General features: G+C 51.2%; 103 protein-coding genes, 1 tRNA gene, 6 rRNA genes and 3 riboswitches. Of the genes, 17 read left to right on the top strand and 93 right to left on the bottom strand.

The features are described from left to right. Nucleotides 1–75: 75 nt before the first annotated feature. The 5 genes from argS to NSU01_RS00530 all read right to left on the bottom strand — a co-directional run bounded on the left by argS (nucleotide 76) and on the right by NSU01_RS00530 (nucleotide 4,587). Nucleotides 76–1,761, bottom strand: coding sequence for an arginine--tRNA ligase (argS, locus tag NSU01_RS00550; protein WP_076248762.1), 1,686 nt, complete (start codon nucleotides 1,759–1,761; stop codon nucleotides 76–78). After that, the gene (locus NSU01_RS00545; RefSeq protein ID WP_042132726.1) at nucleotides 1,758–2,201 is read right to left on the bottom strand and encodes a DUF1934 domain-containing protein; all 444 of its coding nucleotides are present in this window, start codon (nucleotides 2,199–2,201) and stop codon (nucleotides 1,758–1,760) included. The genes argS and NSU01_RS00545 overlap by 4 nt, the downstream gene beginning before the upstream one ends. A 116-nt stretch (nucleotides 2,202–2,317) precedes the next feature. Next, the gene (locus tag NSU01_RS00540) at nucleotides 2,318–2,986 is read right to left on the bottom strand and encodes a GNAT family acetyltransferase (protein ID WP_076248765.1); all 669 of its coding nucleotides are present in this window, start codon (nucleotides 2,984–2,986) and stop codon (nucleotides 2,318–2,320) included. Nucleotides 2,987–3,045: 59 nt separating this feature from the next. Continuing rightward, on the bottom strand, nucleotides 3,046–3,714 hold the full coding sequence (locus tag NSU01_RS00535) for a GNAT family N-acetyltransferase (RefSeq protein WP_076248767.1): 669 nt from the start codon (nucleotides 3,712–3,714) through the stop codon (nucleotides 3,046–3,048). Nucleotides 3,715–3,729: 15 nt separating this feature from the next. Further along, nucleotides 3,730–4,587 (bottom strand): carbon-nitrogen hydrolase family protein, encoded by an 858-nt coding sequence (locus NSU01_RS00530; RefSeq protein WP_042132723.1) that lies wholly within the window; start codon nucleotides 4,585–4,587, stop codon nucleotides 3,730–3,732. Nucleotides 4,588–4,809: 222 nt separating this feature from the next. On the opposite strand from NSU01_RS00530, the gene NSU01_RS00525 reads away from it, so the two are divergent. The 3 genes from NSU01_RS00525 to NSU01_RS00515 all read left to right on the top strand — a co-directional run bounded on the left by NSU01_RS00525 (nucleotide 4,810) and on the right by NSU01_RS00515 (nucleotide 8,412). Then, entirely contained in the window at nucleotides 4,810–6,882 is a 2,073-nt protein-coding gene (locus tag NSU01_RS00525; protein WP_076248768.1) for a PBP1A family penicillin-binding protein, read from the top strand. A 99-nt stretch (nucleotides 6,883–6,981) separates the two neighbouring features. Continuing rightward, nucleotides 6,982–7,662, top strand: coding sequence for a DNA-3-methyladenine glycosylase (locus tag NSU01_RS00520; protein WP_076248769.1), 681 nt, complete (start codon nucleotides 6,982–6,984; stop codon nucleotides 7,660–7,662). Nucleotides 7,663–7,932: 270 nt separating this feature from the next. Further along, the gene (locus NSU01_RS00515; protein WP_039303876.1) at nucleotides 7,933–8,412 is read left to right on the top strand and encodes an AbrB/MazE/SpoVT family DNA-binding domain-containing protein; all 480 of its coding nucleotides are present in this window, start codon (nucleotides 7,933–7,935) and stop codon (nucleotides 8,410–8,412) included. A 93-nt stretch (nucleotides 8,413–8,505) separates the two neighbouring features. Here NSU01_RS00515 and NSU01_RS00510 read toward each other — a convergent pair whose 3' ends face one another. Beyond that, nucleotides 8,506–9,012 carry a YwhD family protein gene (locus NSU01_RS00510; protein ID WP_042132720.1) on the bottom strand — a complete coding sequence of 169 codons (507 nt, stop codon included), beginning with the start codon at nucleotides 9,010–9,012 and terminating at the stop codon, nucleotides 8,506–8,508. 104 nt (nucleotides 9,013–9,116) lie between these two features. On the opposite strand from NSU01_RS00510, the gene NSU01_RS00505 reads away from it, so the two are divergent. The 6 genes from NSU01_RS00505 to NSU01_RS00480 all read left to right on the top strand — a co-directional run bounded on the left by NSU01_RS00505 (nucleotide 9,117) and on the right by NSU01_RS00480 (nucleotide 15,061). After that, entirely contained in the window at nucleotides 9,117–11,132 is a 2,016-nt protein-coding gene (locus tag NSU01_RS00505) for a M1 family metallopeptidase (RefSeq protein WP_042132719.1), read from the top strand. A 44-nt stretch (nucleotides 11,133–11,176) separates the two neighbouring features. Continuing rightward, nucleotides 11,177–11,974: a hypothetical protein gene (locus NSU01_RS00500; RefSeq protein WP_144026229.1), complete on the top strand. Its 798-nt coding sequence runs from the start codon at nucleotides 11,177–11,179 to the stop codon at nucleotides 11,972–11,974. Between the two features lie 217 nt (nucleotides 11,975–12,191). After that, nucleotides 12,192–12,330, top strand: a riboswitch (cyclic di-AMP (ydaO/yuaA leader). A gap of 57 nt (nucleotides 12,331–12,387) precedes the next feature. Next, nucleotides 12,388–12,816 carry a C40 family peptidase gene (locus NSU01_RS00495; protein ID WP_042140612.1) on the top strand — a complete coding sequence of 143 codons (429 nt, stop codon included), beginning with the start codon at nucleotides 12,388–12,390 and terminating at the stop codon, nucleotides 12,814–12,816. A gap of 387 nt (nucleotides 12,817–13,203) precedes the next feature. Beyond that, nucleotides 13,204–13,347: riboswitch (cyclic di-AMP (ydaO/yuaA leader) on the top strand. 5 nt (nucleotides 13,348–13,352) lie between these two features. Continuing rightward, the gene (locus NSU01_RS00490) at nucleotides 13,353–13,844 is read left to right on the top strand and encodes a C40 family peptidase (RefSeq protein ID WP_042132718.1); all 492 of its coding nucleotides are present in this window, start codon (nucleotides 13,353–13,355) and stop codon (nucleotides 13,842–13,844) included. 248 nt (nucleotides 13,845–14,092) lie between these two features. After that, nucleotides 14,093–14,578 (top strand): GNAT family protein, encoded by a 486-nt coding sequence (locus tag NSU01_RS00485; RefSeq protein ID WP_042132717.1) that lies wholly within the window; start codon nucleotides 14,093–14,095, stop codon nucleotides 14,576–14,578. Nucleotides 14,579–14,704: 126 nt separating this feature from the next. Further along, a complete protein-coding gene (locus NSU01_RS00480) occupies nucleotides 14,705–15,061 on the top strand; it encodes a cytochrome c (RefSeq protein ID WP_042140611.1) in 357 nt (118 codons plus the stop codon). Nucleotides 15,062–15,167: 106 nt separating this feature from the next. On the opposite strand, the gene NSU01_RS00475 is transcribed toward NSU01_RS00480, so the two are convergent. Next, the gene (locus NSU01_RS00475; protein WP_042132716.1) at nucleotides 15,168–15,443 is read right to left on the bottom strand and encodes a 4a-hydroxytetrahydrobiopterin dehydratase; all 276 of its coding nucleotides are present in this window, start codon (nucleotides 15,441–15,443) and stop codon (nucleotides 15,168–15,170) included. Between the two features lie 212 nt (nucleotides 15,444–15,655). Beyond that, nucleotides 15,656–15,949 carry a hypothetical protein gene (locus tag NSU01_RS00470; RefSeq protein WP_039303858.1) on the bottom strand — a complete coding sequence of 98 codons (294 nt, stop codon included), beginning with the start codon at nucleotides 15,947–15,949 and terminating at the stop codon, nucleotides 15,656–15,658. Nucleotides 15,950–16,154: 205 nt separating this feature from the next. On the opposite strand from NSU01_RS00470, the gene motA reads away from it, so the two are divergent. Together motA and motB are read left to right on the top strand one after the other, a co-directional pair. Further along, entirely contained in the window at nucleotides 16,155–16,955 is an 801-nt protein-coding gene (gene motA, locus NSU01_RS00465) for a flagellar motor stator protein MotA (RefSeq protein WP_039303855.1), read from the top strand. Continuing rightward, the gene (gene motB / locus NSU01_RS00460; protein ID WP_042132714.1) at nucleotides 16,939–17,757 is read left to right on the top strand and encodes a flagellar motor protein MotB; all 819 of its coding nucleotides are present in this window, start codon (nucleotides 16,939–16,941) and stop codon (nucleotides 17,755–17,757) included. Before motA ends, motB begins: the two co-directional genes overlap by 17 nt. 99 nt (nucleotides 17,758–17,856) lie before the next feature. Here the strand turns inward: motB and rluF are convergent, their stop codons facing one another. Together rluF and NSU01_RS00450 are read right to left on the bottom strand one after the other, a co-directional pair. Then, nucleotides 17,857–18,558 carry a 23S rRNA pseudouridine(2604) synthase RluF gene (gene rluF / locus NSU01_RS00455; RefSeq protein WP_042132713.1) on the bottom strand — a complete coding sequence of 234 codons (702 nt, stop codon included), beginning with the start codon at nucleotides 18,556–18,558 and terminating at the stop codon, nucleotides 17,857–17,859. Nucleotides 18,559–18,563: 5 nt separating this feature from the next. After that, a complete protein-coding gene (locus tag NSU01_RS00450; RefSeq protein WP_076248771.1) occupies nucleotides 18,564–20,876 on the bottom strand; it encodes an ATP-binding protein in 2,313 nt (770 codons plus the stop codon). Nucleotides 20,877–21,184: 308 nt separating this feature from the next. On the opposite strand from NSU01_RS00450, the gene tadA reads away from it, so the two are divergent. Together tadA and NSU01_RS00440 are read left to right on the top strand one after the other, a co-directional pair. After that, nucleotides 21,185–21,688: a tRNA adenosine(34) deaminase TadA gene (tadA, locus tag NSU01_RS00445; RefSeq protein ID WP_256704065.1), complete on the top strand. Its 504-nt coding sequence runs from the start codon at nucleotides 21,185–21,187 to the stop codon at nucleotides 21,686–21,688. A 47-nt stretch (nucleotides 21,689–21,735) separates the two neighbouring features. Continuing rightward, on the top strand, nucleotides 21,736–22,302 hold the full coding sequence (locus NSU01_RS00440) for a GNAT family protein (protein WP_076248772.1): 567 nt from the start codon (nucleotides 21,736–21,738) through the stop codon (nucleotides 22,300–22,302). Between the two features lie 92 nt (nucleotides 22,303–22,394). Here the strand turns inward: NSU01_RS00440 and NSU01_RS00435 are convergent, their stop codons facing one another. From NSU01_RS00435 to pth, 48 genes are all read right to left on the bottom strand, one after another. Beyond that, nucleotides 22,395–23,483, bottom strand: a complete 1,089-nt coding sequence (locus NSU01_RS00435; protein ID WP_042132709.1) for a DUF6612 family protein — start codon at nucleotides 23,481–23,483, stop codon at nucleotides 22,395–22,397. Nucleotides 23,484–23,586: 103 nt separating this feature from the next. Continuing rightward, complete coding sequence (locus NSU01_RS00430) at nucleotides 23,587–23,739, bottom strand: small acid-soluble spore protein P (RefSeq protein ID WP_042132708.1); 153 nt, start codon at nucleotides 23,737–23,739, stop codon at nucleotides 23,587–23,589. A gap of 12 nt (nucleotides 23,740–23,751) precedes the next feature. Beyond that, the gene (locus NSU01_RS00425; RefSeq protein WP_042132707.1) at nucleotides 23,752–24,093 is read right to left on the bottom strand and encodes a hypothetical protein; all 342 of its coding nucleotides are present in this window, start codon (nucleotides 24,091–24,093) and stop codon (nucleotides 23,752–23,754) included. Between the two features lie 159 nt (nucleotides 24,094–24,252). Next, nucleotides 24,253–24,341, bottom strand: a tRNA-Ser gene (locus NSU01_RS00420). Nucleotides 24,342–24,406: 65 nt separating this feature from the next. Next, complete coding sequence (serS, locus tag NSU01_RS00415) at nucleotides 24,407–25,696, bottom strand: serine--tRNA ligase (protein WP_042132706.1); 1,290 nt, start codon at nucleotides 25,694–25,696, stop codon at nucleotides 24,407–24,409. Between the two features lie 89 nt (nucleotides 25,697–25,785). Continuing rightward, nucleotides 25,786–26,370, bottom strand: a complete 585-nt coding sequence (pdxT, locus tag NSU01_RS00410) for a pyridoxal 5'-phosphate synthase glutaminase subunit PdxT (protein ID WP_076248773.1) — start codon at nucleotides 26,368–26,370, stop codon at nucleotides 25,786–25,788. A gap of 18 nt (nucleotides 26,371–26,388) precedes the next feature. Continuing rightward, nucleotides 26,389–27,270: a pyridoxal 5'-phosphate synthase lyase subunit PdxS gene (gene pdxS / locus NSU01_RS00405; protein WP_042132704.1), complete on the bottom strand. Its 882-nt coding sequence runs from the start codon at nucleotides 27,268–27,270 to the stop codon at nucleotides 26,389–26,391. A 118-nt stretch (nucleotides 27,271–27,388) separates the two neighbouring features. Then, nucleotides 27,389–28,786, bottom strand: a complete 1,398-nt coding sequence (locus tag NSU01_RS00400; protein WP_144026230.1) for a D-alanyl-D-alanine carboxypeptidase family protein — start codon at nucleotides 28,784–28,786, stop codon at nucleotides 27,389–27,391. Between the two features lie 126 nt (nucleotides 28,787–28,912). Beyond that, on the bottom strand, nucleotides 28,913–30,370 hold the full coding sequence (gene guaB, locus NSU01_RS00395; protein WP_039303893.1) for an IMP dehydrogenase: 1,458 nt from the start codon (nucleotides 30,368–30,370) through the stop codon (nucleotides 28,913–28,915). Nucleotides 30,371–30,759: 389 nt separating this feature from the next. Beyond that, nucleotides 30,760–30,876 (bottom strand): 5S ribosomal RNA (gene rrf / locus NSU01_RS00390). 126 nt (nucleotides 30,877–31,002) lie between these two features. Continuing rightward, nucleotides 31,003–33,933: ribosomal RNA gene (locus NSU01_RS00385) — 23S ribosomal RNA — on the bottom strand. Between the two features lie 299 nt (nucleotides 33,934–34,232). Beyond that, nucleotides 34,233–35,790 (bottom strand): 16S ribosomal RNA (locus tag NSU01_RS00380). The 16S, 23S and 5S rRNA genes sit together here, the layout of an rRNA operon. A gap of 363 nt (nucleotides 35,791–36,153) precedes the next feature. Continuing rightward, entirely contained in the window at nucleotides 36,154–37,668 is a 1,515-nt protein-coding gene (gene lysS, locus NSU01_RS00375; RefSeq protein WP_042132703.1) for a lysine--tRNA ligase, read from the bottom strand. Between the two features lie 195 nt (nucleotides 37,669–37,863). After that, nucleotides 37,864–38,343, bottom strand: a complete 480-nt coding sequence (greA, locus tag NSU01_RS00370; protein WP_039309541.1) for a transcription elongation factor GreA — start codon at nucleotides 38,341–38,343, stop codon at nucleotides 37,864–37,866. A 224-nt stretch (nucleotides 38,344–38,567) separates the two neighbouring features. Continuing rightward, the gene (gene dusB, locus NSU01_RS00365; protein WP_042132702.1) at nucleotides 38,568–39,584 is read right to left on the bottom strand and encodes a tRNA dihydrouridine synthase DusB; all 1,017 of its coding nucleotides are present in this window, start codon (nucleotides 39,582–39,584) and stop codon (nucleotides 38,568–38,570) included. Between the two features lie 39 nt (nucleotides 39,585–39,623). Then, nucleotides 39,624–39,818 (bottom strand): helix-turn-helix transcriptional regulator, encoded by a 195-nt coding sequence (locus tag NSU01_RS00360; RefSeq protein WP_216626407.1) that lies wholly within the window; start codon nucleotides 39,816–39,818, stop codon nucleotides 39,624–39,626. Continuing rightward, nucleotides 39,785–40,336, bottom strand: coding sequence for a 2-amino-4-hydroxy-6-hydroxymethyldihydropteridine diphosphokinase (gene folK / locus NSU01_RS00355; protein ID WP_039309538.1), 552 nt, complete (start codon nucleotides 40,334–40,336; stop codon nucleotides 39,785–39,787). Before folK ends, NSU01_RS00360 begins: the two co-directional genes overlap by 34 nt. A 9-nt stretch (nucleotides 40,337–40,345) precedes the next feature. Then, on the bottom strand, nucleotides 40,346–40,708 hold the full coding sequence (folB, locus tag NSU01_RS00350; protein WP_039309536.1) for a dihydroneopterin aldolase: 363 nt from the start codon (nucleotides 40,706–40,708) through the stop codon (nucleotides 40,346–40,348). A gap of 30 nt (nucleotides 40,709–40,738) precedes the next feature. Continuing rightward, nucleotides 40,739–41,596, bottom strand: a complete 858-nt coding sequence (gene folP, locus NSU01_RS00345) for a dihydropteroate synthase (RefSeq protein WP_076248567.1) — start codon at nucleotides 41,594–41,596, stop codon at nucleotides 40,739–40,741. Then, the gene (locus NSU01_RS00340; RefSeq protein ID WP_076248565.1) at nucleotides 41,593–42,474 is read right to left on the bottom strand and encodes an aminotransferase class IV; all 882 of its coding nucleotides are present in this window, start codon (nucleotides 42,472–42,474) and stop codon (nucleotides 41,593–41,595) included. The genes folP and NSU01_RS00340 overlap by 4 nt, the downstream gene beginning before the upstream one ends. Further along, nucleotides 42,471–43,052 carry an aminodeoxychorismate/anthranilate synthase component II gene (gene pabA / locus NSU01_RS00335; protein WP_076248563.1) on the bottom strand — a complete coding sequence of 194 codons (582 nt, stop codon included), beginning with the start codon at nucleotides 43,050–43,052 and terminating at the stop codon, nucleotides 42,471–42,473. The genes NSU01_RS00340 and pabA overlap by 4 nt, the downstream gene beginning before the upstream one ends. Continuing rightward, nucleotides 43,049–44,674, bottom strand: a complete 1,626-nt coding sequence (locus tag NSU01_RS00330; protein WP_076248561.1) for an anthranilate synthase component I family protein — start codon at nucleotides 44,672–44,674, stop codon at nucleotides 43,049–43,051. The genes pabA and NSU01_RS00330 overlap by 4 nt, the downstream gene beginning before the upstream one ends. Nucleotides 44,675–44,878: 204 nt before the next feature. Next, nucleotides 44,879–45,817, bottom strand: coding sequence for a cysteine synthase A (gene cysK / locus NSU01_RS00325; RefSeq protein WP_042132698.1), 939 nt, complete (start codon nucleotides 45,815–45,817; stop codon nucleotides 44,879–44,881). A 126-nt stretch (nucleotides 45,818–45,943) separates the two neighbouring features. After that, nucleotides 45,944–46,888 (bottom strand): peptidylprolyl isomerase, encoded by a 945-nt coding sequence (locus tag NSU01_RS00320; RefSeq protein WP_083705754.1) that lies wholly within the window; start codon nucleotides 46,886–46,888, stop codon nucleotides 45,944–45,946. 9 nt (nucleotides 46,889–46,897) lie between these two features. Beyond that, nucleotides 46,898–47,782, bottom strand: coding sequence for an Hsp33 family molecular chaperone HslO (gene hslO, locus NSU01_RS00315; protein ID WP_042132697.1), 885 nt, complete (start codon nucleotides 47,780–47,782; stop codon nucleotides 46,898–46,900). A gap of 47 nt (nucleotides 47,783–47,829) precedes the next feature. Continuing rightward, complete coding sequence (locus NSU01_RS00310; RefSeq protein ID WP_039309527.1) at nucleotides 47,830–48,597, bottom strand: type III pantothenate kinase; 768 nt, start codon at nucleotides 48,595–48,597, stop codon at nucleotides 47,830–47,832. Beyond that, nucleotides 48,597–49,469: a carboxylating nicotinate-nucleotide diphosphorylase gene (gene nadC, locus NSU01_RS00305; protein ID WP_076248557.1), complete on the bottom strand. Its 873-nt coding sequence runs from the start codon at nucleotides 49,467–49,469 to the stop codon at nucleotides 48,597–48,599. Before nadC ends, NSU01_RS00310 begins: the two co-directional genes overlap by 1 nt. After that, nucleotides 49,459–51,075: an L-aspartate oxidase gene (gene nadB / locus NSU01_RS00300; protein WP_039309525.1), complete on the bottom strand. Its 1,617-nt coding sequence runs from the start codon at nucleotides 51,073–51,075 to the stop codon at nucleotides 49,459–49,461. Before nadB ends, nadC begins: the two co-directional genes overlap by 11 nt. 39 nt (nucleotides 51,076–51,114) lie before the next feature. Further along, the gene (gene nadA, locus NSU01_RS00295) at nucleotides 51,115–52,053 is read right to left on the bottom strand and encodes a quinolinate synthase NadA (protein ID WP_039309543.1); all 939 of its coding nucleotides are present in this window, start codon (nucleotides 52,051–52,053) and stop codon (nucleotides 51,115–51,117) included. 211 nt (nucleotides 52,054–52,264) lie between these two features. Next, entirely contained in the window at nucleotides 52,265–54,316 is a 2,052-nt protein-coding gene (ftsH, locus tag NSU01_RS00290) for an ATP-dependent zinc metalloprotease FtsH (protein WP_076248555.1), read from the bottom strand. Between the two features lie 111 nt (nucleotides 54,317–54,427). Continuing rightward, the gene (hpt, locus tag NSU01_RS00285; protein WP_039309523.1) at nucleotides 54,428–54,967 is read right to left on the bottom strand and encodes a hypoxanthine phosphoribosyltransferase; all 540 of its coding nucleotides are present in this window, start codon (nucleotides 54,965–54,967) and stop codon (nucleotides 54,428–54,430) included. 45 nt (nucleotides 54,968–55,012) lie between these two features. Next, nucleotides 55,013–56,455, bottom strand: a complete 1,443-nt coding sequence (gene tilS / locus NSU01_RS00280) for a tRNA lysidine(34) synthetase TilS (protein ID WP_076248553.1) — start codon at nucleotides 56,453–56,455, stop codon at nucleotides 55,013–55,015. Between the two features lie 74 nt (nucleotides 56,456–56,529). Beyond that, a complete protein-coding gene (locus NSU01_RS00275) occupies nucleotides 56,530–57,468 on the bottom strand; it encodes a serine/threonine protein kinase (RefSeq protein WP_042132693.1) in 939 nt (312 codons plus the stop codon). Next, complete coding sequence (locus NSU01_RS00270; protein WP_076248551.1) at nucleotides 57,458–58,204, bottom strand: hypothetical protein; 747 nt, start codon at nucleotides 58,202–58,204, stop codon at nucleotides 57,458–57,460. Before NSU01_RS00270 ends, NSU01_RS00275 begins: the two co-directional genes overlap by 11 nt. A 966-nt stretch (nucleotides 58,205–59,170) precedes the next feature. Then, the gene (gene spoIIE / locus NSU01_RS00265) at nucleotides 59,171–61,678 is read right to left on the bottom strand and encodes a stage II sporulation protein E (protein ID WP_042132691.1); all 2,508 of its coding nucleotides are present in this window, start codon (nucleotides 61,676–61,678) and stop codon (nucleotides 59,171–59,173) included. A 443-nt stretch (nucleotides 61,679–62,121) separates the two neighbouring features. Then, nucleotides 62,122–62,625: a S1 domain-containing RNA-binding protein gene (locus NSU01_RS00260; protein ID WP_042132690.1), complete on the bottom strand. Its 504-nt coding sequence runs from the start codon at nucleotides 62,623–62,625 to the stop codon at nucleotides 62,122–62,124. A gap of 128 nt (nucleotides 62,626–62,753) precedes the next feature. Continuing rightward, complete coding sequence (locus NSU01_RS00255) at nucleotides 62,754–63,086, bottom strand: septum formation initiator family protein (protein WP_039309513.1); 333 nt, start codon at nucleotides 63,084–63,086, stop codon at nucleotides 62,754–62,756. A gap of 22 nt (nucleotides 63,087–63,108) precedes the next feature. Beyond that, nucleotides 63,109–63,672: a spore cortex biosynthesis protein YabQ gene (yabQ, locus tag NSU01_RS00250; protein WP_042132689.1), complete on the bottom strand. Its 564-nt coding sequence runs from the start codon at nucleotides 63,670–63,672 to the stop codon at nucleotides 63,109–63,111. Beyond that, entirely contained in the window at nucleotides 63,669–63,953 is a 285-nt protein-coding gene (yabP, locus tag NSU01_RS00245) for a sporulation protein YabP (RefSeq protein ID WP_039309510.1), read from the bottom strand. The genes yabQ and yabP overlap by 4 nt, the downstream gene beginning before the upstream one ends. 141 nt (nucleotides 63,954–64,094) lie before the next feature. Beyond that, entirely contained in the window at nucleotides 64,095–64,373 is a 279-nt protein-coding gene (locus NSU01_RS00240) for an RNA-binding S4 domain-containing protein (protein WP_036723951.1), read from the bottom strand. After that, nucleotides 64,373–64,645, bottom strand: a complete 273-nt coding sequence (locus NSU01_RS00235; protein ID WP_039309509.1) for an HU family DNA-binding protein — start codon at nucleotides 64,643–64,645, stop codon at nucleotides 64,373–64,375. Before NSU01_RS00235 ends, NSU01_RS00240 begins: the two co-directional genes overlap by 1 nt. Before the next feature lie 264 nt (nucleotides 64,646–64,909). Beyond that, nucleotides 64,910–66,409: a nucleoside triphosphate pyrophosphohydrolase gene (gene mazG, locus NSU01_RS00230; RefSeq protein WP_076248549.1), complete on the bottom strand. Its 1,500-nt coding sequence runs from the start codon at nucleotides 66,407–66,409 to the stop codon at nucleotides 64,910–64,912. A gap of 74 nt (nucleotides 66,410–66,483) precedes the next feature. Continuing rightward, nucleotides 66,484–68,139 carry a polysaccharide biosynthesis protein gene (locus tag NSU01_RS00225; protein ID WP_076248547.1) on the bottom strand — a complete coding sequence of 552 codons (1,656 nt, stop codon included), beginning with the start codon at nucleotides 68,137–68,139 and terminating at the stop codon, nucleotides 66,484–66,486. A 220-nt stretch (nucleotides 68,140–68,359) separates the two neighbouring features. After that, the gene (spoVT, locus tag NSU01_RS00220; RefSeq protein WP_039305786.1) at nucleotides 68,360–68,902 is read right to left on the bottom strand and encodes a stage V sporulation protein T; all 543 of its coding nucleotides are present in this window, start codon (nucleotides 68,900–68,902) and stop codon (nucleotides 68,360–68,362) included. A gap of 283 nt (nucleotides 68,903–69,185) precedes the next feature. Continuing rightward, entirely contained in the window at nucleotides 69,186–70,220 is a 1,035-nt protein-coding gene (locus NSU01_RS00215; protein ID WP_042132686.1) for a peptidylprolyl isomerase, read from the bottom strand. Then, complete coding sequence (gene mfd, locus NSU01_RS00210; protein ID WP_042140608.1) at nucleotides 70,207–73,731, bottom strand: transcription-repair coupling factor; 3,525 nt, start codon at nucleotides 73,729–73,731, stop codon at nucleotides 70,207–70,209. The genes NSU01_RS00215 and mfd overlap by 14 nt, the downstream gene beginning before the upstream one ends. A 131-nt stretch (nucleotides 73,732–73,862) precedes the next feature. Continuing rightward, nucleotides 73,863–74,093 (bottom strand): anti-sigma-F factor Fin family protein, encoded by a 231-nt coding sequence (locus NSU01_RS00205; protein WP_039305780.1) that lies wholly within the window; start codon nucleotides 74,091–74,093, stop codon nucleotides 73,863–73,865. Between the two features lie 89 nt (nucleotides 74,094–74,182). Continuing rightward, nucleotides 74,183–74,743, bottom strand: coding sequence for an aminoacyl-tRNA hydrolase (gene pth, locus NSU01_RS00200; RefSeq protein ID WP_042132685.1), 561 nt, complete (start codon nucleotides 74,741–74,743; stop codon nucleotides 74,183–74,185). Nucleotides 74,744–74,835: 92 nt separating this feature from the next. Between pth and NSU01_RS00195 the strand changes: the two genes are divergently transcribed. Next, nucleotides 74,836–75,036 carry a hypothetical protein gene (locus NSU01_RS00195; RefSeq protein WP_039305774.1) on the top strand — a complete coding sequence of 67 codons (201 nt, stop codon included), beginning with the start codon at nucleotides 74,836–74,838 and terminating at the stop codon, nucleotides 75,034–75,036. A gap of 92 nt (nucleotides 75,037–75,128) precedes the next feature. Here the strand turns inward: NSU01_RS00195 and NSU01_RS00190 are convergent, their stop codons facing one another. The 13 genes from NSU01_RS00190 to NSU01_RS00130 all read right to left on the bottom strand — a co-directional run bounded on the left by NSU01_RS00190 (nucleotide 75,129) and on the right by NSU01_RS00130 (nucleotide 87,711). Continuing rightward, the gene (locus tag NSU01_RS00190) at nucleotides 75,129–76,082 is read right to left on the bottom strand and encodes a ribose-phosphate diphosphokinase (protein WP_019914487.1); all 954 of its coding nucleotides are present in this window, start codon (nucleotides 76,080–76,082) and stop codon (nucleotides 75,129–75,131) included. Nucleotides 76,083–76,172: 90 nt separating this feature from the next. Beyond that, entirely contained in the window at nucleotides 76,173–77,573 is a 1,401-nt protein-coding gene (glmU, locus tag NSU01_RS00185) for a bifunctional UDP-N-acetylglucosamine diphosphorylase/glucosamine-1-phosphate N-acetyltransferase GlmU (protein ID WP_042132684.1), read from the bottom strand. Nucleotides 77,574–77,830: 257 nt separating this feature from the next. Further along, nucleotides 77,831–78,118, bottom strand: a complete 288-nt coding sequence (gene spoVG, locus NSU01_RS00180; protein WP_036696395.1) for a septation regulator SpoVG — start codon at nucleotides 78,116–78,118, stop codon at nucleotides 77,831–77,833. A gap of 209 nt (nucleotides 78,119–78,327) precedes the next feature. After that, on the bottom strand, nucleotides 78,328–79,155 hold the full coding sequence (purR, locus tag NSU01_RS00175; protein ID WP_042132683.1) for a pur operon repressor: 828 nt from the start codon (nucleotides 79,153–79,155) through the stop codon (nucleotides 78,328–78,330). Nucleotides 79,156–79,325: 170 nt separating this feature from the next. Further along, entirely contained in the window at nucleotides 79,326–80,180 is an 855-nt protein-coding gene (ispE, locus tag NSU01_RS00170; RefSeq protein ID WP_042132682.1) for a 4-(cytidine 5'-diphospho)-2-C-methyl-D-erythritol kinase, read from the bottom strand. Between the two features lie 176 nt (nucleotides 80,181–80,356). Beyond that, nucleotides 80,357–80,533 (bottom strand): small, acid-soluble spore protein, alpha/beta type, encoded by a 177-nt coding sequence (locus NSU01_RS00165; protein ID WP_039305760.1) that lies wholly within the window; start codon nucleotides 80,531–80,533, stop codon nucleotides 80,357–80,359. A gap of 125 nt (nucleotides 80,534–80,658) precedes the next feature. Beyond that, nucleotides 80,659–80,934, bottom strand: a complete 276-nt coding sequence (locus NSU01_RS00160) for a Veg family protein (protein WP_036696386.1) — start codon at nucleotides 80,932–80,934, stop codon at nucleotides 80,659–80,661. 226 nt (nucleotides 80,935–81,160) lie between these two features. Then, nucleotides 81,161–82,060: a sporulation peptidase YabG gene (gene yabG, locus NSU01_RS00155; protein WP_042132681.1), complete on the bottom strand. Its 900-nt coding sequence runs from the start codon at nucleotides 82,058–82,060 to the stop codon at nucleotides 81,161–81,163. Nucleotides 82,061–82,133: 73 nt separating this feature from the next. Then, nucleotides 82,134–83,018 carry a 16S rRNA (adenine(1518)-N(6)/adenine(1519)-N(6))-dimethyltransferase RsmA gene (gene rsmA, locus NSU01_RS00150; protein WP_042132680.1) on the bottom strand — a complete coding sequence of 295 codons (885 nt, stop codon included), beginning with the start codon at nucleotides 83,016–83,018 and terminating at the stop codon, nucleotides 82,134–82,136. Continuing rightward, the gene (rnmV, locus tag NSU01_RS00145; RefSeq protein ID WP_039305750.1) at nucleotides 83,015–83,566 is read right to left on the bottom strand and encodes a ribonuclease M5; all 552 of its coding nucleotides are present in this window, start codon (nucleotides 83,564–83,566) and stop codon (nucleotides 83,015–83,017) included. Before rnmV ends, rsmA begins: the two co-directional genes overlap by 4 nt. Before the next feature lie 160 nt (nucleotides 83,567–83,726). Further along, complete coding sequence (locus NSU01_RS00140) at nucleotides 83,727–84,887, bottom strand: 3D domain-containing protein (RefSeq protein ID WP_076248545.1); 1,161 nt, start codon at nucleotides 84,885–84,887, stop codon at nucleotides 83,727–83,729. Between the two features lie 288 nt (nucleotides 84,888–85,175). Further along, a riboswitch (cyclic di-AMP (ydaO/yuaA leader) is annotated at nucleotides 85,176–85,405 on the bottom strand. A gap of 198 nt (nucleotides 85,406–85,603) precedes the next feature. Next, nucleotides 85,604–86,374, bottom strand: a complete 771-nt coding sequence (locus NSU01_RS00135; RefSeq protein ID WP_039305744.1) for a TatD family hydrolase — start codon at nucleotides 86,372–86,374, stop codon at nucleotides 85,604–85,606. Between the two features lie 53 nt (nucleotides 86,375–86,427). Next, the gene (locus NSU01_RS00130) at nucleotides 86,428–87,711 is read right to left on the bottom strand and encodes an HD domain-containing protein (RefSeq protein WP_076248543.1); all 1,284 of its coding nucleotides are present in this window, start codon (nucleotides 87,709–87,711) and stop codon (nucleotides 86,428–86,430) included. 304 nt (nucleotides 87,712–88,015) lie between these two features. Between NSU01_RS00130 and NSU01_RS00125 the strand changes: the two genes are divergently transcribed. Beyond that, a complete protein-coding gene (locus NSU01_RS00125; protein WP_019914502.1) occupies nucleotides 88,016–88,270 on the top strand; it encodes an AbrB/MazE/SpoVT family DNA-binding domain-containing protein in 255 nt (84 codons plus the stop codon). A 926-nt stretch (nucleotides 88,271–89,196) separates the two neighbouring features. Here NSU01_RS00125 and rsmI read toward each other — a convergent pair. The 10 genes from rsmI to NSU01_RS00075 all read right to left on the bottom strand — a co-directional run bounded on the left by rsmI (nucleotide 89,197) and on the right by NSU01_RS00075 (nucleotide 96,996). After that, complete coding sequence (gene rsmI / locus NSU01_RS00120) at nucleotides 89,197–90,102, bottom strand: 16S rRNA (cytidine(1402)-2'-O)-methyltransferase (RefSeq protein ID WP_042132677.1); 906 nt, start codon at nucleotides 90,100–90,102, stop codon at nucleotides 89,197–89,199. Further along, nucleotides 90,099–90,875 carry a tRNA1(Val) (adenine(37)-N6)-methyltransferase gene (locus tag NSU01_RS00115; RefSeq protein WP_076248541.1) on the bottom strand — a complete coding sequence of 259 codons (777 nt, stop codon included), beginning with the start codon at nucleotides 90,873–90,875 and terminating at the stop codon, nucleotides 90,099–90,101. The genes rsmI and NSU01_RS00115 overlap by 4 nt, the downstream gene beginning before the upstream one ends. Nucleotides 90,876–90,935: 60 nt before the next feature. Further along, nucleotides 90,936–91,298: a DNA replication initiation control protein YabA gene (yabA, locus tag NSU01_RS00110; protein ID WP_039305729.1), complete on the bottom strand. Its 363-nt coding sequence runs from the start codon at nucleotides 91,296–91,298 to the stop codon at nucleotides 90,936–90,938. A 31-nt stretch (nucleotides 91,299–91,329) separates the two neighbouring features. Further along, on the bottom strand, nucleotides 91,330–92,130 hold the full coding sequence (locus tag NSU01_RS00105) for a stage 0 sporulation family protein (RefSeq protein ID WP_039305726.1): 801 nt from the start codon (nucleotides 92,128–92,130) through the stop codon (nucleotides 91,330–91,332). A gap of 149 nt (nucleotides 92,131–92,279) precedes the next feature. Beyond that, nucleotides 92,280–93,254 carry a DNA polymerase III subunit delta' gene (gene holB / locus NSU01_RS00100; RefSeq protein ID WP_042132675.1) on the bottom strand — a complete coding sequence of 325 codons (975 nt, stop codon included), beginning with the start codon at nucleotides 93,252–93,254 and terminating at the stop codon, nucleotides 92,280–92,282. Nucleotides 93,255–93,271: 17 nt separating this feature from the next. Further along, nucleotides 93,272–93,715, bottom strand: coding sequence for a YaaR family protein (locus tag NSU01_RS00095; protein ID WP_039305718.1), 444 nt, complete (start codon nucleotides 93,713–93,715; stop codon nucleotides 93,272–93,274). 40 nt (nucleotides 93,716–93,755) lie between these two features. Next, complete coding sequence (locus NSU01_RS00090; RefSeq protein ID WP_036723983.1) at nucleotides 93,756–94,085, bottom strand: cyclic-di-AMP receptor; 330 nt, start codon at nucleotides 94,083–94,085, stop codon at nucleotides 93,756–93,758. A gap of 114 nt (nucleotides 94,086–94,199) precedes the next feature. Beyond that, nucleotides 94,200–94,841: a dTMP kinase gene (gene tmk / locus NSU01_RS00085; RefSeq protein WP_076248539.1), complete on the bottom strand. Its 642-nt coding sequence runs from the start codon at nucleotides 94,839–94,841 to the stop codon at nucleotides 94,200–94,202. Then, nucleotides 94,842–96,590 carry an aminotransferase class I/II-fold pyridoxal phosphate-dependent enzyme gene (locus NSU01_RS00080; protein ID WP_076248537.1) on the bottom strand — a complete coding sequence of 583 codons (1,749 nt, stop codon included), beginning with the start codon at nucleotides 96,588–96,590 and terminating at the stop codon, nucleotides 94,842–94,844. A gap of 220 nt (nucleotides 96,591–96,810) precedes the next feature. Continuing rightward, the gene (locus tag NSU01_RS00075; protein ID WP_076248535.1) at nucleotides 96,811–96,996 is read right to left on the bottom strand and encodes a sigma factor G inhibitor Gin; all 186 of its coding nucleotides are present in this window, start codon (nucleotides 96,994–96,996) and stop codon (nucleotides 96,811–96,813) included. 219 nt (nucleotides 96,997–97,215) lie between these two features. Here NSU01_RS00075 and NSU01_RS00070 point away from each other — a divergent pair, with 219 nt between their 5' ends. Next, nucleotides 97,216–97,740: a hypothetical protein gene (locus NSU01_RS00070; protein WP_042132673.1), complete on the top strand. Its 525-nt coding sequence runs from the start codon at nucleotides 97,216–97,218 to the stop codon at nucleotides 97,738–97,740. Between the two features lie 84 nt (nucleotides 97,741–97,824). On the opposite strand, the gene NSU01_RS00065 is transcribed toward NSU01_RS00070, so the two are convergent. The 6 genes from NSU01_RS00065 to gyrA form a co-directional block, all read right to left on the bottom strand. Continuing rightward, on the bottom strand, nucleotides 97,825–98,238 hold the full coding sequence (locus NSU01_RS00065; protein ID WP_039305704.1) for a hypothetical protein: 414 nt from the start codon (nucleotides 98,236–98,238) through the stop codon (nucleotides 97,825–97,827). A gap of 259 nt (nucleotides 98,239–98,497) precedes the next feature. Next, nucleotides 98,498–98,614: ribosomal RNA gene (gene rrf / locus NSU01_RS00060) — 5S ribosomal RNA — on the bottom strand. A gap of 127 nt (nucleotides 98,615–98,741) precedes the next feature. Then, nucleotides 98,742–101,670 (bottom strand): 23S ribosomal RNA (locus NSU01_RS00055). A gap of 299 nt (nucleotides 101,671–101,969) precedes the next feature. After that, a 16S ribosomal RNA gene (locus NSU01_RS00050) occupies nucleotides 101,970–103,527 on the bottom strand. 377 nt (nucleotides 103,528–103,904) lie between these two features. Next, nucleotides 103,905–105,005, bottom strand: a complete 1,101-nt coding sequence (locus tag NSU01_RS00045) for an HD-GYP domain-containing protein (protein ID WP_042132672.1) — start codon at nucleotides 105,003–105,005, stop codon at nucleotides 103,905–103,907. Between the two features lie 146 nt (nucleotides 105,006–105,151). After that, on the bottom strand, nucleotides 105,152–107,698 hold the full coding sequence (gyrA, locus tag NSU01_RS00040) for a DNA gyrase subunit A (RefSeq protein WP_042132669.1): 2,547 nt from the start codon (nucleotides 107,696–107,698) through the stop codon (nucleotides 105,152–105,154). Between the two features lie 343 nt (nucleotides 107,699–108,041). Here gyrA and NSU01_RS00035 point away from each other — a divergent pair, with 343 nt between their 5' ends. Beyond that, a complete protein-coding gene (locus tag NSU01_RS00035; RefSeq protein WP_042132668.1) occupies nucleotides 108,042–108,929 on the top strand; it encodes a YheC/YheD family protein in 888 nt (295 codons plus the stop codon). A gap of 90 nt (nucleotides 108,930–109,019) precedes the next feature. On the opposite strand, the gene gyrB is transcribed toward NSU01_RS00035, so the two are convergent. The 6 genes from gyrB to dnaA all read right to left on the bottom strand — a co-directional run bounded on the left by gyrB (nucleotide 109,020) and on the right by dnaA (nucleotide 115,343). Beyond that, complete coding sequence (gene gyrB / locus NSU01_RS00030) at nucleotides 109,020–110,930, bottom strand: DNA topoisomerase (ATP-hydrolyzing) subunit B (protein ID WP_042132667.1); 1,911 nt, start codon at nucleotides 110,928–110,930, stop codon at nucleotides 109,020–109,022. A 46-nt stretch (nucleotides 110,931–110,976) separates the two neighbouring features. Beyond that, the gene (locus NSU01_RS00025) at nucleotides 110,977–111,225 is read right to left on the bottom strand and encodes an extracellular matrix/biofilm biosynthesis regulator RemA family protein (RefSeq protein ID WP_039295738.1); all 249 of its coding nucleotides are present in this window, start codon (nucleotides 111,223–111,225) and stop codon (nucleotides 110,977–110,979) included. Nucleotides 111,226–111,241: 16 nt separating this feature from the next. Beyond that, a complete protein-coding gene (gene recF / locus NSU01_RS00020) occupies nucleotides 111,242–112,360 on the bottom strand; it encodes a DNA replication/repair protein RecF (RefSeq protein WP_039295741.1) in 1,119 nt (372 codons plus the stop codon). Between the two features lie 23 nt (nucleotides 112,361–112,383). After that, complete coding sequence (gene yaaA, locus NSU01_RS00015) at nucleotides 112,384–112,611, bottom strand: S4 domain-containing protein YaaA (protein WP_039295744.1); 228 nt, start codon at nucleotides 112,609–112,611, stop codon at nucleotides 112,384–112,386. A gap of 46 nt (nucleotides 112,612–112,657) precedes the next feature. Next, on the bottom strand, nucleotides 112,658–113,800 hold the full coding sequence (gene dnaN, locus NSU01_RS00010; protein WP_039295747.1) for a DNA polymerase III subunit beta: 1,143 nt from the start codon (nucleotides 113,798–113,800) through the stop codon (nucleotides 112,658–112,660). A 196-nt stretch (nucleotides 113,801–113,996) separates the two neighbouring features. Beyond that, nucleotides 113,997–115,343, bottom strand: a complete 1,347-nt coding sequence (gene dnaA, locus NSU01_RS00005; protein WP_042132666.1) for a chromosomal replication initiator protein DnaA — start codon at nucleotides 115,341–115,343, stop codon at nucleotides 113,997–113,999.

Raw genomic sequence — 115,343 nt, 5'->3', positions numbered from 1 at the left:
CCGCCTCAGCCAGCAAGCCCATGCTAAAAAGCGCCGCCCCTGTTACCGGGGGCGGCGCTTTGCATCATGCTATGGTTACATCCGGTCCGGTGCGGTAACGCCAACCAGACGCAGGACGTTGGCAATCGTCGTCCGCGCCGCGCCCAGCAGGGCAAGACGGGCTACAGTCTGAGCGGCGTCCTCGGTGATTACGCGCTCTGCCTTGTAGTAGCTGTGGAACAGCGAAGCCAGATCATACACGTAACGGACCAGGCGGTGCGGTGCATAACCTTCGGCAGCAATCGTAATTTCCGCCGGCAGCTCACCGATTTTGCGGAGCAGGTCGTATTCATGAACAGCGGTCAGCTTGCTGTAGTCAATGTCGCCAGTATCCGGCAGCACAATGCCCTGCTCTTCTGCCTGGCGGAAAATGCTGCAAATGCGCGCATGTGCATACTGGACATAAAATACGGGGTTCTCATTAGATGTCGAAATCGCCAGATCCATGTCAAAGTCCAGATGAGAATCCATACTGCGCATCGTGAAGAAGTAACGGATGGCGTCAAGGCCAACTTCTTCCATCAGGTCTTCCATCGTTACGGCCTTGCCGGTACGCTTGGACATTTTGACCTTCTCGCCATTCTGGAACAGGCTGACCATTTGGGCAATCAGCACGACCAGCTTCTCGGGATCATTGCCCAGCGCCGACATGGCGGCCTTCATCCGCGGAATGTAGCCGTGGTGATCAGCTCCCCAGATGTTAATCATTTTGTCGTAGCCGCGGCCGTATTTGTCGCTATGGTAGGCAATATCCGGTGTGAGGTACGTGTATGTACCGTCATTCTTGATCAGCACGCGGTCTTTGTCGTCGCCGTATTTGGTGGTCTGCAGCCAGGTGGCGCCTTCTTCTTCATATACTTCACCGCGTTCCCGGAGCTCGTCAAGCGAACGCAGCACTTCACCGTTCTCGTACAGGGAGGTTTCGCTGAACCAGATATCGAAGTTGACCCGGAAACGGCTGAGGTCGCGTTTGATTTTGTCCAGTTCCTTGGCAAGACCATAGGTGCGGAAGAACGCAGCGCGGTCGCCCGGGGTCATTGCAAGCAGGGAGTCACCCTTCTCAGCAACCAGCTCTTTGGCGAAGCCTTTGATATCTTCCCCGTGATAGCCGTCCTCCGGCATCTCAGCCGGCTGGCCCAGCTCCTGCAGGTAACGGGTCTCGATCGATTTGCACAGATTGGCGACCTGGTTACCGGCGTCGTTAATATAGTACTCGCGCGTTACCTTGTAACCGGCGTAATCCAGCACGTTGCAGAGCGCATCCCCGACAGCTGCTCCGCGGGCATGGCCCAAGTGCAGGCTGCCTGTAGGATTCGCGCTGACGAATTCCACTTCCACCTTCTGCCCTTTACCGATCTCTACGCGGCCATAATCGTCACCCTGCTCGGCAACGAGGGCAATAACAGGATACAGATAGCTTTTGGATAACGTGAAGTTGATAAACCCCGGACCGGCAATTTCCGCCTTCTCAATAGAAGCGCTGCCGGTATCCAGGTGCTCGATAATGGCCTCAGCGATTTGCCGCGGATTGCGTTTGGCAATTTTGGTAAGCTGCATAGCGGCATTCGTAGCCATATCTCCATGCGCCTTGTCTTTGGGTACTTCCAGCACGATAGCCGGAAGCTCTTCCCGGGACACCAGGCCGGCAGCTACGATAGCCTCGGCAATAGCCTCTTTCACCCGTTCATTGGCTAGCTGAAGCGGATTTAAACTTTGTGTCATGATTGTGGTTCCTCCTGTATATTCAAACTTATAGCGAACTGTCCTGATAACTCATCATAAACGTACAAGTCGTACTCCCATGTAACCGCAAGCTTCCTTCCGGCGCGTATGATGTTGAGCTTCCGGGTATCGGTGATGAGATTAAACTGTGTATAAGGCGAGCGGTAGAACCCCGGCAGACGCTGGCCCGGCTCAAAGGATTGCTCCGACTGGACACCGCCATGGCGGATTAGCTTGATTCCACTGTCCGAAATCTTCAGGGTGTTGCGCACAGAAACTTCACCGCCCTGAGGGCCTGGCTGCGTTTCTTCATAGCGGATATACAGGAATTGCCCTTTCATAATGGCTTCCCCTGCGCTTTGCACCACACTCCGCTCACCGCCCTGCACGCTTTCCAGCGTTACGCTAACGGCATATTTGCCTTGCTGTCCTTCAGTCATTGCACGTTCCTCACTTATTCATACTAATATTCATTAAGGTCATATTCGCTTTCCCATTGTACACTATATCCTGATCCGGAAGAGTAGTTCAATGGCTATTTCTCCGGCAAAAATAATTACAGCGGCAGCAGCGCCAAGTGCTCTCTGCTTCTAAGCTGCTCCACCATGGAGGTCCACGACTCCGGCTTATCTTCCAGCACTGCGTAATAACGGGTCAGAAAATCAGCAACGAGCGGCGCCCCGATCTCCTCCAGCTCTTCATTTCCGGGCATAAAGCATAGATCCAGACCGGATACCGCCTCCCCGTCACCCTGCCAGGAAGGATGGACATACGGAAAATCGACCCGCTTATACCCCAGATGCGACAGCACTTCGCGGCGCACAAACGGGTCCATCGGCTTAATCCCCCCGAAGTCATGCTCTACCCGGTAAGGATCATAAATCTCGGCGAACATTCCGAACAGCTCCCTGCCATTGTCAGCCGCCAGCTTCTGCAGATCCTTCAGCCGGTGCTGTGCCAGAAAGCGGCCTACGCCCAGCCCCTCCCGGCCAATTATAGTGAAATCGGTCATCGCCACATTCCAGTCCGCATAGTAACGGTATTCCGTGGTGCCGACAACTGTACCTTCATGCACTGCGGTGAACACACGAATGCCGGGATCCTCCAAGGGTTCCTTCCATAAGCTGTATTCCAGCACTTCCTCGGGTGGAAATACTTCGGACAGCAGCTGATGTACTTGTCTGAACAAAGGATCGGCTACATTTGTAATCCTTCTATATTCCATAGTAAGGGCTCTCCTCCAATACCGGTTGTAGTTACTATTATAGAAACTTTTAGAGAAACTTATAGAAAAGGATTCCGCCATTCCATAAGCGCTGCGTAATTTCCCGATTCCTCATCTTCCAGATAATCCGCTACAACGCCGACCGGTACACGCCCGCAGCGCAGCAGAAAAGTAATGACCGGATCAGACCAGCTACCGGCCACTACTCCGGCCAGATACGCTTCCGCCGGCATCCGGGCGGCCATTAGATGATAGCCCGGCATCCGCCCGGCTCCCAGCAGCCGTTCCAGCTTCTGCTCCACTACAGCATGATACAACGCCTGTACCAGCTCCTTGCCCAGTCCAAGCTTGCGGTATTTGGGGCGGACACACAGATCGGCAATATACAGCGTATTCCCATTTTGCTGATGTGTAGTGAGATACCCGTCATCCGTAACTTCCGACCAGGTATGATGAAGGGCCGGTGTCTCCGGATCATAATGGATTTTGAGTCCCGTTACCGAGCCGGCCAGTTCTCCGTTCACCTCTGCACACAGTGCCCCTTCCGGGAAAAGCGTTACATGATTCAGCAGCTGTTCCCGGTTCCACCACAGCTCTGCAGGATAGGGCGGCGGAAAGGCTTCGGACTGAATCGTGACCAGTTCCGCGAAATCGGCCTCCGTATAGCTGCGGATTACCGCAGGCACCGGGGTTTTACCTTCAAAAGCGTAGAAGCTCTTGTAATACATTCCCTTTCTTCCCCCTTAGGTCCAGTCCGTGTACAGATCTGTCCGGCGGTCGCGCCACGTAGTTACAGATCCGTGCTCACGGACGCGGTACAGCAGCTCCAGATCCAGATCGGCAGTGATGATCATATCCCCGCCTATTTCCCCCTCGGCCAGCAGGCCCTGCGGAGGGAAGGGAATATCATTAGGCGTAATGACTGCCGCTTGCCCAAAATTGGCGCGCATCAGATCCACGGTAGGCAGCGAGCCCACAGTGCCTGTCAGTACAACGTATACCTGATTCTCAATGGCACGGGCATGGCTCGTATACCTCACCCGGTGGAAGCCATGACGGTCATCTGTACAGGAAGGGCAGAAGATCACATCCGCACCCTTGGCCCGGGCCATGCGTACAATCTCCGGAAATTCGATATCATAGCAGGTTAGCATGGCAATGGTCCCTTTGTCTGTCTGGAATACCTCCAGTCCTTCACCAGCGCCCATATTCCAGCCCTCAACTTCAGCTGGTGTGATATGAAGCTTGGCCTGCTCGGCAATTCTTCCGTCCGGGTAAAACAGGTGAGCTACATTATAGAGCTTATCGTTCCGGCGCAGCACATGGGTGCCCCCGATAATATGTACAGCATATTTCCTGGCATAGCCGGAGAACATCTCCCGGTAACGTTCTGTGAACTGCGGCAGATCCTCTATACCGAGCGCTTCTCCCTGTTCATTGCCTATGGACATCAGCTGTGTCGTCAGAAATTCAGGGAACAGGATGAATTCAGCTCCGTACTCCCCGGCAGTCCTTATATAGTGCTCGCACCGGGCGGCAAACTCCGCGAAGGAGGAAATGGTATGCAAATGATATTGTACAGCGGATACGCGAATAGCCATGGCGGCAATCCTCCTATACGTGATATGGCGTGCATTCATAAAGTAACTAAAATTTTACCATAACAGATCACAAAATCACACAGAATGGAGATGCTGCGTGCCGCCGCATGAATATCTCCTCTATTCCTTCCCCATAATGGAGAATACCAGCAGAGACGCCTCCGCCCACTTATTAAGTGGTAACCCGGCCGTTTCTGCATGAAATAGAAGGAGCCTGATGTTATGCCGCGCGATTCTACTGCACCCAAAGTCCCGAAACGCCGCCTCCGCCGGCTCTTCCGGCTGATGCTCTTCTCTGTCCTGCTGTTCCTGGCGGGCGCCGGAGTCCTGCTTGGGTTCCTATATCAGAAACCGCTACCTCCTCTAGGGGATGATATCCGCTCCAGACTGCTTGACTCCAGGGGCAATGTACTGACTACCTTCACTACTGACGGACGCAGCCGTGATCCTGTGGAACTTAAACAAATCTCTCCGCTGCTCATCAAGGCCACTCTGGCTGTAGAGGACCGTAAGTTCTATAGTCATGCCGGCTTTGACCTCAAAGGAATGGGCAGAGCGGTGCTCGCCAACCTGCAGGCAGGAGGGCGTACGCAAGGGGCCAGTACACTAACCCAGCAGCTTGCGCGTAATTTGTACCTGACCCATGAGAAAACTTGGACCCGCAAGAGCAAGGAGGCTCTCTACACCCTCCAGCTGGAGATGAAATACAGCAAAGACGAGATTCTGAACATGTATCTAAATGAAATCTATTATGGTCACGGCGCCTATGGTATTGAAGCCGCTGCCCAAATGTACTTCGGCAAACCAGCCGCTGACCTGGATCTGGCGGAGAGCGCACTGCTGGCCGGAGTTCCCAAAGGCCCCACCTATTACTCGCCCTACACGCACCTGGATAGTGCTGTTAAGCGGCAGGGTATCATTCTGGCAGCCATGGTCGATGTAGGGGATATCACGGAATCGCAGGCGGAGGCCGCCGCCAGGGAGAAGCTGACCTTCAAGCCGCAGGGGCAGAAGGATACCACTGTAGCCGCTCCTTATTTCCGCGATTACGTGCGCAGCCTCGTTATAGACAGTCTTCATATCAGCAGTGACGAACTGGATCAGGGCGGGCTGAATGTCTACACGACACTTGATCCGGATATGCAGCGGGCTGCGGAAGAGGCCGTGGATCAGGGAATGGACCATAGTAGCGAGCTGGAAACTGCCCTGGTGTCCATTGACCCCCGTACCGGCTATGTGAAGGCCATGGTTGGAGGGACCAATTACCGTTCGAGCGCGTATAATCATGCCCTGGCTACCACACGCCAGCCCGGTTCTTCTTTTAAACCGATTATGTATTTATCCGCGCTGTCTTCCAAGGAGATGACAGGGTTGTCTGTCTTCAACAGCCAGCCGACACTGTTCCACTATGACAACAACCGCAAAACCTATCAGCCCCGCAACTTCGGCGATAAGTATCTCGGTGAGATCAACATGAAGCAGGCGATTGCCGCTTCCGACAATATTTATGCCGTAAATACAATTATGAAGATTGGCGCGGACAAGGTGGCCGCTATGGCTGCTGCTATGGGAATCAACAGTCCGCTGCAAAGTGTCCCGTCTCTGGCGCTCGGCACTTCCCCTGTCAGTCCGCTGGAGATGGCTTCCGCCTTCGCAGTTATCGGCAATGGCGGAGTTAAGCAGCCTGTTACCGCAATTCTGAAAATTACAGATGCGGGCGGACACCTTCTATATGAAGCTCCGCAGCCTCAAGGGCAGTCTGTGGTAGAACCGGCCGCCGCTTATGTGCTGACCCGGCTGATGGAAGGCGTATTTGAGAGCGGAGGAACGGGTAACCGCGTAGCCTCGATGATCAAACGCCCGGTCGCCGGCAAAACAGGCACTACCGACACAGACGGCTGGATGGTGGGCTTCACTCCTGAGCTCTCTACTGCGGTCTGGGTAGGTTACGACAAGGGCCGGGATATTGCCACCGCTGATGGAAGACGTGCAGCGCCTATCTTTGCGCAGTTTACGGAAAAAGCGCTGGAGAATGTACCGCCGAAGATTTTCCCGATTCCCGATGGCGTGGTCAGCGTATATATCAATCCACAGTCCGGCAAGCTGGCTACAGCAGCCTGTCCGGAGAAGGAGCTTACGACCTTCATCAGCGGCACTGAGCCTACTGAGTACTGCGACCAGCATGCCGCCTCCGGCACCGATGCTCCCCCGGATGGGAGCAACCCTGAGATTGCCGAGCCTGTCAAGGAGGACCATTCGCTATGGAATGACATCAAACGCTGGTGGATGAACTGATCCGGCATTGCTGCCGCCGGAGACTTGCGTTACGATGGGATGAGCCCGGCAAGGCGCTCTCTTAAGCGTTAGTCCGCCGCAGGAAGGTGTCAACCATTCATGAAGCTGAATTCTTCAGGCGAACCGGACCATTGCGCCCCGCAGCGGCTGCTTCCGCCTGAACTCTATGCGCTTGCGGCAGTAGAGGCAGCTCCGCGCCTCCTGGGCCAGCATCTCGTCCGGCGCACCGAAGACGGTGATATCCGCTGCCGTATTGTTGAGACTGAAGGCTACGGCGGCGCTGAAGACAAAGGGAGTCATGCCTACGGAGGGCGGCGGACAACCCGTACAGGAGTAATGTTCAGTGCCGGAGGCGCTACGTATGTATACCTGATCTACGGGATGCACTATTGCTTCAATGTGGTTACCGCTGCTGAAGACGAACCGCATGCGGTCCTGATCCGTGCAGTGGAGCCGCTTACCGCCAGGGACGCGGAGCTTATGGCTGCATACCGGGGAATTGCTGTCCGGAAGCCTTCGGATCTGTCCGGCGGCCCGGGCAAGCTGTGCCGGGCACTGAGGATAGACAAAAGCCTCAACATGGCCAGGCTTGATCTCCGCGGGGGGCCAATATGGCTGGAGCAAGGTGAAGCCCCGGAATCTCTGGATATTGTCCAGGCTCCGCGCATCAATATTCCCTATGCAGAAGAATACGCGCTGAAGCCTTGGCGTTTCTATCTCCGGGGCAATCCCTATGTCTCGGTCAGCAGCACGGATGCGCAGCCGGTTATCCTCACCTGAAGATAGTTTCATTCCGCTGTTTCGGCTGTGCTAATTTGGGTAAAAAATAGAGAACCCTAATAAACCTCTCCCTTGGGATTACCCGAAGGGAGAGGTTTTATATTTTTTCGGCCCCGTACCCTCTCCTGCGCCGTAAAACGGGCTATTTCCCGTATAAGCGACAAGAAACAACATAATTTGTATGCGCTTTCCCCGTTCTCTAAACTTACAATTACTGCTATAATCAGAGATATCCACAAAAAATATAAAGATGTAAATGAGGGACATGGGATGAAAGATACAGGCATGATCCGGAGTTTAGACAGTCTTGGTAGAATTGTGGTTCCCGTAGAAATCCGCATGACACGAAATATTGACATTGGGGATCCCATCGAGTTTTTTATTCTGAATGAGGAAATTATCGTCCTCAGAAAGTACACCTCCACAGAATGCACATTTTGCAGAAGCCTTGATCATGTAACCTACTATAAAGATCAATTCATTTGCAATACCTGCCTCAAAGAGCTGAGCGACCCCGGGCGCGGATCTGAAGAGATCACAATCTCTCCAGGCCCTGCAGAGGAGAACGCCGAACCTGTCCGCAGTGGACGGAGAACGAAGACGGAGGAAATGAGCCAGCGTCTGGAGAAAGCGATGGAGGACCACCCCTATGCCAACCAGAAGGAGCTTGCCGAGGTGCTCGGAATCAGCCAGGCCAGAGTAAGCCAGTTGAAGCGCAAGCTAAATACTGCCGGCAGAGTGACTCCGTAGCAGCGCATATCCCATCATCTTATACATAAGGCTTGGCCCTCTGCTAACAGAGAGCCAAGCCTTGTTTTTTGATATGCATGTTCGTTCAGCTTACTACTCCGACAATGCCGCTTTCAGCTCGTCAGGCGAAGCGGCCCACCACTCTTCATTATGTGCGATCAGCAATGATTTCAGCGCATTCCGCTCCGTAGACCCAAGTCCCTCCACAATAATCTTCCGTTTCAGGGCTGCATCCAGCTTATTGACATGATCGGCAAGAATCTTCCAGCCCCGGCGGGCTTCGGAATCAATCCACATCTCACAGGCGGTAATTCCGCCGTAGAACTGGCCCTCCGGTGTACGGTCCACAGCAACCCAGACCACCCAGACCTGTCTTCCTTCCGGTACATCCTCACGGTTCACGGAGAACTTAATCCCCTTCTCCACTTTGCTCTTGGCATGCATGGCACCGATATCGATAACGGCGATACCTTGATCAATAATAACAGGCGATACATTACCCAGATCAATGGAGCCTGCCCCGAAGCCTTTATGCTTACTCTTGGCATTCACAATATTCAAGGCAATCTGCTTTTTGCCCTCTGGTTGTACGTTATCCACAAGTGCACATCCTTTCCATTCACTAATTATTTAATTTTAGCTAATAATGCGCCGATTGCAAACATATACATCCCGTAGATGCTTGTCACGGGAGGAATCACAGTATGAAGCCACATTCATTAAGGTATACCCTCATCTTCGCAGCTCTGGCTGTTCTCACCTTGCTTGGAGGCGGAATATGGTTTCTTTCAGGGCACAGCCCTGCCGTATGGACTGCCTCTGCCCCAAAAGAGGCCAAGTCCCCCGCCGTCCTGCCGCAGCAGCAAATTGTGCAGTCCACTCTTCCGGAGATTACTCCGCCTCCGGTGTCGGAGGTTTTAAGCCAGCGTGTGGTGGAATACCACATGGATGTTCAGCTGCTGGCCGATACGGGAACCTTAGCAGCTTCCGAAACGGTGACCTGGATCCATCCGGGCAAAAAACCGGTCCAAGAGCTCTATTTTCACCTTTACCCCAATGCATTCGCTTCCGGCAATACAACCTTTATGAAGGAATCCGGAGGAACGCTCCGGGGCGACTCCATGCCTGCGGGCGGATACGGCAGCCTGACGCTGACGGATCTGCGGACCTCCGAGGGGATTTCGCTAATGCAGCGCACCCAGTATGTGCAGCCTGACGACGGCAATGTGAATGACAAGACCCTGCTTAAGGTCCACCTGCCCCAGCCGGTAAACGGTGGTGAGAGCGTAACACTCAAACTCCAGTTTGAGGTCAAGCTGCCGAAAATATTCGCCCGTATGGGAACCGCCGGCAACTTCGTCATGGCCGGCCAGTGGTTTCCCAAGCTCAGCGTCTACGAGCCTGCTGGCACAAGGGGAGTACAGGAGGAAGGCTGGAATCTGCATCAGTACCATGGCACATCTGAGTTCTACAGTGACTTCGGTATTTACAATGTAACCATCTCCGTCCCGTCCGATTACAAGGTTGCCGCCACCGGATTTCCGGTGAAGAACGCGCGGCTGGTACAGGACCGCAAAATCTATCAGTTCTACGCAGATGATGTTCATGACTTCGCCTGGGCGGCATCGCCGGATTTTGTGGTTGCCGAGAAGGCCTTCTCCGCGCCGCAGGTGCCCGGAGTAAAGATCAAGCTCTATCTGGACCCGCTGCATAAGGATCTTCAGGAGCGCTACTTCCAGGCCGCAGAGGCTGCCCTGACCGCCTTCAGCAAATGGTATGGCCCGTATCCTTACTCCACCTTATCCATTGTAGTCCCGCCTGAATCTGGCAATGGGGCCGGGGGGATGGAATATCCGACGCTGATCACTGCCTTCGGTGCTGCCGAGGCATCGCCCGGCACTTCGCTTGAACGGACCGTGATCCATGAGATCGGTCACCAGTATTTCTATGGCATGGTCGCCAGCAATGAATTCGAGGAGGCGTGGCTGGACGAGAGCTTCACCTCATATGCCGAAGACCGGCTGATGGAGCAGGAATATGGCGTTGCCTCAAGCCTCCCGCTGCAGTCCAGTCTGGTCTCCTCCTCACAGCCGCTCAATCTGGAGACCTGGAAATACACCGGAGATGATGCCTACACGCGCAATGTCTATATCCGGGGCAAGCTGGTGCTCCGTGACATCGAACGGTTAGCAGGAGCCAAGAACATGGATGCCATTCTCGCTGCCTATGCCCGTAAATACCGCTTCAAGCATCCCTCGACCGCTGACTTCCAGAAGATTGTGGAGAAAGTGACCAAGCAATCCTGGCAGACTTATTTTGACCAGTACGTCTACAGCGGCGGAGCCCCTGATTTTGCAGTAGACGACATCAGGCTCACAGCTAAACGGGACGGCGGCAACGGAGCAGGCATTCAATATGATGCTGTAGTTGAGGTAAGTAACAAGGGCAGCCATTATGGGGATGTCCCTGTAAAATTTATTTTCTCGGACGGGTACTCGGTTCAGCAATACTGGAACGGCGAAGGGAAGACAACATCGTTTGAATTATCGTATAAAGCACCTCTGGTCTCCGCCGAGATTGATCCGGGACATTCCATACTGCTGGAGAGCAAGCATCTCAATAATTTCAGAATGGCGGAGCTTGAGCACAATACTCTTTCCCGCTGGACGCTCAGTGCGACGACACTGCTTGAAACCCTGCTCGGAACTCTTGTCTGGTGAGGTGAAGGATTGTGAAAATTTCGATAACCCGCGGTTGGCACAGCATGAAAGAGCAATTTTATATCCTGATTCTGCTATTTATCTACCGGCTGTTCTGGGGCTACTTCATGTACAAATTCATTAAAAGCGCCGTCGTTCCGGTACTGCTGCGCTATCCGGATGCGAATGCCGGCGGCAGTAGCATAGGCAGGCTGCTGTATTATATTGAGGGGCAGGCTGCGTTGCACACGGACCCGGACGTCCGGCAATGGCTATGGCTGCTCTTGGCACTGACTGTGTTGCGGCTGCTGCTCTCCCCCTTTATCCGGGCGGGCCTGCTGCACGAGCTTCACCAGGAACGTGCCGGGGAGCGCGGACTGTTCTTTTTTCCCGGGATGAAGCGTTATGGTCTGCCTGTACTGCTGTTCAGTCTCGTTGAATGGGCGCTGGCCCTTCTGCCGCTCTATTGGCTGTTGCCGAAGATGTACCGTCTGCTTCTGAACGGCATTCTCGATTATCCGCTGCTGCTGACGCTCGTGCCTTATGTGCTGGGCTGGCTCGTCTACCTCTTCCTTATCCGCAAGCTGCTGCTGTATATGCAGTTCGGTTATACCGCCGGCACGGGCATGTTCACTTCGCTGCTGATCTGTCTGAAGGTGCTTCTCCACTCCATCGGGATATCCGTCATTATAGGCGCAGGAAGTCTGCTGACGCTGATCCTCTGCAGCGCTGCAGCGCTCTTCTGCCCCGGCCTCCCGGCCCTGCTCCTGCGCCAGGCAGCTCCACTGCCGTCCACCCTATTCAAAATGTGGGGCATAGCCGCGCAGTATCATCTCTGGTCCAGTAAATCATTCCCACAATAATCGGCCGCCAAAACGGCATACTAAAAGAGTCATCGCCCCTCTGGTGAGGTGCATGACTCTTTTTTGTTTACAGCTGCGACAAGTTGATTTGCAAAACTGTAAATCCTCTGGTACAATGATGCCTGTACTACTAGTAACAAATTTGTAATCTTTCAAATGGAATTAAGCAGCTATGTAACCGAAGCCTTTAACCTTATGTCGATATGTCACTATTCTGGTGCACAAAACGCCGAATTCCCTGCACCGGGGAGTGGGGGAACCATATTTTGGGTGAATTGATCTCGCTTTAGAGGGGTCATAGGGGAACCTTCTACCGAATCCTTAAGCTAACCTCGCAGGCCTTGGAAGGAGTACATCTTTTGAGAAGTCAGAACTTTAAGAAGAAATGCACCGCAGCAGCGCTGGGTCTTGTGATGGTATTCACACTTGGGGCAGGCAGCGCTTTCGCAGATTCCAAAATGGATACTGTGATCTCAAAAACCATTGGAACGTCATATAAAACCGGGGGCACCAGCACCAGCGGCTTTGATTGTTCCGGATTCACCAAATACGTATTCAAGAGTATCGGCCTTACCCTGCCGCGCACCTCTAAGGCACAGTACAGCGTTGGAACAGCCGTATCCAAGAGTAATTTGCGTTCCGGTGATTTGGTATTCTTCAATACCCTGGGCAACGGAGTTTCCCATGTCGGTATTTATGTCGGCAATGGCAAATTCGCACAATCCTCCACTTCGCGTGGTGTAACCATCAGTTCGCTGAGTCAGGCATACTGGGCCAACCGCTACGTTGGCGCTAAAAGAGTGATGAGCACAACAGCCTACCAAGCTGTCGCTTACGATTGAACCCTTGAACATTTCCTCGAATATTCGTACCTCTAACAACTAAATGTAACTTATACGAGCCCGGTTTTGATTATTGCCGTAATCATTTCCGGGTTTTTCCTTTTCCTTATTCTACCTTTTACACTCATCTGCAGGCCCTGAAACACCTTTTTATCCCAAATCCAAAGAAAAATTCATCAATAGCTCACCTGCTGCGTAAATATGAGTCTTTCTATGCAGCTATAACTCTAAAAAACGCAAAAAAAATGCATTAATATGTTATAAGTGATTGCCAAGCGCCCTAGTCTTTGCTACAATTATCGCAGTGAGCTTTTAGTAACATTTTTGTAATTATTGAATCGCTTTTAACAAAGGTTTTGTCATGTATTGAATAACAGCTAATCCTAATCAACAGTCGTGCCGAGTTCCCTAAAGATTTAGGGAAACGGGGGAACCAACTTTGGGTGAATTGACCTCCTATTCTAAGAGGGGTCATAGGGGACCTTCAACCGAACCCTTAAGCTAACCTCGTAGGCATTTGGAAGGGGTATTTACTTTTGAAGAAGAAGCTAGCAGCCGCAGTACTAAGCTTTTCCATCATCTTCACCATTGGAGCAGGAAGCGCTTTCGCGGATTCCAAAATGGATAAAGTTATCGACAAAGCCATCGGGACCAAATACGTATCCGGCGGTGTATCCACGAACGGTTTTGATTGCTCCGGATTTACAATGTATGTTTTTGATAAGATCGGAATTAACCTGCCCCACCAATCCGGCTCCCAATATGAGATGGGCACTGCTGTATCCCGCGATGAAATGAGACCGGGCGATCTTGTATTTTTCAATACAAGCGGCAAAGGCATTTCTCATGTCGGTATTTATGTTGGTGACGGTGAGTTCGCACATGCTTCTTCCTCGCGTGGTGTAACCATCAGTTCGCTGAGTGACAGCTACTACGTCAACCGCTACGTTGGCGCCAAACGGATTATGAGTACAGATGCTTACAAGACTGTGGCTGCGGATTCCGAAGAGAATGACGATGTGCAATAATTTGTCCTAAATATAAGCGCTTTTCCAGGATTTTTGCCGAAATCTTGGAGGAGGGCTTATTTTTTTGTCTATAAAATTACTTACCCCGCTCTATATTTGTAAAACACCAATTTCGCTCTTTCATAAAATATTTATTGGCGTTTGTCAAGTTCCGGTCTTTCTGCAAGGTTTTTGCGTCGAATCCGGCTCGTTTTGTATATAATATTTATAGAATGAAGTAATGTTCCATTGAAAGGAGGCCTCCGCTTATGATAAGTTCCCCGGTAACTTTTTATGTTGTTCCTATGGAGTCGCGGCATGCTGCTGAGATCTGTGAGTGGAACTACAGGCCCCCGTATAATATTTACGGCTGGATGCCCTGGGAGCAGATGCAGGCGCTCGGTGTTGAATTCGGTGATCCGCAGCTGCGCAGCGAGCAATACGTTTCCGTTGTGAATGGACAGGGAATCCTGTGCGGCTTCGCCCAGCTGTTCCCTATGGAGGGTGTAGTCCGGCTTGGAATCGGCATGCGGCCCGATCTGTGCGGTCATGGCATGGGACATCTGTTCATGAAGGCCATCGTTCAGGCGGCTTTGCAGCGTTATCCGGAACGGGAGATCGATTTGGAGGTACTGACCTGGAATCAGCGGGCCATCCGTGCTTACCAGAAATGCGGATTTACCATAACGGATACTTATGAACGCAGAACCCCAACTGGCGATAAGCCATTTTATTGTATGGTCTATGAGAAATAGCATTCCACTTCTGTATGTTTGCAATTTTCCCAGGAGTTTCGTTCATTTTTTTGACACAAATACTATGATAACGCTTCACCATCCGGTATAATGAAGGAAGCAGCTTACATGGAGGGACGGATGCAGATGCAGAAATGGATCATGAGCGGTTTGTTTTTTGCCGCCTGTGCCTTTGCCGTGGTCTTAATGTTTACCCTGCCCGGCAAAGCCGAGGTGGCTGAAGAGAACAAACCTACAATGCCTGAGGTTGTGCTGGACGCAGCCGGCGCGGAGGCCCTGGTGAAAGCCAACTGCATCACCTGCCACGGGGATCAGCTTCAGGGCGGTGTAGGGCCGAACCTGCAGCAGGAGGGCGCACAGCATGACGCGGCGCAGATTTACAGCATTGTGACCAAAGGCCGCGGGCAGATGCCTTCCTTCAAAGACAAACTAGCCCCTGAGGAAATTGCAAATGTCGCGTTATGGCTGGCCGAGAAGAAATAATAACATGCCCAAAGCAAAATGCCCGCTGCAAAGGATACCCTGGTATCCCTGCACGGGCATTTTTATGGATCAGGCGGTACTGTCATTTCCATAAGGATCCTGTCCTCTAACGGTTTTTCTCAAAAGCCTCGTTAATTTCATTAGCCTGGCGTATATCCAGCTTCTCCACATCTGCAGGCAGACGCAGGATAACGGTCTTGTAGTCAATGGTGATATGCGGGTGATGGTCGAACGCTTCCGAAATCGCAGCAACCTCATCCACAAAAGCAATTCCCTTCATATATTCATTGAACATATATTTGCGCACCATAATATCCTCTTCCAGTTTCCAGCCTTCCAGCTTGCCGATCTGCTCCCGCAGTTCTTCCTCTGTAAATGGCAATTTGTTTCCTCCCTTGCTTAATTAGCTATATCACAGCAGTCCTGTCTTTCAAATAAAACATCCCTCAGCTTCTTAAAGTCCAAGGGATGTGCCGGGCCAAAGATTTTTTTCGATTTAATGTATTCTTAAATCCCGGCGAATAGTACTTCTCATCCCAATTTTAACATGGGCTGATGCCTGGGACAAACTCCGGCTCCGCAGCTGCTTCCGGTCTACACCAGAACCACCGATGCCAAATCCTCGTCGCCGAGCAGAATATTGATGCGGTGCGTTTCTTTATCGTACATTACAACCCCGCTTCCGACCTTAATCACCGGCTCATTGCCCAGTGCGTAGAACAGATCCTCCGCAAGCGCCTCCCAGACCTCCAGCTTCGACTCCTCCGGCAGGTTCTCCCACTCCTCAGGCTCCATTTCGAAAAAAATATACCCGTCGGAAATCCGTCCGACTGCGCCTGTCAGTTCAACCAGAATTTCACTGTAATCTCTGCCATGCTTAACTCCCACGTCAATCACTCCGTTTTCTTCGCTGATGAATAATAACTTACCTTATCCATTATAGCCGAAAAAATCACTTCACAAAAAAGGGAATGCTGTCGATAAATAAGAATATACGTGATTTGGTTACGTGCAGAGTGTCCTCCCGCGGTTCAAGGATGATAAACGCGGTATAGTCGGATCACTTCTTAATTCTCATGGACGAGGTGCATAAATGGAAATTTCAACAATACTAGGACTGGTTTTTGGTCTGATCGCAGTAGTCTGGGGGATGGTACTCAAGCATGCTCCGCTTGAAAGCTTGAACAATCCCGCCGCCTATGTAATTATCTTTCTTGGTACGGCCGCCTCAATCTTCATGGCCTTTCCCATGTCGGAAGTCAAGAATTTCCCTAAGCTGCTGAAGATCCTATTTGTGAAGAAAAAGATGGTCGGCAAGCCCGAACTGATTACAATGTTCATGGAATGGGCATCCATCACCCGCCGTGAAGGACTGCTTGCATTGGAATCGAATGTCGATGAAATCGAAGATAATTTCCTTAGAAACGGTATGCGGATGATTATCGACGGCAATGACCAGGAATTTGTCCGCGATGTATTAATGGAAGATATTCACGCTACAGAAGATAGACATAAAGCCGGCGCCTTAATCTTCTCCCAGGCCGGGATGTACGCACCTACACTGGGGGTACTCGGGGCTGTTATCGGGCTGATTGCCGCCTTGGGGGATATGAGCAATATGGATGTCCTGGCCCACGCGATTGCCGGAGCCTTCATCGCTACTCTGCTGGGGATATTCACCGGTTATGTAATGTGGCACCCTATGGCCAACAAGTTAAAACGAATTTCCAAACGCGAGATTGAAGTCCGCCTGATGATGGTAGAAGGTCTGTTGTCTATCCAGTCGGGGGTCTCCACCATTGCTATCAATCAGAAGCTTTCCGTCTTCCTTACTCCGTCCGAACGGGCCAAGCTGAGTGAGAAGGAGGGCGCCTCGAATGAGCAAAAAGACTAGGCATGAGGAGCACGAAGAGCATGCCGATGAATCCTGGCTACTGCCCTATTCCGATCTGATGACCCTGCTGGTTGCTCTATTCCTGGTTATGTATGCCATGAGTGCTACGGACGCCCAGAAGTTTGAGCAAATGGCCCAGGCGTTCAATTCAGCGCTCAGCGGCGGTGGCGGCGTACTGGAATTCCGCTCGGATTCACCTACGAGTACTCAACTTGACCAAGGCAATAAGGATAAAATGAATAGTGTTATAGATAAAAATACAGGCACCGCCGAGATCTCCAAACTTCGTGCCAAAGAACAGGAGGATCTGGAGAAGCTTAAGGAGCAATTCGATCAGTACATCAAGAATAACGGAATGACTGATCTGCTCAGTACGAAGCTGAATCAGTCCCAGTTAATGATTACGATCAGCGACAACGCCTTATTTGCTTCGGGACAGGCTATGGTCAAGGATGACTCCCGTCAGCTGGCCAAGTCAATCTCGACGATGCTGCAGCAGTTTCCCGATTATGATATATTAGTGCAGGGACATACGGATAATATTCCTATCTCCAATAGCAGCTACTCCTCCAACTGGGATCTTAGCGTGGCCCGTGCCCTTCAATTCATGAAAATCCTGCTGCTTAACCCCAATCTGGACCCGGTCAAGTTCAGCCCGATCGGATACGGGGAATATCATCCCATCGCTGAGAATACGACTGCCGCCGGACGCGCCAAGAACCGTCGTGTAGAAGTCTCCGTTCTCCGCAAATACAAAGATGCAACAACAGAAACTACTGATGTTGCCGCTCCCGGTAAATAATGCGAATATATTATAGCTTATTAAGTAATAAGAGCTGTTCCCGGGCCATTATTCGGCCTTCAGGAACAGCTCTTTGTTTGATTGCTTATTATTTAAAGCTTATTGCAGCTCATAGTTCAGCATAGCTCCAAGCTCCTGCTTCTCCTGCGGTGACAGATCACGCCATTCCCCGGTCTGCAGGGCGCCCAGCCGGATATTCATTACCCGGATGCGCTGCAGACGCCGCACTTCATAGCCAAACGCGCTGCACATGCGGCGGATCTGCCGGTTCTTGCCCTCGGTAAGAATAATCCGGAATACCCGCTCACTGATCCGTGTTACCTCACAAGGGAGCGTTCTGCTGCCCAGAATCTTCACCCCGGTGGCCATGCCCGTAAGGAAAGATTGCGTGACTGGCCTGTCCACGGTAACTACATACTCCTTCTCATGTCTGCCTTCAGCACGCAATATTTTGTTCACAATGTCCCCGTCATTCGTCAGCAGAATTAATCCCTCAGAATCCTTGTCGAGCCGTCCGATAGGGAAAATACGTTCTTCATGTCCGATGAAATCAACTATATTCCCCTGAATATGGCCTTCTGTAGTAGATGTGATGCCTACCGGCTTATTAAGTGCGATGTAAACGATCCTGCTGCCTGTTTCCAGGCGTTTGCCGTCGATCAGCACCGTATCTCCAGCTTCTGCCTGACTGCCCAGCAGAGCGGTCTCACCGTTGATGGTGACTCTTCCCCCTTCCACCAGCTTGTCTGCTTCACGGCGCGAACAGTACCCTGTCTCACTGATGAACTTATTAATTCTCATGTCTGTCATTCACTCCGTTCTATATACATGCCTGACGGAAGGTTATTCTCCCCGGCTTCAGGCAGCTTAATGGTCACCTGCGCACCCCGTCCGTACTCACTGCGGATCTCGAGACTGCCCTTATGGGCTTGTATAATACGCTGGCTGACCATGAGTCCAAGCCCGGTCCCTGACTCTTTATTCGTGAAGAACGGCTCGCCCAGCTTAGGAAGCATATCCTCCGGAACCCCTCCGCCCTCATCAGAAACAACAATAACCACAGAATTATTCTGCTGCTGCTCCTCCAGGGTAATCGTCCCTCCGTCAGGCATAGCCTCAATCGCATTTTTGATTACATTAATGAATACCTGCTTCAGCTGGTTCTCCTCACAGTGCACCATAGCCGGCATATCCGAGAAATACGTTACAAACTCTATGCCAAAAAGATGGGCTTGGCTATCCAGTAGAGAGATCACGTCGCCGACAATATGCCGCAGATCCCTCAACTGAAAATGAACGGCCTGCGGCTTGGCCAGGATCAGAAACTCACTTACAATCAGATTGATCCGGTCCAGCTCCGAGAGCATAAGATCAATATGCAGCGGGACCAGAACCTTCTTCTCCTGCTGCAGCTGCAGGAACCCTCTCAAGGTGGTCAGGGGATTGCGGATCTCATGGGCAACTCCGGCTGCCAGCTGGCCGACCGTAGTCAGCTTCTCAGAGCGTCTGAGCAGCTCTTCAATCCGGTTGCGCTCAGTCATATCACGGGATACATGTACAAAAGACTGCGGCTGCCCTTCCTCATCCCGGATCACCGAGGTGCTCACACTGACTTCTACGATAGAGCCGTCACGTTTCAGTCGTACGGTCTCTACCGGAGGCAAAGACATTCCGTTCTTGAGCTGCCGCAAACGGATATCTTCCTGCTCCTGTACTGTAGCCGGCACCAGATAAGGCGTCTTGACCAGCGCTTCCGCTGCACTCCATCCATAGAGCTCTTCAAAGGCTCTGTTCGTACTTATAATCCTGCCATCCATATCCACAGTGTGGATCGCATCCGAGGTGCCGTTAATTACCGACTCCAGATGCTCTTTAACCGCCCGGTTCTCTTCCAGCGTCTGACCCAGCCGGTTCGTGTGCTGCAGCAGGTGGGAGGTCATCGCGTTGATCCGGTGGGCCAGCTGTCCGAGCTCGTCCCGGCTCTCAACATTTAATGGAGGCTCGAATTTGCCCTTGGCCACATCATTCACCTTAGCCAGTATATCCTGAATCGGCCGTGTGACGAAGCCGGCCATAATATAGCTGGCCAGGAAAAAGATAATAAGCAGCAGCACGGACGTGGTGATATTATTGAACAGCTGCTCTTTAATTACGGATGAGATCAGCGAGTAATCCATAACCACAGTAATTACATAATCGTCGGCTCCCGGCTGTTTGATTGGAATAAAGCTTTTGAGCACTCTTTTGCCCAGAACCTCTGTATCCAGCGTTACCGGCTCACCCCCGTTGATCGCTTCCCGTATTGCAGCCTTATCCTGTGCAACGTTGCCGTACGTATACGTACCGTAATGAATAGGACGGTTGCGCAGCTTCACATTGATCGGGTCACTGCCATCGGGCAGCATGCTGGGGGATCCGAACGTTTTGGGATTAAAGCCTGTTATCTCCAGAATGCCGGGGTTCACGGCTTTGGAGTCCTGAATAATTTCGTCAGGTCCCATAATCTTGACGTAATCGCTTACGGCAGTACTGCGGATATAAGGATCTATGATATAGTTGCTGGTACCATCATAATAGTAACCCCATTTATCAATGTACTCCGGATTTGAGGTTGAATATTCGAAAGGGCCGGACCAGAAATTATCCATTGTCTGCCCCTGGTCAACGGATACCCGCTGGCCTGCAAACAACTCCAAAAAAGCAACATACCAGTACCCCATGCCTTTGGTCGAGAGTCCGATCTCTGTGGGATCTGATGACTTGGCTACAACAATATCATTATCAGTCTTGACCAGAAGCGAGATATTAGACACGCCCAGCTTGATGGCCAAGGCCTGCAGCTCCCTATTGTCCACATTCTTGATATCCGGGTCAAGCTCAAGCGAAGCCAGAATAGAGGTCATCCTCAGGTTCTGGGCAATTTTATGCTGCACATAGTTGGAACTATAACTGCTCTGCTCAACCGAAACAGCGATCTGCATGGCAGTTATCTTCATATTACTCAGACTTTCATTACGCAGATTATTCCGGACGGCATATAGATTAAGTGTAAGATTCAGCGTCAGGATTAAGAGTACCGAGCCGAAAATAATAGCCGATAATTTCGTTTTTATAGACAAGCGTATTGTTCACCTCTTACCGCTGGTAAATCCTAGCGGAGCATTCATAATTATCATACCTTTTGCCTCTCCATTTGAAAAGACATTTCAAACAGGGATAACCTAGGGAACATATTGAATTCTTCAGACACATTCTCTACAATAAGTAGGAAACCATCCACAGGTTATGCACATATAAACATTTTGCTAAATCGCGATGTGTACAATTTTGTGCATAAGTCGGGCTTTATCCACAGAGTTGTCCACAATTTGTTAAGAACGAATATTTGTTCGTTGTACAAGGAGCTATTTTAGAAGGGAAGATGAACTTGAATACACAACTTGAAGAGTTGCCGCCAGACGAGCGGGCAATTCATGAATATTGGATGAACGAGGCAATAGGCGAAGCCCGCAAAGCAGAAGCACTGGGTGAAGTGCCGATCGGGGCAGTGGTTGTCCGTGAAGGTACAATTATCGGGCGCGGCTACAATCTGCGTGAGACCACGCTCGATTCCACTGCCCATGCGGAGATGGTTGCCATCCGTGAAGCGAGTACGGCCCTTAATTCCTGGCGTCTGCTCGACTGCCAGCTCTACGTGACCCTGGAGCCCTGTCCCATGTGTGCAGGAGCCATGGTGCAGGCCAGAGTCCCGCTTACTGTTTATGGTACTCCTGATCCCAAAGCCGGCTGTGCAGGGACTCTGATGAACCTGCTGGAGGAATCGCGTTTTAACCACCGTACAGAGGTCATCCAGGGTGTGCTGCAGGAAGAATGCGCAGAGCTGCTGACTTCGTTCTTCCGCCGGCTGCGGCAAAGACCCGCCAAGCTCTAATGAAACGGATCAGATATATCATTCTATTGTGACCAGGAGGACGATCCATGTCTTTTAAGCTGTACAATACCCCGAAGGGAATCTATATCTCTTTATTGAAGCTCACGGATGCCGAAGCGCTGCTTAACCTCCGTCACCGTAACCGCAAGGAGCATCAGCAGTTCGAACCCCTCCGTGACAATGACTACTTCACTCTGGAGAGCCAGCGGCAGCTGATTAACCAGCGCATCCTGGACGCCCGGCAGGATAGTGCTTATATGTTCGGCATCTATCTGCTCAGCGGCGAGCTGATTGGCCAGATTACCATTTCTAACGTGGTACGGGGTGTCGGACAATTTGCCGATATCGGATATTTTATTGATTATGAAATGCAGGGTAGAGGGTATACCAGCGCAGCGGTGCATCTGATCCTGGGCTATGCCTTCCGTTCCCTCGGCCTTCACAGGCTGCAGGCGGCCATCCTGCCTCATAATGACGGCTCCCGCAGAGTACTGGAGAAGAACGGCTTTCAGGCTGAAGGACTTGCCCGCCGCTTCATCAAAATCAACGGAGAATGGCAGGACCACCGCACTTACGCCATTCTGGCTGAAGATTTTCTTCCACAGGAGCAATAGCCTGATCTGCCGGAGCCGCCGGCAAGCAGCACAAAAATCCCGTATGAGCGGAGGTTCGCTTATACGGGATTTCTGTGTTACTGCAGTATTTATTAATAAGTGCCTGTGGCTCCGAACTGCTGCTGCAGCTCTTCCAGGGTAATCACATCTTCGCCTTGCGGAATTCCGATCTGGAAGGTTTGTTTCTCATTGATTTTGCTGTATTGATTGCTAGCGGTCATAGACAGAGCAACATTCTCACCTTGTTCAGGATCATTCACTTTGATATCCATAAGCATATCCTGATACACCGGGAAGTTATCGTCATTGATCGCCGTGTTAAGATGGAACTGGTTAATCGTCAGATGCGTGTTCAGCTCAGCCAGATCCTTATCGAATTCAGCGCGTGCTTCACTGGACTGCAGCTCTTCCTTCGCTTTAGCCAAGTCGGCAGCATCGATCTTCAGCAATTCCTTGTATTCATCCTTGCCGAGAATATCGATGATCTTAGGCAGCGCATTGTTCACCAGGATGGTGAGCGCCTCTTTGACATTATCATTCGTTACCTGGAACTGGACAACCTGTTTGGCTTCAACCCCTTCAGGCAGGCCGGCTTCCTTAGGTTTGATTTCGTTAAAATACTTCTCTTCGTCGTACTCACCCAGTAATGTGTTCATCACTTCATTAGACAGCTTCTGCACTTTCTGCGTGTCCATAGCCGAAGGGTTGAATTCAGCCCCCTCCTGCTCGGCCAGTTCCTTCAGATCCACTTCAACAAATTTACCTACGATTGTCTCGGGAAGCGGCAGGAACGGAATGGACGGCACTTTGACATACAGCTTCTCTGCTGTCATTACCATCGGCACCGTGAAGGACATCGCCATATCCCCCTTCAGATTCAGAACCATTGTAAGCTCTGTCTGCATCGGCTCTGCCTGGTAGACTCCATCAACTGTAAGCTCAGCATTCTTGAGCATGCTGAGAATTTGACCCGTTGTAGCATCAGCTTCGCTTGTACCTGTGTCGATCGTCAGGTCATTAACGGTAAGCTTCGTCTTCATTTCATACGATGTCATCGCCGCAACTTTATTTGCAGCAGCGGACAGTGCCTCTTTCGGTGCCTCTTTTTTTGCACACCCCGGCAGAATTACTGCGGCGGTGAGCAGCAATGCAGCAGCGGATAACCCCCATTTTTTATTCATTATTGTTCTCCTCTCCCATGTGAAAAATTCTTTCCCCTCCCTAATGATAAACCATTTGGCAAATATGAGAAACATTTCTCTCCATTTTCATCTCCGGCTAGGGTCAGCCCTGAGGATTATTATGGTCAACGTGGTTAGCCTGTTTTACCTTTTTTGAACCGGATAACGGCTCAGGACCTGATGAATGATGTTCCTTGCGCGGCCCCTGATTATCCTGCTGTACACCGGGTACCGGCATGCTTTTTGGTTTGCTCATCTTGTTCGCCTCCTATGGATTGGTTAAGCCCTGAAGCGCCTGCGCGCATTCATGAATCTGCCTTGTATACTGCTGCGCCAAAAGCTGTACGGCATCCCTACGCTCATCCGCAACGCGCCCGTCCTGCTCCGCGTCGAGCAGGTTCACAGCAACCTCACGGCTATCCACATAAGTGCAGCGGAAGTCGAGGGAATACCCTTGGCGCCCGGCTGCATTGAAATGAATGAGCAGACTGTTCTGGTCCGCCGCATCCCCCTGCACGCTGAAGCTGTCCCCATCCTCCATCAGTGCAGGCAGGCGTTCCTGCCAGGCAGACACCAGACTCTGCTGATCTACTTGTAATTGTCGGTCCATCTTTATGATCATCCTCCTTCTCTAATACATTGCCGAGAAAGAGAGCTTTTTATTCTCTTTGGAACATGTTCCATCCAAAAGAATCCTCCGAGTACAACAAAAAAACCGTCCCCCATAAGGAGAACGGCTTCTATCTGCAAATCTTTGAGTGTAAAGGAATGGCGGAGAGGATGGGATTCGAACCCATGTGGGCTTGCACCCTAACGGTTTTCAAGACCGCCCCGTTATGACCGCTTCGGTACCTCTCCAATGCATCTAAATTTCACATGCATTAGGAATTATATCACACCCACCAAATAATATGCAACTATAATTATTGAGCAGTTTGTGCGCTTATGGATTTCACATTACGCATATACGGCTGCAGGCATTCCGGAATCAGAACACTGCCGTCTTCCTGCTGGTAATTCTCCAGAATAGCCGCTACTGTACGGCCTACGGCCAGCGCAGAACCATTCAGCGTATGCACGAATTCCGGCTTGGACTTGGGCTCTTTGCGGAAGCGGATATTGGCCCGGCGGGCCTGGAAATCCTCGGTGTTGGAGCAGGAGGAAATTTCGCGGTACATTCCGCTCTCCGGCAGCCACACCTCCAGGTCATACGTCTTCGCCGATGTGAAGCCCATATCTGCCGTACACAGCAGCAGGACGCGGTAAGGCAGTCCAAGGAGCTGTAGGACGCGTTCAGCATCGGCTGTCATCTTCTCCAGCTCCTCATAGGAGGTCTCCGGACTGGCAAGCTTCACAAGCTCCACCTTATTGAACTGATGCTGGCGGATCAGACCGCGGGTATCACGCCCCGCAGATCCGGCCTCCGAACGGAAGCAAGAGCTGTAGGCTACATGGTACTTCGGCAGATCACCAGCTGTCAGAATCTCTTCACGGTAGTAGTTCGTTACAGGCACTTCTGCTGTAGGGATCAGATAATATTCTGTATCACGCAGCTTGAACAGATCCTCTTCGAACTTCGGCAGCTGTCCTGTTCCATACAGGCTATCCTTGTTGACAATGTACGGCGGCAGCATCTCTTCATAGTTATGCTCTCCGCTGTGCAGATCCATCATGAAGTTGATTAGAGCGCGCTCCAGTCTTGCTCCCAGCCCTTTGTAGAAGGCGAACCGGGAACCCGTAACCTTGGCTGCCGCTTCAAAATCAATGATATCCAGCTGCTGCGCCAGCTCCCAGTGTGATTTCGGAGTGAATCCGAACTCTCTGGGCTCCGACCAGCGGCGTACTTCAACATTGTCCTCCTCGGACTTGCCAACCGGCACCGATTCATGCGGAATGTTCGGAATGCTCATGGTCAATTCATCAATCTTAACTTCGAGCTCGCGTACTTCATCGTCCAGCTCTTTGATCCGGTCGGAAACCGTACGCATTTCTGCGATCAAATCATCGGCCGGTTCTCCATTTTTCTTCTTCTTCGCTACATCTCCGGATACGGTGTTCCGGCGGTTCTTAAGTCCCTCTGTTTCCTGAAGCAGCTCACGGCGGCGCAGATCAAGCTGCGGGAAGCCGGCAATCAAATCGAGCGACTTTCCTCTTTTGGTAAGGGCCTCTTCTACTCTTGCATAATCACTACGCAACACTTTAACATCTAACACAAAGTTTCCCTCCTGAAAACAGCCCAAACTCTTTCAAAATGCTGATTTGTTTACAGCTTTGAAAGAGTCAGGATGTTTTATATGCAGTTCTATTGATTGGCTGCGCTACTGTCCTCTACCATGTCGGCAAAATATTGATGCAGCCTGTAATCATCAGTCAGTTCCGGGTGAAAAGAGGATACCAGCAGGTTGCCCTGACGTGCAGTTACAATCTCATCCTTATAGATGGTAAGCACATCGACATCCGGACCCACCTCGTTAATGAGCGGAGCACGGATAAACACCGCACGTACCGGCTCAGCAATCCCTTTAACCTCCAGATCACATTCAAAGCTTTCCCGCTGGCGGCCAAAGGCATTCCGGGCAACGGTAATATCCATCAGCTCCAGATGACCGGGTTCGCCTCCGGCAATGTGCTTGGCCAGGACAATCATGCCGGCGCAGGTACCAAAAATCGGCTTGCCTTGACCCGCAAACTCACGTATAGCTTCTATAAAGCCATATTTGCGCATCAGTTTGCCGATGGTCGTGCTCTCGCCGCCGGGAATAATCAGTCCCTCTACCTCTTCCAGCTGCTCTACACGCTTGATAGGCAGACCCTGCGCACCTGTCTTCTCAATACTGACAATATGCTCTGTTACAGCGCCCTGCAGCGCCAACACTCCTATTCTCATCCGGAAGCCTTCTCTCTATTAACGGCCGCGTTCCGACATACGTTCAGCCGGAGTCAAAGTGGCAATATCAATCCCCTTCATCGGGGCGCCAAGGTTCTTCGACACTTCAGCAATCAGCTTGTAGTCTGTAAAGTGGGTGGTCGCTTCTACAATGGCACGGGCGAATTTCTCAGGGTTGTCGGACTTGAAGATCCCCGAGCCAACGAACACGCCGTCAGCACCAAGATGCATCATGAGTGCGGCATCCGCAGGCGTAGCTACACCGCCGGCAGCGAAGTTAACGACAGGTAATTTGCCAAGCTGATGAACTTCCAGCAGCAGCTCATAAGAAACGCCAAGTATCTTAGCTTCATTATAGAGCTCATCAAGCGAGAGGTTAGTCACTTTGCGAATTTGACTGTTTATGTAGCGCATGTGGCGGACGGCTTCAACGATGTTGCCGGTTCCCGGCTCACCCTTGGTACGGATCATCGAAGCTCCTTCGTTAATCCGGCGTAGGGCTTCCCCAAGGTCCTTGGCTCCGCATACAAAAGGAACGGTGAATTCACGTTTATTGATATGGAACACTTCATCTGCCGGCGTGAGCACTTCGCTCTCATCCAGATAGTCAACACCGAGGGATTCAAGAACCTTGGCTTCTACATAATGGCCAATACGGGCTTTAGCCATAACAGGAATGCTCACTACCTTGATAACCTCTTCTACAATAGTAGGATCGGCCATACGTGCTACACCACCCGCTGCGCGGATATCGGAAGGTACACGTTCCAGAGCCATAACGGCTACTGCGCCCGCTGCTTCGGCAATTTTTGCCTGCTCTGCATTCATGACGTCCATAATGACGCCACCTTTTTGCATTTCTGCCATGCCTCTTTTAACTCGCGATGTTCCTGTTTCCATGTCTAAGCCTCCCGAATGATCTAACCTAATCTAACTTGTAATTCTACCGCAAGGCGGTGATATATACAACCTATTTACTGGGATTTTGTCGTAATGCTGGCATTAGACTGCCGTGCGGTTAGAACAAGTTCTTAATTCCTGTAAACAGGTCGCCAAAAAATTCTCCGATTGCTCTCATCAGCAGTTTGAACCAGCCAGCCTTCTCTGCTTCCTCGGCAGTAATCAGGTTAACCGTCTTCTCTTGAACCTGAGACATTCCTTCGATCTGGTAGGTATATGTGACCTTACCTACTTTGCTGGCTCCGGCAATCGGCGCGATCAAGGTTGCCGGGTCGTTCGTCACCACTGTAGTTTTGATCTGTGGAGAAACCGTACCCTTTGGTACCATGAACGTAACTCCCGCATCCGTCACAACAGGTACATCCTTATTCTTGCCTTTGAGTACAGGCACCGTTTCAGTACCGGCGATGACAGCCTTAGGCGCAACCACCTGCTTAATCTCGAAATTGTTGAAGCCGAAATCAAGCACCTTCTTCGTTTCCGTGAAACGGTGTGCTTCAGAGTCCGCTCCCATAACTACGCTGATTAGACGCATGCCGTCACGCACAGCAGTACCTGTGAAGCAGTTGCCGGCTTTGGAGGTGTGTCCAGTCTTCAATCCGTCGAGACCCGGATAAGCATAGGCTTTGAAGTTAGCAATATCCTTGTTGGCTTCCAGCATCCAGTTATAGTTAATCATCGGTTTGGTGTCACGCTCACGGAATTTATAGGATTGGATCGTTGTAAATTCAGTGAAGTCCGGATGATCCGTTACAATATTTTTGGCAAGAATGGCTGCATCCATTGCAGACATGACCGTTTCGCCTTCTGCCTGCGGACGGAATTTCTCCGGCATGTCCGCTCGGTCAAGTCCGGTGGAGTTAATGAAGAAAGCGGTCTTCATGCCCATCTTCTGGGCAGTCTCGTTCATAAGTGTTACGAATTGCTGCTCCGAACCCGAGACCAGCTCCGCCAAAGCTACTGTGGCATCATTAGCAGAACCTACCGCCATCGCTATGTACAGTTCTTTAACCGTATGTTCATCACCTGCAGCCAGATAAATCCGCGATCCGGTCTGCTTAGATGCATTCTCCTGTACAATAACCTTCTCGTCCCAGGATAGCTGGCCGCTATTTACGGCTTCGGTAACCAGATATTCTGTCATCATCTTGGTCATACTCGCTGGAGGCATAGGCTGATCGGCATTGAGCGACATCAGGACCTCGCCTGTAGTAGGCTCAATCAATACTGCAGATTTTACATTCAGTCCCAGTGACTCCACGCTTGGAATCTTGGTTACTGCCGTTTTGGCAGGTGTTGCCGCTGTCGATGGAGCCGCAGCCTCTGTTGCAGCCGGTGTGCTTACCGCCTCTGCCATCGCAGACGCTGCCGGGAATGCTAGCATATTTAAAAGCAGACCTACTGTCGCTGTCTTCATCACAAGTTGCTTACTACTTAGTTTCCGCTTGTACTTCAATGATTAACTCTCCTTTAAACCTCAGATCAGTGCTTGTTCTATTCTAACACAGGGGTATCTGCAAAAAAAGACAGGCAGGACGAATTTAGTCCTGCCTGTCCGCAAAAATATGCGATTCTTCCCGGTTTACAGAGAATAGTTCGGCGCTTCTTTGGTAATCTGCACATCATGCGGGTGACTTTCACGAAGTCCCGCACCTGTGATACGGATAAATGAGGTGTCGTTGCGCAGTTCCTCTAATGTCTTCGTACCGCAGTAACCCATACCTGAGCGCAATCCGCCGATCAGTTGATGAACGGTATCGGACAACGGCCCTTTAAATGCAACCCGGCCCTCAATCCCTTCAGGAACAAGCTTCTTATCATCATCCTGGAAGTAACGGTCTTTACTGCCCTGCTTCATGGCGCTCATGCTGCCCATTCCGCGGTATACCTTGTATTTACGTCCCTGATAAATTTCCGATTCCCCAGGGCTCTCTTCCGTACCGGCGAACAAGCTGCCCATCATCACTGCAGCGGCTCCGGCAGCAATTGCCTTGGTGATCTCTCCGGAGTACTTAATTCCCCCGTCAGCTATAACTGGAATCCCGTATTCGCGGGCAACCGTTGCACAATCATAGATTGCTGTAACCTGCGGAACGCCGATACCTGCAATTACGCGGGTTGTACAAATCGATCCGGGTCCAATACCGACCTTGACCACGGATGCTCCGGCTTCAATCAATTCACGGGTAGCTTCACCTGTAGCTACATTACCGGCCACAATAGTAAGATCAGGATACAATTCGCGCAGCTGGCGGACCGCGTCGATAATATTAATATGGTGTCCGTGTGCCGAATCCACTGTGATAAGGTCAACACCAGCTTTTACCAATGCCTCTGTACGTTCAAATGTATCCTTAGAAATACCGATTGCAGCTCCAACAAGCAGACGGCCTTGAGCATCCTTGGCCCCGTTAGGGAACTGGATAGCTTTCTCTATATCTTTAATAGTAATGAGACCTTTAAGAATATTGTGCTCATCCACCAGCGGCAGCTTCTCGATCTTGTGACGTTGAAGGATGCCTTTCGCTTCCTGAAGGGTTGTACCTACAGCAGCGGTAACCAGATTCTCATGAGTCATAACTTCTTTGATCTGAATATTGAAATCGTGGATAAAACGCAAATCACGGTTAGTCAGAATACCAACAAGCTTACCGCCTTCATCTACGATAGGTACACCTGAAATGCGGTATTTACCCATCAGAACTTCAGCATCGGATACCCAGTGGTCTGGCGTAAGTGAGAATGGATTGGTAATAACGCCGCTCTCGGAGCGCTTCACACGGTCCACCTCTTCCGCCTGCTGCTCCACGGACATATTCTTATGAATGATGCCGATCCCGCCCTCGCGGGCAATAGCAATCGCCATAGCTGCTTCCGTGACTGTATCCATACCTGCACTCATCAAAGGGATGTTCAGCTTCACATTCTTGCTAAGTACAGTGGTTAAATCCACTTCCTTAGGCAGTACCTCGGATTTACGCGGAACCAGCAGCACATCATCAAAAGTGAATCCTTCTTTACCAAACTTATCTTCCCACACCTGGGTCATTCCTCCTCGAAATATTCTTTTCTCCACCTGCCTGCCAACTTATGAATAAAAAAACTCCTGCTTCAAGTCCATACCTGATAGACAGCGGTAAAGGCTTGGGAGTTATACATAATAGTGTCTTCAGTTAAGGTTTGAGATGCTTGTCCAAAAATATATTAGAGCTATCTTAGCAAAGGGCTTTTGGCCTGTCAAGAATATTACATCTTCTGATAAGGTATTAAGAAATCTTGCTCCGGGTAAGCGAATTCTTGGACTAAAGTCCGTGTGCAGTGGACAGATTATATAATAATCCATAATTTAACACTTTAACGTCTATGCATTGTCCATGTATAAAAGTATACAAAAAAGCCACTGTCGATTGCTCAACAATGGCTTCATGTGCTTGGCGGCGTCCTACTCTCCCAGGACCCTTCGGTCCAAGTACCATCGGCGCTGGAGGGCTTAACGGTCGTGTTCGGGATGGGTACGCGTGGAACCCCTCCGCTATCGCCACCAAACATGCGTCTGTGAAACAGACGCTGCCGCTTGAAATTCGGTTCATCACGGACGTGTGAATGAATTTCATGGCGTTCAGGCTTGATCACCTGAAAACTGAATCCGAAACGAATCTGCGTATTAAAAATTTGGATAAGCCCTCGACCGATTAGTATTGGTCAGCTCCATGCATTGCTGCACTTCCACCTCCAACCTATCTACCTCGTCGTCTTCAAGGGGTCTTACTAATTGGGAAATCTCATCTTGAGGGGGGCTTCACGCTTAGATGCTTTCAGCGCTTATCCCGTCCGTACGTAGCTACTCAGCCATGCTCCTGGCGGAACAACTGATGCACCAGCGGTACGTCCATCCCGGTCCTCTCGTACTAAGGACAGCTCCTCTCAAATTTCCTGCGCCCACGACAGATAGGGACCGAACTGTCTCACGACGTTCTGAACCCAGCTCGCGTACCGCTTTAATGGGCGAACAGCCCAACCCTTGGGACCTACTTCAGCCCCAGGATGCGATGAGCCGACATCGAGGTGCCAAACCTCCCCGTCGATGTGGACTCTTGGGGGAGATAAGCCTGTTATCCCCAGGGTAGCTTTTATCCGTTGAGCGATGGCCCTTCCATGCGGTACCACCGGATCACTAAGTCCGACTTTCGTCCCTGCTCGACTTGTTGGTCTCGCAGTCAAGCTCCCTTATGCCTTTGCACTCTGCGAATGATTTCCAACCATTCTGAGGGAACCTTTGAACGCCTCCGTTACTCTTTAGGAGGCGACCGCCCCAGTCAAACTGCCCGCCTGACACGGTCCCCGTACCCGATTAGGGTACCAGGTTAGAACCTAGATACGATCAGGGTGGTATCCCAACGGCGCCTCCGCAGAAGCTTGCGCTCCTGCCTCAACGGCTCCCACCTATCCTGTACAGATCGTACCCAAATTCAATATCAAGCTGCAGTAAAGCTCCATGGGGTCTTTCCGTCTTGTCGCGGGTAACCTGCATCTTCACAGGTATTAAAATTTCACCGGATCTCTCGTTGAGACAGCGCCCAAGTCGTTACGCCATTCGTGCGGGTCAGAATTTACCTGACAAGGAATTTCGCTACCTTAGGACCGTTATAGTTACGGCCGCCGTTTACTGGGGCTTCGGTTCACAGCTTCGGGTTTAACCCCTAACCACTCCCCTTAACCTTCCAGCACCGGGCAGGCGTCAGCCCGTATACTTCGCCTTGCGGCTTCGCACAGACCTGTGTTTTTGCTAAACAGTCGCTTGGGCCTTTTCACTGCGGCCCCCTCGGGCTATTCACCCTACCGAGGCACCTCTTCTCCCGAAGTTACGAGGTCATTTTGCCGAGTTCCTTAACGAGAGTTCTTCCGCGCGCCTTAGAATTCTCTTCTCGCCTACCTGTGTCGGTTTGCGGTACGGGCACCTTCTCCTGGCTAGAGGCTTTTCTTGGCAGTGTGAGATCATGACCTTCGCTACTACAATTTTCGCTCCCCATCACAGCCCAGCCTTAGTGATGTGCGGATTTGCCTACACATCAGCCTCACTGCTTAGACGGACATATCCATCAGTCCGCGTCACTACCCTCCTGCGTCACCCCATCGCTCATAGCGGATTACGGTGGTACAGTAATTTCAAACTGTTGTCCTTCGACTACGCCTTTCGGCCTCGCCTTAGGTCCCGACTTACCCTGAGCGGACGAGCCTTCCTCAGGAAACCTTGGGCTTTCGGCGGATCAGATTCTCACTGATCTTTTCGTTACTCATACCGGCATTCTCACTTGTATGCTGTCCAGCGCTCCTTACGGTACACCTTCAACCTGCATACAACGCTCCCCTACCCCAGATGCAAAGCATCTAGCCATAGCTTCGGTGGTGTGTTTAGCCCCGTTACATTTTCGGCGCAGAGTCACTCGACCAGTGAGCTATTACGCACTCTTTCAATGGTGGCTGCTTCTAAGCCAACATCCTGGTTGTCTGTGCAACTCCACATCCTTTCCCACTTAACACACACTTGGGGACCTTAGCTGATGGTCTGGGCTGTTTCCCTTTTGACAATGGATCTTAGCACTCACTGTCTGACTCCCGGCAAGAAGTTAATGGCATTCGGAGTTTGACTGAGCTTGGTAACCCTTGCGGGCCCCGCACCCAATCAGTGCTCTACCTCCACCACTCCATTCACCGAGGCTAGCCCTAAAGCTATTTCGGGGAGAACCAGCTATCTCCGAGTTCGATTGGAATTTCTCCGCTACCCCCACCTCATCCCCGCATTTTTCAACATGCGTGGGTTCGGGCCTCCAGTGCGTGTTACCGCACCTTCACCCTGGACAGGGGTAGATCACACGGTTTCGGGTCTACGTCCACATACTAAATCGCCCTATTCAGACTCGCTTTCGCTGCGGCTCCGGCTTCTCACCTTAACCTTGCATGTTAAACGTAACTCGCCGGTTCATTCTACAAAAGGCACGCCATCACCCATAGATCGGGCTCTGACTTTTTGTAAGCACACGGTTTCAGGTTCTATTTCACTCCCCTTCCGGGGTGCTTTTCACCTTTCCCTCACGGTACTGTTTCACTATCGGTCGCCAGGTAGTATTTAGCCTTAGCAGATGGTCCTGCTGGATTCATACGGGGTTTCACGTGCCCCGCACTACTCGGGATCCGTCTCGGAGAGAACACAGTTTAGGCTACAGGGCTTTTACCTCTATCGCGGGCCTTTCCAGACCTCTTCGCCTACCATATTCCTTTGTAACTCCATGTGAGACGTCCCACAACCCCAAGAGGCAAGCCCCTTGGTTTAGGCTGTTCCGCGTTCGCTCGCCGCTACTGACGGAATCACTATTGTTTTCTCTTCCTCAGGGTACTTAGATGTTTCAGTTCCCCTGGTCTGCCTCTGCGTATCCTATGTATTCAGATACGAGTAACTGCGAATTACCACAGCTGGGTTTCCCCATTCGGACACCCCCGGATCAAAGCTTGCTTACAGCTCCCCGAGGCAGTTTCGTTGTTCGCCACGTCCTTCGTCGGCTCCTGGCGCCTAGGCATCCTCCGTGTGCTCTTATTAGCTTAACCAATGCGTTTTCCGTTAGGAAAATCGCTGTAGCAACTAATAACTATTTCAACTTGCTTACACAAGTTTCAGCTAAAAGATGTTCTAAAACGCAAATTCGTTTCGGTATCCAGTTTTCAAGGATCAAGGTGCTGAAATTTCGGGACAATCACGATTGTGATGTTCGAAAATTCAGACAGTGTAAAGATGAGAGCTTAAACTCTCAAAACTGACCAACGAGTGAGTAACAGGCCTAAACCTGAGTTTTGGAAGTAATACTTCCGATTTGAATGTCACCGTTGCAGGTGACGATTCTCCATAGAAAGGAGGTGATCCAGCCGCACCTTCCGATACGGCTACCTTGTTACGACTTCACCCCAATCATCTACCCCACCTTCGGCGGCTGGCTCCCTTGCGGGTTACCCCACCGACTTCGGGTGTTGTAAACTCTCGTGGTGTGACGGGCGGTGTGTACAAGACCCGGGAACGTATTCACCGCGGCATGCTGATCCGCGATTACTAGCAATTCCGACTTCATGCAGGCGAGTTGCAGCCTGCAATCCGAACTGAGACCGGCTTTGCTGGGATTGGCTCCACCTCGCGGTTTCGCTTCCCGTTGTACCGGCCATTGTAGTACGTGTGTAGCCCAGGTCATAAGGGGCATGATGATTTGACGTCATCCCCACCTTCCTCCGGTTTGTCACCGGCAGTCACTCTAGAGTGCCCAGCTCGACCTGCTGGCAACTAAAGTCAAGGGTTGCGCTCGTTGCGGGACTTAACCCAACATCTCACGACACGAGCTGACGACAACCATGCACCACCTGTCTCCGATGCTCCGAAGAGGGGCACTATCTCTAATGCTTTCATCGGGATGTCAAGACCTGGTAAGGTTCTTCGCGTTGCTTCGAATTAAACCACATACTCCACTGCTTGTGCGGGTCCCCGTCAATTCCTTTGAGTTTCAGTCTTGCGACCGTACTCCCCAGGCGGAGTGCTTACTGTGTTAACTTCGGCACCAAGGGTATCGAAACCCCTAACACCTAGCACTCATCGTTTACGGCGTGGACTACCAGGGTATCTAATCCTGTTTGCTCCCCACGCTTTCGCGCCTCAGCGTCAGTTACAGCCCAGAAAGTCGCCTTCGCCACTGGTGTTCCTCCACATATCTACGCATTTCACCGCTACACGTGGAATTCCACTTTCCTCTTCTGTACTCAAGTCACCCAGTTTCCAGTGCGACCCCAGGTTGAGCCCAAGGTTTAAACACCAGACTTAAATGACCGCCTGCGCGCGCTTTACGCCCAATAATTCCGGACAACGCTTGCCCCCTACGTATTACCGCGGCTGCTGGCACGTAGTTAGCCGGGGCTTTCTTCTCAGGTACCGTCACTCCGGTAGCAGTTACTCTACCGGACGTTCTTCCCTGGCAACAGAGCTTTACGATCCGAAAACCTTCATCACTCACGCGGCATTGCTCCGTCAGGCTTTCGCCCATTGCGGAAGATTCCCTACTGCTGCCTCCCGTAGGAGTCTGGGCCGTGTCTCAGTCCCAGTGTGGCCGTTCACCCTCTCAGGTCGGCTACGCATCGTCGCCTTGGTGAGCCGTTACCCCACCAACTAGCTAATGCGCCGCAGGCCCATCCCCAAGTGGCAGATTGCTCCGCCTTTCATTCTCTCTTCAGGAGAGGAAAGAAATTATCCGGTATTAGCTACCGTTTCCGGTAGTTATCCCAGTCTTGAGGGCAGGTTGCCTACGTGTTACTCACCCGTCCGCCGCTAAGCATGAATGGAAGCAAGCTTCCATTCAAACTCCGCTCGACTTGCATGTATTAGGCATGCCGCCAGCGTTCGTCCTGAGCCAGGATCAAACTCTCCAAATTGTATTTAGAAAGAGCGATTGCTCATTTTGAAACATCTGACGAGAATTTTCATTCTCTTTTTTGGAAGTCACTTTCGTGATTTCCCACTCACTCGTTGTTCAGTTTTCAAAGATCAAGCTCGTTGTCAGCGCCGCTTACTGCGTCACCAGCAACTCTTATAATATATCACATCCAACCGTTCAATGCAAGCTCTTTTTTTAACTTCTTTTCGAGCTCGGCGTTGATGTTTCGCGGCCAGAAATAGAATATATCATGTATAAAGTCTTATTGCAAGCATTATTTTCAACTAACCGCTAACCATTGTTCCAAGGAAACCGCTTTTGCAGCTCCCTTGGATATTATGGTTACAGATCAGATAATTATTCAGTCTTTGTTGCGCATATGAGGGAACAGCAGTACATCGCGGATAGACGCGGCATTCGTAAGCAGCATGATAAGACGGTCTACGCCGATTCCCAGTCCGCCTGTAGGCGGCATGCCGTATTCCAGTGCACGGATGAAATCATCATCCATCTCATGCGCTTCGTCATTCCCCTGCTCTTTCTCGTGAATCTGCGCCTCGAAGCGCTGACGCTGGTCAATCGGGTCGTTCAGCTCACTGAACGCATTCGCATGCTCACGGGCCACAATAAACAGCTCGAAGCGGTCCGTAAAGCGCGGATCCTGATCATTCTTTTTGGCCAGCGGTGATATTTCTACTGGATGTCCCATTACGAACGTCGGCTGAATCAGCGTTTCCTCTACAAACTGCTCAAAGAATGCGTTAAGAATATGTCCGAAGGTCATATGCTTCTCAACCGGCACACGATGCTCCTTAGCCAGAGCCTGTGCTTCTTCATTCGTCATATGGACCCCGAAGTCTACGCCGGTTACTTCTTTGACAGCGTCCACCATGGTCACACGGCGCCAGCCTGGAGACAGGTCAACTTCTTGCCCCTGGTAGTTAATCACCTGGTTGCCAAGAACCTCCTGGGCGATATGAGCAATCATATTCTCTGTAAGCTGCATGATATCCTTGTAGTCCGCATATGCTTCGTACAGCTCAATCATCGTGAATTCCGGATTATGGCGTGTGGAGATCCCTTCGTTACGGTATACACGGCCGATTTCATATACTTTTTCCAAACCGCCTACGATCAGACGTTTCAGGTGAAGCTCGATTGCGATACGCATATACAGCTGCATGTCCAGCGTGTTGTGGTGTGTAATAAACGGACGGGCGGCGGCTCCACCGGCAATGGTATGCAGTGTTGGAGTCTCTACTTCCAGATAGCCCAGCGAGTCCAGATAACGGCGCATCGATTGGATAATCCGTGAACGCGCAATAAATGTCTGCTGTACTTCCGGATTAATAATCAGGTCAACATAACGCTGGCGGTAACGGAGCTCTACATCCTTCAGTCCGTGATATTTCTCTGGAAGCGGAAGCAGGGATTTGGACAGCACCTCAAGGTTATGCACTTTAATAGAGGTTTCGCCGGTCTTGGTCTTGAACAGGGTACCGCGGATTCCGATAATATCGCCCAGGTCCAGAATGGTGAAAGCTGCGTACTGGGATTCAGAAATGCTGTCCTGGCGGACATAAATCTGAATTTTGCCGCTGAGATCCTGGATGTGCGAGAAGCTCGCTTTACCCATTACCCGCTTAGCCATAATACGTCCTGCCACACTAACCTCAAGCGCCAGCTCGTCCAGTTCCTCATGGGTTAGTCCGTCATACTTGGCCAGAAGATCGCCAGCTGCTGCGGTACGCTCATATTTCTTGCCGAACGGGTCGATTCCCAGCGCGCGGAGCTCGTCCAGCTTACCCCGGCGGATCTGCAGCAGCTCACTTAGTTCACTCTCTGTAGTTTCCACGTTGTTGATTTCTTCCGACATGTTCTTCATCCTCTCTTACTCACGGTATACAAAAGAAGAAACGGCTCCGCCCTCATACCAAGGGGACAGTCCGTTCCAGTACAAAATATAAGCTGTATGTGTTCACCCATATTTTTCGGTTGTTATACGTTGCGCGAAGCCTATAAATTCTTTTCTTTTGAAAAAAGCTCCCCTAAGGAAGCTTTCGGATCCATCTTACTTCATTTTGATATCAAGAATTTTATATTGAATGACGCCTGCAGGGACACTTACATCCACAATGGTACCAATCTTCTTACCGATGATGGCTCTGCCTACCGGGCTCTCATTGGAGATTTTATTATTCAGCGGATCGGATTCGGCGGTTCCGACGATTGTATACTCCATAACGTCTCCGTACTCCATATCCTCAACGTTCACTGTTACTCCGATGCTTACCACATCTGTCACGATCTCATCACTATTAATGATACGCGCGTTGCGCAGCATCTTCTCCAAAGTCAGAACACGTCCTTCGATAAAGGCCTGCTCATTCTTTGCGTCTTCATATTCCGAGTTTTCACTGATATCTCCGTAGCCGATGGCCACTTTAATACGTTCCGCTACCTCGCGGCGTTTTACGGATTTGAGGGTCTCCAGTTCTTCTTCCAGACGCTTAAGTCCGTCCGGTGTAAGGATGACTTCTTTATCGCTCATCTCAACCGATTCTCCTGTCGTATACATTTATTGAAAACACCATACTATATGCGAATCCGGAGGGAACAGAACCCTCCTTCTCCATTGCTCCTGCTGTAACGGCGATTTTATACTGTGAAATTATATTGGAACCGCTACAAAATGTCAATGACGCCCCATATAATGTTTAGCGATATTCAATGATGCAGGCAGGGACGGGTCTGACAATGCGGCAAATCAGGGAATTAAACGGCCGAAAGAGCGCTATCCGCGCCTTCCTGCGCTTCTTCATCCTTAAGCTGAACGACAAAATCACTCAAAATCCGCACCATCTCGTCACGTTTCGTTTCTTCCATAATAACGTCCTTCACCCGGGCTGCTGACTTAAGCCCCTTCAAATACCAGGCCAGATGCTTGCGCATTTCGCGGACCGCCACCGCTTCACCCTTAAGGGCGATCAGACGGTCCATGTGAAGAATGGCCACCTTGATCTTCTCTTCAGCGTCCGGTTCAGGCATCAGCTCTCCGGTACTCAGATACTGAATGGTCCGGTACAGCATCCAAGGGTTGCCCAGCGCCCCCCGCCCGATCATTACGCCGTCACAGCCGGTCTGATCCAGCATCGCCCGCGCATCTTCAGGTGTATTCACATCACCATTGCCGATGACCGGAATGGATACAGCTTCTTTGGCCATCCGGATATACTTCCAGTCGGCATGCCCTGTATAGAGCTGCTCGCGGGTACGGCCATGAACACTGACTGCCTTGCCTCCGGCACGCTCAACTGCACGCGCATTCTCTTCGATAAAGATATGCTCGCTGTCCCAGCCGATCCGCATCTTCACCGTCACAGGTTTATCCACGGCATCCACAACGGCAGATACCATCTCATAAATCTTGTCCGGATTCAGCAGCCAGCGCGCTCCGGCATCACATTTCGTCACCTTCGGCACCGGACAGCCCATATTAATGTCAATGATATCGGCGTTCGTTTCTTTATCCACTATTTTGGCTGCATCAACCAGCGACTCGCGGTCTCCGCCAAAAATCTGCAGACTCAGCGGTTTCTCACGCTCATCCACAAACAGCATCTCGCGGGTACGTGCATTGCCATGCACAATAGCTTTGCCGCTCACCATTTCGGCACAGACTAGACCCGTCCCGAATTCCTTGGCAATCAGACGAAATGCAGGATTACACACGCCGGCCATAGGGGCCAACACCACCTGGTTCTTCATCTCAATATCGCCAATCTTCAACATTCGAATCACTTCCTTATATTGCGGATCAGCTTGAGGAGCTCATGTAGCCGGGTTGGCTAATTCATCGACCGTAACTCCCAGGACATCCGCAATTTTATTTAAAATTTGATCTTCTAAACGTCTATTACCCCGCTCGACCGCACCAAGCACGGCCAAAGATATTCCGACAGAATCCGCCAACTCCTGCTGAGTGTAACCCTTCAGCTTTCGGAACGCTCTAACCCGCCGTCCCATACGTTTGTTGTCCACAAGCGAATTCCTTCCTTTCCGTCTATGTCTTGAAGCGCTGTTGTAATTAAGCCGCGGAATCCGGAAGACTCTTCATTCTGCGAAACGATATCACTAAGCGGTAAGAGCACAAACGCACGCTCCAGCATCCGGGGATGCGGCAGCGTTAAGTCTGGTGTATCCAGGCTCAACCCCTCTACCCAAAGCAAATCCAAATCCACCGTTCTCGGCCCATAGCGGATATCACGTACACGGCCTAACCGGGTTTCTGTCTCCAGCATGACATGAAGCAGAGCCTCCGGAGCAAGCGTAGTACGCAGAGCCGCAGCCATATTAAGAAACTGGGGCTGATCCAGATAACCCACCGGCTCGGTCTCGTATACCGATGAGGTGCGTAGAACTTCAATCTCTTCATGCCGGTCCAGCTGGTTCAAAGCTTCTCTCAGCGTTCCTTCACGGTCGCCCAAATTAGCCCCTAAAGCAATATAAGCCTCTGATGCCTCAGAGGTAGAATGTATATTCATGACTCTGTCTCACTTTCTCGTCCGGCGCAGTTCTACGGTTACTCCCTGAAAATGAATATCGAATGGCGGATGCGGTTTCGTCACCTTGACGGTTACTGCATTGATAACAGTATAAGTGTCCAGTACTGCGGATGCAATATATTCTGCCAAAGCCTCGATCAGCTTGAAGGACTTTGTTTCGACAATTTTTTTGACCAGGAAATGTACTTCGGCATAGTTCACGGTTTGCTCCAGATCATCAGAGAGACCCGCTCCCTGCAAATCAAGCTCCAGCTCCAAATCCACATAATAGCGCTGGCCCAGCTTGCGCTCCTCTTCAAACACACCGTGATATCCGTAGTATTCCATGCGGTGCAGCTTCATTTTATCCATTAAGGGTACCTGCCTTCTCTTGAAAATAGTCTATTCACGCACCGCAGGTGCTGCAGCATATAACATGGCATCGCACATATCTACTGTACGTTTGATTAAAGAGACATCATGCACCCGCACGATCTGGCAGCCCTGGGCAATTCCGAAAGCGACTGTAGCAGCGGTCCCTTCCACAACATCATCCGCCGGCAGATCGAGTGCGGTACGGATGAATTTTTTGCGCGAAGTGGCCAGCAGCAGCGGATACCCAAGCTCCCCCAGTACATCCAAGCCCATCATCGCCTGAAGATTCTCCGTATAATCCTTGGCAAAACCGATCCCGGGATCGAGAATGATATTCTGCGGCTCTACTCCGGCTGTCAGGGCAAGGTTAATGCTCGCGGTTAAATCCTCTGTCATATCGCTGATCAAATCCTGATAATTGCGGTTATGGCGGTTATGCATCAGGATAATCGGACAACCCGCCTGCGCGGCAACTGCCGCCATCTGCGGATCTGCTTTGGCCCCCCAGACATCGTTGATGATATGGGCACCGGCCTGAACCGCACGGCGCGCTACTTCCGCTTTGTAGGTGTCTATAGATAACGGCAGATGAGGCGCAGCACGGTGGATACTCTCGATAACGGGCAGTACGCGTTCCAACTCATCCTCTATTCCTACCGGCTGATGACCCGGACGCGTTGACTCTCCGCCTATATCAATAATATCGGCACCCTCGGCTGCCATTCGCAGTGCATGCTCTACCGCTCTATCCGGATCTGTCCATAATCCCCCATCGGAAAAAGAGTCCGGCGTCACATTGAGGATACCCATGATCAGGGTCCGTTCGCCTAGAATCAGCCTGCCGCTTCCGCAGCGGTAGCTCCGCTTATATATTACCGGCTTCATTCCAGCCTCCCCGCCCTTTCTCTGTAAAGCTTCAGGATTGCATCTGTCCGTTCTCCGCAGCGCCCGCTGCCTATCGTTATCCGCCGGTCCCCGTTCCAGAGCGCCGTTACCGGCACAATCTCCTGCACCGAATTGGTGAGGAAAATTTCGTCAGCCGCCTCAAGCTGCTCCCAGCGGTAAAAGCCTTGTTCTGGATAGAGGCTTGCGGATGCTGCCAGCTCCAGCACCATTTCCCGGGTAATTCCCGGGAGAATGCCTGTAGCTATATCGGGGGTATAGAGCCGGTTATCTGCGACGAAAAAGATGTTGCTCACAATTCCCTCGGATATGTCACCCGCTGCCGTCAGCATCAACCCCTCTGCTCCTCTAGACGCAGACGGGTGTCCGGCCAGCTCACGCTTAGCCAGAATGTTGTTCATATAATGCAGCGACTTCAGTCGCACAGGCCCTTCCGGGGTATTCCGCCGGTGATACAGCAGCTGCAGTTCTTTGCCTTCGCTATACAGGCTGTCCGGCAGTGCCGGCAGCGCTTTGATATACAGCAGCTGATTAGGCTGCTTGTAATCTCCTGCCGGCAGCCCAAGGATATCCTCACCGGCTGTGACTGTATAGCGGACATAAGCCTCGTTAAGCTCATTCTTGTCCATTACAAGCTGAATCCATTCCCGAAGCTGCTGCACATCCGGTGCAAAGGGAATACCCAGCTGCCTGCAGCCCTCTGCCATCCGGTCAAGATGCCTCTGCAGCAGAAAGGGCTCACCCCCGTAGGTGCGGAAGGTCTCAAACAGACCCATTCCGTACAAAAAGCCGTGATCCAGGGCGGAGACCACGGCGTCTTTGGCGTCGACTGCTTTGTTGTTAAGTCCTATATATTTCATGCCGGTTCTCCGGCTCTCCGTTTCAGGAAGTTGCGCAGCATCGTATGTCCATGATCGGTAATGATCGACTCGGGATGGAACTGCACGCCTTCGATCGGGTATTCCTTATGGCGCAAGGCCATAATCTCGCCTTCGGCCGTTTCTGCTGTAATCTCCAGGCAATCCGGCAGACTCTCACGTTCTACAATCAAGGAATGATACCGTGTTGCCGTAAACGGGGACTCCATTCCTTCGAAGACAGAGGTGCCATTATGGTGAATCGGCGAGGTTTTGCCGTGCATCAGGCGTTCTGCCCGGATCACATTACCGCCGAAGGCTTGTCCGATGGCCTGATGACCGAGGCATACGCCAAAGATCGGGATGACTCCTTTGAAATGCTGCAGCAGCTCAAGGCTGATGCCTGCCTCATTCGGTGTACATGGTCCCGGAGAGATCAAAATATGATCCGGTGCCAGGGCCTCAATCTCCTGAATACTGATCTCATCGTTACGGGATACCTTAACGTCCTCCCCCAGCTCACCCAGATATTGCACCAGGTTATACGTAAAGGAATCATAATTATCGATGACCAAGATCATACTGCGCTTCCTCCTTCGGTGCCGGAGGTAGTCCGCAATTCCTGCCCGCGTTCACTGCAGAGAATCGCCTTCACTACCGCTTTGGCTTTGTTGTGGCATTCCCGGTACTCCCGGTACGGATCCGAATCGATCACAATACCCGCTCCTGTCTGAATGTAGCCGATTCCGTCCTTCACGGCCAGTGTACGTATAATTATATTTAATTCCATATTGCCATTATAGTCAATCCAGCCCATGGATCCAGTATATGGACCCCGGCGGACCGGCTCCAGCTCTTCAATAATTTCCATGGTGCGCACCTTGGGCGCGCCGGTGATCGTGCCGCCGGGGAATAAGGCGGCAATGACATCGTAAGCATCCTTGCCGGGTGCGGCGATGCCCTCCACCTGCGAGACGAGATGCATCACATGTGAGTATCGCTCCACGGTCAGCAGCTCCGGCACGCTGACCGTCCCGTATGCAGCGACACGGCCGATGTCGTTGCGCTCGAGATCGACAAGCATAACATGCTCGGCGATCTCCTTCTCGCTCCCGCGCAGCTCCGCCTCCATGGCGGCGTCCTCCGCGGGAGTGTGGCCCCGGCGCCGGGTACCGGCTATGGGGCGGGCGCTGACCTTGTCCCCGTGCAGCTTCACGAGCAGCTCCGGCGAAGCGCTGGAGAGGGCGAAGCCGGGCGTGCGGAGCAGCCCCATGTACGGGGACGGGTTGAGTCTGCGCAGCCACTCGTAGACATCCTCCGGCGAGGACTGCAGCTGCGCCTGCTGGCGCAGCGATAGGTTCACCTGGAAGACATCACCGGCACGGATGTATTCCTGAACATTCAGCACGGCCTGCTGGAATTGCTCCGGCGAGAAATCCGAGCTCATGCCTGGCCATTCTCCGGTGACACTAGCTTCAGTATCAATCAGGCAGGCAATGTCAGCATACTGGGCGGCGGCAGCTGCTTCAGAAGAAGCAGGTACCATGATACGCTGCCACTCCTCCAGCATTCGCTCCGCACGGCTCACAGCATCAAGATACATGGCATGCAGCTCAGCCCTGTTAGCGGATATCACAGCCTGAACAGGTACATGTACTGCACAATACACAATATCCTCGTGATGGTCATAGATCCACAGCTCTTCCAGCCTCATGAACAGATAATCCGGGAAATCGGGATCCCTCTTGGCACAGGACGGCAGCTTCTCCAGAGAGCGGACTACATCATAGCCGAGAAATCCGATACAACCTCCGGTGAAGGGCGGCTGCCCGTCGAACGGTACGCGGGGTGAGACATAATCCTTCATCCACTCCTGCAGCACTTTCAGCGGTTGCCCTTGAAGCAGCTCCGTAGCTTCAGGTTCAGCTTGTGCCTGTCCCACAGCCGCATCAGACAGACTGAAGAGCTCTGCGGTATCTCCAATGCCCTTTATGACTGAAACCGGACGCAAGCCCAGATATGTATAACGTCCGCCCTTACCGCTCTCCAGGACCACGGAATATGGTGAAGCCATCTCCCAGGCTCTCTGCCAGCTGCCCGGCAATCCCCCTTTCTCCTGCCGTGAATGAAGGACCAGCGGAAGAACGCTCCAGGCTTCGTCCGCCCATTGTTCCCACTCCTGCCAAGCCGTTAAGATCTCCACATTTATCCCCCTAAAGTTTTGTGAAGCATAGCCTCGAAAGCATACGCTGGCTTCTACGATAGTTTATTGCCTGTCAGTATACTGTACATCCGGTTACTTTGAAAAGCCCGTAAACCTGATAAATGCTTATTATTCAGAAAAAGAGCCTGCGATATCCCTATGGAAGCGGATCGCAGGCTCTTCTGAATTGCTGGTTCTCAGCAATTATACTTCAAAGTTATACAGCGGTGTGCTCAGATAACGTTCGCCGTTACTTGGGATAATAACAACGATCTTTTTGCCTGCGCCCAGTTCCTTAGCTACTTTGAGGGCAGCGAATACAGCAGCTCCGGAAGAAATACCGGACAGAACGCCTTCCTCTTTGGCTACACGGCGGGCCGTTTCGAAAGCTTCGTCATTCTCTACATGAATGATTTCATCATAGATATCCTGGTTCAGGATTTCAGGAACGAAGTTGGCACCGATCCCCTGGATTTTGTGGGGACCCGGTTTGCCTCCGGCCAGAATTGGAGAAGCTGCAGGTTCTACAGCATAGATCTTCACATCAGGATACTGGCTCTTCAACACTTCACCTGCACCACTAATCGTTCCGCCTGTACCGACACCTGCGATGAACGCATCCAGGGGTCCGCCAATGGATTCGATTGCTTCCACGATCTCCGGTCCAGTGGTCTCGCGGTGAATCTTCACGTTGGCTTTGTTCTTAAACTGCTCTGCAAGGAAGTAATCCGGATTCTCACTGAGGATTTGCTCAGCTTTCTTAACTGCCCCGTTCATCCCTTCAGATCCTGGAGTCAATACCAGCTCAGCACCATAAGCACGCAGCAGGTTGCGGCGCTCAAGGCTCATCGTTTCAGGCATAACAATAATCGCCTTGTAGCCTTTGGCAGCAGCAACAAGCGCCAGGCCAATCCCTGTATTACCGCTGGTCGCTTCTACAATGGTGCCTCCAGGTTTCAGGGAACCGTCTTTCTCAGCTTCTTCCACAATGCTGATAGCGATGCGGTCTTTCACACTTGAACCCGGATTTTGATATTCCAGCTTCAAGTAAATTTCTGCGGAACCCTCCGGAACAATCCGACCCAGACGAACGAGCGGTGTACCACCGATCAAATCTGTTACACTGTTGACGACTTTAGCCATGAGCAAAAACCTCCTTGGGATGATAGATGAATTGGGTGCGGAACCTGTGACAGTTATGATCAGCATATGTTGTGCCGCTTATTATTTCCGACTAAATCAGTAGGTTTTACATTTAATCTCATATTATCAATCTTGCAGGCTGTTGTCAATATATATTGCTGTAGCGTATTTGGCACGCAAATCGCTTTCCACCTGCTGCAGGGGCGCCGCCTGTTCCAGCGCCAGCTCCTGGCGGATCAGCCCTCGGAGCTCATCCTGATCCGGCTTCCCGGGATCAATAAGCTTCTCCAGCCGGATCACGGCATAACCGCCTTCGACCTGAAGCGGCCCTGCGATGTCTCCAGCCTCAAGGCCCGCTGCTGTCTTCAGCAGCTCCTCCGGCCAGAACGGATCATTCTCCTCCACTGTTCCGATATTACCGCCATGCTGGCGGCTCTCCTCATCTGTGGATACCTCTCTGGCCAGGCCGGCGAAATCCTCTCCCTGCTCCAGGCGGTCCATAACCTGATTAGCCCCGTTATAGGTTGCCTGCTTAATCATAGAGAGCTGCATTTGCTTCCTGGGAGTGAATCTCTCGGCGTTTTGGGCCAAATAATCATCAATTTCAGTTTCACTGACCGTAATACCGGTGGTGGCTACCGCCTGAAGCGTCAGCCGGTACGCGGTTTCCTCGTGCAGCTCCTGGCGGGAAAGACCAAGCTCAGACTGCATCTGGTCATAATACTGCTCCTCCGAGCCGTAGCCGGACATGCCGCGCTTCAATTCCTGCTCAATCTCCTCATCGGTCACCGAAATACCGAGAGCTTTGGCTTCCTTGCCAACAACGATATGATTAAGCATGCCCAGCAGCACTTCATCTCCATGCTTTTTTTTGAGTTCATCTATCCATTCCCGGTCCGTGACCGGCTGGCCTCCGGCGGCAGCAATATCCGAAGCCTCCCCGTCTGCAGCCTCTCCCTTAAGCAGGGCCATTGCACGCAGGCTCCAGAATAAAAGACCTCCAAGCATTAAGGTCGCGACGGCGAGTAATATAACGGTATTGCGCAGCGCGCGCTCCTGTCTTGTCATCATCTCATAGCCCTACGATTTCGCTTGATCGAGGATTACCTGCAGTTCATCCTTGTTAAACACATAAGCTTCATTACAGTAATGACATATAACTTCAACCTGATCATCTTCTTCGATCAGCTGCTCCAGTTCGTGCTGGCCCAGACTGACCAGTGTCTCTTCTATCCGCTCACGCGAGCATTGACAGACAAAAGAGATCTCGAGTTCATCAAGGACTACAGCATCCGGCAGCAGCAGGCGAAGCATCTCTTCAGGCTCAAGGCCCTGGTCCAGGATCGCCGTCACTGAAGGCATCGCTCCGACGGCATGCTCAATCTCGGTGATCTCTTCATCTGTCAGGCCGGGCAGCAGTTGAATGATGAATCCTCCGGCAACTCTTACCGAATTATCTGTCTCCACCAATACACCCAGCCCTACAGCAGCAGGCGTTTGTTCCGAAATGGCAAAATAATAAGTGAAATCCTCGCCCAGTTCTCCTGAGACAATGGGCACACTGCCGCGATACGGCTCTTTCATTCCCAGATCCTTGCTGATATCAATGAACCCTTCCGTACCCACAGCACCTGCGACATCCAGCTTGCCAAGGCTATTGCTCGGCAGATGAACATGCGGATTACTCACATAACCGCGAACCTCACCCAGGGCATTGGATTCGGCCGTAATCTGTCCGAGCGGCCCATTCCCTTTGACCATAATCGCCAGCTTCTCCTGACCCTTGAGCATAGCGCCCATGATGGCTGCGGCGGTTACAGTACGGCCAAGCGCAGCTGTAGCTGTCGGATAGGTATCATGTCTGCGCCGCAATTCGTCGACAAGTTCTGTTGTCCGGACTGCGAACGCTCTGACCTTCCCGTTCATGGCAGTTCCCCGGATAAGCCGATCCTTCTTTTTTTCCATTGGGTGCTTACTCCTCCTATCTGTCTGTATAAGGTTTCATTTCATGATTATTTGTTACGGTTGTAAATAATACGTAATCCTTCCAGCGTCAGCATCGGGTTAACCTCATCAATGCAATCTGTCTCGCCGGCAATCAGCGGAGCAAGCCCCCCTGTAGCAATAACCTTGAGAACGGGCGCATTCATCTCCAGCTTAATGCGTCTTACAATTCCCTCTACCTGGCCGGCATAGCCAAAAATAATTCCTGCCTGCATCGCGTGGACAGTATTGCGCCCGATAACCTTCTTGGGCTTCTCCAGCTCAATCCGCGGCAGCTTGGATGCCCGCTGATATAAGGCCTCTGTAGAGATCCCCAGACCCGGCACGATTGCCCCGCCAAGATAGTTCGCTCCGGCATCAATACAGTCAAACGTAGTTGCCGTACCAAAGTCAACGACCACGAGCGGGCATTTATACTGCTCAATCGCCGCAACGGCATTTACAATCCGGTCTGCGCCCACTTCGCGCGGATTCTCATAACGCAGATTAAGCCCGGTTTTGATTCCGGGGCCTACGAGCAGCGGGTCTTTGCCGATATATTTTACGCACATTTCCACGATAACCTGAACCAGCGGCGGAACAACCGAGGAGATGATGACACCCTCTACATCTTTAAACGATATATTCGACATGTGGAACAGATTATGAATCAGGACACCATATTCATCCACAGTCGATTGACGCGCTGTGCTAAGCCGGAAATGATGAAGCAGCTCAGGCCCCCGGTAGACTCCAAGCACGATGTTCGTATTCCCGATATCAACGACAAGTATCATTAGAGATTTCCGCCTTTCTTGCCATTCAGATCCAGACTGATATCAAGACTGGCGAAGGAATAGGTAAGCCGGCCTACAGAAATAACATCTACACCCGATTCTGCAATCCCGCGTACCGTTTCCAGAGATACATTGCCTGAAGCCTCGATTTTGACATGCCGCGCTTTGGTTCTAATTCTTCTTACTGCTTCCGCCATCAGCTCAGGTGACATATTATCAAGCATGATAATGTCCGCCCCCGCAGCGAGTGCTTCCTCTACCTGCTCCAGGCTTTCCGTTTCCACTTCGATCGTCATGGTGTGGGGGATATTGGCCCGGGCGCGCCCTACCGCCTGACGAATGCCTCCGGCGCCCTTGATATGATTATCCTTAATCATTACCGCGTCATACAAGCCGAAGCGGTGATTGGCTCCTCCGCCTATGCGGACAGCATACTTCTCCAGCATCCGGTGACCTGGTGTTGTCTTGCGGGTATCCACCAGCCGGGTTGGCAGACCTTGAAGCTCTTGCACGAATGACGCCGTCCGCGAGGCCACACCGGACAGCCGTTGCATCAGATTAAGGGCGAGCCGTTCGCCTGTAAGAATGGCATGCGTGCTGCCCTCGACTTCAGCGATGACCGTGCCCTTGGACACCGGCTGGCCTTCTTGTACCAATGCCGTAAATACGAGTGTCGGGTCTACTACCTCAAAAACCAGTTCAGCCACGGGAATTCCGCAGATTACTCCGTCCTCTTTGGCATGGATAATCCCCTTGGATTCATGTCCCTGGGGTATAGTGGTACGTGTTGTGATATCCCCTGATCCGACATCCTCCTGCAGCCACCCCTTAATAGACTGGAGCAGTTCTTCATTATAGCCATTAAACATCATCACTTAATTCCTCCACTATTCCCAGTTCGCGAATCTGGAGCAGATGCTTCTGCCACTCTGCATCATTCCGCAGCGGATAATCCTCGCGATAATGAGCGCCGCGGCTCTCCTCCCGTGCCAGCGCTGATTCGGTAATCAGCAGGCAGCACGTAAGCATATTAGCGAACTCGTATTCTTCACGTTTGGTAAGTGCCGCATTAAAAATCGGCAGCTGACGCTTTAATTCATCCAGTCCTTTAATCAGCATTTCCTGGTTCCGCCGCAGTCCGGCGTAGCGTACCATAACCTTTTGCAGCTTCAGACGCCGCTCCACAATAGCCTGGGTAGGCGACTCCACCCGGCCTTGGTCACAGCCTGCCGATACTGTATCCCGCCCAAGCGGCGGGAGCTGACGGATGCGCTCTACGATCCGGCGGCCAAAGACAATCGCTTCCGACAGAGAATTACTGGCCAGCCGGTTGGCTCCCTGTACCCCTGTAGACGAAACCTCGCCACAGGCAAACAGGCGGGAAACGGTGCTCTCCCCGTTCAGATCGGTCTTGACGCCCCCCATCATATAATGCGCAGCAGGAGCCACTGGAATCCAGTCACTTGTAATATCCAGTCCATAACTCATACAGGTCTCATAGATCGTCGGGAAGCGGTGTTTGACCATATCCGCTGATTCATGTGTAATATCAAGGTAGACAAAGGTGGATTTGGTCAGCTCCATCTCGCTCACAATCGCCCGGGCCACAATATCGCGCGGGGCCAGTTCCAGCAGCTCATGGTACCTTTCCATAAACCGGTCTCCGTTGATATTGCGCAGCACAGCGCCTTCACCGCGCACTGCTTCCGAGATCAGGAAGCGCGGGGCTCCCGGATAACTGAGCGCTGTCGGGTGGAACTGGATGAATTCCATATCCCGTACATGGGCTCCAGCCCGGTAAGCAATGGCTACACCGTCACCGGTTGCCACTTCGGGATTGGTCGTATACCGGTATAATTGCCCTGCTCCGCCTGAGCATAGAATGGTTGCATCGGCCTGCAGGAACAAACGTCCGCCTCCCGGACGCTGTACCAATGCCCCCACGCATTCCCCGTCTACGGTAATCAGATCAATGACATAATGGTCATCCCATACCTCGATATTCTTATGCTGCTCTGCCTGCTCAGCCAAGGCGCGGACAATTTCATAGCCTGTAGCATCCCCATTCGCATGCAGAATACGGCGGTGGCTATGTGCCGCCTCTTGCGTTAACGCAAGCTCGCCATTCTCCTTGTCGAACTTCGTCCCGAGCCGGATGAGTTCGCGGACGCCTTCCGGACCTTCATTCACCAGTACATCAACAGCCGCAGAGGAGTTTAGCCCTGCACCGGCCATCAGGGTATCCTGACGATGATATACCGGAGAATCGTCGTCTGAGAACACAGCGGCAATCCCCCCTTGGGCATACCGTGTATTGCTCTCCATGACTGTCTTCTTCGTAATCATAATGACCTTCCGGTCTTCACTGGCTTTGATCGCTGTGAACAAACCGGCAATGCCTGAACCAATCACAATACAATCTGTCTTAATTACAGGAAGCCCCTGAAGATCGAAATCAACCAAATATTGTGGAATCATGACCGCTTTTCACCTGTTTCAACGAAAGAGTAGCGCATGCTACCGGACTTGTAGCATGCGCTCTAGGGAAGTTCTGGCTTTGTCGGCGACAGCGGGCGGTACATAAATCTGCGGCTTCATCGTCTCCAGGCATTTTACCAGTTTCTTTAAATTGTTAACCTTCATATTGGGACAAACCAGGAATTTGGTGGCAAAATGGAATTCTTTATCCGGACTGTCCAAACGCAGCTGATATCCGGTTCCATCCTCAGTTCCCACGATAAACTGCCGGCGGTCCGATTTCCGGCAATACTCTATAATCGAGGTTGTGCTGCCCACATAATCACCCATGGCCACCACTTCAGGACGGCATTCCGGATGTACCACAAATTCCGCTTCAGGATATTTGGCTCTCATCTCCACTACATCCTTGACGGTAAGCATATCATGAGTATTACAGTAGCCTTCCCATATAATCAGCTTCTTGCCGGTCTTATCCTGAACATATTGGCCCAGGTTCTTATCGGGTACCCAGATAATTTCTTCCGCATCAAGCGATTCAATCACCTTCACCGCATTGGCAGAGGTACAGCAAATATCAGTTTCCGCTTTGATCTCAGCGGAGGAGTTGATATAGGTTACTACTTTGGCATTAGGATGCTGCGCCTTCAGCTTCCGGAGTCCGTCCACGTTGACCATATCCGCCATAGGACAGCCGGCGCGTTCGTCAGGAATTATAACAGTTTTGTTCGGCGCAAGAATCTTGGCGCTTTCCCCCATAAAGTGAACCCCGCAGAATACAATCACATCTGCCTCTGTCTCCGCAGCCTTCTGAGCCAGTAAAAAAGAGTCTCCACGGAAATCCGCTACTTCCTGAATTTCATCACGCTGATAATAATGAGCCAGAATTATTGCATTCCGTTCTTTCTTAAGCTGTTCGAGGCGCACACGAAGTTCACGATTCTGTTCCTGCTTGCGCTCAAGCGCCAGAGCTTCCACGGTCATTCTCCCCCTTATGTCTTCATGGCATATAGCCAGTGCATTCTATTAAGTTAATTTATTTAATATTTAATCACTAATGTACACAACGTTCCACCCCCTGTCAATGCGGGCAAGCCGGGTGTAGCTCTATGTCCTGATGTACCTATAGACAGAAAAATCCGGAGAACCTCAGGTTCTCCGGATAAAATTTCGATGTTTTATTCAGCGATTAAACCAGACTTCCGCCGCCTTTGTTGCCATCATCCGAACCGTTTCCTTCTTCAGGATCCGGTTTATTCGGAATATCCTTAGACAGATCGCCAAGGAATGGCGGTTCTTCGTCGGATTTGCCTTGAATGCGTACACGTACGTCACCGATAGAATCAATTACTGGCTCGCCCGCTTCATGCGTTACTGCCTCTGTTTCTTCCGGTTTGCCATCCTCCGTCAGGTAGCCTTGCTCAATCAATTCTGTGATCTGATCAAGTTCCAGCGTTTCCTTCTCCAGAAGGGTGTTCGCAATCAGGTGCATTTCTTTGGAATGCTTGGTCAGCAGCTCTCTGCAGCGCTCATAGCTGCTGCGGATAAGGTTCTGCATTTCCTGGTCAATCTCGTAAGCAATGGAGTCACTGTAGTTCTGCTCATGTCCGATATCACGGCCAAGGAAGACTTGGCCTTGGGATGTGCCGAACTGCAATGGCCCAAGCTTATCGCTCATTCCATATTCCATAATCATCGCACGCACAATGCGCGTAGCCTGCTGGAAGTCACTATAAGCGCCTGTGCCAATTTCGCCAATGAATAATTCTTCAGCAACACGTCCGCCAAGCAATCCGGTAACCTTATCCAAGAGTTCCTGCTTGGTAACGATCATCCGGTCTTCCTTAGGAAGCATAATGACATATCCGCCTGCGCGGCCGCGCGGGATAATGGTAACCTTATGCACCACATCGGCATGCTCGAGGAAGTAGCCGGCAATGGTATGGCCTGCTTCGTGGTAAGCTACAATCCGTTTCTCGCGGTCACTGATTACGCGGCTGCGTTTCTCTGTGCCGACAATTACACGGTCAATCGCTTCATCCACTTCACGCATGGTAATGTCCTTACGGTTGCGGCGTGCAGCAAGCAGTGCCGCTTCGTTAAGCAGGTTCTCCAGATCCGCACCGGTAAATCCGGTTGTACGCTTGGCAATTACGTCAAGCCGAACATCCTTGGTAAGCGGTTTGTTGCGGGAGTGAACCTTCAGTACAGCTTCACGGCCCTTCACGTCTGGACGGTCAACCGTAATCTGACGGTCAAACCGGCCTGGACGGAGCAATGCCGGATCCAGTATGTCGGCGCGGTTGGTAGCCGCGACAATGATAATGCCTTCGTTGCCGCCAAAGCCGTCCATTTCAACGAGCAATTGGTTAAGGGTCTGTTCGCGTTCGTCATGTCCGCCGCCAAGTCCTGCGCCGCGCTGACGTCCCACAGCATCGATTTCGTCGATAAAGATGATACAAGGAGCATTCTTCTTCGCATTCTCGAACAAATCACGTACCCGGGATGCGCCGACACCGACGAACATTTCCACAAAGTCGGAACCGGAGATGCTGAAGAATGGAACACCGGCTTCACCTGCTACCGCACGGGCCAGCAAGGTTTTACCTGTTCCCGGAGGTCCCACAAGGAGTACCCCTTTAGGAATACGTGCACCTACAGCTGCGAATTTACGCGGATCCTTGAGGAATTCCACGACCTCCACAAGCTCTTGCTTCTCTTCATCAGCTCCTGCAACATCCTCGAAGCTGATTTTCTTCTTCTCTTCATTATATAACCGGGCTTTGCTCTTGCCGAAATTCATGACCTTGCCGCCGCCGCCCTGTGCATTGTTAAACAGGAAGAAGAACAGGATGAACATGATAACTAATGGAATGATGGAAGAAAGGAATGTCAGCCAGATGCTGTCGCCTTCCATTTTCTTCTGAGTCAGCTCCACGCCATTAACTTCGCTGGCAGCTATAAGTTCATCAAGGGCCCGATCTGTAGGAGGAACATAAGTGGAGAAATTCTTCGATTTAGTCTCAGGTGGCAATTCTTTGTATTCGCCTGTAACCAAAAATGCGTTACCCTCAAACTGAACCGTCAGGCTCTTCACATTGTTGTCCTTGATCTCCTGTCTTAACTCATCATATCTAGGGAAATCGGCGGATTCATTTCCATTGCTTACAAACTGGACAATGCCCACCACGACTAAAAATAAAATCAAATAAAAACCAGAATTCCGGATGAACCGATTCATCCCCTACCTCCTCTCACAACGCTCAAGTTATTGTACCATAGCCTGACCAGACTCCTCAAATTGTCAGGAAATCCAGAAAAGTGATCCTTGAATCTAAGGCTGTCGATTGGTTCATTTGGAATAAATTTCAGGCTTCAGTACACCTACGTATGGGAGGTTCCGATACAGTTCGGCATAGTCGAGTCCATAGCCTACCAGGAAAGCATCAGGAATCACAAAGCCGGTATATTCGGCTTCAAGATTAACTGCACGGCCTGAAGGTTTATCGAACAGGGTGACTACGTTGACGGAAGCAGCATTCCGGCCCTGCAGCATCTCAATCAGATAGCTGAGGGTAAGACCACTGTCGATAATGTCCTCGACAATCAGAACATCGCGGCCTTCAACCGATGTGTCCAGATCCTTGATGATTTTGACTACACCGGATGATTTGGTCGTACCGCCGTAGCTGGATACTGCCATGAAGTCCATCTCAACGGGTACTGTAATCACTTTAACCAGATCCGCCATAAAGATAAACGCACCTTTGAGTACACAGATGACTAAAGGTGTGCGGCCTGCATATTCCTTGCTCAGCTGGGCGCCAAGCTCCCTGATTCTTTGTTGGATTTCTTCTTCGCTGATCAAGATTTCTTGAATATCATTCTGCAACTTGCGAACCTCCTAAGTTATACTATGAAAGACTTACTTCGACCATTACGTTTCTTCGCCCTGTTCCATGTCTTCCATGGACAGGAGAAGCACCGAGGCCGTGTGCCGCCCTACTGCGGCATGCATCGAGCGCCTTACGCCCGGAATCCAGACGATATTGCCCAAACCATCACAAACGAGGGGAATCGCAGAGCGTTCGGAAGAAGGTATTTTATCATCAATGTAAATATCTTTTACCTTTTTGCTTCCGTTTAATCCCATAACCCTTATGGTATCTCCAGGCAATCGGGAACGGATGGTGAGTGGTAAGACGAGCTCATCGCCGTCAAACCAAGCCGACATCTTCCCAGAGTCCTCCTCCTGTGCAAAAAAATCTTCTCTCTCCAGCACCTTCATCGTCATAACTTTTCCTATCTCCTTCAGGTTGATCCGGGGATGAGGCAAAGACAGAGGGTATGTATAGCTCACCTGCCGAAGCAAGGGCTTGGACGAGAACAAAAGGGTGTCATATTGCCGCATACAGACGAAACCCCCGCCCAAATCCAAAGTCCATACGGTGGGGTACTCCTGCAGCGTTCCCCGGCGCACAGCTTCAATCTTGGGGAAATCCATCGCAGATGAATCCGCTGACAGATAATTTAATATTAGTTTAATCAAACGCCGTTGTAAAGCGGAGGGTAGGGCCGCAAATGAAGCTCTCTTCAAGGTGTATTTTCCATGCTCGATAAAAACAAGCTCTTCGAAGCATTTTGCCGCATTCGCCTCCATATATTCATCTTCCGCACCGGCAATTTCAGACAGCTGCAGCAGTGATTGTCTCACTCTCGGATTATGCTGTTCGAGCAGGGGCAATACTTCCAGCCTTACCGCGTTCCGCTTATACTTCATAAGCAGATTGCTGGCATCCTCCGCGTAAGCAAACCCCTCTTCCCGGCATAAGCCGACAAGAGCTGTTTTGTTAATACGCAGGAAGGGGCGGATGAGTTCCACCTTTTTTTCAGTCCGTTTCCAGCGCATGCCTGCAAGCCCCGAAGGACCACTCCCCCGCAGCAGCCGCATCAGCACGGTCTCGGCCTGATCATCGGCATGATGGGCCAGTGCGACAGAACGTGCATGGTAACGGTGCGCGGTTTCAATCAGAAATTGATAGCGTTTCTCCCTTGCCGCTCCTTCGGGACCCAGTCCTATTTCCTTGACCATGGATGGAATATCAAACTCCGCGAGCTCAAAGGGGATTCCCAGCTCAGCAGCCAACTTCCTGACAAACTCCGCCTCTTCCGCTGATTCGGCTCTGAAGCCATGATTCACATGGGCACAGACCAGAGTTAATGGCATCCGGTTTACGGCTATCTCGTGCAAAATACGCAAAAGAGCCACAGAGTCCGGCCCTCCGGAAACTGCGACTACAATGGTGTCATGGGGCTGCCACAGTTCATGCTCAGCCGCAGCTTCCAGTACGGATTCCACCAGTTCTTTCATTTGTTCCATATGCGGCATCCTTTCTTGCAGATCACTTGCCTGTCTTGCTCCGGAATTCCAGTACCCTGGTATTATGTATAATTTCAAAAACGGAATACCCAGTAGATCGTAAAGGCCAGCAGAAATAAAGACAGCGCAAACGCATTTTTGAGCCAGCGGGGAGTTGCCATCGTATCCTTTCCCGTCTTCCGTGCTCTGTATATCTGACTTCTCCAAATCTCCGCAGCTTGTGCGGATCCGGGAAAACCGCCTTTGAGCGCCAGACACAGCCATGAGGCCAGCTTCTTGTCAGGCAGATTTCTGGCCAGCTTCAGCAGTTCATCCACACTCCGGGTCTGCGGCAGCTGCTGGGCTGCCGACTTCAGACCTTCTTCATTAAGCAGGCGCAGGCACAGTACGGCAAAAGCAAACAGATCATAGTTCTCGTCTCCCGTCCGGCTGCCGGCGTTCCAGAATCCGCGGTCATGCCATTCGGTAAACTGCTTCACGCTGCGTCCCAGGGGACTCGCGCCACCGTAGTCAATCAGCTCGGCTTCCCCGTAACTGGATACCATGACATTCTCCGGCTTAAGGTCTCCGAACACAAAGCCGCACTCATGCAGGGTCTGCAGCTTCTCCAGAAGCTTCATGCCGACAAGCCCCAGCCAGGACGCCCCGTTCCTGGACAAAAAATGATGCAGCGGTCTGCCCTCCACATAACGCATCACGTAGAAAGGAGTATGGTCCCTATCCTTGAAATCATCCGATTCCAGCAGGTAAGAGGACAACGGTGACTCCTTGCGCGCCCGGTGCTCACTGCGTTTACGGCAGGATTGCAGAGAGGTCAGTACATTGATCTCTGACTGCAGCTCCAGCGTATCGTATCCGATTTTGAGCGCATACCGCTCCCGCCGGCCTTCCCGCTGCACAAGATATACGGTTCCGTTTGCCCCTTTCCCCAGCATCCGCTCCACAACATAACGGTTCCCCCGCCATTTGCCGGTAATTACAGTGCCTGCCGGAAAGGGTGGATTAGACGACATACCCACCAATCATCCCTTCTCTTGCCTCGTCATCCCCATTCACAAGATAGTCACGAGGTTCATCCAGTTTATCATAACGGTAATGTTCGAGCACCTTGAAAATAGCCGGTCCTGTCGGAGTAGCCCCCCGCATCTTCAGCCTGGAGAACAGTGAGCGGACTTCCGATACATTCCGCGTCCAGTCCATATCCAGCACGGCATCTTCACTGCTGGAGTGTCCGGGGAAATGGAACACGGCAAGCTCGCTCCGCCCTTCCCGTGCCTCCAGACTGAGAGCCAAATCACGGATGGCATCCTCCACGGCACCCAGCTTGGGCTTCATGCTCGCACTTGCATCAATTAATAGGGCAATACGCAGCGGAGAAGTCTCAGTCAGCTCATCGACAACCGTAACCACCTGCGACCGCTGCTGCGGAGGCAGTTCTTCAAGGGAACCCTCGCCGAGAATTTTTTTTACCTCTTTATTAACCGCCCGCTGGATCGTCTGAACCACGGTCTTGCGGGTCATCATCTGAATGGTCTGCGCCAGCTGCGACGTTGAGGCGATCCGGCTGAGTCCGCCTCCCGCTTTGGCAATATCAGCGATCTCCCGGCTTCCGAGTTCACCGATCGTTCCATAGTCCACGACACCTACGACATTGACCGTAATGCCTTCCTGCCGGGCATGCGCTGCCGCAAGTACCGGACTTTCCCCCACATTCGAACAACCGTCAGTAATGAGCAGAATCTGCTTCATGACCGTTCACTCCCCTTTGCCTTGTATCTAGTTCTAGCATATCCAAGGTAGAGAGATTTCAAACGCCGCTTAGCGGGAAAAACTTGAATCGAATAGCTTCATGAAATAAGGGTCACTGCGAGAAAGTTTTGGGCCTCCGATCGCTGTTGTCCTCTGATTTCCTGATTTGAGTACCGCAGTTTGCGGTTGAAATCAGAGGACTGCATATGCTTCCGAAGCGATCTTTCCTGCGGAAAGCTTTCAGGCGAATGCTGCCGCTTCTGCGGCTCCAAAATTCCTCTCCGTTCCTTAACCTCACGATAAGACCAACAATCTGAAGCTATCGCCGCTGAGTCAGCGGCGGTTGAAACGGGACGGGGCAGAAACGGGCGAGTGGATGGAATGCACCCGCCCGTTAACACAAGATTGAGACCACAGGCCTCGGCCAGCGGAATATATGGAAGCTCCGGTGGTGCTTAACTTGGCTAACCACTTAGCTGGTGGTGAAATATGGTGATTGCTGCAGCTGAATTGATAAGTTTCCTGCAGATAACTATTAAGCGCCCCACTATCGCTCCTCCAGTCTGTGTCTTAAAATCCTGCACCAAATACAACATTTCCCTCACAAAATCATCCCTAAGCGGATATTGTTGTACGAAATGCAGGATTTCTCAGTTTCCAAGCCATTTAGCGGAGCAATTGTTGTAATTCATACAACAATCCTCCCAAACAACCGGGTAACGCCGAATCAAAGCTGTACTACGTACAACAATTTCATGCCTGAACCGAGACGGACCAGGACTGCCAGTGGTTCTTGAATCCCATGGCAGCGTGACGGACAGAAAATAGAGGGAACTTAAGAATCCCACTTACTGCATGAACGAAACCCTTACTCTGCAGGGGGGCGTTTTATCGGCTGGCCACAATTTTAAGTTCTGCCTCTATAGATAATAATGAAAGAACAATGTCAGCTGAATGATAGGTTACCTAACTAACTGTACGCGGTCTCTCCATCCGGCCCACGCCCGGCATATGCAGGCTGGACCACTCCGGATGGAAATGATCGACACGGCTGACGACAATCGTCATATCATCATGGATTTCATTGCCCTGGTAACGGATTACCTTATCCAGCAGGCTGTCGGCCATATCCTGAGGATCATCGCCTTCCAGCTCCTGGATCAGGCGTTTCATCCATATCTCTTTATTAACGGCATATCCGGGCGCATCATAAATACCATCGGTCATCATAATGAGAATATCCCCGGGACGCAGCTGCATGGTGACCAGGTCCACTTCGATATCTTTAATAATTCCAATCGGCAGATTGCTGGCTGTCACCGGAATAACCTCGCTGCCCCGCCGGATAAAGCTTGGTGCTGACGCTATCTTCATGAAGATGGTCTGCGCCGAATATTGATCGATCAGCGCCATATCCACGGTCGCATAAAATTCATCCGGGGAACGCAGCAGCAGAATCGAATTGACGGACTTGACCGCCAGCTTCTCATCCATCCCGGATTGCAGCAGCTTCTCCAGCATGGATAGCGCAGCGCTGCTCTCCATCCGGGCCCGCTCGCCGTTGCCCATTCCATCGCTGATCGACACAGCAAAGGTGCCATTTCCGAGCTCCACCGTACTGAAGCTGTCGCCGGACATTATGTCTCCTCCTTTGGCAGCCCCGGCTACGCCGGTATTGATTTCATAAGCTTTGGCCGAACCAAAAGTCACCATGGATAAGCCTTCGCGCGGGTGCACCGCTGTTTCACTTACCACCGCAATATTCTCCTCCAGGATATCGGAGAGCAGCGGGGCAATCATTTTGCGGCATTCGTCAAAGCCCCGGGTATAAGCATGCACTACTTCAATCTCTACCCGGCCGGGATCAAGGCTTAGAATTTCTATAGTGTGAATTGACAAGCCCAGCTTCTCCAGTGCCTCACGAATCTGTCCCTCCTGGCGGTACATCGCCTGGCCCTCCCGCTTGATCTCCTTCGCCAGATCCTCCATAACCTGAGAGACCCCTGATAATTGCTCGGCAACAAATTGGCGGCTGTCGTATATTTGCCGCTTCCAGCGCATATCATGCTGATAGAGTTCATATTGGCCCTTCATTACTTCCAGTACTTCGCCCGTCTTGCCGCAGATCCGGTTCCATTCCGGAGGCAGCTGGGCCGCTGTAATGTCGGGGCATTCCTCCACAGTAGTCATCATATCGGTCATATATCTGTATGTCTGATAGAACTTGGCATCCCAGCAGTGGGTACGCCGGATGCAGCCGGCGCAGGCCCCTTCCGTTACCGTTTTCATAAAATCCTCCATTTCACGGTCGCTTTTACCGGCTTCCGTGGCCCGGGGAATTTGACCAAAGCTGCTGGAGAGCTGACGGAATACCTGAGAGAACTGGGTAACCCGGTCTGCTGTAATATCCCGCACTCTGCGGGCATATTCATGTTGAGAGCGGCTATGATCAGCAGTCCCCGGTACATATTTGGCAATGGCAGAAATAATGCCTTTAGGTGTCAGAAGAAACAACACTACGGCCGCGCAGGTCTCCCAGGTGGAATTCATCACATCGCCCGGTCCCATGAAATATACCGACAATATGGTTGAACCCAGCAGCATCCCGATTGAGACGGCCCCTTTGCGTCCGGACTGCATCATTCCCGCCAGCATGCCGGAGAAGGCCAGCAGACTCATCTGATAAATGGCACTTACATCAGCCAGACTGAGAATCAGTCCGGTGACGACACCGACGGCTGCCCCGAGCGGGGCTCCACCGGCAAGGGCAAAGAGCAGAATGAGGAAGCGCGATAAAATATGCTCCAGAGAAAGGCCGTTTACCGTCCACCCGACCAGGCCTGTCATCACGGAGGCCAGCAGAATAATCAGGCAGAGGACCTCTTCATTGCGAAGCGCCCTGCTTTTTTGCTTATAAGTGAACACCGGAAGCGCCTGCAGGAATACGAGCGTCAGCACAAACCCAAGCAAGGCATCAATCGTTGCCATCATCAGCGGATACCAGGCCAGCGTCGGCCCGATCACCACCCGGAACAGTCCCACCATAAAAGAAGCCACGAATACCATCAGCGGCGCATAGGACAGATCCACCCGCTGGAAGTTCTCCATTCCTTTATAAATTAGATAAAAGATAATCAGCTCTGCGGCAACCACTATAGCACCGGGAAACGGGGTAAAGAGACTTCCGAGCAGAATAGCCGCAGCCACAGGCAGCGTAGAGTCCCTGCGCATAAATACAATGACGGCGAAATAAGCGGCAGCAAAGGGAGTCAGCTCGTCCAAAATCATGGCACGGCCCAGTAAAAAGCCCATCAGACTCAGCAGCATTGCCCACTTCTTGACCGCGATGAACTGGAGGACCGGCTGTTTCATACTCCACGCCTTCAGACGTGTACTCCAAGCTTCCTTCTGAATCTTGTCTTTGCTTCCTGCTCTTGTCCACTCCGGCAAATTCACCACATTGCTTTTACTCATTCCCCTGCACCACCCGTATAAGAATTTATGGTTCTCATTATATAGCGGGGGTCTTATGAAAGTTTGTCAGAAACAGAGAGCAGGCTGTAAAAATATTCCGACAAAAAAGCCTCTGCCGACATTTTATGGAAAAACCTTTCTAACCCTTACGGAGCAAAAGGTTAGCCCTTGCCGGGGCTGACCATGACGGCGGACGTTGCCGGTGCCCGCGCATACATTCGTCAGCGATTGCCCTAGAGTTATGTGAGAATGGCTTGGATGCTGTCGGCAATTTGTTTGTGGCCGACAAAAAACAGCCCGGCTGCGAATCCTACACTGAAGTTAATGCAGAGCTTACTGCGACCAGCGGGCAAATGCCAGGAATTGAACAATTACCAGGACAAACAAAAAAACCGCGAAGGGCATGAAGCCCCAGCGGTTATTTATGATGTGCAAGACTCAGATTATACGCGCTTGGCTCCACGGCCGCCGCGCTTTCCTTCTGTGTTCTTCTTGATCGAAGATATCCGTTCTTCGCTGTCTTTCAGGAAGCGTGACATTTTATCCTCGAATGAAGGTTTACCGGCTGCAGGCTTGAATGGACGCCCACCCCGTTCACGATTGAATCCACCACCGCCGCCTCCGCCACTGCCGCCACCACCGCCGAAACGGTCTCCACCGCTTGGACGTTCTGGTCTTGGAGCTCTGGGGGGACGTACTTCTGACGCCGGCTTATCAACGGCCTGCTTAATGGAAAGTCCGATCTTGCCGTCCTTGTCAACATTGATCACCTTGACGGTTACTACATCCGCAATCTTCAAATGATCGTTAACATCCTTGACGTAGTTATCGGCGATCTCCGAGATGTGAACGAGACCTGTGACACCTCCTGACAGATCCACAAATGCTCCGAAATGCGTGATGCCTGTCACCTTGCCCTCTAACTTGGTGCCCACTTCAATTGCCATAGAATAAAATGATCCTCCCTTAAAAATATACAGACGAATATTAAGTTCATCCTGTCTGCGGTGATTTGATTATACAGTAAAGAACAAAGCAAGGCAACAGAGCGAAAGCCCCTTTTAGCCTGCTTTTATTACTCAGATTGCTCTGTGCGGATAGGTGATTCACCTTCTGGATACATATTATACCATTTACGCGCTAATTGTCCGATATACTCATCATCATTCAGCCGCGAGACTTCATATTTCAGTTGGTTAAGCGAAGCTGTGACACTTTCATTGCTCTGCTGCTTCTTCGCAAGCTGTTCAGTCTTGTCGGCAATAGCTGAACTCTGGGCAAAGAAAGTAAACCCGGCCCAGCCGAAGAATACCGCTACTACAAAAATCCATATAAACTTTCTTCTCTTCGCGCCTGCGGCCGAAGCCTTATTGTTATTATTCTTCTCTTCCGCAGAGAATCTGTTCATACAGCGTACCCCCAGTTCAAGATCAGCGTTTCCGCCATTCCGATATCCATTTAGTGATCCTCGCCATCCTGGCACTGTGATAGAACCGGGCAAGATACGGAGAGACCCACCTTACAGGAAGTACCCAGATTGGCTTGGTTAGACGCAGCAGCAGCTTCAAAATATAGAGCAGGATCCGGCCGAGCAGCAGCAGCGTTCCCTTCACAAGGCGCCACAGCCAGAGAAGCGGCCATCCGATCACGATCTCAATACATCTCCATAGCATCCTGCACGTATACTGAACCGACTGAATTAACATTAACACAAAACGCCGTACCGTAACACTGAAGATCAAAAAATAGATCCATACACCTAGAAAGAGTCCGAGAAAGACATAAAACCTCAATTGTCCCTGATTTCCGGCATAAAGCATGCGAAAGACGAACAGGGCAGCCGCTATCCAGTACAGCAGATCCAGCAGCGCATTCAGCCATTTGGGAAAGCTCAGCTTCAGCGACAGCACCCGGTAGCTGTCATAGGCCAGTCCCATGGCTGTGCCGGCCAGTACCATGTAGAACAGGGTGATCCATTGGACCGCGGGATTCATTTGAACAGCTTACGGAGAATCCCTTTATTTTTGCCCTGCGTACCGGGATCCAGATAAATCAGGGAATGAACATTGCCTTCAAGTGACAACAATCCATTCTCCAGACTTAAATTTTTGATATGTAAATGACTTCCCCGAATGGTGAGATGGCCGAGTTCCGTACGCAGCAGAAACTCCTCGCTGTCAAAGCTCTCTACATTCTGCACGCCCGTAAGTTCGACCTGTTTACGGCTGTGCATGTGCAGATCATGTTGTTTATTGACTTTGGCTGGCTCGATCATAGCATGTACCCCTCCTTCTTGGTTCTAATCTATGACGGAAGGACAGGGTATAGAACATGAAGGCGTGCCATGCATCGTAAAAAAGCGCAACTTCACATAGAGTAAAGTTACGCTTTCGGTTACTGCCTTTGAATATCTGCCTTACCAGTCGAGTCCGGTGCTTTTGGCCACAGGCTCTTCACGGAGCAGGGTATACATTCCGGCGGCCTCGTCCTTGCGGGTGGTCTCCACCAGCTTTTCGACTTTGACCGTCACAAGCTTTTGACCGAACTGCACGGTAATCTCGTCACCGATCTTCACAGTGCTGCTCGGTTTGGATTCCCGTCCATTGATCAGTACCCGGCCCTGTTCGGACACATCCTTGGCCACGGTGCGGCGCTTGATCAGACGGGAAACTTTCAGGAACTTGTCCAGACGCATTAGTTAACGGCTTCTTTAAGCTTGTTACCTGCCTTGAAGGCCGGTACAGTCGATTCAGGGATTTCAATAGGTGTGCCCGATTGCGGGTTACGGCCCGTACGGCCGGAACGTTTGCGGGTTTCAAAAGTACCGAATCCGATCAGCTGCACTTTATCTCCGCTTGCCAGAGCTTCTGTAATTTCGCCCAGAACCCCGTTGAGTACTGCTTCTACATCTTTTTTGGCCAATCCGCTTTTTTCGGAAATGTTGTTTACCAGATCTGTCTTGTTCATAATTTGAAGTTCCTCCTAGGATACAAAAAATAAATGAAAATCAGTTTGCTGGCAGAAGTTGCCGCAAAACGTCATTTCGTCTTTATGATATTCTTGATTCTACCCTCAATTCCTGCCATGATCCGCCGTTTTTTTTAAAAATGTAACATCTGGCGGGAGAACCGGGGCTTATAGCACTATAACATTATAAACCTCTCTTTGCATTTCAAATCAGAGATTTAAGGTCCTGTTCACAGCATTACCGTTTCTCCGGCACTGTATACCCTACTGGCTCCGCTCTTCCGTCTTGGCTTCCTGCCAGAGGGCTTCCATCTCTTCGAGACTACTGTCTTGAACACTAGTACCTCTATCAAGCAGTCGCTGCTCAATGTACTGGAACCGGGAGATAAACTTGCGGTTTGTGCGGGTCAGCGCTTCTTCCGGATCGGCATCGATGAAGCGGGCTACATTGGTTGCCGCGAACAGCAGATCACCAAGCTCCAGCATTTGCTCCTCGGCAGACAGCCCCGTTTCAATCGCTTCCTGCAGTTCGTCGACCTCTTCACGGATTTTGGCCAGGACATCCCCGGTATTATCCCAATCGAATCCCACCTTGGAGGCCTTCTTCTGCAGCTTGTAAGCCTTCATCAGTGCAGGCAGGTCACGGGGAACCCCGCTGAGCGCGGATAACGCTTCAGGCTTCACGCCTTTGCGCCGCTTCTCTTCGGCCTTCATGCCATCCCAGTTCTGCAGCGCCTCCTCGGCATTGCCGGCAACCTGGTCACCGAATACATGCGGATGGCGGAAGATCAGCTTATCATTCAGCCCCTCTATTACATCATAGACGCTAAATGTGCCGAGCTCCTCTTCCATCTGAGCATGAAGCATAATCTGGAGCAGCAGGTCGCCCAGCTCTTCCTTCATATGGTCCGGGTCATCCTCGTCAATCGTTTCCAGCACCTCATAAGTCTCTTCGATCAGGTTCTTGCGCAGAGACTCATGCGTCTGCTCACGGTCCCAGGGGCAGCCTTCGGGACTCCGCAAAATATCGACAATTTCATGCAGCCGGGCAAACGTACGCTTTCGCGCATCCTCTGCACGGTTGATCGGAACGTACACCAGCGAGAGGTTGCCGTATCCGTCCAGCCGGTCCAGCTCATACAGCGGCACACGCAGAATCTGCTCCTCGCCCTCTACACCGAGAGCATGTCCGACAATTACTTCATACTCCGGCGGATACAGCTCCATCAGGCAGAGCTTGGTTTCTGATGCAGTGAAGCTGTCATAGACCTGTCCGATCAGCGTGTGCAGCTCCGGATGGAGCTGGGAGCTGCGGATGCCCGAAGCATCCAGCAGCTGGAATCCTTCAATCGGATCAAAGCCCAGACGGACGAACGCCTCATCGAGGAAGCTCTCGCCGCCAAGGATATTCAGCTCAATGCCGGCCTCCGGGCAGCGCTGGCGCAGCAGGGATACAGCGGATTCAGCAACCATGGGATGTCCCGGCACGGCATAGACGATTTCTGTGCCTTGCGGAGCCGCCGCTGCCTTCTCAATCAGGGTGGCCGTAATGGCTTCGTAGACCTCAGGGAAGGAGGATAACGATTCATACAGCCCGTCGAAAGACTCCGAAGAAATCTCAAGCTCAGCCAGTGCAGCCATAGCGGGATGCTCTGCGGTCCGCACGTAAATGGCGGATGCCGCCTTGAGCTTCTTGATAATGCCCAGTGTCAGCCGGTCCGGATTGCCGGAGCCAAGACCGACTACCGTTAGTATTGCGCTCATGCCTGTCTACTCCTTTCAGGGCATCTGCCTGCTGCTCGTGCAGCCGGTGGCCCTATGTAAATTATTAGTAAGCCTTAAGGGAACAGGCGCAGCTTCTTCAGCTTGTCCGCCAGCCGGGGGCCGAAGCCCGGAAGCTGGCGCAGTTCGTTCTCGCTGAGCAGCCGCAGCGCCACTGCGCCGAGTCCGAAGACGGCGCAGCCTGCGAGCACGCCGAGCAGGCTCTGCGCCAGCGCAGCGGTCCGCCCGCCGCCGAAGCCGGCCGCGTCCGCCGCTCTGCCCGCGGCGAGGCTCACGGCCGCGGCAACCAGCCCCAGGCCCGCGAGCAGCGCGGCGGGCTTCAGCAGGGCATCTGCGAAGCGCAGCCGCAGATAGCCCTGGCGGTGCAGCAGCAGCACGTTCAGCGCTGCTGCGAAGAGATGTGCGGCCACGCCGGCGATGGCCGCACCGGTAATGCCCTGCTGCGGGACCAGCAGCAGGTTCAGGGCCGCCTTAAGCGCAGCGGCGGCCAGAAGGTGCAGCGCCGGCGCACGCACGGCGCCAAGGCCCTGCAGCAGCGCGGCGGAGATGATGCTGACCGTGCCGCCGGCGGCGGTGAAGGCCAGCCAGGTCATCGCACTGCTGCCGGCAGCGTCCCCATACAGAGCCGTGTTAACCGGCTCTGCAAGGACGGCCAGGCCTACGGATGCGGCCAGCCCCAGGAGCCAGAACCAGCGCAGCGACAACGTGATGCGCGTGCGGATAAGGTCCTCGTTCCGCTGGAATTTCGCTTCTGCCAGAGCCGGAATGAATACTACCGACAATGAGGTGGCCAGCATGGTTACGATCTGGACGAGCGGCAGTCCGCGGTTATAGATGCCGAACTGGGCCATAGCGGCCGTCTCACTGCTGCCGCTTCCCGTCAGCAGACGGGGAACCGTGAACACATCCACCAGGCCGATCAGCGGCATAGCCAGAGCGCCCAGCATCACCGGCAGTCCGTAAGCCAGCAGCTTACGGGCATTCGCGCCGCGTTCCGGGCGGACTTCAGCTGCGGCTAGCTTCCCTCTGGACGGAACCTGAAGCATAGCGGCCTGCAGCCCGCGGCGGCGGTAAGTGCGCCAATAGAGGAGCATAACGGCCAAACCTGCCAATCCCCCGCCAGCAGGACCGAGCAATGCGCCGGCGGCAATACCCGCCGCATCGGCACCGGCCGCTGTCAGATAGAGCAGCAGTGCGATCATGACTGCCACACGCACCGACTGCTCTACGACCTGTGACACAGCGGTCGGCATCATATTATGCAGCCCCTGGAAGTAACCGCGCAGAGCAGCCATCAGCGGTACTACTGCCAGTCCCCAGGCGCTGCTGCGCAGAGCAGGGGTAATATGGGAGTTGCCGACCCACACAGCAATAACCGGAGCTCCGGTATAGACCAGAACCCCGAGAATCAGCCCGGAGACTGCTGTAATGCCCGCTGACAGGCGCAGCACCCGCCGTCCTTCCTGATCATCCTGCGCAGCAGATGTCTCTGCTACGAACCGTGAGATAGCTGCAGGCAACCCCAGCATGGCCACCGTGACCAGAATCGTATATAGCGGATAGACCGTATTGTAGATACCGAATGCTGCGTCACCACCCAGGTTCTGCAGCGGAATCTTCTGCAGGGTGCCGATCAGTTTCGAGAAAATAGCTGCCGCGCTAAGAATAAATGCACCTTGCAGCAGCTTAGAGCCCTGTGTGTCTGATTTCATGATATACCTGCTTCTACAGCGTGACTGCCATATTATTGAACGTGAACTTAAGCATGTTACAAGAAAGTCCCCATTCTTAAGTTCATCATATTAGAATGAATTTCTATATTATAGCTTAAGTATGCCTGTAAGTGGAAATGGCTTCACTGATACAACAAAACCCCGCCATTTCCTGTGGATTCATACCCAGAGGATAAGCGGGGTTCTATAGGCCAATCTCTTACTGCTCCATTTGCTTGCCCAGGAAGGCTGCGGCTGTTTCAGCCATCTTCACTTCCATCTGCGCCATTTTTACCGTGTCATCCTTATTCAGCAGTACTACACAGCCGATTGGATCTCCGCCGGAGATAATGGGTGCTGCCACATAGCTGGATAGCAACTCCGTGTGGTCTTTGCTGATGTCGTAGCTGCCCCCATTAGTCTCAAGCACCGTTTTACGGCTTTCCATTACCTTCTCCAGCAGCACGCCAACCTGCTTCTCTAAATAATCCTTCTTGGAGCCGCCGGCGAGTGCGATGAAGGTGTCCCGGTCCGTAATCATGGTAATATGCCCTGTTCCCTCAAACAGTGACTCCGCGTATTCTTTAGCGAAATCACCCAGCTCGCCAATCGGAGAATATTTTTTCAATATAACTTCACCATCACGGTCGACGAAGATTTCCAGAGGGTCTCCTTCCCGAATCCGCAAGGTGCGTCTAATCTCTTTAGGGATAACAACTCGTCCGAGGTCATCAATACGGCGTACAATTCCAGTAGCTTTCATTTCACATGTTGCCCCGCTTTCTTAAGAAGTATGGTCCAACTACTGTCCATTATGGGAATGGTTAATCCCAGTGATTTATCGTAATATCTGACCATAGTATTCATCTCTTCCCAGTTCCTTATACATTCAAGCCGCCTGTTTAAAATAGTTCATGCAAAATCACAAACACAACAGGCGCATCATTCCAGTTATGTTCTTAAATTCACCATTCTATACCTGCTCCAGTCTGTTCAAAAAAGCCGCCTGATGCTTGGCGCATCAGACGGCTTGTCCACCTTTAAAATTATTTGGCTGCTTCTGTAGCGGCCGGAGCTGCTGTGGCATCAGCCGGGGCTGGAGTAGCTGCTGTTCCCGGTTCATCGGCTGCGGCGGTGCTTTTCGGCAGGTTGATCTCAATCTTCAGGCTATCCAGATCCTTTTCGAGGAACGACTCCAGGCTGGCGGAAGCTGCTGAGCTCTTAACGGTCTCCAGCTGCTCTGCCGTCAGCTTGTCGAAGGTTGTCTCCTTGCGGGCTTCAACTTTAATGACGTGATATCCGTAGCTGCTCTTCACCGGATCACTAATTGTATTAAGCGGCAGCGTCTGGGCTGCGGCTTTGAACTCTTCTACGTATTTGGACAGAAGCGTATCCTTATATAAGCCCCCGGTATCCTTCGTACTGGTATCGTCCGAATATTCCTTGGCAACGGCCGCAAAGTCTGCACCGCCGTCCAGCTTCGCTTTGGCTTCATTGGCACGCTTCAGCGCATCTGCATCCGTACGCTCCTTGCCGTCACCATCCGTCAAGCCAACCAGCACATGACGCAGTGTAGCTACGGTGAAGTCAGCTTTAATCGCTTCGTACTCTGTCTTCACCTGCTCGTCCGTTACTTTGAGCAGCATGTCCTGATAAACGGTAAGCACCCGCTGCATATAAGAACGCAGGTCCGATTCGCTAAGATCCTGCTCCTTCAGAGAGCTTTTATAGGAGTCGCCCAGACTACTCTTGATCGTCTCAATCTGTGTATCGACTTCTTTCTCTGCTGCCTTCTTCGCCTCATCCGTTGCCTGGCCGGCCAGATACTCAAACGCGACCTCCTGCTTCAGGATAGACTCCTTGAACATATCAATCTCCAGATACTGCGCCTGCTGCGGAGACAGGAATTTCATTACGCGGGTATCCAGATCAAATTCCTTCGCAGTAATCGTTCCGCCATTATAAGTTGCCACGGCTGTATCATCGCTGCTGTCGTTGCTGCAGGCAGCAAGCATTGAGAAGGAAACTGCTGCAACCAGTGAGACCAGCAGCACTTTCCATGGTTTTTTATTTAACGACATTGTGTAATTCTCCCTTCGATTTTAAAGACTGTTTGGCTGCCGCGAGGAATTGCTCCAGCAGATCAAGCAGCTCTTTGTCGCCCAAGTCTTTGGACTTGATGCGGATCGTTGCTTTCGCATCCTTATCAAATTGTACACGTCTTTCGAAGCTATTTCCAACTTTGGCGAGCTTCGCCGTATCAAACGCGCCGATACTTCCTTCATGGAAATTGAGTGAGACCTCATCGCCCCGCCGGACCATGGATTCCATACCGTACAGCTTGCCGTATACCTTCAGCCGGGCCACAGAGAGCAGATTGATGACGGCCTCCGGCAATTCGCCGAACCGGTCAAGCAGCTCATCCTCAAGCTCCGAAGCATCCTCAAAAGTAGCCACCGCAGCGACTTTTTTATAGATTTCAATTTTTTGGATACTGTCGTAAATATACTCGGATGGAAGGTACGCGTCAATCGACAAATCAATCACGGTATTGCCCTGTTTCAGCGAAGTATCCTCTTCACCAAGCACGCTGACTTTACGCTTGCGGATTTCCTCCGCCAGCATCTGCGAATACAGATCGAAACCAACAGAAGCGATGAATCCGTGCTGCTCCGCACCGAGCAGATTACCTGCTCCGCGGATGGAGAGATCGCGCATGGCAATTTTGAAGCCTGAACCAAGCTCCGTGAATTCCTTGATCGACTGCAGGCGTTTCTCAGCCACTTCTGTCAGTACTTTATCCCGCTGGTACGTGAAGTAAGCATAAGCTATCCGGTTAGAACGGCCCACACGGCCGCGCAGCTGATAGAGCTGGGAAAGTCCCATTTTGTCGGCATCATGCACAATCAGCGTATTGACGTTTGGAATATCCACGCCAGTCTCTATAATACTTGTGCTGACGAGCACATCGTATTCTCCATCGAGGAAGTCGAGAATGGTCTTCTCCAGCTCCGACTCCGACATCTGCCCATGGCCGATGCCTACTCTTGCCTCCGGCACCAGCATGGAGATTTGTGCAGCCATTTCCTGAATCCCCTGGACGCGGTTATAGAGGTAATAGACCTGGCCGCCACGGGCAAGCTCCCGCTCTACCGCTTCACGGGTCAGGGTCTGGCTATGTTCCACAACATACGTCTGTACGGGAAAGCGGTTCTCTGGTGGCGTCTCAATAACTGACAAGTCCCGGACACCCAGCATCGACATATGCAGAGTGCGGGGAATCGGCGTTGCCGTCAGGGTCAGCACATCGACATTGGTCTTCAGCTTCTTCAGCTTCTCTTTGTGGGTCACGCCGAAACGCTGCTCTTCATCGACAATCAGAAGACCCAGATCTTTGAACACCAGATCCTGCGACAGCAGACGGTGTGTGCCTATAACCACATCCACGGTACCCTGTCTTACTCCCTTAATGGTGTCATTCTGCTCCTTGCGGCTGCGGAAACGGCTCAGCACCTGAATGTTCAGCGGATAGTTGGCGAAGCGCTCACGGAAGGTTTCATAGTGCTGCTGCGCCAGAATCGTCGTTGGCACGAGTACTGCCACCTGCTTGCCCTCAATCGCTGATTTAAAAGCAGCCCGGATCGCCACTTCAGTCTTGCCGTAGCCCACATCTCCGCAGAGCAGGCGGTCCATCGGACGGTTCTGCTCCATATCCTTCTTGATCTCTTCGATCGCGCGAAGCTGGTCACGGGTCTCCTCATACGGGAACATCTCTTCGAATTCACGCTGTTCCTGCGTATCCTTCTCGAAGCCATAACCGAGCGCGCTCTGGCGTTCGGCGTAGAGCTTGATCAGATCATCGGCGATATCCTGGACCGAGCTCCGTACTTTGCTGGTAACCCTCGTCCACTCGTTGCCGCCAAGCTTATATACCTTCGGCTCCTTGTCTTCTGAACCGACATACTTCTGAATGAGATCGATCTGTTCAATCGGAACCGAGAGCTTGTCGCCGCCCGCATAGAGAATATGCATATAGTCGCGGTGAATCCCGCTGACCTCGAGCGTGCCGATGCCCATGTACTTGCCGATCCCGTGGTTCTGGTGAACCACATAATCGCCAATCTTCAGCTCCGTATAACTCTTGATCCGTTCGGCATTGTCAATTCCCTTGGAGACCTTCCGCGCCTTGCGCTGCTTCTGCGAGAACATCTCACCTTCAGTGATGACAGCCAAATGAATGGAAGGCAGCTCAAAACCGGAGCCCAGGTTGCCCTGAAGGATGGTCGGCGCTTCAATCCCGTAGTCGTCCAGCACCCGGCGGACACGCTCCATCCGCTCCTCGCCATTGGCCAGCATAATAACCTTCACGCCGGACTTATGCCAGCGTTCCATCTCGGATTTCAGCACATTCATCTGCCCATGGAAATCCTGCATTCCCCGGCTGATGAAGCCGAGGATATTCTGCGGCTGAATATGCGGAACCTGACGCAGGAAAATCGACATGAACAAGCTCTGGAACGGGCGGTGATACATAATCACATCGCTCTCGACAGAAAGATGCAGGTCAGGCAGCGTTTTGCCGTTCTGCAGCAGATGCAGGTTCCATTCTGACTCATCGCGCTCCAGCTGCTTGGCAGTTTCCAGCAATCGGGCCGGTTCATCCAGCACAAGCAACGTATCCTGTGCCATGTAATCATACAGATGAGAGCGTTCAGGATATAAGAGACTGATATATTTATAGATTTCCGGAAAATAAGTGCCTTCGCGCAGCATTTCCAGCTCCCGGCCCATTTCCTCACGCAGACGCAGCTTGGCCTGACGGTCGCTCATTTTCTCGAGCTGCCGCTCCAGCAGCGCTGACGCAGCTGTAGAGGCCGCATCCTGGCGCAGCTGATCGGCGATAATCTCCTTGGCCGGAGTAATCTTCACACTGCGGACCTTATCAATAGACCGCTGGTCTATGGGATCAAAAGTACGAATGGAATCTACTTCATCATCAAACAGCTCCACCCGGTAAGCCAGTGGAGAAGTCATAGGATAGAAATCAATAATACCGCCGCGCACGCTGAGTTCACCGCGGTTCTCCACCCGCTCGACACGCTCATAGCCCATTTCAATCATGGACATGAGGAATTCATCCAGCGAAAGGGTACCGTCCTGCGAAACGGTCAGCTGGGCTCCGGCCATCACATGAGGGGCGGGGAGCAGCCGCCGGACGCCGGAGTACGGAACAACTACAACTCCACGGAAGCCCTTGGCACATTTCGTAAGCACATCAATACGCTGAGCGAGTGTCTCGGGGCTCGAGACTGCAGCTTCAGCAGCTACCAGCTCATTAGCCGGATACAGCAGCACACGGTCCGGAGAAAGCGCTTCCTGCAAATCCTCGGCCATCTTCTGGGCCGAGAACATATTATGAGTGACTACCAGCAGCGGACGCTCCGTCTCTTCATGCAGCGCAGCCAGCATAATTTGTCTGGCCGAGCCGGATAAGCCGGAGATAAGCTGCTCCTTCATACCTGCAGCGATACCGCTGGTGACGGACTGAAAATCGGGATCCTTCGAAAAAGCTTCTATAAGACCTTGTAACAACAGGTGCACCTCTCTTACTAAACAGGCTGACAGCAGCATTGCCGCTGCCACCTATTATAATTAGAATCGAAAACAAGCCTCAGCGGATAAGGCCAAGGCTTGCGGATGACGATAGAGACAGGCGCTTCCACCTACTGAAGCGGACTGGCCAGCAGGCTGAGTTCCGGATTGTTATCCAGGGCCTGCTTGCAGTAACCGCAGGTAACCTTCACCGTAATCTCACCTTCTGAATCATACGCTATTATATCTCTGCGTTCCGCAGGGGTCAAGGAATGTAGGCCCAGCTGCATCTCTGTGATATCACTTCTGCCGATGCTTCCTAAGAATGTCCGGCAGTGCCTGCATACATAGTTTATTGCCATCTATATGCCTCCTGAAGGTAGTATATACCTCCAGTATGCCCCGCCCCGGATAGCTTTAGCCTTAAATTACTGCACCCTATACCTTGTAATCAGCCATTGAACTTGGCCATGGTCTGCTCAAATGTATGCTGCAGGCCAAATTCCACTGCATCACAAGTATCCATAATCATCGTTTCCAGCTTGGGTCCATCTTTCTTGGAGAACGTAGACAGCACATAATCGACAATTGCAAATCCCGGCTCAGGACGTGAGATCCCCATCCGCACCCGGTTGAAGCTCTGGGTGCCTGTGTGCTGGATGATCGACTTGATTCCGTTATGTCCGCCGGCACTGCCTTGATAGCGCAGCCGGATTTTGCCCAGCTCCGTATCCAGATCATCATAGACAACAATCATATCTTCCAGCTGGACCTTGTAATAATCCATATAAGCGCGGACCGCCTCACCGGACAGGTTCATGAAAGTCATCGGTTTAATCAGTACGGTCTTAACTCCGCCAATGACACCTTCGCCGATCACCGCTTTGCATTTATTCTGGTTAAAGGCAATTCCGTGTCTGGACGCAAGCTCATCCAGCGCCATGAAGCCAACATTATGCTTGGTCTTCGCGTATTGCGTTCCGGGATTTCCAAGTCCAACAATCCATTTCATAACTAAGGTCTATCCTTTCCGCCCGGTACTCCCAGCAGAAGAGTTCCGTTTTTGGTACAATAAGTTTATACTCCGAAGACAGGTGATGAACAATGCCACATCAGGGCGATATTTTAACATTACCGCGCCATTTCCAGTACCATATTCAATATGCTGTGCCTGTTGAAGTATTTAGGGGTAGCGCTCATGTAGACATCGGTGTGATTACAGCGGTGGATGAAGGCTTTGTGGAGCTCCAGGGGACGCTATACAACCGCAGCCTGTTCACCTTCATCTCCCGCCCGGGATACTGAAACGTACCAGCCGCTCCGTTTCCCGCATCACGCCGACAAGGGTTACATCTTCCGCTTCACGGAGGTGTAACCCTTTTTCTAATATAAGCAGCTTATTCGATCTCGAACAGTTTACTGATCGACAGCTCTTCATGCACACGAATAATAGCTTCGCCCATAAGCGGAGCTACGGACAGTACTTTGAGCTTGCTTGTCGGATTACTACTGCGAATTGGAATGGTATCCGTCACGATAATTTCTTTGATTGGAGAGTTTTCCAGACGTTCATGCGCAGGCCCGGACAATACAGGATGTGTACAGCAGGCGTAGACTTCCTTCACGCCGCCTTCCATCAGAGCATTGGCCCCCAGCACGATCGTTCCTGCCGTATCGATGATATCATCGATCAGAATCGCTGTTTTACCTTCAATGTTACCGATAATGTTCATAACCTCACTAACATTCGGCTCAGGACGGCGCTTGTCGATGATCGCCAGTGGAGCGTTGAGGAAATCAGCAAGCTTTCTTGCCCGCACAACACCGCCATGGTCCGGAGATACGACAACCGGGTTCTGAATTTGCTTGGAACGGAAGTATTGGGCCAGAATCGGAACACCCAGCAGATGATCCACAGGAATATCGAAGAAGCCTTGAATTTGCATCGCATGAAGGTCCATGGTAATGACGCGATGTGCACCCGCTTTTTCAATCAGGTTCGCTACCAGCTTGGCCGTAATCGGATCGCGTGAACGGGCCTTACGGTCTTGGCGCGCATAACCGTAGTAAGGAATGACGACATTGATGCTCTTCGCAGACGCACGCTTAAGCGCATCTACCATAACCAGAAGCTCCATCAGATTGTCGTTAACCGGTCCACAGGTGGACTGCACAATATATACATGACAGCCCCGGACGCTTTCCGACAGCTTAACCTGAATCTCTCCGTCGCTGAAGCTGGTAGTGTGGGACTCGCCCATCGGAATACCGATATAATCGGCAATCTGACTGGCCAGCTTAGGATTGGAGTTGCAGGTGAAAATCTTTAGTTTGGAATCGCAATAAGTCATAAAATATAAACCCTCCGTGACGGAATTTAACTTCCAAGTAGCACCGGCGCGGATTTGCAGAGTCCGTCCGGCGCTTTGGCCTTGGGCGCTTTACGATGGACTCGACTGGTCTTTCTTCGCTTTGGCACGGGAGCGGATCTTATCCGCATAACCCGGCTTATTCTCCTGCCTTACTCTGGCAACAGCCAGATCATTCTCCGGAACAGAACGAGTGATGGTTGACCCCGCTACAACGAATGCGCCTTTGCCCACAGTTACCGGAGCTACAAGGTTCACATTGCTGCCGATAAAGGCATCATCCCCGATTTCTGTTCTCGACTTATTGTAGCCATCATAGTTAACAGTGATGGCACCACAGCCGATATTCACATTCTTACCGACCTCGGCATCACCGACATAGCTTAAATGGGACACTTTGGAGCCGTCACCGATTGTAGCATTCTTGATCTCCACGAAATCGCCGATCTTGACCTCTTCGCCAAGCACGGCACCCGGACGCAAATACGCAAAAGGCCCAACGGAAGCCCGTGCGCCGACCTCAGCCTGACTCAGTACGGAGTGCTTCACTACAGCACCGTCCATAATCACGCAGTCTTCAATTTCGCTCGCAGGTCCGATCACACAATCTTCGCCGATTACCGTCTTGCCTTTGAGCACAGTGCCCGGATACAGCACAGTGTCTGCTCCAATGACAACATCCGCTCCAATATAGGTAGAGGCAGGATCGATTAAAGTTACGCCGTTCAGCATATGCCCGCGGTTGATACGCTCACGCATATAGCCTTCCGCTTCGGACAATGCCAGGCGGTCATTCACACCAATAGACTCTGCAGCATCATGGGCCTGATATCCAAGAACGATATCTCCCTGTGCCCGGAGTATACCGATAACATCAGTCAAATAATATTCCTGCTGGTTATTGGTATTGGTTACCTTCTCCAGAGCGGCAAATAGCTTAACGTTATCAAAACAATAAGTTCCTGTATTGATTTCGCTGACAGCGGCTTCGCTCTCTGTGCAGTCCTTCTGTTCTACAATCCTCTGCACTCCGCCGTCTTCGCCACGGATAATCCGTCCATATCCGGCAGGCTGCTCCATAACAGCGGTGAGGACGGTTGCGGCAGCTTTCTGCGCTTCATGCAGCGCCATCAGCCCTTCCAGCGTCTCGGTCATTACCAGCGGAGTATCCCCGCAGATTACGATCGTAGTTCCTTCTTCGCCGCCAAGCAGATCTTTGGCTTGTTTGACGGCATGCCCGGTTCCAAGCTGGATATCCTGCAGCACATATTCGGCACTGTCGCCTACATAAGCTTTAACTTTCTCAGCGCCGTGACCTACGACGACGACTGTACGCTCGCATCCGGTCGCCTTTACTGTATCAAGCACGTGCCCTACCATCGGTTTGCCGCAGACGGGGTGCAGCACTTTGTATAATTTAGATTTCATGCGCTTGCCTTGGCCTGCAGCAAGTACAACAGCCATTCTTTTCAAGAATGCCAACCTCCTACTTCTTGAACTCACTACTGAATATATCTCATTCCGGGCAAAAAGAAAAGAGAACCATGAAGGCATGGTTCCCTTTTCTTCGAACCCCAATAAAATCCCCCCACAAAGTGGGGCTTTGGCTTCGAGGCTGACCCAGGTACTTTGCGGGGGCCCCAAAACATAAAAAGTCTTATCTTAAAAAAACGGCATGGCTTTACGCCGCCCGGGAGGGCAGCAATCCTTGAGAGTCAGCGCTTCACAGCTTAAGCTCCCTCTTCAATGACTTCTTCTTCTTCCGTAGCGGCGCGTTCGTACTCGGCCAGAACCGCAGATTGAATCTTTTCGCGCGTTCCCGAAGAAATCGGGTGAGCGATATCGCGGAATTCACCGTCAGGTGTACGCTTGCTGGGCATTGCAACGAACATCCCGTTATTACCATCGATGACGCGTATGTCATGAACAACAAACTCGTTATCGATTGTAATGGATGCGATTGCTTTCATTCTCCCCTCAGAGTTGACGCGGCGGAGTCTGACATCCGTAATTTGCATGTGTGTGTTCACCACCTTTTTCCATCAGAGACTTGGTGTATAATTCCACACAGCAAAGCGAATTCCTTCTTTTTCATTCCATAAAATACCTGATAAAGAAGATTATTTTTGCAGAACCATTGATTTCGACACATTTCGTGCTGTTATCTTAAGATTCCTCACGGTTTCGACATTATGCACGGGTTTTTAATCTTGGAAATCCAGCTCCCTCAGGAGGGGAAATAGTTGCCGGGATACGCGGAAATGCGCCGCACCTTGGAATCTACCTCAGTAAGCTTTACGAGCGATACGTAATCATGCAGCAGGCGTTCTTCCTTCTCCACCGCTCCAGATTCTACAAGTACGCCTACACCGGCGACCTCAGCATTGAACTCACCCAGCAGATCAACCATCCCGCGTACGGTACCGCCCGCCTTCATGAAGTCATCCACGATCAGCACCCGGGATTTCTCACGCAGTGCCCGTCTGGACAGCGACATCGTATGTATGCTCTTGTGCGAACCCGAGACATAGTTAATGCTTACCGCCGAACCCTCGGTCACCTGATGGTCGCGGCGCACCAGTACTACAGGCAGCCCAAGCTGCGCAGCCGTCGCATAAGCCAGCGGAATCCCCTTGGTCTCCACCGTCATCACAACATCAATCTCTACTCCGTAAAAAGCCGTAGCAATAATCTTACCGGCCTGCTCCATCAGGGACGGCAGTCCCAGCAGATCGGACATGTACAAATACCCGCCGGGCAGAATCCGGTCACTCTGCTCCAGCTGCCCGCACAGACGGTTCACGAAAGCAAGGGCCATGTCCATCGGCATCCGCGGAATATACCTGACTCCGCCTGCAGCACCCGCCAGGGTTTGCAGTTCGCCCATGCCCTCACCTTCAAATACCTCTTTTATAATAGCCAGATCTTCACTGACCGATGACTTCGCTGCACCGTACCGCTCTGCGAAGGTCGAGAGCGGCAGCAGATCATGCGGCTTCTCAAGTAAAAATTGGGTCATATCAACCAATCGCTGGCTTCGTTTAAGTTTCTTCACGGAATGCTCCTCGCCAAAACCGAATATTATTATGAATAATATCATTTTTGTACGGATTTACACAAGCGAAAACGGTTATACCGTCCTTTTGGAGTTGACTTGTGCTTCGCTCAAGAAGAAACGGTTAAGCTGACTGGAGCAGCGCTAACCGTTTCTGTGTGCCTTCCGGCTCAGCTCAGCGAACGCACGGCATAGACTTCCTTGCAGAATCCGCGGAGCCCGTTATAGATTCTTGCTACCTTGGACTGCTTCGATACCAGGCCGAATACTGTCGGTCCGCTGCCGGACATCAGCACCCCGTCTGCCCCCAGCTTCATCATCGCTTCCTTGAGCTGCTGTACCTCCGGGTGCAGCTTCAAGGTCACATCCTCCAGCACATTGCCCAGGCCCGCGCAGACCGCCGAGAAATCGCCGGCTTCAATCGCCTGCTGCATCCGGAGTGCGGACGGATGAACCGCGATGTTATTCGCGCGTACGCGTCCGTACACCTCAGCCGTCGATACATTAATCGGCGGCTTGGCCAGGACGACCCAGCATTGCGGCGGACTCGCTATTTGCGTCAGCCGTTCTCCCCTGCCCGTAGCCAGGGCAGTGCCTCCTGTGACGCAGAACGGGACGTCCGAGCCCAGCTCGGCGCCCAGTTCCTGCAGCTCCTGCGCCGGGATCCCGAGGCGCCAGAGCCGGTTCAGGCCGCGCAGCGTAGCCGCGGCGTCACTGCTGCCGCCGGCAAGGCCGGCAGCGACCGGAATTCTTTTGTCCAAGTGAATATGTACACCGCTTCTCACGTTATAGCGGTCTTTAATCAGTCTTGCGGCCTGGAAGGCCAGATTCTTCTCGTCCAGCGGAATATACCCGGCCTGGCTAGAGATAATAATGGAATCACGCTTCAGCTCGGAGAGCTCCAGACGGTCGGCCAGATCGACCATAGTCATAATCATTTCCACTTCATGAAATCCGTCAGCGCGCTTATGCAGCACATCCAGCATCAAATTAATCTTGGCCGGCGCTTTCTCATACATTTTCAAGGCGTTCACCCACCCTCAGCTTTTCCCGTAAAAACAACTTAACATATTATATGAGAAACTGGCAGTGAAGTCCATTAACAAAAGTTGAGTAAGCTTCTCCGGACCCCCGTATTTGGAAAAAGGTACCGCCAGCAGGCGATACCCAGGTTACAACTGCAGACCCCAGCTTTACGGCGTTACGATTTCCGTGCAGCCTGTTCAGCCAGCTGAATCGCTCTCTTGACCATGTTCCCGGCGTCAACTGCCCGGATTCCGCCCCAGCCTTCCTGCTCTACCGTTTCATAAAATCCAAGCTCCTTGGCCAGCTCTGTCTTCAGTTCCTCCGACATCATGCCCCGTCTTCTGCGGCTCATTACGGATTCCTCCCTGTATGCTATTGGATGATGAGCTACTGCTTATGTAGTATGCGGCCAAGGGGCACAGGTCATGCAGCGGAAAAACAAAAAACAGCCCCCCTGCAGGGAGACTGTCCGTGACGCTAAGCTTTAATATACATAATCCGCATCTGCCCATCGTCTTCGGTAACTGTGATTTCCACAGATTCAGTAAGGATATCGGCATAGCTATAGGAGACTCGCTTGAAGGTTTGCTGCTCCTGATCCAGTTTGACAATAAATACAGAAGGGTACGTTTCTTCCAGGACACCGGTACGTTCAACGGTCTTGCGACGACCACCGTTAGCCCGCAACGTGATCTTATGACCGACGTGAGCTTCGAGACTGCGTTTGATTTCCAACAGCGCGTTATTAGCCATTGCCTGACGACCACCTCTTTCCTTGTCCATTATACAACTTTTCACAATCATTGTCAAAGCAAATAAATAATTATAGATGATGCTAAAATAGTTGTCAACGGAATTTTTTTAGAAGCAAGTAGTCCCGGCTTAAGCGCCTTGTTATCGGTAATGCTGAACGCAAATCTGCCCATGAAAAAAGGAAGGATAAGCCGGATCGCTTATCCTTCCTTCTCTATATCCGCCGCTACAGCACCGAAGGCGCCACCTTCAGGGTAGCAAGATTCTGCAGCCGGGGCATCCCGATACGGAAGCTCCCGCGGGTCTCAATTCCACCCATTCCCTGGTTGCCGCTGATGGTATGGTTCAATACATCGCTCAAATTGACCGTATCGCGGATCGATGTGAATGAAGCCTTGGCCGCAATATAGACGGGGTCCAGGGCATGAATGAGTATTCTTCCCGGTGAGCTGGCGAAATTCGCCCCTGTGCCCAGCAGCGCCTCGAAATGCGACTGGCAGGCCCCTGCAACAATCGTCAGGGCGTCGAAATTCCGCTCATACTCCCGGGCAACCTGGATAGCCGCAACAAAATTCTGTGAATTTTTGTAGCTGCTCAAGCTGTAGAGATCATAACCCTGCTGTTGCTTAAGTACTCCGTCATGACCGGTAATCACCACGATATCCGGACGCACACGGGGCAGCAGCCGGTATAAGGTCTCCGCCATTTTGGACTCATGAATATGATGCCCTTCGGCGGGTATGCGCAACTGCTCATACAGACTCAGGCTTTTCTTCAGGTAAAGCGCATCGCCATCCAAATGCAGCACCTTACCCGGCACTTCAAAGTAAGCAGCTTCCTTGGGAGATTGGGTCCAGGTCCCGGATACACTCTCTCCGCTGCGCTGGCTCTGCTCCTGACGGTCTTTGCGCAGCCAGCTCAGGGATTCTATGGCTTTGATCTGCGCCTGCTGCCCCCGCTCTGTAATCCGGGTAGGAGGCACCTGCACCAGATCATCCAGCGGAGAGTCCGCCAGCAACCGGAATTCCGTCCCCTTGATGACGGCTTTATTCTGCACTATATTCTCTACCCGGAAAGTCACATCGCCGCCATAAGATTTACGTATGACCAAGTCTCCTAAATTCATTACAACACCACCTCTACCCCATGTTATGGGCAAAGGTCCCGGTTGGTTCATCACCCGGAGTGTTTTCTGCTGATTATACGATTCCTGCAGCCAGCAGGACAGCGCTTAGCCGCGCATATTCCTCCAGGCTAAGTGTCTCTCCGCGGCGGGACGGCTCTATCCCTGCTTCAGCCAGCAGGGCCTCCAGACGCTCACGCCCCTCTTCAGCGAAGTAGCGGGCCTTCAGGTTATTGGCGATCGTCTTGCGCCGCTGGGTGAAGGATGCCTGGACAACATCGAAGAAATGCTTCTCGTCGGCAACTTCAACCGGAGGACGCTCTCTGACCTTCAGACGGATGACGGCTGATTCTACATTCGGCTGCGGAATGAACACTGTCCGGGGTACCATGCAGACCAGCTCGGGCTCGCTGTAATACTGGACGGCAATACTAAGACTTCCGTACTCTTTGCCCCCAGGAGAAGCAGCCATACGTTCGGCAACTTCCTTCTGGATCATAACGACGATGTTATCAAGCGGCAGCTTCTCTTCCAGCAGCTTCATGAGAATCGGGGTCGTCACATAATACGGGAGGTTGGCTACTACGCTAACCCGGTCCACACCGGCAAAATCTTCGGCAAACAGCTCCTGCATGTTGACCTTCAGTACATCATCATTGCGGATCTTTACATGGGGATAGGGTGACAGGACATCCCTGAGGATCGGGATCAGTCTGCGGTCAATCTCCACCGCTGTGACCGCTCCTGCTGTCATCGCCAGCCTTTCCGTCAGGGCTCCGATACCCGGGCCAATCTCCAGTGCGCCTGCTGCAGAATCCAGACCTGCGGCATCGACAATTTTGTCCAGAATATTCTGGTCGATCAAAAAGTTCTGGCCCAAGCTTTTTTTGAACGAAAACCCGTACCGCTGTATGATTGCTTTGGTTCTAGTTGGGGATGAGATATTCAGAGTGTCGCTCATGAAGTAATGCCTCCCTGATCAATTTGGGCGAGAGCGCGCGCGAACTCTTCGCGTGTAATACCGAACATCGCCAGACGCTTGTACAGCTGCTTGCCGTTGCAATAACCGATACCCAGCAGATTGCCAAGCTGCATTCTTCTCTCTGCTGCCTGTGCGTGTACCATCATACCTGCGGCCATAAGATCATCCAGCCCGATTACAGCCGGTGCCCCTTCAAAAGAAGTGTGGACATGCTCCAGCGCATGGCGGATGGCCTCAGGCGAGGCATTCTCCACACCTATATCCCCTTTGCGGGTAGCATCCTTCTCCGGAATGAATGCGTGCTTGCATCCGGGTACCTTGGAGGAGACAATTTTGCGAATTCGCTCTCCGGCATGATCGGGATCCGTGAGGATGATAACCCCTCTGCGTTCCATGGCTAATGTAATCTTCGCAATGACCTTGCGGTCCACTGCGGAACCGCCTGTTTCAATCGTATCCGCTTCTACGGCCCGCTTAACGGCCACGGTATCGCTTTTACCTTCGACGACAATTAATTCTTTAATCATAAATAATTTACTCCCTTACTCTAAAACGCAAAAAGAAGAGGATTCGCTCCCCTTCTTTTTGGCTAAAGAATGTATAAGTGATGAGCGGCAGCTCTCTAAATTCCGTAAGTGCTACCCCCACTATATCTTATAAACCGCTAATTTGCAAAAGACTTGCCGCTTAGTTAAGCTCCGGCTTCACAGGTCCAATCACATAGATGGTCCGCGACTTCCGGCCGAAATTACGGGCATGGCTCAGTGAATCGTAGTAAACATCCACCTTGTTGCCTTTAATGGCACCGCCGGTATCCTCTGCTCGGCGAAACCCTAATCCCTCAATGTACACCCACCAGCCAATTGGTATTACATTCGGATCCACTGCAATAGTGCGGCCTTCCGTTACGCGTGTGCCGGAGGCGGTGCGTGTTCCAATTCCCGGTTCTTCCGAGGAATAAGCCGTCATGGATACGTTTTTGATCATTTTTTTGTATTCAAAATCTACGCCTGCCTTGCTCGTGACGTTGTTGCTCTTCGCACTGACTTTGGATGATTTGGAGGTTGTTGTTGCTTTGGATGTAGTTGCAGCAGCTACAACAGGCTTCGGAACCGCTTTGGTACCGACAGCAATAACCTTATCTTTGGTTACCGTCTGAACTTCCTTGCCGACCATATTCATGGAGACTAGCTCCCCATCCTGATATATCTTCTCGATATGCTGGATGATCGCGCCCGGCTTGCCTGCCTGTGCAACTCTTACGTCTCCCTTATACAGAGAGGGGTCTGCGGTTTTGATGACCTTAAAAGGCAAGTTTACTGTCCGCTGTACGGTCTGCTTGGTAATACGGACAATCTTGACTTCCATGTCGGGTGTGACTGCGGTATCAAGCGAAGGGAAAATCTTGTCATTGCCCTCCAGGCTGTAACCCAGCTTGGTAATGGCATCTCCGAGCGAATCCTCGGTGGTGTATATGGTCTTGGTTGCACCGTCTGCAGTAAGCATAAGCTTCTGCGCACGGGTGATTACGACACGGTCGCCGTCTTGTATTTCATCACTAAGGCTAATAGATAGCTCATCATACGGCTGCAGCGAAATTTGTTCCTTTGCCAGCACATCACTGACCAGCGCTTCCCGCGTCTCCAGTGTCTGTACCTGTCCGTCTATAACTAAAATAATTTCTTTATTACTCTGACCGTGTACGTACAGCAGAATTAACAGTGCGATAACAATCGATATCACACCTGCAAGTGAAAGTACGCGAGGATTCACTTGCTTCAACCGTAATGCGAAAGACCTGCTGGATGATTGCGAATCATGGGATACCTCTGGTTGGAATACGCCCACTCTCTCCATCCTCCTTACATAGCCCCGTCGTCCAAGTTATATCAAGGTGACTGCATCATTTCTGACGAAACTAGGTTTGAGATTGCAACAGGATACGCCCGCATTGCTCCAGCGTTTCCTGCTCATGGATCGCCTGCTCGGCATAGCTACTCCGGATATCTGTTATATAACAGTATGCCGGGAACATCCGCATTATTCAAAACAAAAAAAAGCCCAAAAAAGAGTTCACAGAGGACTCTTTCGTGGCTTCTCCGGTGTCGAATACGCGGGAATGTTTATGCACGAGGTTTCCTCTCTTACTTGCGCTTACGGGGTTAGCTGTCGGGTTCGGGCATAAGAGAGACGCCCTATCTCAGGTCACCCGCTCACGGCGGTTGCCCTCAAATTCACCCCAAAGACCACGTGAAGAAATCAAATAAATTCTGCGGCAATTCTGTGTTGTACTCTATGTACGGGCATGCGGCAGGGCATTTATTGGTTCCCCCGTTCTCCATACGGAGACTCAGCGAGACGATCCATGAAATAGTGACTGTCACAGTAACAACAGCTCACTGCACTGAAAAGATGATATCCTGTTTTGATGCATGTTGTAAAGGACGATTCAACCACGTTTACGTAAAAAAATGATTAAAATATTGTAATATTCAGCCGTTTTTAGACTATAAAAGTTTAATATATCGGCTATACTTCATTTTTCACCGCTTTTTCTCCCGTTTTCAGACAATCCCAAATCGTTCCAGTGCGTTCGCATACGTAATTTCAGCCAATTCCTGTAAATCAATCCCTTTTATTGCCGCAGCTGCCTCCGCTACCAGTCTTACATGTGCGGTCTCATTCCGCTTGCCGCGGAAGGGGTGTGGAGTCAAATATGGGGAGTCCGTTTCGATCAGCAGCCGGTCCAGCGGAGTCTGGGCGAGCACCTCTTTGGGCACCCTTGCATTCTTAAACGTAATCGGTCCGCCGAAGGACAAATGGAAGCCGAGATCCAGACACATTTTGGCGCTTTCCCAGCTGCCGGAGAACGAATGCATCACGCCTCCAACCTCACCCGCTTTTTCCTCCCGCAGAATCCGGATTACATCCTCGTGGGCATCGCGGTTATGGATACAGATTGGCATCTTCAGTTCACGAGCCAGGCCAATTTGCTTGCGGAATACCTCATGCTGCACATCCTTAGGAGAGGTGTCCCAATAATAGTCAAGTCCGATCTCACCGATGGCCACTACCTTGGGATGACTGCAAAGCGAAGCGATCCATTCGAGGTCGCCCTCCTTCATACTGAATGCATCCTGTGGATGCCAGCCCACCGCTGCATAAATATAATCATATTTCTCTGCGAGCTCCATCGTTGTCGGAATCGTCTCCCGGTTGAAGCCGATATTGATCATTTTACTGACTCCGGACTCCAGCGCCCGGGCGATTACCTCCTCGCGGTCCTCGTCGAATTGCGGAGCATCCAGATGGGTATGTGTGTCGAATAACTGCATTATATTTCATCCTTTCCGCCTTGATTTCTATGATGAATTACAAGTATTTTAGGTTATTTTGCAAAAATATCTGCGATGGAGGGCGGCAGCTGTGGAAGGGCTTTCTGCAGCCTGTCCTGCGGGAAATAGAGATGGTATCTGCCTCGGTGAATCCCGCTGATTGAGCGTACAATATCCGATACCTCTGATATCTCCCGTAGCTTATCATGACGGTCCAGAAGCAGAATCTGTTTGCTGTCAAAAGCATCCCCCGGACGGAATACATCATAAGGAAGATCTGTCGGAAAATCAATTTCCAGATCATAATCAGCACGCAGTCCGGCACCGGCAAAGCTGCGGCGGATTTCGTCAATTGTCTCTGTATCCAGATGCTCCATCTCCACATATTTATACAGTTTACGATGAATAAACCGGCTGCACAAGTCGCTTAAAATTTCATCTTTCTCCAGCGTCCACTGCATGAAGGCTGTCTGCATCAAAGCCTCGTCCAGCAGCAGGTACTGCTCCACCGTTACATCCCCGCGGAACAAATCACTTAGCGGCTCAATCATGAACCGGAAACCATACTCCTCCTGCACCAGCTCCTTGGCTCTGCGGAGAATCTGGCGCAGAATAATTTCCGAGCTGCGTGTTACCGGATGGAAATAGACCTGCCAGTACATCTGATAACGTGACATCAGGTAATCCTCAATCGCATGCATCCCGGATTCTTTAACAACTACCCGGCCGTCATAGGGGCGCAGCATCCGCAGAATCCGGTCAATGTCAATGGTTCCGTAATTTACCCCTGTATAATAGGCATCACGCAAAAGATAATCCATCCGGTCCGCATCCAGCGGCCCCGACACCAAATTGACAACAATTTCATGCTCATACGTTTTGGAGATCACAGAGGCTACTTTATTGGGGAAATCCTCAGCTACATCACGCAGAATAGCGGTGATTTCTGTATCCTCCAGAATGATCCGGCAGGTCCAGTCCTCATGATCCATTTCAAAAGCTTCTTCTATAGAATGGGAAAACGGGCCATGTCCCAAATCATGCAGCAGCGCCGCACACAGGGTAAGCAGACTCTCCTCAGGCATCCAATCCTTATATCCGCTCCGTTCAAACTGCGATATAATCCGCCGGGTAATTTCATAAACACCAAGCGAATGGGAAAACCGGCTGTGTTCTGCGCCATGGAAAGTCAGATAAGAGGTACCGAGCTGGCGGATGCGCCGCAGACGCTGGAACTCCTTGGTGTTAATCAGACGCCAGATAATGGTGTCCTGGACGTGAATGTAGTTATGAACCGGATCTTTAAATACCTTCTCTTCTGTCAGCGGTTGCTTCATGAGATCAACTCCTTTGAATAATATCCATAGAAATAGGGGGGAATTACAGTTATAATAATAAATATTGTCGTACTTTGTCGAATTATGACAATTTAGCAATTTACAAATCGACAAATATTTTCGAGGTTCTTTTTGGGATATATGCCTAACCAATGGCGGTATGAATGTTTCCTTCAAAGTTTCCTTAAAATTCGCCTCAAAAAAGGTTGACTGTTTTGGGAATGGTTGGTATTATAAATATCATAAAACAGTGAACAATGTCGAATATTGACGCTTTTGATAATTGAGAGGAGCAACGATTGTAATGATGAAATCAACAGGAATTGTACGTAAGGTAGATGAGCTTGGACGGGTCGTTATTCCAATTGAATTGCGCCGCACACTGGGTATTGGAGAAAAAGATGCGCTCGAAATTTACGTGGACGGTGAGCGGATCATGCTTAAGAAATATGAGCCTGCCTGCATTTTCTGCGGTAATGCTGAGAATGTAACCTATTTCAAAGGTAAAATTGTTTGTCATGAATGTATTTCTGCTATCCCTACCCCTGTGACAAACTAAACCAAATAGGTTATAATAGGAACTAATCAAATTGTTAATTCTAACCTTTTTATATCTCCTTGGCCTCCCGTTAGCGCGGGAGGTATTTTTTTGCACTTTTTTTGGGGACTTTCCCCGGATACCCCTTTACCCTATTTAAACATTAACTATTAAATTCATACCCCTTAGATCATAACCCTTAGATCATAATCCTTAACTTCTTCTTACCCTCCCAAACCCTCCCTATAGGGAGGCCCCCAAGGGCCCCGGCCCTCTGGACACCCGGAAGCTTGGTTAACTGTGCAGATGGGGCGGAAGGAAGTCATGTTCGGCGGTGGACCGGCCCTTTTCGGACTCCCTGAAGGTGCGTCCTCAGGGCCTTGCCATGCGCAGTGTTTCGCCGCACGCTTCGCTCTTGCGGCGGTTGTGCGGCTTCGCTCTTAGGTGACGCTAGCAGTGGAACCGCTCTCCCTGCGGGAATCGCTTTAAGTCAGAGCCGATTAGCAACTTTGGTGCGTACTGGTTATTTGCCTTCATGTTACTTTCGTGCTGCGGCACGCTCTCCCTGCGGGAATCGCTATCTGTCAGAGTGGCGTTAACATTGGTGCAGCCAGTTGATACTGGAAAATGTTTAGGTGCAATATTGGATAATTGGTCTTGGAAAAACTGGATAACTGCATTCTGTGCAGTTATTTAATACCAAAGTGAGTATCTGATTAATTTAGTTGTATTTCATACAATTATATCCATACATATCCTCTAAATTATCCTTTTTCCATAAATATAAATGTATAAACTACACTTATATCTAATATAAGGAATAATTATCTCCAAATAAGTGTACAGAATACAATTATTTCATCAAACATTCTAATCTTCTGAGCGATTTCGGAGTTTATCTAACAGATGCTTAACTCGCAATAATCGTGATCAGTTACGCTATCCCCTTATTCCCGCTCCAGCAGCGCATTATAAATATCGCGCTTGGCCAAGCCACGGTCAGAGGCCGCTTTTTTCATCGCGTCTTTGCGCGTCAAGCCTGAGGTTTCATAATGGGCAACATGAGCTTCGATGCTCAGCTCCCGCCACCAGGAAGACTCGGCGAGCTCCGCCTCTTCTTTGCTCTCTCCCTCAAGCACAATTACGTACTCACCAAGCGGAGGATGCTCCTCCAGCCAGGCACAGCATTCTTCAATCGTACCGCGAAGAAACTCCTCATACCGTTTGGTCAGCTCACGGGCTAATGTAACCCGGCGGTTGCCGAAGGCTTCCTGCAAATGGACCAGCGTCTTAGCGACACGATGTGGTGACTCATAGAAGAGCAGTGTGCCTTGAGCAGCACGGAGAGGTGCCAGAACGGCCCGGATATCCTTGCGCTCTCTAGGCAGAAAACCGATAAATGTGAAGCTGGCGGTAGGTAATCCGGAAGCAATCAAAGCTGACAGCGCCGCGTTAGCTCCGGGAATCGGAATGACCGGAATTTGATGACTTACAGCCAGTGCTACCAGGTCCGCTCCAGGGTCTGAAATCGCCGGCAGGCCGGCATCGCTGACAAGGGCTAAATTTTTACCTTCTATTATATAGCGTATCAATTCAGGTCCGCTTGCCGCCTTATTATGCTCATGGTAACTGAACAGCATGGAGGGTGTAATTTCAAAATGGCTCAGTAATTTACGCGTCTGTCTTGTATCCTCTGCGGCAATAATATCGCATTCCTTCAGCGTGCGCACCGCGCGGTACGTCATATCTTCCAGATTGCCGATCGGAGTAGCCACCAGATACAGACAGCCGCATCCTTCGGGCTTTGCTCCGTCATTGTTATTTTGAAAGCTGCTTTGGCAGGTTATCGTCATTGGCTGTTATCCTCTTTGTTCCCATAATAAATATCCATTATCTCAGGGCAGTATTGATTGTCCTCATTATATACGATTAAAGGCGGTTGTAAACGCACCTCCGGCTTCCCGTCGCGCGCCGCTTCAATCAGTACCATATTCGCCTCCAGATGCGCACGGGGATGTACAAAGCGGATCAGCTTCGGCTCCAGCCGGTGCTTACGCATTAGACTGATGATATCCACCAGACGCTGCGGCTTATGTACCATACTGACTTTGCCTCCAGTGCGGACCAGCCGGACACAGGCCTGAATGACCTCCTCCAGCGTACAGCCAATTTCATGACGGGCCATGGCCTGATGTGAATTCAGCTTCAGGTCGCTCCCGTTAAGCGGCATATAAGGGGGATTAACCGTTATTGCATCATATACACCATACCTTACGGTATTATGCAGCTCCCGCAAATCACCTTCATGGATCAGCACCCGCTCCTCCAGCCTGTTCAAGGCTACACTGCGCCGGGCCATGTCGGCAAGACGGGGCTGAATTTCTATCCCTTCAATAGAAGCTTTGGTACGCGTGGTCAGCAGCATAGGGATAACCCCGTTGCCGGTGCATAGATCAAGTACTCTTCCGCGCGGCGGTATACTGGCGAACCGGGCCAGCAGCACAGCATCCATCGAGAAGCTGAATACTTCGTCACTCTGGATAATCCGCAGATCATGGGTTAGCAAGTCATCGATCCGCTCTGCACTATGCAAGGGCACCGGGGTATCGTTAAACGAATTGGTCATTGTACATTCCTCCAAATTCAAAAAAAACCGTAGGCGAAAATCTCCTACGGCTGGATATCCTCATTTATTAAGAAAAGAAAGGCAGAACAGACAATCGCCTTCCGTCCGCAAATGCCCGAAATAGACATTGCAGATGTGGAAACCTTCATGGTACAGTCTGGCCAGGTTATCGTAACCTTCTCCGACAACCTCTTCTTTGCCTTCGGCAGCCAGTATAGCCTCCGCCTCAGCAGAAAGCGCGGCCTTATCCAGAGGGGCTTCCCTTTTCAATATGATACGTAGCTGCTCATTCTCCAGACTAAGCTTCTGATTTGCTTCCATCAGCTCTTTAACCGTCTGTTTCCAATCTCCTAGAGTGGCGCGCATTTCATCCATCTGCGCTTCCATCTCCTGCATGTGTGCAAATATATTTTTCTTCTCCAAGTTTCCACCCCGAAAGTAACCTTATAATGGTTTACTTGACGACAACATCATCCATTGGAAGTTCTTTAACTTTGCCCACTTCAAACAACTGCACATGAACCGTGCGGCTTCCGGCATTGATACCTACTACTTTGCCGTCACCCAGTGAGGTTACGACGATTTTGCCTACCGCCGGCATTTCTTCCTTCGTGCTCTCATAATTATCATGCTCAAACTTCAGACAACACATCAGCCGTCCGCATAATCCCGAGATTTTGGTCGGGTTCAGCGAGAGATTCTGGTCCTTGGCCATCTTGATGGACACCGGCTCGAAATCACCCAGCCAGGAGGAGCAGCAGAGCACCCGTCCGCAAGGTCCAAGTCCGCCAAGCATCTTGGCTTCATCACGCACACCAATTTGCCGGAGCTCGATGCGGGTTCGGAAAATACTTGCCAGGTCCTTAACCAGTTCGCGGAAATCCACGCGGCCCTCGGCAGTGAAATAAAAAATGATCTTATTACGGTCAAACGTAAATTCCACATCCACGAGCTTCATTTTGAGGCCATGATCGCGGATTTTATTTAAACAGGTGGTAAAAGCGTCCTTTGCAGCACCTTTGTTCTCTTCGACCACACGGGCGTCGGTTTCACCGGCAATACGCATGACCTTCTTGAGCGGCAGTACAACGTCTGCTTCCTGCACCTCTTTTTTGCCAACGACAACCTTACCGTATTCGACCCCTCTTGCTGTCTCAACAATAACGCATTGATCGCGCTCAATCGGGAAATCAAGTGGATCAAAATAATATATTTTACCCGCTTTTTTGAAGCGGACACCTACTACGCTGTACAAAAATTAACCCCCTTGTTTGCCGGTAAAAGGAATCCTTAAGCAAGCCTGCTTCCCAGATGATTCATGCTTGTCCTTCCTCATCCGTTAAACCCGTACTTCCAGGTGCTGAAGCGTTTATCCGGAGGATTTATCATAAATAACCCGGCCTGTTAACTTTCTAACCGGATTAAGAACTGCTCCAAACACAACTGGGTATTGGTATTGGAGCGGAGCCTGCGCTTGCTCTCCACCGCAAATTCCATGTAAGCCACCCATTGTTCCGTACTCCGCTGACGGGCAGCCTTGGAAATGAAGTCTAACTGATCTATGAAAACGATACTTTCGTGCTTTCGGTACAGGAAGTAGAGCATATCTTTGAACCATAAGTGAAACATGCTGAATAGAATATCCAAATGTTCACCAAGCCCGGTCTTGAACACCTTCTGCCCTGCAGTTGCTACTGCGGAGCTGCCTTTGCCCAAAGACTCCTTTGCTAATTGTAACACTAGATTTCTCATTTCTGCAAACCAATTCTGTGCCAAAAGTTCCCTGCAGCCGTCAAGACCTGCAGTCAGTGATACCGCGCACCGTGCCAGCGGCACCGGAACCCCTTCACTGGACAGCGCCTGAAGCATAATATCCGGATGCAGCGGGCTAAAGGGAATGCGCTGGGTTCTGGACTGGATCGTCGGCAGCAGGGAACTGCTGTTATCAGAGATCAGAATTCCTACCGCAGGAGCAGGAGGCTCCTCCAGAAATTTCAGCAGACTGTTGGCGGCTTGCACCGTCATTTTGTCCGCTCCTTCTATAATATAAACCTTCGGGTTAATTCCTTCCGAGCGGTAGGAAAAAACACGCTGAAGTTCACGGATCTGGTCAATCTTAATACTCGCCCCGTCGGGCCGCAGCAATGATAAATCGGGATGGTTGCCATGCTCCACCTTACGGCACTCCAGACATTCCCCGCAGGCATCATCCTTGCACTTCGTGCAGAATATCGCTTGGGCGAACGTCATAGCCATTCTGACCTGACCGCTTCCTGGCGGGCCGGTGAACAGATAAGCATGACTTACAGCGTCCTTGCGTAAGGCATTTTGAAGCAGCCGCTTGGCATCCTCCTGGCCTAATAGATCATGAAAAGACATATATTCCTCCAAGTTTGTCAGAACGAAAGGTTAATCAGCAGCCCGCGGATCTCTCCGACCCGTCCGAGCAGATCAATCCGGCCCTGCTCACTGTCCAGCAGATCATCTGCCATATTCAGCAGAGCGGCATCAATTTCATCCAGCAGCTTGTAGCGTTTGCCCCGGCCGCGCCGGTCCCAGCCCTTGGTCTCCTTCAGGATCACTCCGCGGCGGGCGGTCTCCTCCAGGAACCGTTTGATCATGTTCCGGTAGATAGCCAGTTCACGGACGGTCATGGATTTGGATAGCCGGTCGCCTTGCTGCTGGATATCTTTAATCTGGCGGTTCAGTTCATCTATTGTTTTTTGCTCACTTTGCTGTTGAAATACATCGGTAAAGTTCTTTTGCTGAACAGGCCGCCGGTCAGCTTCCGTGGTCGACAATTCACTTTTTAAGGGCCTGTAGCCCGGGTTGATCTTCAAAGGTATCTACCGCCCTTATGGTTTATTGCTATATTATGCGTTAGTAATGCTCGAAACGATCAACCGGAAGGACGAATACTGTAGCTCCGCCTACCTGAACTTCCACGGGAAGAGGCAAATATGAATCTGTCGTACCACTCATCGGTGTTACAGGTGTGACCAATTGTTCACGTACTTTACAGCTGTTGCGGATTACACTCAGTACTGCATCAACCTGAATATCATCTACCCCAATCAGAAAAGTGGTGTTGCCCGCCCGCAGAAATCCGCCTGTACTGGCCAGCTTGGTTGCACGGAAATTCGCTTTGACTAGTTCACTGGATAGCCGGTTGCTGTCCTTGTCCTGGATAATTGCAATGATCAAATTCATCTTCGTTTCCCCTCCTGCATGTTGTGTAATCACAGAATTTCTCGCAGCAGCAGCCAGCCCGCTGCAGGTCTGTGTGTAATCATTATACCTCTATTGTTTATTTGACAAAACCTCTTAGAAATCCTTTAATATCCGGTCTTTCAGTGTCTGTACAATGTCCTGCTCCACCATATGGATCGGGCGGTTGGCATCTAGTACAACAATCCGCTGCGGATCGGAATCCACCACGAGCTGATAACCGGCCTTAACCTTCTGGTGAAATTCAAGGCTTTCCAGATCCAGACGATTGACTTCCCGGTTCTGATTGGCTGCTATCCGAGACAATCCCACCTCAGGATCAACATCAAGATAGAAGGTAAGGTCAGGCATCCTGCCGCCGGTCGCGAACCGGTTAATTCCCCACACTTCCTCGATGCCAAGTCCTCTTGCATAGCCTTGATAGACCAGGCTGCTGTCAACAAAACGGTCGCAGAGCACAGTAATCCCCTCCTGCAGTGCAGGCTCGACTACTTCCGCCAGATGCTGGCTTCTTGCTGCCGCGTATAACAGGGCTTCTGTCCGGGCATCCATAGCCGTATGGGCCGGGTCCAGAATAATGGAGCGGATCTTCTCGGCGATTTCAATTCCGCCCGGTTCGCGGGTGATTAAGTAGGGCATGGAATGATTCTGCAGATAAGCCGCTACTCTGCCGAGTACGGTTGTTTTACCGGAGCCGTCGCCTCCCTCCAGAGTAATGAAGAAACCATCTCGCTTCACTTATACTTCTCCGCCCTTCTGAATGTTGTATACCTTAATATGCTGTAAGGCGGGATCGGCACAGGCCTGAAATTTAGCCCCGCCATCGCGGAGGCTGCCCAGCCAGCCGCATATGGACTCTGTTATGATCTCTCCGGGATAAAGCAGCGGTATTCCGGGCGGATAGGGGATAACCATTTCGGCCGCCACCCTGCCCGCACTTGCTTCAAGCGATATACTCTCTGTCTCCTCAGCGGCAACCGGCTTCGTGGAGAACCGGACCGGAGCTGAGATCAGCGATGCGCTGAAATTGTTCCACGTGGAATTTGGGCTGGAAAAGGCTGACATAGCCTCTTCCCCATTATTGTATGATGCAGACGCCAGTATGGTCATGGAGGTGGGATCCGATTGAGATTCTGCGATAGGGCTAGAGGCAGCGACAAGGCCAGTGCCTGCTGCCTCATCAAGAGCAGAGCCGGAACCAGCAGCATACTTGGCCCCGGAGTCACAGGCTGCTTCTGTGCCTTCCGTCTGCGGCACCCCGCAGGCTGTCTGCGCCGCGATATCCCGCAGCGCCTCCAGCAGCACCGCTGCATCCTCTGCCTTCGAGCCGAGGCTGAAGGCCAGTACTACGTGCCGATCGTCGCTCATCTCCGGCACGATCCCTCTTTCTTCGAGCCTGCGCTGCAGCTCGAAGCCCCCCAGGACCCCGGCGGCGTCATAAATGACGGCCTTAAAGGGGTCCTGTGTCCCGTACGCCGCCCCGCGCGGCGGCGGCGTATCTGTCTCTGCGGCGTCAGCATCGCCGCAGGTGCGCTGCAGCGGCCCGGCGGGCTGCAGCAGCTGGAAGCGCGGCAGCGAAGCCAGGCCGCGCCGCAGGACGTCCACGGCGGTGAGTCCCGCCGTGAAGGCACCGGCGCGCTGGCTGTGCATCAGCCGCCGGGCCAGATCGAGCGAAGCCATCACGGGGTATGATGGGCTGGAGCTCTGCACCATGGCGAGGCGCTGGCGAAGCAGCGCGCGGTCGAGCCATGGCCCTTGCACATGCAGCATGGCGCCCATCGTCAGCGCCGTCAGCATCTTATGCGTGGACTGCACCACGCCGTCCGCGCCACAGGCAAGGGCCCCGGCTGGAAGCGCCGGGTGCTGGCCGTAATGCGCCCCGTGCGCCTCATCCACCAGCAGCGGAATCCCGCTGTCGTGACAGGCCTGCGCGAGGGGCGCAAGATCGCTGCCCATGCCGTAGTAATTCGGCATGGTAACCAGTACGGCGGCAGCCTGCGGATATGCCGCCAGTGCAGCCTGCACCGTTTCTGCCGCCGGTGCCACCGCAAGCCCGCTGCCAGGATCCATCTGCGGCTCCAGGAACACGGCATGTGCCCCGGCCAGCATTAGTCCGTGGATTACAGATTTGTGGACATTACGCTGCAGAATAAGCAGCATTCCCGGCTCATAGCAAACGGTCAGGATAAGTGCAAGGTTCCCCGCTGTGCTGCCGCCAACCAGGAAGAAGCTCTCCTCTGCGCCGAAACAATCCGCCGCCAGCTCCTGTGCCTCCTGAATTACCCCTTCAGGATGATGAAGATCATCCGTTCCGGTAATCTCGGTCGCATCATAGCGCATCACGTCAGCCAGATACCCTGCACCGCCGGTATTCAGGTAAGCTTCGCCATTCTTGTGCCCCGGCACATGATAAGATATATTGCCCTTAAGTCTATATTGTTCCAGCATTTCGTATACAGGTGCCCTGCCAGGCTGTAAATTGTTCATTTGTTCTTCCTTCCCTGGGGGTTACCTTCTATTTTAACGCAAATATACCCAAACGCCTATTATTATGCACAAAGTCTTCCCGAAACAACAAAACGGCTTCCCACACCAGACCCTGGCGGAGAAACCGTTAGAGGAACTCTTTTATTTGCAGCCAACGCGACACACATCCACCGCCCGCTCTTTATATACTTACTTGTAAATCGTTGCTGCTGTTCTCGGGTTAAGCATTCTTCTGCAGATTGATTTTCTTCATCCGGCCAATGAAAAAACGGTACTTGGCATCATCAGCCTCTGTGCGCACCATCTCACTCTCACAATCTTCACAGATGAAATGCGAGACAATCACAATGCCCTCTTCCTTTTCTTGCCCGCAGATGATGCAGGCCTGTGCGGTTTGCTGTTCCATATTCATCCCACCTTGACTCTTTTAAGATCAGTATGGTACACCTTCTATCATTTTAAACCTTTTCATAGTTTTTTCCTAATCCTTCATAGCCTGAAATATATATATTCGCCTAATGCCCATTCGGTGTATCGGATCCCGGGTTTACCCGGGTTTAATAAAACACACGGTTAGGCCGATATTAATAACAAGAGAACTTGTGAGGAGGTCTGAATTTTCTTTATGGAACCAAACACCAAAGGCGCTGCTACATTCTATCAATACAAGCTTATCAAAAAAATTAATATTTCCGCATCCCTGCTGCGGGTCTATATTGCGCTTCCTTTTGTGTTCCTTGTGCTGGAGACAGTTTTCCTGTCCTGGCTAAGCATTCTGTTCATGATTATTGCCGGACCCGTAATGCTGTGGATTCAATATGTTATTTCACGTTCAGTTCTGCTGATCTCCGGTCACCCTATCGTAAAACGGTGGAAAATGTCCCTGCACCTGCCCTGGCCCGGTTATATGCCTGATCAATATATCAACTATGGCATCTTCCGCAAAGTACAGATGCATAACCTGTGGATCGGTCTCTGTATTACAGCGCTCTTTATCGTCTGGGCACCGCCTGCATTTACCGCATCTTTAGTAATATGCCATCTTTGGCTGCTGCTGCCCCGCCTGTATACTCTTCTGCGGCTGCGCAGCGAAGGGAAAGACGGCATGCTGAAATTTAATCCGGCGGATGCCTCCTATTACGCCCAATAATCTTAAGCGATCATACATACGGGCGCATATTCAACTTGCATCCCACATAAAAAAATCGCCATCCCTACACGGACGGCGATTTTTTTATTTGCTTTTTAATCCTTTGGTGGTGACTTTCTTTTCCTTCGGGATCATTACAATGAAGTAGCCATCATGCACGGTTAAGTGTACAATAAGTCCTTCCTTCTGAAAAACGCGTGAGCTTCCTGAATCCTCATTACTCTGCTCTTCCCATCCCCATGCCTTGATCTCCTCCAGATAAGGCTCAGGTACACCCTTCTTCTCTTTCAGCCCTGGCAAAGAGTACCTTACATAATCCATGGCCACGTTCGTAGTGGTCCTGTCGGGGGAACTGGCTTCTTTAGGAACGGGAAAGCTTTTCTCATTGAGCGCACCGTCAAAAGTCTCCCAGGCCGGCTCCTTCGTTCCGCAGCCGGCCAGCATAACTCCAACTATACAAAGAATAACTAATATCCATAAAGGTTGGGTTCGCTTCATACCTTAAATCCTCCTTACCTCTACCATGCATCTAAAGACGCAAGAAAATTCAAAGTTAGAATTTATCTGTAGTTCATTCGTATTAAGGCCTCTGCTTAATATTTGCACTTTTCTATTATACTTGGAACTATCGACACGTCGGTAACAAAAATGTCACTCGTTTGTAAGCGTTTCATTTATTGTTTCTGCTTATTTGCCCTCTATTTCTCACTATATAAACAAAAAAGCCATTGTCGATTGCTCAACAATGGCTTCATGTGCTTGGCGGCGTCCTACTCTCCCAGGACCCTTCGGTCCAAGTACCATCGGCGCTGGAGGGCTTAACGGTCGTGTTCGGGATGGGTACGCGTGGAACCCCTCCGCTATCGCCACCAAACATGCGTCTGTGAAACAGACGCTGCCGCTTGAAATTCGGTTCATCACGGATGTGTGAATGAATTTCGTTGCGTTCAGGAATTTGATTCCTGAAAACTGAATCCGAAACGAATCTGCGTATTAAAAATTTGGATAAGCCCTCGACCGATTAGTATTGGTCAGCTCCATGCATTGCTGCACTTCCACCTCCAACCTATCTACCTCGTCGTCTTCAAGGGGTCTTACTAATTGGGAAATCTCATCTTGAGGGGGGCTTCACGCTTAGATGCTTTCAGCGCTTATCCCGTCCGTACGTAGCTACTCAGCCATGCTCCTGGCGGAACAACTGATGCACCAGCGGTACGTCCATCCCGGTCCTCTCGTACTAAGGACAGCTCCTCTCAAATTTCCTGCGCCCACGACAGATAGGGACCGAACTGTCTCACGACGTTCTGAACCCAGCTCGCGTACCGCTTTAATGGGCGAACAGCCCAACCCTTGGGACCTACTTCAGCCCCAGGATGCGATGAGCCGACATCGAGGTGCCAAACCTCCCCGTCGATGTGGACTCTTGGGGGAGATAAGCCTGTTATCCCCAGGGTAGCTTTTATCCGTTGAGCGATGGCCCTTCCATGCGGTACCACCGGATCACTAAGTCCGACTTTCGTCCCTGCTCGACTTGTTGGTCTCGCAGTCAAGCTCCCTTATGCCTTTGCACTCTTCGAATGATTTCCAACCATTCTGAGGGAACCTTTGAACGCCTCCGTTACTCTTTAGGAGGCGACCGCCCCAGTCAAACTGCCCGCCTGACACGGTCCCCGTACCCGATTAGGGCACTAGGTTAGAACCTAGATACGATCAGGGTGGTATCCCAACGGCGCCTCCGCAGAAGCTTGCGCTCCTGCCTCAACGGCTCCCACCTATCCTGTACAGATCGTACCCAAATTCAATATCAAGCTGCAGTAAAGCTCCATGGGGTCTTTCCGTCTTGTCGCGGGTAACCTGCATCTTCACAGGTATTAAAATTTCACCGGATCTCTCGTTGAGACAGCGCCCAAGTCGTTACGCCATTCGTGCGGGTCAGAATTTACCTGACAAGGAATTTCGCTACCTTAGGACCGTTATAGTTACGGCCGCCGTTTACTGGGGCTTCGGTTCACAGCTTCGGATTGCTCCTAACCACTCCCCTTAACCTTCCAGCACCGGGCAGGCGTCAGCCCGTATACTTCGCCTTGCGGCTTCGCACAGACCTGTGTTTTTGCTAAACAGTCGCTTGGGCCTTTTCACTGCGGCCCCCTCGGGCTATTCACCCTACCGAGGCACCTCTTCTCCCGAAGTTACGAGGTCATTTTGCCGAGTTCCTTAACGAGAGTTCTTCCGCGCGCCTTAGAATTCTCTTCTCGCCTACCTGTGTCGGTTTGCGGTACGGGCACCTTCTCCTGGCTAGAGGCTTTTCTTGGCAGTGTGAGATCATGACCTTCGCTACTACAATTTTCGCTCCCCATCACAGCCCAGCCTTAGTGATGTGCGGATTTGCCTACACATCAGCCTCACTGCTTAGACGGACATATCCATCAGTCCGCGTCACTACCCTCCTGCGTCACCCCATCGCTCATAGCGGATTACGGTGGTACAGTAATTTCAAACTGTTGTCCTTCGACTACGCCTTTCGGCCTCGCCTTAGGTCCCGACTTACCCTGAGCGGACGAGCCTTCCTCAGGAAACCTTGGGCTTTCGGCGGATCAGATTCTCACTGATCTTTTCGTTACTCATACCGGCATTCTCACTTGTATGCTGTCCAGCGCTCCTTACGGTACACCTTCAACCTACATACAACGCTCCCCTACCCCAGATGCAAAGCATCTAGCCATAGCTTCGGTGGTGTGTTTAGCCCCGTTACATTTTCGGCGCAGAGTCACTCGACCAGTGAGCTATTACGCACTCTTTCAATGGTGGCTGCTTCTAAGCCAACATCCTGGTTGTCTGTGCAACTCCACATCCTTTCCCACTTAACACACACTTGGGGACCTTAGCTGATGGTCTGGGCTGTTTCCCTTTTGACAATGGATCTTAGCACTCACTGTCTGACTCCCGGCAAGAAGTTAATGGCATTCGGAGTTTGACTGAGCTTGGTAACCCTTGCGGGCCCCGCACCCAATCAGTGCTCTACCTCCACCACTCCATTCACCGAGGCTAGCCCTAAAGCTATTTCGGGGAGAACCAGCTATCTCCGAGTTCGATTGGAATTTCTCCGCTACCCCCACCTCATCCCCGCATTTTTCAACATGCGTGGGTTCGGGCCTCCAGTGCGTGTTACCGCACCTTCACCCTGGACAGGGGTAGATCACACGGTTTCGGGTCTACGTCCACATACTAAATCGCCCTATTCAGACTCGCTTTCGCTGCGGCTCCGGCTTCTCACCTTAACCTTGCATGTTAAACGTAACTCGCCGGTTCATTCTACAAAAGGCACGCCATCACCCCTAGATCGGGCTCTGACTTTTTGTAAGCACACGGTTTCAGGTTCTATTTCACTCCCCTTCCGGGGTGCTTTTCACCTTTCCCTCACGGTACTGTTTCACTATCGGTCGCCAGGTAGTATTTAGCCTTAGCAGATGGTCCTGCTGGATTCATACGGGGTTTCACGTGCCCCGCACTACTCGGGATCCGTCTCGGAGAGAACACAGTTTAGGCTACAGGGCTTTTACCTCTATCGCGGGCCTTTCCAGACCTCTTCGCCTACCATATTCCTTTGTAACTCCATGTGAGACGTCCCACAACCCCAAGAGGCAAGCCCCTTGGTTTAGGCTGTTCCGCGTTCGCTCGCCGCTACTGACGGAATCACTATTGTTTTCTCTTCCTCAGGGTACTTAGATGTTTCAGTTCCCCTGGTCTGCCTCTGCGTATCCTATGTATTCAGATACGAGTAACTGCGAATTACCACAGCTGGGTTTCCCCATTCGGACACCCCCGGATCAAAGCTTGCTTACAGCTCCCCGAGGCAGTTTCGTTGTTCGCCACGTCCTTCGTCGGCTCCTGGCGCCTAGGCATCCTCCGTGTGCTCTTATTAGCTTAACCAATGCGTTTTCCGTTAGGAAAATCGCTGTAGCAACTAATAACTATTTCAACTTGCTTACACAAGTTTCAGCTAAAAGATGTTCTAAAACGCAAATTCGTTTCGGTATCCAGTTTTCAAGGATCAAGGTGCTGAAATTTCGGGACAATCACGATTGTGATGTTCGAAAATTCAGACAGTGTAAAGATGAGAGCTTAAACTCTCAAAACTGACCAACGAGTGAGTAACAGGCCTAAACCTGAGTTTTGGAAGTAATACTTCCGATTTGAATGTCACCGTTGCAGGTGACGATTCTCCATAGAAAGGAGGTGATCCAGCCGCACCTTCCGATACGGCTACCTTGTTACGACTTCACCCCAATCATCTACCCCACCTTCGGCGGCTGGCTCCCTTGCGGGTTACCCCACCGACTTCGGGTGTTGTAAACTCTCGTGGTGTGACGGGCGGTGTGTACAAGACCCGGGAACGTATTCACCGCGGCATGCTGATCCGCGATTACTAGCAATTCCGACTTCATGCAGGCGAGTTGCAGCCTGCAATCCGAACTGAGACCGGCTTTGCTGGGATTGGCTCCACCTCGCGGTTTCGCTTCCCGTTGTACCGGCCATTGTAGTACGTGTGTAGCCCAGGTCATAAGGGGCATGATGATTTGACGTCATCCCCACCTTCCTCCGGTTTGTCACCGGCAGTCACTCTAGAGTGCCCAGCTTCACCTGCTGGCAACTAAAGTCAAGGGTTGCGCTCGTTGCGGGACTTAACCCAACATCTCACGACACGAGCTGACGACAACCATGCACCACCTGTCTCCAATGCTCCGAAGAGGGGCACTATCTCTAATGCTTTCATCGGGATGTCAAGACCTGGTAAGGTTCTTCGCGTTGCTTCGAATTAAACCACATACTCCACTGCTTGTGCGGGTCCCCGTCAATTCCTTTGAGTTTCAGTCTTGCGACCGTACTCCCCAGGCGGAGTGCTTACTGTGTTAACTTCGGCACCAAGGGTATCGAAACCCCTAACACCTAGCACTCATCGTTTACGGCGTGGACTACCAGGGTATCTAATCCTGTTTGCTCCCCACGCTTTCGCGCCTCAGCGTCAGTTACAGCCCAGAAAGTCGCCTTCGCCACTGGTGTTCCTCCACATATCTACGCATTTCACCGCTACACGTGGAATTCCACTTTCCTCTTCTGTACTCAAGTCACCCAGTTTCCAGTGCGCCCCCAGGTTGAGCCCAAGGTTTAAACACCAGACTTAAATGACCGCCTGCGCGCGCTTTACGCCCAATAATTCCGGACAACGCTTGCCCCCTACGTATTACCGCGGCTGCTGGCACGTAGTTAGCCGGGGCTTTCTTCTCAGGTACCGTCACTCCGGTAGCAGTTACTCTACCGGACGTTCTTCCCTGGCAACAGAGCTTTACGATCCGAAAACCTTCATCACTCACGCGGCATTGCTCCGTCAGGCTTTCGCCCATTGCGGAAGATTCCCTACTGCTGCCTCCCGTAGGAGTCTGGGCCGTGTCTCAGTCCCAGTGTGGCCGTTCACCCTCTCAGGTCGGCTACGCATCGTCGCCTTGGTGAGCCGTTACCCCACCAACTAGCTAATGCGCCGCAGGCCCATCCCCAAGTGGCAGATTGCTCCGCCTTTCATTCTCTCTTCAGGAGAGGAAAGAAATTATCCGGTATTAGCTACCGTTTCCGGTAGTTATCCCAGTCTTGAGGGCAGGTTGCCTACGTGTTACTCACCCGTCCGCCGCTAAGCATGAATGGAAGCAAGCTTCCATTCAAACTCCGCTCGACTTGCATGTATTAGGCATGCCGCCAGCGTTCGTCCTGAGCCAGGATCAAACTCTCCAAATTGTATTTAGAAAGAGCGATTGCTCATTTTGAAACATCTGACGAGAATTTTCATTCTCTTTTTTGGAAGTCACTTTCGTGAATTCCGATACTCACTCGTTGTTCAGTTTTCAAAGATCAAGCTCGTTGTCAGCGCCGCTCATCGCGTCACCAGCAACTCTTATAATATATCACATCCAGCCGATCAATGCAAGCTCTTTTTTTCAACTTCTTTTCGAGCTCGGCGTTGATGTTTCGCGGCCAGAAATAGAATATATCATGTATGGATTCTGATTGCAAGCATTATTTTGAAATCAATTATAAAAGCTATGCCCCTAATAACCGCCCCGACATGGCCAGCCTCAGATGACATAGCTTCTGTTCATCATACCCGCTTACCCTTAAGCAATAATCTCCTGAATATGCAGCTCGCGTTCATTGACCAGATTCACAATCCTGCCCTCTACCTGCACCATTGGTCTTGTGGGATTAGTGCGATCCGTGAAGATGATTTCTCCGTGACGCCCGTCGCTGAGCCGTATCCGTGTGCCATTATACAGATCCGTTGTTTTTTGAATGAAGGTTTGTACAATAACCGGGTCAAGCTTCCCGAAGCTCTCCTTCTGAAGCTGCTCCAGTACCAGATAAGGCGACTGAGCCTTTCTGTAGGCTTTTTCAAGCGTCATGGCATGAAAGATATCGGCTACTGCAACAATCTTGGCGTAGAAGTGAATCTGGGTGCCTTCCAGCTTAAGCGGATAACCGGAACCGTCGACCTTCTCATGATGCTGCAGGGCGGCTAGTCTGACGCCTTCGTTGATTGCTGTAACATTACGCAGCAGCTGGTATCCATAAGTGGTGTGCCTGCGTACTTCTTCTATCTCCGCGCCCGTCAGGGGAGTCGGTTTGTGCAGCAAAGTCTCATCTACCTTAATGTTACCTATATCATGAAGCAAGCCGGCAAAGGCAGCCTGCATCCAATCCTTTTGCGGATATCCGCACCACTGGGCAATTTTATATGAAGTTAGGGCAGATAATACAGCGTTATGATAATTATAATCCTGGTCAAACAGAACACGCGGTGCAAACTTCAGGACATGATAATCCTTCAAATGGCTGATCAGCAGCTCCAGTTGGCTCCGCAATTCAAAAATCGGAAGTACCGCTGCGGTTGCTGCACGATAGCTCTGCTTGATAAGCACCAGCATTTTCTCATACTCATCATGAAGCGGAGAATTACTTTTGGCTAGTACGGACTCATTGATCAGCGCACCTGCTTTGGCGGTCTGCTGCTTCGCTGGCGGTTTGGACACCTCTGGGGCTTTGTCCTCTCCCTGAACTCCCTCAATTTCAACTTGTCCTATCAAAAAAGCTTGGAGAATCTCAATATCCCGCGGAAGTATGATCTTGCCTTTACCGAATAACACTCCTCCCAAAGGAGTAATTACATCCTTAATAATCTTTGATCCCGCCTTGATCTCTCCAACGGATATGTTTGGCATAAATTCAGCCCCTTTATTTCTGTGACACCTGTAATTCTCTAATTATAGTATGTAACCCGGCAAGCGGCTAGAGAGAGGACTTCCATTCCATAAATAAAAAAGCATGAGCTTCTATAATCAGAAACTCATGCTTTTGCTGCAAAGGATTATTCGACGCTATCGTCTTCGTTCCCGGTATCAGTTTCCGCTTCAGGCTCGCTGACTTCGCCATTGCCTTCCACTACTGTACCTTGAATTTCTTCGCCATCCTCTTGCTCGGACTGGTCATCTTCCTCTTTATCTACTCTGCTCAGCGTTGCAACTGCGTCATCCTCACGGATATTAATCAGCTTAACACCCTGCGCATAACGGCCCATGGTAGAAATTCCATCCATGCTGGTCCGGATCAGTGTTCCACTCGTTGTAATAATCATCAGGTCCTCGTCATTCTTGACAACCTTCAGCCCCACAACCGGTCCGTTCTTATCTGTAAGGTTAATGGTCTTGATGCCTTTACCGCCACGGGTCTGGGAACGATAATCGCCGGCAGGCGTCCGTTTACCATAACCCTTGGTTGTTACGATCAGCACTTCAAGCCCCTTGTCCACACAGTCCATACCAATGACATGGTCATTGTCGTCAAGCGTGATACCCTTAACCCCTGTAGCACTGCGGCCCATGGAACGGACATCGCTCTCCGAGAAAGTAATCGACATTCCGCGTGCCGTACCGATAATCAGATTCTGCTCTCCATCTGTCAGCTTCACTTCGATCAGTGAATCTTCCTCGCGAAGATTGATCGCTATCAGACCGCCCTTGCGGATGTTGTTGTAGTCTTCCAGAGGTGTCTTCTTCACGATTCCCTCACGGGTAGCGAAGAACAGGTATTTGTCGCTGTCCGCTTCCTCCACCTGGATTACCGCACTAATCTTCTCGCCCTGCTCAATTTGAATCAGGTTGATGATCGGCGTTCCCCGGGCGGTGCGGCCAAGCTCCGGAATCTCATAAGCCTTAATCCGGTACACCTTACCCTTGTCGGTGAAGAACATCAGGTAGTTGTGGGAGTTACTCACGAAGAGATGCTCCACAAAGTCCTGGTCCTTGGTGTCCATCCCGATTACCCCGCGGCCGCCGCGCTTCTGACTGCGGTAAGTGCTGACCGGAAGACGTTTGATGTAACCGGTATGTGTAATCGTGATTACAACCTCTTCACGCGGAATCAGATCCTCATCGAGAATACTCTCTTCCCCAACCGTAATTTCCGTACGGCGGTCATCAGAGTACTTATCACGAATCTCCTGCAGCTCATTGCTGATAATCTCCAGTACGAGATGCTCGTTAGCCAGAATCTCCTTGTATTCAGTGATTTTGGCGAGCAATTCGTTATATTCATTCTCGATCTTCTCACGTTCCAGACCGGTCAGGCGCTGCATCCGCATATCGAGGATCGCCTGAGCCTGCTCCAGGCTTAGACTGAAGGTCTCCATCAAGCCTTCACGGGCAATATCTGTTGTCCGTGAAGCACGAATAAGAGCAATAACCTCATCCAGATGATCGAGGGCAACACGCAGGCCTTCCAGAATATGCGCCCGGGCTTCCGCCTTCTTCAGGTCAAATACGGTCCGGCGGCGGATAACTTCGATCTGATGCTGCAAATAATGATACAGCACATCACGCAGGTTCAGAATCTTCGGTTCATTATTGACGATAGCCAGCATGTTAATCCCGAAAGTAGACTGCATTGAGGTATGTTTGTAGAGGTTGTTGAGCACGACGCTAGGATTCACATCACGTCTCATTTCAACGACTACACGCATTCCGTTACGGTCAGATTCATCACGCAGATCCGTAATGCCCTCGATACGTTTCTCACGCACCAATTCAGCAATCTTCTCAACCAGTCTGGCTTTGTTGACCTGGTAAGGAAGCTCATGCACAATAATCCGCGCTTTACCGTTATTCTCTTCAATCGTCGCTTTGGCACGCATAGTAACCGATCCGCGTCCAGTGCGGTAAGCCTGACGGATACCTTCACGGCCCAAAATATAACCGGCCGTCGGGAAATCCGGGCCCTGAATATATTCCATAAGCTCCATAGGCGTAATGTCAGGATTCTTGATCATTGCCTGTACACCATCAATGACCTCGCCCAGATTGTGCGGAGGAATATTGGTAGCCATACCGACCGCAATCCCCGAAACCCCGTTCACAAGCAGGTTAGGGTAACGCGCCGGCAATACTACAGGCTCATTCTCTTCACCGTCATAGTTGGGAGCGAAGTCAACCGTTTCTTTGTTCAGATCGCGGAGCATTTCTCCGGCAATTTTGGACAGCCTCGCTTCGGTATAACGCATCGCAGCTGCCATATCTCCGTCAATAGAGCCGAAGTTTCCGTGGCCGTCTACGAGCATATAGCGCATGGAGAAATCCTGTGCCATACGTACCATTGTTTCATAAACCGCCGAGTCACCGTGAGGGTGATACTTACCGATAACCTCACCGACGATTCTCGCTGATTTCTTGTGAGGTTTATCCGAGGACATTCCAAGTTCCGACATCGCAAACAAAATGCGTCGGTGAACAGGCTTAAGTCCGTCCCGCACATCCGGCAAAGCCCGGCTTACAATGATGCTCATTGCGTAATCCATAAAGGATTCGCGCATTTCCACGCCAATGTCCCGATCCCTGATTTGCGGGTTATTTTGTTCAGCCATGAGTTGGTGGACCTCCTTCAGTTAAAAACCGCTACCCTTTATTATATTACTTTCACAAAAGCAGCACAATTAAACATGATAGCCTTTTATCTTCTATATTGATTTTCTTTTAGTACGGATAAGGATATACGCCCTTTCCGCTGGTGTCTTCAGTACATAGACTGTAAAGACAAGAAGAATGGCTTTATGACCCTGATTTCGTCCAAAAAAGCATAACCCCATATCCTTATATTATAACATTGTTTAGTTAGATTGTCCTGAAAATTCGCCACACATGAACAAACGGATATACGTTCATCTGTGGCAAAACCGGCAACCGCACAACTACCCAAGGAGGCAGAAAATGAGGATTCAGCGCGTGTCCAGCAAGTGGGCAAAAACGAAAGTCATTCTTCAGAACCGCCTGCTCTCGGTCTTCATTCCGGAAACACGTAAATACGCCCTGGAAGATTTGAAAGAGCTGCTGGGTCTGTACGGAACGGTATATATCAAACCTGACCGCGGCACCTACGGCAGCGGAGTCATGAGAGCTGAACAGCGGGTGGTACATTTAAGCCCAAGCGAGCAGCAGCCGGACTTCAGCCAACCGGAAACAGAACCTTTGACATGTGAAACAGAAGCTCCGGCAGAACCCAAGCTGATGTATATTCTGAGATACGCCAAGGATGCAGAAATTTTCAATACACCGGAAGAGCTTCATGCTGCCCTATTGCCGCGGATTAAGGGGCGTTCCTATCTCGTTCAGCAAGGCATTGATTTGCTTCAGCATCAGGACCGGCCGTTTGACCTGCGGGTACTGACCCAGAAGAATCTTCAGGGGTCCTGGGAGACTACAGGCATGCTCGGGCGGGTGGCTGCGCCGCAAAAGGTGGTCACCAACTATCACAACGGAGGCAGCATTTTTTCGGTGGATGCTCTGTTCAAAGAACATATGACGCCCGAAGAAAGGACGGCAACCATCCAGCAGCTGAAATCGCTGGGAGTCAGAATCGGGTCCCAGCTGGAAACTGCCTATCCGGGTCTCAAAGAAATTGGACTGGATGTGGCGATGGATCAGCATCATGATTTATGGCTGCTTGAAGTGAACACACTGCCTTCGATCATTGTTTTCAAAATGTTTCCGAACAAAGCCATTTACCGCAGAATCCACCGCTATGCTGTTGCCTATGGACGTTTGAAGCGCACCCGCCCGTCGCCAACCTACCGCCGCAGACGAACAGTCAAGCATTAAAATCACGCCAAAAAACTCTCTGCCTGCATTAAAAAACCTCCGGTCCCCCCTATAAGGGAGGAAACCGGAGGTTCGTTATACAGCTTGCGCTTAAATATCGAGATTTTTGACGGATTGGGCATGCTCCTGAATGAATTCACGGCGCGGCTCTACGTTATCACCCATCAGTGTATCGAAAATGCTGTCGGCCAGCATCGCATCCTCAATCGTTACCTGCAGCATCGTGCGGCTCTCAGGATCCATTGTAGTATCCCAAAGCTGCGCGGCATTCATCTCACCCAGACCTTTGTAGCGCTGAACGTTTACTTTGACGTTCTCACCAAAGCCGGCAATGATCTCATCGCGTTCCTTCTCGGTCTGCGCATAGCGGATGACTTTGTTGCGTTCGATCTTGAACAGCGGCGGCTGGGCGATATAGATATATCCGGCATCGACAATCTTCCGCATGTAGCGGTAGAAGAACGTCAGCAGCAAGGTTCTGATGTGGGCACCGTCGACGTCCGCATCGGTCATAATTACAACCTTGTGGTAGCGTGCCTTCGACAGATCAAAATCATCGCTGATGCTAGTCCCGAGAGCGGTAATAATCGCCCGGATTTCCGCATTGGACAAGATCCGGTCGAGCCGGGCTTTCTCTACGTTCAGGATCTTACCGCGCAGCGGCAGGATCGCCTGGAAATGACGGTCACGGCCTTGCTTGGCCGATCCGCCCGCAGAGTCACCTTCGACGATGTACAGCTCACTGATCGACGCATCCTTGGAGGAGCAGTCAGCCAGCTTACCCGGAAGGGCGCTGACTTCAAGCGCACTCTTACGGCGGGTCAGCTCACGGGCCTTGCGGGCCGCTTCACGGGCACGGGAAGCCTGCAGCGACTTCTCCAGCACCTTGCGTGAGACAGCAGGATTCTCTTCCAGGAACTCCTGCAGCTTCTCGCCGAACAGAGATTCGACGATCCCGCGGACTTCACTGTTCCCCAGCTTGGTCTTGGTTTGGCCTTCGAACTGCGGCTCAGGAATTTTGACCGAAATAATCGCCGTCAGACCTTCACGGACATCATCTCCGGTAAGATTCTGGCTGCTATCCTTGATTACGCCTGCCTTGCGGGCATAATCATTGATAATCCGCGTCAAAGCACTCTTGAAGCCGGATTCATGCGTTCCGCCCTCATGGGTGTTGATATTGTTGGCGAAGGAATAGATGTTCTCTGTATAAGAATCGTTATATTGGAGAGCCACTTCAACGGCGATCATATCCCGCGAGCCTTCCACGTAGATCGGATCATCATGCAGGGCTTCTTTTTTCTCGTTGAGATACTTCACATACTCCACAATACCGCCGTCATACTTGAACGTATTGGACACTCCGGTCCGTTCATCCAGCAGAGACAGCTCAATGCCCTTGTTCAGGAAGGCAAGCTCGCGGATGCGGGTAAGCAGAGTGGAATATTCAAACACAGTAGTCTCGGTAAAGATCTCCGGATCCGGATGGAATGTTGTTGTCGTCCCTGTCTCCTCGGTATCGCCAATTACCTTGATATCATATTGCGGCGCACCGCGTCTGTATTCCTGCTGGTAGACATGTCCGTCACGTTTGACCGTTACAACTACTTTCTCGGACAGTGCGTTAACTACCGAGATCCCCACACCGTGAAGACCGCCGGAAACCTTGTAACCCCCGCCGCCAAATTTACCGCCTGCATGCAGGACAGTCATTACGACTTCAAGCGTGGATTTCTTCAGCTTTACGTTCTCGCCGACAGGTATTCCCCGGCCGTTATCAATAACAGTCACACTGTTATCTTCATGAATTTTCACTTGAATCCGGTCGCAAAAACCTGCCAGCGCCTCATCGATACTATTATCGACAACCTCCCAGACCAAATGATGCAGACCTTTGGCGCTAGTGGAGCCAATGTACATGCCGGGACGTTTCCGAACCGCTTCCAGCCCTTCCAGTACCTGAATCTGGCTCTCATCATATGTCGGTTGATTCATTGACATGCCTTCACCTACTTCTTTCAGATTATCTCCTGTAACTACCGAAACATTATATTTCTAACAAGATTTTGGCTCTTTTTTTGAGAGTGGAGGAGGAGATAGGGGAGTAGTAGACAGTATTCTTGGTGACGACAATAGACTTCGCTTCCTCTTCACCAATGCGCTCCAGCTTCTTATCCTGCTGGGAATGAGTCATAAATTGCTTCGACACCTTGGAGGACTTCTCAATCGATATATCAAATATAGCAATCAACTCTGAGGATCGAATAATTTTCTCTCCGCCCAAATGAATATACATGGTCTTCCTCCGCTCTTTATAGCTCCACTGTGCCGCCGTGCACATGATACAGGCTTGCGCCTTTTAATTTATCGGCATTCAGTCCCTCTACACCGGTGGCGGTGATGAAGGTCTGTACCTTGCTTTGAAATGTTTCGATAAGCTGGGTCTGACGATAGGGATCAAGTTCGGACAAAACATCATCAAGAAGCAGCACAGGATACTCTCCGATCTCCTCATGGATCAGTTCAATTTCCGCCAGCTTGAGCGATAAAGCTGCCGTACGTTGCTGTCCCTGGGAACCGTAGACCTGAGCTTCTCTTCCGTTGATAAAAAAGGACAGGTCATCCCTATGGGGACCCGTCAGCGTCATGCCGCGCCTGATTTCCTGATCTCTTGTTTGTGATAACTTTAACATAAATTTGTCCAATAAGACAGCTTCATCTTCCTCTTCGCGCTCACCGAAAGAGGGGACATAGAGCAGTTTGAGCTCTTCTCCGCCGTTTGTAATGCCGCGATGGATGCTTTCTGCCCATATCTGCAGCTTCTTTATGAATTGTTTCCTTTTTTTGACGATTTTAACACCATGCTCTATAAGTTGCGCATCCCATATCTCCAGAAGTTCCTTGCCGGCAGCTTCTTTTCCCCATAGCTGCTTCAGCAGATTCCCTCTTTGGAGCAGCACCTTCTGGTATTGCTGCAGGTGAAACAGGTAGCTGGGCTGGACCTGGCCAATCTCCATGTCAAGGAACCGGCGCCTGATGCCCGGGGTGCCTTTGACAATCTCGAGATCCTCCGGAGCAAACATCACCACATTCAGTGAACCTACGAATTCACTAAGCCGGCGCTGCTCCAGTCCGTTAATTCTGGCTTTTTTGCCTTGGGGTGACAGGGTAAGCTCCAGCTTAAGATCACCGTATTTGCGCTCCACTTCGGCCACAATCTGTGCGGAACCTGCAGGAGCATCGAAGGATATGAGTTCCTTGTCCTTGGAGGTACGGTGGCTTTTGGTCATCGCCAGGACGAACAAAGCCTCCATGAGATTTGTTTTGCCTTGGGCGTTCTGACCGAGAATGAGGTTCACATCACCCAGACTCTCCAGACGCAGCAGCCCATAGTTGCGGTAATACTGCAGACCGATATTTTTGACAAACAAGACCCTGTGCCTCCTTGGGTGTACTACTCTTTGACTCCGCCGCCTTCAACCTCGAATACGCCGTTATCCTGTACCTCTATCTTATCACCCGGGTAGAGCTTTCTGCCACGCCGTTCTTCTTTCTCCCCATTCACTTGTACGTGCCCTTCCTGCAGCAGCGCTTTGGCCATGCCGCCTGTGGATACACAATCCGCCAGTTTCAAAAACTGGTCCAGCTTGATATATCCACTGTGGATAACTATTTTTTTCATCTTTTTTGTCCTTTCCACCACTTATCCACAGGCCATGGACAGGGCATTAATTGGTTGTGCGGTAAGGCAGAATGACGTACAGGCTGCGGCTCTCGTCGAGCGGTCTGAGGATAATCGGACTCATCATGCCGGTGAAGGCAATCACGAGCTGCTCACTCTCCACAACCTTCAGCACATCTAGCATATATTTGGAGTTGAAGGAGATCCGCAAAGGCTCACCTTTGAAATCAATTACTTCAAGTTCTTCCCGGACTTTCCCCAGCTCTGATGAGCTGGAAGAAATCTCTACGTCGCCATTCTCAAGAGTCTGCATCCGGACGATGTTCGTTTTTTCTTCACGGGACAGCAAATAAGCGCGGTCAATCGATTCGCTGAGTTTTTTTGTATCAAGAGTTAGTTCTGTTTTGTAGGTGGTTGGAATAATTCTAGAAGTATCCGGATAAATTCCGTCCAGGATCCGCGAATAGAACAGCACTTTGTCGATTTTGAAGAGGACCTGGTTATCCGCAACGACAATATCCACCAGCATATTCTGATCCGGGATAATTTTGCTGAGCTCGTTCAGCGTTTTACCGGCAATAACAATATTCGCAAACTGAACATTCTCTGTACCTTCCAGATGTGCTGCTCTTGTTGCCAGACGGTGGCGGTCGGTAGCCGTGAACTTGAACTCGTTATCGGCAAGATTCCAGAGAATACCTGTCAGAATTGGTGTTGTCTCTTGGGTAGAGATGGAGAACGCGGTTTGTTTAATCATATTCTTCAGCAAATCGCCTGGCATTGAGATGGTTTCATTCTCCTCAATGCTTGGCAGAACAGGGAATTCTTCAGGGTCCAGGCCAACAATCTGAATCTCCGTAGATCCGGAAGAGATATAGGTTTGAAAGCCCTCTTTGACTTCCATGTGAATTTCTTTGGAGGGAAGCTTCTTGATGATCTCGACAAAGAACTTGGCTGGAAGCACTACGCTGCCGGGCTGTTCCACTTTTACGATCGTATGGCTGTCATTCTCGGCAGGGATGAAGGATTGGATTGAGATATCCGTGTCGCTTGCCGTCAATGTTACTCCCTGGTGGCTAACCTCAAGCTTTATTCCGGTCAAAATAGGGATGGTTGTTCTGCTCGAGATCGCCTTGGAGACATGGCCTATAGATTCGTTGAGTTCATTTTTGAGAATGCTGATTTTCATGATTTCACTCCTAGCTGAAAAATTGGGAAATGGGTGTACGTTTAACCTCTTTGAAACCTGCTCTTAGAAGATGAATTATTATAGTTATTTAATAGTATTAGTAGTAGGGGCTCCGTTTATGTGGATAAGTCGCTAAACAGCATAAAATTAAGCCTACCCACATGTGTATAGATTGTGTATAGGCTCTTTGTTCCTCTTAGGAAGGATTTTTAATTTTCTCCGCAAGATTATTTACCACTTTGTACAACTCCTGGTCTACCTTTAATTGCTGCGTAATCTTCTCATGGGCATGGATAACTGTCGTATGATCGCGCCCTCCGAAGGCTTCACCGATCTTGGGAAGCGAATAATCCGTTAATTCGCGGGAGAGATACATAGCAATCTGCCTTGGAAAAGCAACAGCCTTCGTACGTTTCCGTGCTTTGAAATCCTCCATGCGCAAATTGTAGTATTCGCCGACTTTTTGCTGAATATCGTTGATGGTAATCATCTTCGGCCGGCTGGAGGGGATGATATCCTTCAGCGCTTCAGCTGCCAGATGCGTTGTCACATCCTGGTTAGTCAATGATGAATAGGCCACAACGCGGATCAGCGCACCTTCAAGCTCGCGGATATTCGTGTCGATCTGATTGGCAATGTACATCATCGCTTCATTCGGGATATCCAGGTTCTCCGCCTTGGCTTTCTTACGGAGAATCGCGATACGTGTCTCCAGATCCGGAGGCTGAATATCGGTGATTAGTCCCCATTCAAACCGGGAACGCAGCCGTTCTTCCAGTGTGGGAATCTCCTTGGGCGGCCGGTCGCTTGAGATGATAATTTGCTTGCGTTCTTCATGAAGAGCATTGAACGTATGGAAAAATTCCTCCTGCGTAGACTCTTTGCCGGCCAGGAATTGAATATCGTCAATCAGCAAAATGTCAACGTTGCGGTATTTGTTACGGAAGCTTTCGCCGCGGTTGTCACGGATGGAGTTGATGAATTCATTCGTAAATTTCTCGGACGAGATGTAGATAACCTTATTGTTGGGGTTATGCTCCAGCACGTAGTGCCCGATGGCATGCATCAAGTGGGTTTTCCCGAGACCCACGCCTCCGTACAAAAACAAAGGATTGTAAGCTTTGGCAGGCGCTTCGGCTACAGCCAGCGAGGCTGCATGCGCAAAACGGTTGCCCGAACCGATCACGAACGTATCAAAAGTGTATTTGGGATTGAGCAAATGCGTCTGTGCTTCTTCGCGTGAAACTGCGGGAGTGGGCGCCATTTGTTGAACTATTGGCTCAGAGGGTTTGTTCTCTTCAATTACAAATTTGACGTCAACCTGTTGTCCGGTGACCTCATAAACCGTTGCTCCTACCAATTTGGTGTAGCGACTTTCCAGCCATTCTACGGCAAAAGTTGTAGGCGCCGAGATAATAAGAGCCTGGGGGCTAAACGTTAAGGCCTTGGTAGCCTTAAACCAGGTATCAAAGCTCGGCTTGCTTAGTTTGGTTTGAATAATCGATAAAATTTGCTGCCATAATTCGGAAGTATGGCTGTCCAC

Origin of the sequence: Paenibacillus sp. FSL H8-0259 (assembly GCF_037963255.1) — a bacterium.
GTDB lineage: Bacteria > Bacillota > Bacilli > Paenibacillales > Paenibacillaceae > Paenibacillus_AQ > Paenibacillus_AQ phytohabitans.
This window is presented reverse-complemented; position numbering and strand designations above follow the sequence as displayed.

Coding starts and splice junctions, on each gene's coding strand:
- argS (WP_076248762.1), bottom strand. CDS start 1,761: ATGACACAAAGTTTAAATCCGCTTCAGCTAGCCAATGAACGGGTGAAA.
- NSU01_RS00545 (WP_042132726.1), bottom strand. CDS start 2,201: ATGACTGAAGGACAGCAAGGCAAATATGCCGTTAGCGTAACGCTGGAA.
- NSU01_RS00540 (WP_076248765.1), bottom strand. CDS start 2,986: ATGGAATATAGAAGGATTACAAATGTAGCCGATCCTTTGTTCAGACAA.
- NSU01_RS00535 (WP_076248767.1), bottom strand. CDS start 3,714: ATGTATTACAAGAGCTTCTACGCTTTTGAAGGTAAAACCCCGGTGCCT.
- NSU01_RS00530 (WP_042132723.1), bottom strand. CDS start 4,587: ATGGCTATTCGCGTATCCGCTGTACAATATCATTTGCATACCATTTCC.
- NSU01_RS00525 (WP_076248768.1), top strand. CDS start 4,810: ATGCCGCGCGATTCTACTGCACCCAAAGTCCCGAAACGCCGCCTCCGC.
- NSU01_RS00520 (WP_076248769.1), top strand. CDS start 6,982: ATGAAGCTGAATTCTTCAGGCGAACCGGACCATTGCGCCCCGCAGCGG.
- NSU01_RS00515 (WP_039303876.1), top strand. CDS start 7,933: ATGAAAGATACAGGCATGATCCGGAGTTTAGACAGTCTTGGTAGAATT.
- NSU01_RS00505 (WP_042132719.1), top strand. CDS start 9,117: ATGAAGCCACATTCATTAAGGTATACCCTCATCTTCGCAGCTCTGGCT.
- NSU01_RS00500 (WP_144026229.1), top strand. CDS start 11,177: ATGAAAGAGCAATTTTATATCCTGATTCTGCTATTTATCTACCGGCTG.
- NSU01_RS00495 (WP_042140612.1), top strand. CDS start 12,388: ATGGTATTCACACTTGGGGCAGGCAGCGCTTTCGCAGATTCCAAAATG.
- NSU01_RS00485 (WP_042132717.1), top strand. CDS start 14,093: ATGATAAGTTCCCCGGTAACTTTTTATGTTGTTCCTATGGAGTCGCGG.
- NSU01_RS00480 (WP_042140611.1), top strand. CDS start 14,705: ATGCAGAAATGGATCATGAGCGGTTTGTTTTTTGCCGCCTGTGCCTTT.
- motA (WP_039303855.1), top strand. CDS start 16,155: ATGGAAATTTCAACAATACTAGGACTGGTTTTTGGTCTGATCGCAGTA.
- motB (WP_042132714.1), top strand. CDS start 16,939: ATGAGCAAAAAGACTAGGCATGAGGAGCACGAAGAGCATGCCGATGAA.
- rluF (WP_042132713.1), bottom strand. CDS start 18,558: ATGAGAATTAATAAGTTCATCAGTGAGACAGGGTACTGTTCGCGCCGT.
- NSU01_RS00440 (WP_076248772.1), top strand. CDS start 21,736: ATGTCTTTTAAGCTGTACAATACCCCGAAGGGAATCTATATCTCTTTA.
- NSU01_RS00435 (WP_042132709.1), bottom strand. CDS start 23,483: ATGAATAAAAAATGGGGGTTATCCGCTGCTGCATTGCTGCTCACCGCC.
- NSU01_RS00430 (WP_042132708.1), bottom strand. CDS start 23,739: ATGAGCAAACCAAAAAGCATGCCGGTACCCGGTGTACAGCAGGATAAT.
- NSU01_RS00425 (WP_042132707.1), bottom strand. CDS start 24,093: ATGGACCGACAATTACAAGTAGATCAGCAGAGTCTGGTGTCTGCCTGG.
- pdxT (WP_076248773.1), bottom strand. CDS start 26,370: ATGAGAATAGGAGTGTTGGCGCTGCAGGGCGCTGTAACAGAGCATATT.
- pdxS (WP_042132704.1), bottom strand. CDS start 27,270: ATGGAAACAGGAACATCGCGAGTTAAAAGAGGCATGGCAGAAATGCAA.
- lysS (WP_042132703.1), bottom strand. CDS start 37,668: ATGTCGGAAGAAATCAACAACGTGGAAACTACAGAGAGTGAACTAAGT.
- greA (WP_039309541.1), bottom strand. CDS start 38,343: ATGAGCGATAAAGAAGTCATCCTTACACCGGACGGACTTAAGCGTCTG.
- dusB (WP_042132702.1), bottom strand. CDS start 39,584: ATGTTGAAGATTGGCGATATTGAGATGAAGAACCAGGTGGTGTTGGCC.
- NSU01_RS00360 (WP_216626407.1), bottom strand. CDS start 39,818: ATGGGACGGCGGGTTAGAGCGTTCCGAAAGCTGAAGGGTTACACTCAG.
- folK (WP_039309538.1), bottom strand. CDS start 40,336: ATGAATATACATTCTACCTCTGAGGCATCAGAGGCTTATATTGCTTTA.
- folB (WP_039309536.1), bottom strand. CDS start 40,708: ATGGATAAAATGAAGCTGCACCGCATGGAATACTACGGATATCACGGT.
- folP (WP_076248567.1), bottom strand. CDS start 41,596: ATGAAGCCGGTAATATATAAGCGGAGCTACCGCTGCGGAAGCGGCAGG.
- NSU01_RS00340 (WP_076248565.1), bottom strand. CDS start 42,474: ATGAAATATATAGGACTTAACAACAAAGCAGTCGACGCCAAAGACGCC.
- pabA (WP_076248563.1), bottom strand. CDS start 43,052: ATGATCTTGGTCATCGATAATTATGATTCCTTTACGTATAACCTGGTG.
- cysK (WP_042132698.1), bottom strand. CDS start 45,817: ATGGCTAAAGTCGTCAACAGTGTAACAGATTTGATCGGTGGTACACCG.
- NSU01_RS00320 (WP_083705754.1), bottom strand. CDS start 46,888: ATGATGACAAGACAGGAGCGCGCGCTGCGCAATACCGTTATATTACTC.
- hslO (WP_042132697.1), bottom strand. CDS start 47,782: ATGGAAAAAAAGAAGGATCGGCTTATCCGGGGAACTGCCATGAACGGG.
- NSU01_RS00310 (WP_039309527.1), bottom strand. CDS start 48,597: ATGATACTTGTCGTTGATATCGGGAATACGAACATCGTGCTTGGAGTC.
- nadC (WP_076248557.1), bottom strand. CDS start 49,469: ATGATGTTTAATGGCTATAATGAAGAACTGCTCCAGTCTATTAAGGGG.
- nadB (WP_039309525.1), bottom strand. CDS start 51,075: ATGATTCCACAATATTTGGTTGATTTCGATCTTCAGGGGCTTCCTGTA.
- ftsH (WP_076248555.1), bottom strand. CDS start 54,316: ATGAATCGGTTCATCCGGAATTCTGGTTTTTATTTGATTTTATTTTTA.
- tilS (WP_076248553.1), bottom strand. CDS start 56,455: ATGGAACAAATGAAAGAACTGGTGGAATCCGTACTGGAAGCTGCGGCT.
- NSU01_RS00275 (WP_042132693.1), bottom strand. CDS start 57,468: ATGTCGTCTAATCCACCCTTTCCGGCAGGCACTGTAATTACCGGCAAA.
- NSU01_RS00270 (WP_076248551.1), bottom strand. CDS start 58,204: ATGAAGCAGATTCTGCTCATTACTGACGGTTGTTCGAATGTGGGGGAA.
- spoIIE (WP_042132691.1), bottom strand. CDS start 61,678: ATGAGTAAAAGCAATGTGGTGAATTTGCCGGAGTGGACAAGAGCAGGA.
- NSU01_RS00260 (WP_042132690.1), bottom strand. CDS start 62,625: ATGGCAATTGAAGTGGGCACCAAGTTAGAGGGCAAGGTGACAGGCATC.
- NSU01_RS00255 (WP_039309513.1), bottom strand. CDS start 63,086: ATGAACAGATTCTCTGCGGAAGAGAAGAATAATAACAATAAGGCTTCG.
- yabQ (WP_042132689.1), bottom strand. CDS start 63,672: ATGAATCCCGCGGTCCAATGGATCACCCTGTTCTACATGGTACTGGCC.
- yabP (WP_039309510.1), bottom strand. CDS start 63,953: ATGATCGAGCCAGCCAAAGTCAATAAACAACATGATCTGCACATGCAC.
- NSU01_RS00240 (WP_036723951.1), bottom strand. CDS start 64,373: ATGCGTCTGGACAAGTTCCTGAAAGTTTCCCGTCTGATCAAGCGCCGC.
- NSU01_RS00235 (WP_039309509.1), bottom strand. CDS start 64,645: ATGAACAAGACAGATCTGGTAAACAACATTTCCGAAAAAAGCGGATTG.
- mazG (WP_076248549.1), bottom strand. CDS start 66,409: ATGAGCGCAATACTAACGGTAGTCGGTCTTGGCTCCGGCAATCCGGAC.
- NSU01_RS00225 (WP_076248547.1), bottom strand. CDS start 68,139: ATGAAATCAGACACACAGGGCTCTAAGCTGCTGCAAGGTGCATTTATT.
- spoVT (WP_039305786.1), bottom strand. CDS start 68,902: ATGAAAGCTACTGGAATTGTACGCCGTATTGATGACCTCGGACGAGTT.
- NSU01_RS00215 (WP_042132686.1), bottom strand. CDS start 70,220: ATGTCGTTAAATAAAAAACCATGGAAAGTGCTGCTGGTCTCACTGGTT.
- NSU01_RS00205 (WP_039305780.1), bottom strand. CDS start 74,093: ATGGCAATAAACTATGTATGCAGGCACTGCCGGACATTCTTAGGAAGC.
- pth (WP_042132685.1), bottom strand. CDS start 74,743: ATGAAATGGATTGTTGGACTTGGAAATCCCGGAACGCAATACGCGAAG.
- NSU01_RS00195 (WP_039305774.1), top strand. CDS start 74,836: ATGCCACATCAGGGCGATATTTTAACATTACCGCGCCATTTCCAGTAC.
- NSU01_RS00190 (WP_019914487.1), bottom strand. CDS start 76,082: ATGACTTATTGCGATTCCAAACTAAAGATTTTCACCTGCAACTCCAAT.
- spoVG (WP_036696395.1), bottom strand. CDS start 78,118: ATGCAAATTACGGATGTCAGACTCCGCCGCGTCAACTCTGAGGGGAGA.
- NSU01_RS00165 (WP_039305760.1), bottom strand. CDS start 80,533: ATGAGCCGCAGAAGACGGGGCATGATGTCGGAGGAACTGAAGACAGAG.
- NSU01_RS00160 (WP_036696386.1), bottom strand. CDS start 80,934: ATGGCTAATAACGCGCTGTTGGAAATCAAACGCAGTCTCGAAGCTCAC.
- yabG (WP_042132681.1), bottom strand. CDS start 82,060: ATGAATTTAGGAGACTTGGTCATACGTAAATCTTATGGCGGCGATGTG.
- rsmA (WP_042132680.1), bottom strand. CDS start 83,018: ATGAGCGACACTCTGAATATCTCATCCCCAACTAGAACCAAAGCAATC.
- rnmV (WP_039305750.1), bottom strand. CDS start 83,566: ATGATTAAAGAATTAATTGTCGTCGAAGGTAAAAGCGATACCGTGGCC.
- NSU01_RS00135 (WP_039305744.1), bottom strand. CDS start 86,374: ATGCAGTTATTCGACACACATACCCATCTGGATGCTCCGCAATTCGAC.
- NSU01_RS00130 (WP_076248543.1), bottom strand. CDS start 87,711: ATGAAGCAACCGCTGACAGAAGAGAAGGTATTTAAAGATCCGGTTCAT.
- NSU01_RS00125 (WP_019914502.1), top strand. CDS start 88,016: ATGATGAAATCAACAGGAATTGTACGTAAGGTAGATGAGCTTGGACGG.
- rsmI (WP_042132677.1), bottom strand. CDS start 90,102: ATGACGATAACCTGCCAAAGCAGCTTTCAAAATAACAATGACGGAGCA.
- NSU01_RS00115 (WP_076248541.1), bottom strand. CDS start 90,875: ATGACCAATTCGTTTAACGATACCCCGGTGCCCTTGCATAGTGCAGAG.
- holB (WP_042132675.1), bottom strand. CDS start 93,254: ATGTCTTTTCATGATCTATTAGGCCAGGAGGATGCCAAGCGGCTGCTT.
- NSU01_RS00090 (WP_036723983.1), bottom strand. CDS start 94,085: ATGAATTTGATCATTGCAATTATCCAGGACAAGGACAGCAACCGGCTA.
- NSU01_RS00080 (WP_076248537.1), bottom strand. CDS start 96,590: ATGAACAATTTACAGCCTGGCAGGGCACCTGTATACGAAATGCTGGAA.
- NSU01_RS00075 (WP_076248535.1), bottom strand. CDS start 96,996: ATGGAACAGCAAACCGCACAGGCCTGCATCATCTGCGGGCAAGAAAAG.
- NSU01_RS00070 (WP_042132673.1), top strand. CDS start 97,216: ATGGAACCAAACACCAAAGGCGCTGCTACATTCTATCAATACAAGCTT.
- NSU01_RS00065 (WP_039305704.1), bottom strand. CDS start 98,238: ATGAAGCGAACCCAACCTTTATGGATATTAGTTATTCTTTGTATAGTT.
- NSU01_RS00045 (WP_042132672.1), bottom strand. CDS start 105,005: ATGCCAAACATATCCGTTGGAGAGATCAAGGCGGGATCAAAGATTATT.
- gyrA (WP_042132669.1), bottom strand. CDS start 107,698: ATGGCTGAACAAAATAACCCGCAAATCAGGGATCGGGACATTGGCGTG.
- NSU01_RS00035 (WP_042132668.1), top strand. CDS start 108,042: ATGAGGATTCAGCGCGTGTCCAGCAAGTGGGCAAAAACGAAAGTCATT.
- gyrB (WP_042132667.1), bottom strand. CDS start 110,930: ATGTCAATGAATCAACCGACATATGATGAGAGCCAGATTCAGGTACTG.
- NSU01_RS00025 (WP_039295738.1), bottom strand. CDS start 111,225: ATGTATATTCATTTGGGCGGAGAGAAAATTATTCGATCCTCAGAGTTG.
- yaaA (WP_039295744.1), bottom strand. CDS start 112,611: ATGAAAAAAATAGTTATCCACAGTGGATATATCAAGCTGGACCAGTTT.
- dnaN (WP_039295747.1), bottom strand. CDS start 113,800: ATGAAAATCAGCATTCTCAAAAATGAACTCAACGAATCTATAGGCCAT.